This window comes from Snuella sedimenti (assembly GCF_016428595.1).
Taxonomy (GTDB): Bacteria; Bacteroidota; Bacteroidia; order Flavobacteriales; family Flavobacteriaceae; genus Snuella; species Snuella sedimenti.
Genome location: NZ_JAELVQ010000005.1, coordinates 1 through 115,343, shown reverse-complemented (window position 1 = coordinate 115,343; position 115,343 = coordinate 1). Strand labels below are relative to the sequence as shown.

The 115,343-nt window shown below is 35.1% G+C and carries 105 protein-coding genes, 1 tRNA gene and 1 pseudogene; 70 read left to right on the top strand and 37 right to left on the bottom strand.

The window, feature by feature from the left end:
* The first annotated feature begins 129 nt into the window (after positions 1 to 129).
* Positions 130 to 1,422, top strand: a complete 1,293-nt coding sequence (locus tag JF259_RS05825) for an aminopeptidase P family protein (RefSeq protein ID WP_199114369.1) — start codon at positions 130 to 132, stop codon at positions 1,420 to 1,422.
* 59 nt (positions 1,423 to 1,481) lie between these two features.
* On the opposite strand, the gene JF259_RS05820 is transcribed toward JF259_RS05825, so the two are convergent.
* A complete protein-coding gene (locus JF259_RS05820; protein ID WP_199114368.1) occupies positions 1,482 to 2,804 on the bottom strand; it encodes an aspartate kinase in 1,323 nt (440 codons plus the stop codon).
* Positions 2,805 to 2,981: 177 nt separating this feature from the next.
* Between JF259_RS05820 and JF259_RS05815 the strand changes: the two genes are divergently transcribed.
* The 3 genes from JF259_RS05815 (at position 2,982) to JF259_RS05805 (ending at position 5,228) form a co-directional block, all read left to right on the top strand.
* Positions 2,982 to 3,638 carry a hypothetical protein gene (locus JF259_RS05815; protein ID WP_199114367.1) on the top strand — a complete coding sequence of 219 codons (657 nt, stop codon included), beginning with the start codon at positions 2,982 to 2,984 and terminating at the stop codon, positions 3,636 to 3,638.
* 70 nt (positions 3,639 to 3,708) lie between these two features.
* The gene (locus JF259_RS05810; protein ID WP_199114366.1) at positions 3,709 to 4,488 is read left to right on the top strand and encodes an alpha/beta fold hydrolase; all 780 of its coding nucleotides are present in this window, start codon (positions 3,709 to 3,711) and stop codon (positions 4,486 to 4,488) included.
* 485 nt (positions 4,489 to 4,973) lie between these two features.
* Positions 4,974 to 5,228, top strand: a complete 255-nt coding sequence (locus tag JF259_RS05805) for a hypothetical protein (protein ID WP_199114365.1) — start codon at positions 4,974 to 4,976, stop codon at positions 5,226 to 5,228.
* Here the strand turns inward: JF259_RS05805 and thiL are convergent, their stop codons facing one another.
* Positions 5,229 to 6,275, bottom strand: a complete 1,047-nt coding sequence (thiL, locus tag JF259_RS05800; protein ID WP_199114364.1) for a thiamine-phosphate kinase — start codon at positions 6,273 to 6,275, stop codon at positions 5,229 to 5,231.
* A 410-nt stretch (positions 6,276 to 6,685) separates the two neighbouring features.
* Here thiL and JF259_RS05795 point away from each other — a divergent pair, with 410 nt between their 5' ends.
* From JF259_RS05795 to JF259_RS05705, 19 genes are all read left to right on the top strand, one after another.
* Positions 6,686 to 7,015 (top strand): HesB/IscA family protein, encoded by a 330-nt coding sequence (locus JF259_RS05795; RefSeq protein WP_199114363.1) that lies wholly within the window; start codon positions 6,686 to 6,688, stop codon positions 7,013 to 7,015.
* A gap of 37 nt (positions 7,016 to 7,052) precedes the next feature.
* Complete coding sequence (locus tag JF259_RS05790; RefSeq protein WP_199114362.1) at positions 7,053 to 7,424, top strand: four helix bundle protein; 372 nt, start codon at positions 7,053 to 7,055, stop codon at positions 7,422 to 7,424.
* A 29-nt stretch (positions 7,425 to 7,453) separates the two neighbouring features.
* Positions 7,454 to 8,902 (top strand): Fe-S cluster assembly protein SufB, encoded by a 1,449-nt coding sequence (sufB, locus tag JF259_RS05785; protein WP_199114361.1) that lies wholly within the window; start codon positions 7,454 to 7,456, stop codon positions 8,900 to 8,902.
* A 63-nt stretch (positions 8,903 to 8,965) separates the two neighbouring features.
* Entirely contained in the window at positions 8,966 to 9,370 is a 405-nt protein-coding gene (locus JF259_RS05780; RefSeq protein WP_199114360.1) for a hypothetical protein, read from the top strand.
* 7 nt (positions 9,371 to 9,377) lie between these two features.
* Positions 9,378 to 10,130, top strand: coding sequence for a Fe-S cluster assembly ATPase SufC (gene sufC / locus JF259_RS05775; protein ID WP_199114359.1), 753 nt, complete (start codon positions 9,378 to 9,380; stop codon positions 10,128 to 10,130).
* A gap of 75 nt (positions 10,131 to 10,205) precedes the next feature.
* Positions 10,206 to 11,519: a Fe-S cluster assembly protein SufD gene (gene sufD, locus JF259_RS05770; RefSeq protein ID WP_199114358.1), complete on the top strand. Its 1,314-nt coding sequence runs from the start codon at positions 10,206 to 10,208 to the stop codon at positions 11,517 to 11,519.
* Between the two features lie 34 nt (positions 11,520 to 11,553).
* Positions 11,554 to 12,768, top strand: coding sequence for an aminotransferase class V-fold PLP-dependent enzyme (locus JF259_RS05765; protein ID WP_199114357.1), 1,215 nt, complete (start codon positions 11,554 to 11,556; stop codon positions 12,766 to 12,768).
* 178 nt (positions 12,769 to 12,946) lie between these two features.
* Positions 12,947 to 14,332 (top strand): sulfatase-like hydrolase/transferase, encoded by a 1,386-nt coding sequence (locus tag JF259_RS05760; protein WP_199114356.1) that lies wholly within the window; start codon positions 12,947 to 12,949, stop codon positions 14,330 to 14,332.
* Positions 14,333 to 14,445: 113 nt separating this feature from the next.
* A complete protein-coding gene (locus JF259_RS05755; protein WP_199114355.1) occupies positions 14,446 to 15,525 on the top strand; it encodes a zinc metalloprotease in 1,080 nt (359 codons plus the stop codon).
* A 381-nt stretch (positions 15,526 to 15,906) separates the two neighbouring features.
* Positions 15,907 to 16,689: an META domain-containing protein gene (locus tag JF259_RS05750; RefSeq protein ID WP_199114354.1), complete on the top strand. Its 783-nt coding sequence runs from the start codon at positions 15,907 to 15,909 to the stop codon at positions 16,687 to 16,689.
* Positions 16,690 to 16,727: 38 nt separating this feature from the next.
* Complete coding sequence (locus JF259_RS05745) at positions 16,728 to 17,150, top strand: SufE family protein (protein WP_199114443.1); 423 nt, start codon at positions 16,728 to 16,730, stop codon at positions 17,148 to 17,150.
* A 76-nt stretch (positions 17,151 to 17,226) separates the two neighbouring features.
* Positions 17,227 to 17,553, top strand: a complete 327-nt coding sequence (locus JF259_RS05740) for an SUF system Fe-S cluster assembly protein (RefSeq protein WP_199114353.1) — start codon at positions 17,227 to 17,229, stop codon at positions 17,551 to 17,553.
* Positions 17,554 to 17,637: 84 nt separating this feature from the next.
* Complete coding sequence (locus JF259_RS05735) at positions 17,638 to 18,144, top strand: DUF2480 family protein (protein WP_199114352.1); 507 nt, start codon at positions 17,638 to 17,640, stop codon at positions 18,142 to 18,144.
* A gap of 129 nt (positions 18,145 to 18,273) precedes the next feature.
* Positions 18,274 to 19,200: a DUF3078 domain-containing protein gene (locus JF259_RS05730; protein WP_199114351.1), complete on the top strand. Its 927-nt coding sequence runs from the start codon at positions 18,274 to 18,276 to the stop codon at positions 19,198 to 19,200.
* 292 nt (positions 19,201 to 19,492) lie between these two features.
* The gene (locus JF259_RS05725; RefSeq protein ID WP_199114350.1) at positions 19,493 to 19,867 is read left to right on the top strand and encodes a response regulator transcription factor; all 375 of its coding nucleotides are present in this window, start codon (positions 19,493 to 19,495) and stop codon (positions 19,865 to 19,867) included.
* Between the two features lie 69 nt (positions 19,868 to 19,936).
* Positions 19,937 to 20,995 (top strand): HEAT repeat domain-containing protein, encoded by a 1,059-nt coding sequence (locus tag JF259_RS05720; RefSeq protein WP_199114349.1) that lies wholly within the window; start codon positions 19,937 to 19,939, stop codon positions 20,993 to 20,995.
* 2 nt (positions 20,996 to 20,997) lie between these two features.
* The gene (locus tag JF259_RS05715; protein ID WP_199114348.1) at positions 20,998 to 22,428 is read left to right on the top strand and encodes a glycosyltransferase family 2 protein; all 1,431 of its coding nucleotides are present in this window, start codon (positions 20,998 to 21,000) and stop codon (positions 22,426 to 22,428) included.
* 26 nt (positions 22,429 to 22,454) lie between these two features.
* Positions 22,455 to 24,872, top strand: a complete 2,418-nt coding sequence (locus JF259_RS05710; RefSeq protein WP_199114347.1) for a sulfatase-like hydrolase/transferase — start codon at positions 22,455 to 22,457, stop codon at positions 24,870 to 24,872.
* 15 nt (positions 24,873 to 24,887) lie between these two features.
* Positions 24,888 to 26,138, top strand: a complete 1,251-nt coding sequence (locus JF259_RS05705; protein WP_199114346.1) for a YaiO family outer membrane beta-barrel protein — start codon at positions 24,888 to 24,890, stop codon at positions 26,136 to 26,138.
* A 109-nt stretch (positions 26,139 to 26,247) separates the two neighbouring features.
* On the opposite strand, the gene JF259_RS05700 is transcribed toward JF259_RS05705, so the two are convergent.
* Positions 26,248 to 28,497 (bottom strand): penicillin-binding protein 1A, encoded by a 2,250-nt coding sequence (locus JF259_RS05700; protein ID WP_199114345.1) that lies wholly within the window; start codon positions 28,495 to 28,497, stop codon positions 26,248 to 26,250.
* 291 nt (positions 28,498 to 28,788) lie between these two features.
* The gene (hflX, locus tag JF259_RS05695) at positions 28,789 to 30,000 is read right to left on the bottom strand and encodes a GTPase HflX (protein ID WP_199114344.1); all 1,212 of its coding nucleotides are present in this window, start codon (positions 29,998 to 30,000) and stop codon (positions 28,789 to 28,791) included.
* A 76-nt stretch (positions 30,001 to 30,076) separates the two neighbouring features.
* On the opposite strand from hflX, the pseudogene JF259_RS05690 reads away from it, so the two are divergent.
* Positions 30,077 to 31,045 (top strand): annotated as a pseudogene (locus JF259_RS05690) (endonuclease/exonuclease/phosphatase family protein).
* Here JF259_RS05690 and JF259_RS05685 read toward each other — a convergent pair.
* The 3 genes from JF259_RS05685 to JF259_RS05675 all read right to left on the bottom strand — a co-directional run bounded on the left by JF259_RS05685 (position 31,046) and on the right by JF259_RS05675 (position 35,785).
* A complete protein-coding gene (locus JF259_RS05685) occupies positions 31,046 to 31,423 on the bottom strand; it encodes a hypothetical protein (protein ID WP_199114343.1) in 378 nt (125 codons plus the stop codon).
* A gap of 7 nt (positions 31,424 to 31,430) precedes the next feature.
* A complete protein-coding gene (locus JF259_RS05680; RefSeq protein WP_199114342.1) occupies positions 31,431 to 32,849 on the bottom strand; it encodes a DUF5689 domain-containing protein in 1,419 nt (472 codons plus the stop codon).
* Positions 32,850 to 33,007: 158 nt separating this feature from the next.
* Positions 33,008 to 35,785 carry a carboxypeptidase-like regulatory domain-containing protein gene (locus tag JF259_RS05675; RefSeq protein ID WP_233164128.1) on the bottom strand — a complete coding sequence of 926 codons (2,778 nt, stop codon included), beginning with the start codon at positions 35,783 to 35,785 and terminating at the stop codon, positions 33,008 to 33,010.
* A 227-nt stretch (positions 35,786 to 36,012) separates the two neighbouring features.
* Between JF259_RS05675 and JF259_RS05670 the strand changes: the two genes are divergently transcribed.
* The gene (locus JF259_RS05670; protein ID WP_199114442.1) at positions 36,013 to 37,023 is read left to right on the top strand and encodes an endonuclease/exonuclease/phosphatase family protein; all 1,011 of its coding nucleotides are present in this window, start codon (positions 36,013 to 36,015) and stop codon (positions 37,021 to 37,023) included.
* 24 nt (positions 37,024 to 37,047) lie between these two features.
* Here the strand turns inward: JF259_RS05670 and JF259_RS05665 are convergent, their stop codons facing one another.
* The 9 genes from JF259_RS05665 to uvrC form a co-directional block, all read right to left on the bottom strand.
* Entirely contained in the window at positions 37,048 to 37,488 is a 441-nt protein-coding gene (locus JF259_RS05665) for a hypothetical protein (RefSeq protein WP_199114340.1), read from the bottom strand.
* Positions 37,489 to 37,563: 75 nt separating this feature from the next.
* Complete coding sequence (pgi, locus tag JF259_RS05660) at positions 37,564 to 39,183, bottom strand: glucose-6-phosphate isomerase (RefSeq protein ID WP_199114339.1); 1,620 nt, start codon at positions 39,181 to 39,183, stop codon at positions 37,564 to 37,566.
* 4 nt (positions 39,184 to 39,187) lie between these two features.
* Entirely contained in the window at positions 39,188 to 40,513 is a 1,326-nt protein-coding gene (locus JF259_RS05655) for a M23 family metallopeptidase (protein ID WP_199114338.1), read from the bottom strand.
* On the bottom strand, positions 40,471 to 41,388 hold the full coding sequence (locus JF259_RS05650; RefSeq protein WP_199114337.1) for a tryptophan 2,3-dioxygenase family protein: 918 nt from the start codon (positions 41,386 to 41,388) through the stop codon (positions 40,471 to 40,473). The genes JF259_RS05655 and JF259_RS05650 overlap by 43 nt, the downstream gene beginning before the upstream one ends.
* Before the next feature lie 7 nt (positions 41,389 to 41,395).
* Positions 41,396 to 42,181, bottom strand: a complete 786-nt coding sequence (locus JF259_RS05645) for a DUF3108 domain-containing protein (protein WP_199114336.1) — start codon at positions 42,179 to 42,181, stop codon at positions 41,396 to 41,398.
* A 171-nt stretch (positions 42,182 to 42,352) separates the two neighbouring features.
* Positions 42,353 to 43,513, bottom strand: a complete 1,161-nt coding sequence (gene hppD / locus JF259_RS05640) for a 4-hydroxyphenylpyruvate dioxygenase (RefSeq protein WP_199114335.1) — start codon at positions 43,511 to 43,513, stop codon at positions 42,353 to 42,355.
* A gap of 141 nt (positions 43,514 to 43,654) precedes the next feature.
* A complete protein-coding gene (locus JF259_RS05635) occupies positions 43,655 to 44,812 on the bottom strand; it encodes a homogentisate 1,2-dioxygenase (protein WP_199114334.1) in 1,158 nt (385 codons plus the stop codon).
* A 203-nt stretch (positions 44,813 to 45,015) separates the two neighbouring features.
* The gene (locus tag JF259_RS05630) at positions 45,016 to 47,250 is read right to left on the bottom strand and encodes a patatin-like phospholipase family protein (RefSeq protein ID WP_199114333.1); all 2,235 of its coding nucleotides are present in this window, start codon (positions 47,248 to 47,250) and stop codon (positions 45,016 to 45,018) included.
* The gene (gene uvrC, locus JF259_RS05625; RefSeq protein ID WP_199114332.1) at positions 47,247 to 49,040 is read right to left on the bottom strand and encodes an excinuclease ABC subunit UvrC; all 1,794 of its coding nucleotides are present in this window, start codon (positions 49,038 to 49,040) and stop codon (positions 47,247 to 47,249) included. Before uvrC ends, JF259_RS05630 begins: the two co-directional genes overlap by 4 nt.
* Positions 49,041 to 49,229: 189 nt before the next feature.
* On the opposite strand from uvrC, the gene JF259_RS05620 reads away from it, so the two are divergent.
* Genes JF259_RS05620 through JF259_RS05605 form a run of 4 tightly spaced genes read left to right on the top strand, consistent with a single transcriptional unit; the run spans position 49,230 to position 52,082 of the window.
* Positions 49,230 to 49,655, top strand: coding sequence for an ATP-dependent zinc protease family protein (locus JF259_RS05620; RefSeq protein WP_199114331.1), 426 nt, complete (start codon positions 49,230 to 49,232; stop codon positions 49,653 to 49,655).
* Positions 49,652 to 50,527: a 30S ribosomal protein S6--L-glutamate ligase gene (gene rimK / locus JF259_RS05615; RefSeq protein ID WP_199114330.1), complete on the top strand. Its 876-nt coding sequence runs from the start codon at positions 49,652 to 49,654 to the stop codon at positions 50,525 to 50,527. Before JF259_RS05620 ends, rimK begins: the two co-directional genes overlap by 4 nt.
* Before the next feature lie 8 nt (positions 50,528 to 50,535).
* Positions 50,536 to 51,510 (top strand): succinylglutamate desuccinylase/aspartoacylase family protein, encoded by a 975-nt coding sequence (locus tag JF259_RS05610; RefSeq protein WP_199114329.1) that lies wholly within the window; start codon positions 50,536 to 50,538, stop codon positions 51,508 to 51,510.
* 8 nt (positions 51,511 to 51,518) lie between these two features.
* Complete coding sequence (locus tag JF259_RS05605) at positions 51,519 to 52,082, top strand: 5-formyltetrahydrofolate cyclo-ligase (protein ID WP_199114328.1); 564 nt, start codon at positions 51,519 to 51,521, stop codon at positions 52,080 to 52,082.
* On the opposite strand, the gene JF259_RS05600 is transcribed toward JF259_RS05605, so the two are convergent.
* From JF259_RS05600 to panC, 11 genes are all read right to left on the bottom strand, one after another.
* Positions 52,079 to 53,944 (bottom strand): hypothetical protein, encoded by a 1,866-nt coding sequence (locus JF259_RS05600; protein ID WP_233164126.1) that lies wholly within the window; start codon positions 53,942 to 53,944, stop codon positions 52,079 to 52,081. The genes JF259_RS05605 and JF259_RS05600 overlap by 4 nt on opposite strands.
* 467 nt (positions 53,945 to 54,411) lie before the next feature.
* Entirely contained in the window at positions 54,412 to 55,032 is a 621-nt protein-coding gene (locus JF259_RS05595; RefSeq protein ID WP_199114326.1) for a lipoprotein signal peptidase, read from the bottom strand.
* 232 nt (positions 55,033 to 55,264) lie between these two features.
* Positions 55,265 to 55,645: a TraR/DksA family transcriptional regulator gene (locus tag JF259_RS05590; protein ID WP_199114325.1), complete on the bottom strand. Its 381-nt coding sequence runs from the start codon at positions 55,643 to 55,645 to the stop codon at positions 55,265 to 55,267.
* Positions 55,646 to 55,649: 4 nt separating this feature from the next.
* Positions 55,650 to 59,054, bottom strand: coding sequence for an isoleucine--tRNA ligase (gene ileS, locus JF259_RS05585; RefSeq protein ID WP_199114324.1), 3,405 nt, complete (start codon positions 59,052 to 59,054; stop codon positions 55,650 to 55,652).
* Between the two features lie 217 nt (positions 59,055 to 59,271).
* Positions 59,272 to 60,630, bottom strand: coding sequence for a DNA repair protein RadA (gene radA / locus JF259_RS05580; protein WP_199114323.1), 1,359 nt, complete (start codon positions 60,628 to 60,630; stop codon positions 59,272 to 59,274).
* A 99-nt stretch (positions 60,631 to 60,729) separates the two neighbouring features.
* Positions 60,730 to 61,269 carry a GNAT family N-acetyltransferase gene (locus tag JF259_RS05575; protein ID WP_199114322.1) on the bottom strand — a complete coding sequence of 180 codons (540 nt, stop codon included), beginning with the start codon at positions 61,267 to 61,269 and terminating at the stop codon, positions 60,730 to 60,732.
* The gene (locus JF259_RS05570; protein WP_199114321.1) at positions 61,259 to 61,795 is read right to left on the bottom strand and encodes a DinB family protein; all 537 of its coding nucleotides are present in this window, start codon (positions 61,793 to 61,795) and stop codon (positions 61,259 to 61,261) included. Before JF259_RS05570 ends, JF259_RS05575 begins: the two co-directional genes overlap by 11 nt.
* Before the next feature lie 19 nt (positions 61,796 to 61,814).
* Positions 61,815 to 62,963: an alpha/beta hydrolase gene (locus JF259_RS05565; protein ID WP_199114320.1), complete on the bottom strand. Its 1,149-nt coding sequence runs from the start codon at positions 62,961 to 62,963 to the stop codon at positions 61,815 to 61,817.
* 81 nt (positions 62,964 to 63,044) lie between these two features.
* Positions 63,045 to 64,013: a lysylphosphatidylglycerol synthase transmembrane domain-containing protein gene (locus tag JF259_RS05560; protein WP_199114319.1), complete on the bottom strand. Its 969-nt coding sequence runs from the start codon at positions 64,011 to 64,013 to the stop codon at positions 63,045 to 63,047.
* Positions 64,014 to 64,017: 4 nt separating this feature from the next.
* Complete coding sequence (panD, locus tag JF259_RS05555) at positions 64,018 to 64,368, bottom strand: aspartate 1-decarboxylase (RefSeq protein ID WP_072400238.1); 351 nt, start codon at positions 64,366 to 64,368, stop codon at positions 64,018 to 64,020.
* A 13-nt stretch (positions 64,369 to 64,381) separates the two neighbouring features.
* Positions 64,382 to 65,233: a pantoate--beta-alanine ligase gene (panC, locus tag JF259_RS05550; RefSeq protein ID WP_199114318.1), complete on the bottom strand. Its 852-nt coding sequence runs from the start codon at positions 65,231 to 65,233 to the stop codon at positions 64,382 to 64,384.
* Between the two features lie 197 nt (positions 65,234 to 65,430).
* Here panC and JF259_RS05545 point away from each other — a divergent pair, with 197 nt between their 5' ends.
* The 6 genes from JF259_RS05545 (at position 65,431) to JF259_RS05520 (ending at position 75,034) form a co-directional block, all read left to right on the top strand.
* The gene (locus JF259_RS05545; protein WP_199114317.1) at positions 65,431 to 66,240 is read left to right on the top strand and encodes a glycogen/starch synthase; all 810 of its coding nucleotides are present in this window, start codon (positions 65,431 to 65,433) and stop codon (positions 66,238 to 66,240) included.
* A 174-nt stretch (positions 66,241 to 66,414) separates the two neighbouring features.
* Positions 66,415 to 68,112 carry a DUF4270 domain-containing protein gene (locus tag JF259_RS05540; protein WP_199114316.1) on the top strand — a complete coding sequence of 566 codons (1,698 nt, stop codon included), beginning with the start codon at positions 66,415 to 66,417 and terminating at the stop codon, positions 68,110 to 68,112.
* Between the two features lie 15 nt (positions 68,113 to 68,127).
* Positions 68,128 to 69,975 carry a glutamine--fructose-6-phosphate transaminase (isomerizing) gene (glmS, locus tag JF259_RS05535; RefSeq protein ID WP_199114315.1) on the top strand — a complete coding sequence of 616 codons (1,848 nt, stop codon included), beginning with the start codon at positions 68,128 to 68,130 and terminating at the stop codon, positions 69,973 to 69,975.
* Positions 69,976 to 70,172: 197 nt separating this feature from the next.
* Positions 70,173 to 72,980 (top strand): TonB-dependent receptor, encoded by a 2,808-nt coding sequence (locus tag JF259_RS05530; RefSeq protein ID WP_199114314.1) that lies wholly within the window; start codon positions 70,173 to 70,175, stop codon positions 72,978 to 72,980.
* Between the two features lie 174 nt (positions 72,981 to 73,154).
* Positions 73,155 to 74,663: a F0F1 ATP synthase subunit beta gene (gene atpD, locus JF259_RS05525; RefSeq protein WP_199114311.1), complete on the top strand. Its 1,509-nt coding sequence runs from the start codon at positions 73,155 to 73,157 to the stop codon at positions 74,661 to 74,663.
* Between the two features lie 77 nt (positions 74,664 to 74,740).
* Positions 74,741 to 75,034 (top strand): F0F1 ATP synthase subunit epsilon, encoded by a 294-nt coding sequence (locus tag JF259_RS05520; protein WP_199114308.1) that lies wholly within the window; start codon positions 74,741 to 74,743, stop codon positions 75,032 to 75,034.
* Between the two features lie 80 nt (positions 75,035 to 75,114).
* Here JF259_RS05520 and JF259_RS05515 read toward each other — a convergent pair whose 3' ends face one another.
* Positions 75,115 to 75,795 (bottom strand): LytR/AlgR family response regulator transcription factor, encoded by a 681-nt coding sequence (locus tag JF259_RS05515; RefSeq protein ID WP_199114306.1) that lies wholly within the window; start codon positions 75,793 to 75,795, stop codon positions 75,115 to 75,117.
* Between the two features lie 121 nt (positions 75,796 to 75,916).
* A complete protein-coding gene (locus tag JF259_RS05510) occupies positions 75,917 to 77,368 on the bottom strand; it encodes a sensor histidine kinase (protein ID WP_199114304.1) in 1,452 nt (483 codons plus the stop codon).
* A 168-nt stretch (positions 77,369 to 77,536) separates the two neighbouring features.
* Between JF259_RS05510 and bioB the strand changes: the two genes are divergently transcribed.
* The 3 genes from bioB (at position 77,537) to JF259_RS05495 (ending at position 80,228) form a co-directional block, all read left to right on the top strand.
* Complete coding sequence (gene bioB, locus JF259_RS05505; protein WP_199114302.1) at positions 77,537 to 78,631, top strand: biotin synthase BioB; 1,095 nt, start codon at positions 77,537 to 77,539, stop codon at positions 78,629 to 78,631.
* Between the two features lie 214 nt (positions 78,632 to 78,845).
* A complete protein-coding gene (locus JF259_RS05500; RefSeq protein ID WP_199114300.1) occupies positions 78,846 to 79,709 on the top strand; it encodes a cupin-like domain-containing protein in 864 nt (287 codons plus the stop codon).
* Positions 79,710 to 79,736: 27 nt separating this feature from the next.
* Positions 79,737 to 80,228: a DUF6646 family protein gene (locus JF259_RS05495; RefSeq protein WP_199114298.1), complete on the top strand. Its 492-nt coding sequence runs from the start codon at positions 79,737 to 79,739 to the stop codon at positions 80,226 to 80,228.
* Positions 80,229 to 80,307: 79 nt separating this feature from the next.
* On the opposite strand, the gene JF259_RS05490 is transcribed toward JF259_RS05495, so the two are convergent.
* Complete coding sequence (locus JF259_RS05490) at positions 80,308 to 80,781, bottom strand: regulatory protein RecX (RefSeq protein ID WP_199114296.1); 474 nt, start codon at positions 80,779 to 80,781, stop codon at positions 80,308 to 80,310.
* A 117-nt stretch (positions 80,782 to 80,898) separates the two neighbouring features.
* Here JF259_RS05490 and JF259_RS05485 point away from each other — a divergent pair, with 117 nt between their 5' ends.
* Complete coding sequence (locus tag JF259_RS05485) at positions 80,899 to 83,244, top strand: hypothetical protein (RefSeq protein ID WP_199114294.1); 2,346 nt, start codon at positions 80,899 to 80,901, stop codon at positions 83,242 to 83,244.
* 100 nt (positions 83,245 to 83,344) lie between these two features.
* Here JF259_RS05485 and JF259_RS05480 read toward each other — a convergent pair whose 3' ends face one another.
* The 6 genes from JF259_RS05480 to JF259_RS05455 form a co-directional block, all read right to left on the bottom strand.
* On the bottom strand, positions 83,345 to 84,127 hold the full coding sequence (locus tag JF259_RS05480) for an enoyl-CoA hydratase/isomerase family protein (RefSeq protein WP_199114292.1): 783 nt from the start codon (positions 84,125 to 84,127) through the stop codon (positions 83,345 to 83,347).
* Between the two features lie 31 nt (positions 84,128 to 84,158).
* Entirely contained in the window at positions 84,159 to 85,616 is a 1,458-nt protein-coding gene (locus JF259_RS05475; protein ID WP_199114290.1) for a sensor histidine kinase, read from the bottom strand.
* 123 nt (positions 85,617 to 85,739) lie between these two features.
* Positions 85,740 to 86,288, bottom strand: a complete 549-nt coding sequence (locus tag JF259_RS05470) for a CopD family protein (protein WP_199114288.1) — start codon at positions 86,286 to 86,288, stop codon at positions 85,740 to 85,742.
* A gap of 14 nt (positions 86,289 to 86,302) precedes the next feature.
* Positions 86,303 to 87,664, bottom strand: a complete 1,362-nt coding sequence (locus JF259_RS05465) for an MATE family efflux transporter (RefSeq protein WP_199114286.1) — start codon at positions 87,662 to 87,664, stop codon at positions 86,303 to 86,305.
* On the bottom strand, positions 87,664 to 88,695 hold the full coding sequence (gene hemH, locus JF259_RS05460) for a ferrochelatase (RefSeq protein ID WP_199114284.1): 1,032 nt from the start codon (positions 88,693 to 88,695) through the stop codon (positions 87,664 to 87,666). The genes JF259_RS05465 and hemH overlap by 1 nt, the downstream gene beginning before the upstream one ends.
* 69 nt (positions 88,696 to 88,764) lie before the next feature.
* On the bottom strand, positions 88,765 to 89,664 hold the full coding sequence (locus JF259_RS05455; protein WP_199114282.1) for a helix-turn-helix transcriptional regulator: 900 nt from the start codon (positions 89,662 to 89,664) through the stop codon (positions 88,765 to 88,767).
* Positions 89,665 to 89,852: 188 nt separating this feature from the next.
* On the opposite strand from JF259_RS05455, the gene hemA reads away from it, so the two are divergent.
* From hemA to JF259_RS05305, 30 genes are all read left to right on the top strand, one after another.
* Complete coding sequence (hemA, locus tag JF259_RS05450) at positions 89,853 to 91,118, top strand: glutamyl-tRNA reductase (RefSeq protein WP_199114280.1); 1,266 nt, start codon at positions 89,853 to 89,855, stop codon at positions 91,116 to 91,118.
* The gene (gene hemC, locus JF259_RS05445) at positions 91,111 to 92,688 is read left to right on the top strand and encodes a hydroxymethylbilane synthase (protein WP_199114278.1); all 1,578 of its coding nucleotides are present in this window, start codon (positions 91,111 to 91,113) and stop codon (positions 92,686 to 92,688) included. The genes hemA and hemC overlap by 8 nt, the downstream gene beginning before the upstream one ends.
* A 74-nt stretch (positions 92,689 to 92,762) precedes the next feature.
* Positions 92,763 to 93,788: a uroporphyrinogen decarboxylase gene (gene hemE, locus JF259_RS05440; protein WP_199114268.1), complete on the top strand. Its 1,026-nt coding sequence runs from the start codon at positions 92,763 to 92,765 to the stop codon at positions 93,786 to 93,788.
* Positions 93,781 to 94,533 (top strand): EI24 domain-containing protein, encoded by a 753-nt coding sequence (locus JF259_RS05435; RefSeq protein WP_199114266.1) that lies wholly within the window; start codon positions 93,781 to 93,783, stop codon positions 94,531 to 94,533. Before hemE ends, JF259_RS05435 begins: the two co-directional genes overlap by 8 nt.
* Positions 94,534 to 94,536: 3 nt before the next feature.
* Entirely contained in the window at positions 94,537 to 95,838 is a 1,302-nt protein-coding gene (nhaA, locus tag JF259_RS05430) for a Na+/H+ antiporter NhaA (RefSeq protein WP_199114265.1), read from the top strand.
* A 77-nt stretch (positions 95,839 to 95,915) separates the two neighbouring features.
* Complete coding sequence (locus JF259_RS05425; RefSeq protein WP_199114264.1) at positions 95,916 to 96,482, top strand: transposase; 567 nt, start codon at positions 95,916 to 95,918, stop codon at positions 96,480 to 96,482.
* 5 nt (positions 96,483 to 96,487) lie between these two features.
* Positions 96,488 to 97,393 (top strand): oxygen-dependent coproporphyrinogen oxidase, encoded by a 906-nt coding sequence (gene hemF, locus JF259_RS05420; RefSeq protein ID WP_199114261.1) that lies wholly within the window; start codon positions 96,488 to 96,490, stop codon positions 97,391 to 97,393.
* A 32-nt stretch (positions 97,394 to 97,425) separates the two neighbouring features.
* A complete protein-coding gene (locus tag JF259_RS05415; protein WP_233164123.1) occupies positions 97,426 to 97,758 on the top strand; it encodes a four helix bundle protein in 333 nt (110 codons plus the stop codon).
* Positions 97,759 to 97,844: 86 nt separating this feature from the next.
* Entirely contained in the window at positions 97,845 to 98,837 is a 993-nt protein-coding gene (gene hemB, locus JF259_RS05410) for a porphobilinogen synthase (protein ID WP_199114259.1), read from the top strand.
* Positions 98,838 to 99,260: 423 nt separating this feature from the next.
* The gene (locus JF259_RS05405; RefSeq protein WP_199114257.1) at positions 99,261 to 100,055 is read left to right on the top strand and encodes a hypothetical protein; all 795 of its coding nucleotides are present in this window, start codon (positions 99,261 to 99,263) and stop codon (positions 100,053 to 100,055) included.
* A gap of 41 nt (positions 100,056 to 100,096) precedes the next feature.
* On the top strand, positions 100,097 to 100,618 hold the full coding sequence (locus JF259_RS05400) for a hypothetical protein (RefSeq protein ID WP_199114255.1): 522 nt from the start codon (positions 100,097 to 100,099) through the stop codon (positions 100,616 to 100,618).
* Between the two features lie 90 nt (positions 100,619 to 100,708).
* Complete coding sequence (locus JF259_RS05395) at positions 100,709 to 102,319, top strand: hypothetical protein (protein WP_199114253.1); 1,611 nt, start codon at positions 100,709 to 100,711, stop codon at positions 102,317 to 102,319.
* Between the two features lie 67 nt (positions 102,320 to 102,386).
* Positions 102,387 to 102,968 (top strand): RDD family protein, encoded by a 582-nt coding sequence (locus JF259_RS05390; protein WP_199114251.1) that lies wholly within the window; start codon positions 102,387 to 102,389, stop codon positions 102,966 to 102,968.
* Between the two features lie 76 nt (positions 102,969 to 103,044).
* Positions 103,045 to 103,389: a hypothetical protein gene (locus JF259_RS05385; RefSeq protein WP_199114249.1), complete on the top strand. Its 345-nt coding sequence runs from the start codon at positions 103,045 to 103,047 to the stop codon at positions 103,387 to 103,389.
* An 88-nt stretch (positions 103,390 to 103,477) separates the two neighbouring features.
* Complete coding sequence (locus tag JF259_RS05380; protein ID WP_199114247.1) at positions 103,478 to 104,050, top strand: hypothetical protein; 573 nt, start codon at positions 103,478 to 103,480, stop codon at positions 104,048 to 104,050.
* A gap of 55 nt (positions 104,051 to 104,105) precedes the next feature.
* On the top strand, positions 104,106 to 104,300 hold the full coding sequence (locus tag JF259_RS05375) for a hypothetical protein (protein WP_199114245.1): 195 nt from the start codon (positions 104,106 to 104,108) through the stop codon (positions 104,298 to 104,300).
* 300 nt (positions 104,301 to 104,600) lie between these two features.
* Complete coding sequence (locus tag JF259_RS05370; protein WP_199114243.1) at positions 104,601 to 105,026, top strand: hypothetical protein; 426 nt, start codon at positions 104,601 to 104,603, stop codon at positions 105,024 to 105,026.
* Positions 105,027 to 105,110: 84 nt separating this feature from the next.
* The gene (locus JF259_RS05365) at positions 105,111 to 105,410 is read left to right on the top strand and encodes a hypothetical protein (RefSeq protein ID WP_233164121.1); all 300 of its coding nucleotides are present in this window, start codon (positions 105,111 to 105,113) and stop codon (positions 105,408 to 105,410) included.
* Complete coding sequence (locus tag JF259_RS05360) at positions 105,407 to 105,748, top strand: cyclic-phosphate processing receiver domain-containing protein (protein WP_199114440.1); 342 nt, start codon at positions 105,407 to 105,409, stop codon at positions 105,746 to 105,748. Before JF259_RS05365 ends, JF259_RS05360 begins: the two co-directional genes overlap by 4 nt.
* Positions 105,749 to 106,854: 1,106 nt before the next feature.
* Positions 106,855 to 107,205, top strand: a complete 351-nt coding sequence (locus tag JF259_RS05355; protein WP_199114241.1) for a hypothetical protein — start codon at positions 106,855 to 106,857, stop codon at positions 107,203 to 107,205.
* A 326-nt stretch (positions 107,206 to 107,531) separates the two neighbouring features.
* Complete coding sequence (locus JF259_RS05350) at positions 107,532 to 108,056, top strand: hypothetical protein (RefSeq protein WP_199114239.1); 525 nt, start codon at positions 107,532 to 107,534, stop codon at positions 108,054 to 108,056.
* A 40-nt stretch (positions 108,057 to 108,096) separates the two neighbouring features.
* Complete coding sequence (locus tag JF259_RS05345; protein WP_199114237.1) at positions 108,097 to 108,387, top strand: hypothetical protein; 291 nt, start codon at positions 108,097 to 108,099, stop codon at positions 108,385 to 108,387.
* 7 nt (positions 108,388 to 108,394) lie between these two features.
* Entirely contained in the window at positions 108,395 to 109,009 is a 615-nt protein-coding gene (locus JF259_RS05340) for a hypothetical protein (RefSeq protein ID WP_199114235.1), read from the top strand.
* A 59-nt stretch (positions 109,010 to 109,068) separates the two neighbouring features.
* Complete coding sequence (locus tag JF259_RS05335) at positions 109,069 to 109,476, top strand: hypothetical protein (protein WP_199114233.1); 408 nt, start codon at positions 109,069 to 109,071, stop codon at positions 109,474 to 109,476.
* A 37-nt stretch (positions 109,477 to 109,513) separates the two neighbouring features.
* On the top strand, positions 109,514 to 110,482 hold the full coding sequence (locus tag JF259_RS05330; protein WP_199114231.1) for a hypothetical protein: 969 nt from the start codon (positions 109,514 to 109,516) through the stop codon (positions 110,480 to 110,482).
* Positions 110,483 to 110,585: 103 nt separating this feature from the next.
* Positions 110,586 to 111,551, top strand: coding sequence for a hypothetical protein (locus JF259_RS05325; protein WP_199114229.1), 966 nt, complete (start codon positions 110,586 to 110,588; stop codon positions 111,549 to 111,551).
* 1 nt (position 111,552) lies between these two features.
* Positions 111,553 to 111,999 carry a hypothetical protein gene (locus JF259_RS05320; RefSeq protein WP_199114227.1) on the top strand — a complete coding sequence of 149 codons (447 nt, stop codon included), beginning with the start codon at positions 111,553 to 111,555 and terminating at the stop codon, positions 111,997 to 111,999.
* Positions 112,000 to 112,085: 86 nt separating this feature from the next.
* Positions 112,086 to 112,709, top strand: a complete 624-nt coding sequence (locus JF259_RS05315; protein ID WP_199114225.1) for a hypothetical protein — start codon at positions 112,086 to 112,088, stop codon at positions 112,707 to 112,709.
* Positions 112,710 to 112,764: 55 nt separating this feature from the next.
* Entirely contained in the window at positions 112,765 to 113,340 is a 576-nt protein-coding gene (locus JF259_RS05310) for an FEKKY domain-containing protein (RefSeq protein ID WP_199114223.1), read from the top strand.
* A gap of 30 nt (positions 113,341 to 113,370) precedes the next feature.
* Positions 113,371 to 114,246 (top strand): hypothetical protein, encoded by an 876-nt coding sequence (locus JF259_RS05305; protein ID WP_199114222.1) that lies wholly within the window; start codon positions 113,371 to 113,373, stop codon positions 114,244 to 114,246.
* A 72-nt stretch (positions 114,247 to 114,318) separates the two neighbouring features.
* On the opposite strand, the gene JF259_RS05300 is transcribed toward JF259_RS05305, so the two are convergent.
* Positions 114,319 to 114,392, bottom strand: a tRNA-Ala gene (locus tag JF259_RS05300).
* A gap of 224 nt (positions 114,393 to 114,616) precedes the next feature.
* Between JF259_RS05300 and JF259_RS05295 the strand changes: the two genes are divergently transcribed.
* Positions 114,617 to 115,252, top strand: a complete 636-nt coding sequence (locus JF259_RS05295) for a linear amide C-N hydrolase (protein ID WP_199114221.1) — start codon at positions 114,617 to 114,619, stop codon at positions 115,250 to 115,252.
* Positions 115,253 to 115,343 lie beyond the last annotated feature (91 nt).

The window sequence follows — 115,343 nt, the reverse complement described above, 5'->3', positions numbered from 1 at the left end:
TGCCTGATACATATTATGTAATTTTGAAAAATTTTGAATCAGGAATACTTCCTGTTCAACAACTCTTCTTTCAAGAAAACTAAAGATGAAAGTGACATTACTCATATTAAAATTTAAAAAAATAGAACAATGAAGTACCACAAAATAGACAATAGCCTATTTATAAAAAACAGGAAAGGCTTTACAAGCAATATGAAACCCAACAGCCTAGCTGTTTTTAACTCTAATGACATTTACCCTATTAGTGCAGATAGCACGATGCCTTTTCAGCAACATCGCGATATCTTCTATTTAAGCGGTATAGATCAAGAAGAAAGCATTTTGGTTCTATTCCCCGATTGTCCAAAGGAAAAGCACCGCGAAATATTATTCCTAAAAGAAACAAACGAACATATAGCCATATGGGAAGGTGAAAAACTAACTAAGGAAAGAGCATTCGAAATCAGCGGCGTCAAAACAGTATATTGGTTACAGGACATGGAAAAAATCATGTTTGAAATCATGACACAGTGCGACACAGTATACATCAACACTAACGAACATTATCGCGCCAACGTTGAAACTGAAACTCGAGAAGACCGCTTTACTAAGTGGCTAAAGGACAAATATCCTGCACATGCAGTAGCAAAAAGCAACCCTATTTTGCAACGTTTACGCTCTGTCAAAGATCCAATAGAGATAGCCTTAATTCAAGAAGCCTGTGATATTACCGAAAAAGGATTTCGCCGTATTCTTAACTTTTTAAAACCTGGTGTTTGGGAATATGAAATTGAGGCCGAATTTATGCACGAGTTTTTAAGAAACCGATCCAAAGGTTTTGCCTATACACCTATTATTGCTTCTGGAAACAACGCCAATGTTTTGCACTACGTAGACAACAATCAACAATGTAAGGCAGGCGACTTACTATTATTAGATACTGCTGCAGAATACGCAAACTATTCTAGCGACATGACTCGTACCATCCCGGTTTCTGGTCGTTTTACCAATAGACAAAAAGATGTTTACAATGCTGTAAACAGAATCAAGAATGAAGTTACCAAGCTACTTATACCCGGAACAGATTGGGGAGAATACCACGCAGAGGTTGGCAAAATGATGACTTCGGAATTACTTGGGCTTGGACTCTTGGACAAAGCCGATGTACAAAATGAAAATCCAGACTGGCCAGCTTATAAAAAATATTTTATGCATGGTACATCGCATCACATGGGACTAGACACGCACGATTATGGCATTTTAACCGACCCTATGCAAGCAAACATGGTATTTACGGTAGAGCCAGCCATCTATATACCCGACGAAGGTTTCGGAATCCGTTTAGAAGACGATGTTGTTATTCAAGAAAATGGCGAACCTTTTAATTTAATGCGAAACATCCCTATTGAAATTGAAGAGATAGAGGACATCATGAATTCTTAACATTAAAAAATCGGGATCGCTTTAACGATCCCGATTGCTACAATACTAAATCTTTCAATTTATAGAGTGACTAATTCAAATAAATAATCGTTTAGCTTGCTTAATGTGTTAATTTTATCTTGAGAGTTAATTAACAACGATATATTATTGTTACTCCCTCCGTAAGAGATCATCCTAATTTTCACATCCTGAAGTATTTGAAACAACCTATAAGTATCTGAATGCTTAACTATTGAATGCCCTACCAGACATACTATTGTTTGATTTTTATCTACTTCAATAGAAGCAAATGTTTCTAATGCCGCTACAATCTTATCTAAGTTCCTATCATCATCAATAGTTAACGAAACAGCGACTTCCGAGGTCGTGATCATATCGATTGATGTTTCATAAACCTCAAAAATCTCAAACACCTTTTTCAAGAAACCATGAGCCTGTAACATTCTTCCAGACTTAATCTTAATGGCAGTGATACCATCTTTTGCTGCAATAGCTTTTACGCCTGTTTCTACATAATCGCTTGTAATCGACGTCCCATAAGCTTCGGGATTCATTGTGTTTTTTAAACGTACAGGAATACTATCAGCCCTAACAGGAGTTACCGTTTGCGGGTGCAATATTTTAGCCCCGAAATAAGCCAACTCGGCTGCTTCATCAAACGATAAATTTGAGATAGGTCTCGTATTTTCAACATATCGGGGATCGTTATTGTGCATCCCGTCTATATCTGTCCAAATTTGCACTTCTTCAGCTTTTATAGCTGCACCTATAATAGTTGCAGTATAATCACTACCACCTCGTTGCAAATTAGATATAGCGTTATTATCGTCCAAACAAATAAACCCTTGTGTGATATAAATATCATAGGATCCAACAGTCTCTAACACAGCTTTAAGGTGCGTTTTTATATATTCCTGATCAGGTTCTTTAGCAGCATCAATGCGCATAAAATCCAAAGCCGGCAACAATGCCGAACGAACACCTTCTTGCTTTAAATAAGCATTGAACATATAAGTAGACATTAACTCACCTTGAGCTACAATTTTATTCTCCAGTACTTCCGAAAAAGGTTCTTTAGTAGCGTTCACCAATACATCAAAAACACTTGTAACGTAAGCTTTAACCTCAGTATTCAAAACCTTATCCGTTATAAGTCCATCAATAGTAACCATATATTTTGCAAGTAACGCCTCAATCTTACTTAAAGCTTCATCAACCTCTCCATTGGCAATATCTTCTCCAATAGCTACCAACTGGTTTGTTGTTCCAGACATAGCAGACAACACCACTATCTTTTGTTCACCATCATTGATAATACGCTTAACATTAGCCATGTTCTCAATAGACCCAACCGATGTTCCACCAAATTTTAATACTTTCATCTATATATTCTTAATCTATAATAAATTCTCACTTCGCATAACCGGCACCCTTAAAAACCACCAAAACCTATGCCATTCATTTTCACTAATTTGCAAACAAAATTATAATTCTAAAGCGTAAAAACGATATTTATTTAAAAAAAAGTTTATTTTTACACAAACTGTTAAATAGTTAACATGAAGACCGTATCTAACTGTGTAGAAGACATTTTAATAACACAACCTTACTTAGAGGAAGCACTTTCAAGAAACATTATTAATTTTAGCGCTTTGGCTCTTGAATTAACAGAACCAATTAGCAAAATGCTAAAAAAAGATGTGAAACCCGGCGCTATTATGATGGCCTTAAGACGCTATAGCCCTCCTACAACTTTAACGAATTCCATTAAAATGCGCAAAGTGATTCAAAACTTAGGTGACATAACGGTACGCTCTAATTTAACGGACTTCACAGTAAGGAATTCGGACACATTGATAAACAACCATGCAAAAATCTTAGAACGTATCAATCAGGAATCTAAATTATTCTACACATTTACAAGAGGTATTCACGAAAGCAACATTATTGTTTCAAGCAGCTTAAAAGAATTTATCAGTGAACAATTACGTAATGAAACCTTCCTTGCTACACAAAGCGGGTTATCTGCCATAAGCATAAACTTGCCACAAGACAACTCTAAAATTGCCGGTCTTTATTACCATTTCTTTAAACGACTTGCTTGGGAAGGCATTGTTTTATACGAAGTGTTATCTACTACCAACGAATTTACCATATTAGTTGAAGATGAATATGTAGATAAAGCGTTTACCGCCATTAAAAAGGTAAAATCATAACGCTTGCACCAATAACAAGAATTGAGATTGTTAGTAATTCAAATTATCTTTGCCCTTATTTTACCTTAAAATGATTCTTGAACATAAAGGAATTAATATATTCTACACGGACACAGGAAAAGGTAAAGCCATTGTGCTCTTACATGGCTTTTTAGAAAACCTATCAATGTGGGATGCTTTTATCCCTGAATTATCAAAAAAAAACCGAGTTATATGCATCGATCTACTAGGCCACGGTAAGACAGGTTGCTTGGGTTACGTGCACACTATGGAGCAAATGGCCGAAGCCGTAAAAGCCGTTCTTAAACACTTAAAGATTAGACGTTCTATTTTTATAGGACACTCTATGGGCGGCTACGTTGCATTAGCATATGCCGAAGCGAACCCAGACGCCCTTAAAGGCTTATGCCTAATGAATTCGACTGCTAAAGCCGACACTCCTGAACGCAAGGCAAATCGAGATCGTGCTATTATTGCAGTAAAACAAAACTACAAGACATTTATACGAATGGCCATCTCTAACTTGTTCAGGCCTAAAAACAGGAAAATTTTCTCCAAAGAAATAAAGCACACAAAACAAGAAGCCCTAAAAACACCCGTTCAAGGCATCATAGCTGCTTTAGAAGGCATGAAAATAAGAGACGACAGGGAGGTTCTTTTACATTTTACACCCTATAAAAAAATGATGATAATAAGCAAAAAGGATCCTGTTTTAAACTATAATGAGCTTATCGAACAAACAGAAAACACCAATGTAAATGTTATTGAATTTCCTGATGGACACATGAGTCATATTGAAAATGAAGGCTTATTCCTTCAGCATGCTATGCATTTCATCGAAAATATATAGATTTCAACGATATTTTTATTGATTTCATCTATATTGTTACCTCCAAATCTTAACATCATGGAAAAAACTAATAGCAAACCTGCTTTTATCCCAAAAATGTATTGCTCACTTTTTGGACATGATTTTCAGGTAACAAGAAAAGTTACATGGCATGTTAAAGAATACACATGTAGCCACTGCAAAAAGCAATTAACGACCAACAGTAACGGCAACTTAACAGAACTCACTCCCAAGTTTAAAGAGATTAACGCCATATTAGAACGAATACACAACAAAAGAATGATCCGTTCACAGAGAAAAGCAATCACTTCATCGATTTGTTAATACAAAACTAAATCCAACGAATGATTTTCGATAATTTAATCAACTCATTACAAACTGATTAAATAGCAAAAATGAAACATCCATGACTAAAAATGTTACCGCAAAGGGAAAGGCAATATGGATGTTACATCTGGCAATTAAAAAGCAATAAAAATAAACAGATGAAAAACATTCAATGTAAGGTATTTGGACACGAGTTCCAAATAACCAGACATGTTACCTACCACGTAAAAGAATACTCTTGTAAAAATTGCAAAAAAGAGCTCACCATTAATGGAAATGGTCGTTTAATTATACTCACTCCTAAGCATAAGGAAATTAATGACGTCTTAGCTCGCGTACATCACAAACGAAAAGCAAAAAACCATTCGGTTTCTTACAAGACACAACAACTAAGCGAAATACAACTTGCCTAATTATGCATTAAAGTTCTTCCAACCCTGAGCTTTAATAGGTATTCTCGCATCCGCTCTTGTGACCAAATGCAACCCTGCTGATGCTTCTTTAATATGCCCAATAACCGAAAAGTTGGGATTAGCCTTAATTTTTGGATAATCATCTTGCGAAATTGTAAACAGCAATTCATAATCCTCTCCTCCGTTTAAAGCAACTGTAGTACTGTCAACATTAAACTCCTCACAAGTTGAAATAACTTGTGGATCTAAAGGTATTTTTTCCTCATATAAGTCGCAACCTACTTTACTTTGAGTGCATATATGCATGATCTCAGAAGACAAACCATCACTTATATCAATCATCGCTGTTGGCTTCACTTCCAAGTCGGCTAACAACTTAACAATATCTTTACGCGCTTCGGGTTTAAGCTGGCGCTCAATAATGTAAGAGTAAAGGTCTAAATCGGGCTGATTATTAGGATTAACCTTAAAAACCTCCTTTTCACGTTCTAGTACCTGAAGCCCCATATAAGCCCCTCCCAAATCACCTGTAACAACTAACAGGTCATTAGGTTTAGCACCATTTCTATAAACAACATCACCACTATCAACTTCACCAACTGCTGTAACAGAGATCAACAAACCTTTATTTGACGATGTGGTATCACCACCAACTACATCAATGTTGTAAATCCTTGCTGCCGTTTCTATCCCTGCATACAAATCTTCCAAGGCCTCTAAAGGAAACCTGTTAGAAACCGCAATAGAAACAGTTATTTGCGTAGCCTTAGCATTCATAGCGTACACATCAGACAAATTAACAACCACAGCTTTATAACCCAAATGCTTCAAAGGCATATAGCTCAAATCAAAATGCACCCCTTCGACCAAAAGATCGGTAGAGACCACAATTTGCTTATTCTTAAATTCCAGAACTGCAGCATCATCGCCAATACCCTTTATAGTTGAACTTTGAGTTATTTTAAAATTACCTGTTAAATGATCAATAAGACCAAATTCCCCTAAATCACTTAACTGCGTACGCTGTTGATTTTTATCTTCTATCATGCTGCAAAAATAAGAAGCTTATTCCATAAACCGATAATTTTTATCATTTTAACCTTAAACAAATTATCACACTAAAAACTAAAAATCATCAAGAAACACACCGTTTTATTAGCAATAAGGAAAACCTATCAAACTATATAGCAATATAATGTTAGGTAATATGGTAATCCATGACTTATATTGTATATTTGCACTCTATTTAGAAACCTTCTTAATAAACAATTTTACATAAAGGTGCTTTGAGTTGGTTTTAAAAATAGGAGCTTATATGTGACATATAAACTACCTTGGTGCAAGTGCACGAGGCATTTATAGGAAATTATTTTTGATTTCGAGGCAAGCCTCGGAGCATTTAAATCTCGATTATCGAGTAAAAACTGGTAATATCACATAACTAAATCTAATAAATTATGATTAAGGTTTCTGAAACAGCTAAGAAGAAAGTTATACAACTTATGACAGAAGACGGTTATAGCCCGTCTAACGATTACGTTCGTGTAGGGGTAAAAAGTGGCGGTTGCTCTGGCTTGTCTTACGATTTAAAATTTGACAAGGAAAATCAAGAAGACGACAAAGTATTTGAAGACAACGGCGTAAAAATTATTGTTGACAAAAAAAGCTTTCTTTATTTAATAGGAACTACATTAGAATATTCTGGAGGACTCAACGGAACAGGTTTCGTATTTAATAACCCTAATGCCAATAGAACATGTGGTTGCGGAGAAAGTTTTTCTCTGTAGTTTCTAAAGTAGAAAGTTGTTTAAAGTTAAAAAGTAAATGACAAAATTTAGCTCCTTTGAAGACATAATAGCTTGGCAAAAAGCCAGGGAATTAAACAAAAACATTTACGATGTAACCGAAAGAAATAAATATTTTAATAATGATTTTAGTCTAAGGGATCAAATAAGACGTTCAAGCATTTCAATTTCCTCGAATATAGCCGAGGGATTTGAAAGAGAAACAACAAAAGAATTTATCCGCTATTTATATATTGCCAAGGCTTCACCAGGAGAGTTCCGTTCGCAATTATATTTAGCCTATGATTTAGAATATTTAAGTTCGAAAGAATTTAAAACATTAAATTTAAAAGTAAAAGAAATTTCAAAGTTAACCAGTGGCTTGATTAAATATCTGAGTCCAACATTGTAACTTTTTACTTTACAACATTTAAACAGATAATGAGTAAATATACAGAAGACGATTTAAGAGAAGAACTTAAAACCAAGGAATACGAATACGGATTTTATACCGATATAGAATCCGATACATTTCCTGTTGGTTTAAACGAAGATATTGTACGTGCCATTTCGCAAAAAAAGGAAGAACCGCAATGGATGACCGACTGGAGGCTGGAAGCGTTTCGTATATGGAAAGAAATGACAGAACCCGAATGGGCCAATGTTAAATATGAAAAACCCGATTTTCAAGCAATTTCATACTATTCTGCTCCTAACAGCAAACCAAAGTACAACAGCATTGACGAAGTTGACCCAGAATTATTAGCAACTTTCGAAAAGTTAGGTATTTCTCTTGACGAACAAAAAAAGCTTGCCGGCGTTGCAATGGACGTCGTTGTGGATTCTGTATCTGTGGCAACTACCTTTAAGAAAACCCTTGGAGAAAAAGGCATCATTTTTTGTTCTATAAGCGAGGCCATTAAGGAGCATCCCGAATTAGTAAAAAAATATATTGGAACTGTTGTTCCACAAAAAGACAACTTTTATGCAGCATTAAACAGTGCTGTATTTAGTGATGGAAGTTTCTGTTACATTCCAAAAGGCGTAAAATGCCCTATGGAGTTATCTACTTACTTTAGAATTAATCAAGCTGGCACCGGTCAGTTCGAACGTACTTTGGTTATTGCAGACAAAGGGAGTTACGTAAGTTACCTTGAAGGCTGTACTGCTCCTAGTAGAGATGAAAACCAATTGCATGCTGCCGTAGTTGAACTAATAGCTTTGGATGATGCCGAAATTAAATATTCAACCGTTCAGAACTGGTATCCTGGAAATGCTGAAGGCAAAGGCGGCGTCTTTAATTTTGTTACCAAGCGCGGTTTCTGCGAAACCAATGCAAAAATATCCTGGACGCAGGTAGAAACAGGAAGTGCTATTACTTGGAAATACCCTTCCTGTATATTAAAAGGCGATAATTCAATTGGTGAATTCTATTCCATAGCAGTGACTAACAATTACCAACAAGCCGATACAGGTACAAAAATGATCCATTTGGGCAAAAACACCAAATCGACCATTATCTCTAAAGGTATCTCGGCAGGTAAATCGCAAAACAGTTATCGTGGATTGGTACAAATAAGTTCACGAGCAGAAAATGCCCGTAACTTTTCACAGTGTGACAGCTTGTTAATGGGTAATGCATGTGGTGCCCATACCTTCCCTTATATTGAAGTTAAAAATAAATCGGCTAAAATAGAACACGAGGCCACAACCAGTAAAATTGGAGAAGACCAAATTTTTTATTGTAACCAACGTGGAATCGACACTGAAAAAGCCATCGCATTAATAGTAAATGGTTTTAGCAAGGACGTATTGAATAAATTACCTATGGAATTTGCAGTTGAAGCGCAAAAACTATTAGAAATAAGTTTAGAAGGAAGTGTTGGGTAAAATTCAAAAACATAAACTCATAAAACGAACATTAATAATAGTTGATTACTAAAATTTAAACCTGTGAGAAGAGCATTAATTCTATTAGTTTGTTTAATCGCTTTTGCCAGTTGCAAAAAAGACAACAAAAAAAGTGCATCAGGAGAACACCTAGAAGCTATTGCAAAAAATGATGATTTAACACTTATAAAAGGTGAATTTATTTATTATGCTGATGCCGCCGTACTGCAAACCAATACAGACATATACGGTGTTGTGATAGACACAAAAATGCACGAACTCAATGAACAAGTAAAAAAATATAAAGTTGCAGATACCGATATGGTCCCTGTTGAGATCCGCGGTAAGATAATCCCAAAACCAGAAAAAGAAGAAGGTTGGCCATTTCGAATTGAAATAAAGGAAATTTTAAATGTTTCGAGACCCAACCCAAAAGATAACAACGTTATAAAATTAGGAAACGAATAATAATAGTATGTTAAAAATTGAAAACTTACACGCAAGTGTTGAAGATAAAACGATTCTAAAAGGTATAAACCTTGAAGTAAAAGCTGGAGAAGTACACGCCATTATGGGACCCAACGGTTCTGGTAAAAGTACACTAGCATCTGTTATTGCAGGTAAAGAAGATTATGAGGTAACCAAGGGAAAGATAAGCTTTAACGATGAAGATATTGAAGAGTTAGCTGCCGAAGAACGTGCCCATAAAGGCATTTTCCTTTCTTTTCAATATCCTGTTGAGATCCCAGGAGTTTCCGTTACCAACTTCATGAAAACAGCCATCAACGAAACACGAAAGGCCAAAGGCTTAGAAGAAATGCCTGCTAAAGACATGCTTAAGCTTATTCGAGAAAAATCGGAGCTACTGGAAATTGACAGGAAATTTTTATCTCGCTCGCTTAATGAAGGCTTCTCCGGAGGAGAGAAAAAGCGTAATGAAATTTTTCAAATGGCTATATTGGAACCGCAATTGGCTATTTTGGATGAAACCGATTCTGGATTAGATATTGATGCTTTACGTATAGTAGCAAACGGTGTAAACAAATTAAAAAGCAAAGATAATGCTGTAGTTGTAATCACGCACTATCAAAGACTTTTAGACCATATAGTACCTGATTATGTTCACGTTTTGTACAATGGTAAAATTGTAAAATCAGGAACAAAAGAATTGGCTCACGAACTTGAGGAGAAAGGTTACGATTGGATTAAACAAGAAGTAAACGCTTAAACTAGTAAGCAGTCACAATCTCAGTGAGCAGTTATTTTACTGTAAACTGTAAACTGCGACTGAAAACTGAAACAAATGGATTTAAAAGAAAAATTAATAGCATCCTTTCTGGTATTTGAGAACCAAACCGACGTAGATACTTATGTACACGACATAAGAACTGATGCTATCAAAACATTTGAAGAAAAAGGTTTTCCTTCTAAAAAGGAAGAAGCTTGGAAATACACCTCTCTAAACAGTATTTTAAAACAAGATTACAGTGTGTTCCCTAAGCAAGAAAACGCTTTGGAATATAAAGACATAAAAAAATATTTTATCCACGATATAGATACCTATAAAATTGTTTTTATTGATGGAAAATATTCGTCGCATTTATCGCAAACCACACACGATGGCATGGATGTTTGCCTTATGTCGGCTGCACTTTCTAAACCAAAATACCGTTTAGTTATTGAAAACTATTTTAATGTAGCTGCCACAAAGGATAGCTTAACATCATTAAACACAGCATTTTCAAGTGAAGGGGCTTATATTCATATTCCAAAAAATAAATTAGTAGACAAACCTATTCAAATAATAAACTTCTCTACAGGTAACGAGTCGGCAACCATGGTGCAACCTCGTAATTTAATTGTAGTAGAAGAAAATTCGCATGTTCAAATTATTGAGCGTCACCAAAGTTTAACTGACAACCCAGTATTAACCAATAGCGTTACTGAAGTTTTTACCAAAAAACGTGCTATTGTAGATTATTACAAAATTCAGAATGACAATACCAATGCATCCTTAATAGATAATACCTTTATTAAGCAATTGCGAGAAAGCATTTGTTCCGTACACACCTTCTCTTTTGGTGGTAAATTAACCCGTAACAATCTTAATTTTTACCAACATGGCGAACGTATTGATTCTACTTTAAAAGGCATCACAATTATTGGCGACAAACAACATGTAGATCACAATACCTTAGTACACCATATAGAACCAAATTGTGAAAGCCATCAAGACTACAAAGGTATTTTTGGTGATAGTGCTACGGGTGTATTCAACGGGAAAGTCGTTGTTGAAAAAGAAGCACAAAAGACGAACGCGTTCCAGGCAAACAATAACATTCTGGTTAGCGATAAGGCAGCAATTAACACGAAACCGCAACTTGAAATTTTTGCCGATGATGTTAAGTGTTCGCATGGCTGCACTATTGGTCAGCTAGACGAAAGCGCCATGTTTTATTTACGCTCGCGAGGCATACCCGAAAAAGAAGCCAAAGCCCTATTAATGTATGCTTTTAGTAACAACGTTTTGGATTCGGTTAAAATACCAGAAATAAAACAACGCATCAACAAGATCATAGCCAATAAGCTAGGTGTAAACATTGGTTTTGACCTGTAATCCTTAAAGTTGTCGAACCCCATTTGCTATAAATATGTTTAGAGCTGAAGATATTAGAAAAGACTTCCCCATACTTAACCGTGAGGTAAATGGGAATCCCTTGATTTACTTAGATAATGCTGCGACGTCTCAAACCCCTCAACAGGTTATAGATACAATTGTTGATTATTATTCAAATTATAATGCTAATATCCACCGTGGTGTTCACACCTTAAGTCAAGAAGCTACCGATAAATATGAACAAGCGCGCTTAAAAATACAAGCGCACTTTCATGCTAAGCATGCTCACGAGATTATATTAACTTCTGGAACAACCCATAGCATCAATATTGTAGCTAGCGGATTTACCTCACTTTTAAATGAAGGAGACGAAATTATTGTATCTGCATTAGAACACCATAGCAATATTGTTCCTTGGCAAATGCTCTGCGAACGTACCGGAGCCATTTTAAAAGTCATTCCCATGAACCAAGATGGCGAATTACTTATGGAAGCATATCACGGGCTACTAAGTGAAAAAACAAAACTGGTTTTTGTTAACCATATTTCAAATGCTTTAGGCACGATCAATCCCATTGAACACATAATCGAAAAAGCACACCAGATAGGTGCTGCTGTTTTAATTGATGGCGCACAGGCTTGTCCACATATAAAAATAGACGTTCAAAAACTCGATGTAGACTTTTATGTGGCATCCGCTCACAAAATGTGTGGTCCAACTGGAGTGGGTATGTTGTATGGAAAAGAAGCTTTGCTTAAAGAATTACCTCCATACCAAGGCGGGGGTGAAATGATTGCTGAAGTTACGTTCGAAAAAACGACCTATGCAGATTTACCCCATAAATTTGAGGCCGGTACACCTAATATTTGTGGAGGCATTGCCTTTGGGGCAGCCATAGACTATATGAATGCCATTGGCATAGACACTATTGCTGCTTATGAAAATGAATTGCTGGAATATGCCACCAAAAAACTCCTGGAGATTGAAGGACTAAAAATATACGGCACTTCAAAACGTAAAACATCGGTTATTTCGTTTAATTTAGAAGGCGTACACCCCTATGACGTTGGTACTATTTTAGATAAATTGGGTATTGCCGTCCGAACCGGACACCATTGTGCCCAACCTATTATGAATTTCTACAATATCCCAGGTACGGTTAGAGCTTCCTTTTCTTTTTACAACACTAAAAATGAAATCGACGCACTCATCGATGGTGTCAAGAAAGCACAGCGCATGCTTTCTTAATATGAACCTTGTTTAAGAAAAGCATATCTCTTCGTGGGGAATTCTGCAAGAATTTTACACCCAAGGCTCACGTTTTCTTAATGATGTAACCTAGTTCAAATAACAAGAAGTCAAACAAGCTTTTTGCAAATTATAACCTTCTTTTTTATCTTTCAGACATCAAAACTGTAAAGACTACATGAACAAAAAAAGAACAGGATTACTCATTCTATTAATTTTAAATTGTCTCATCACATTAGGACAAAAACAAAAACCAAATTTTATTTTAATTGTAGCCGACGACCTAGGGTATGGCGATTTAAGTTTAACTGGAAGTTCCCAAATTAAAACACCAAACATAGACAAACTTGCAAAGGAAGGCATGTTTTTTTCACAAGGTTATGTATCTTCTGCTGTTTGTAGTCCGTCAAGAGCTGGATTTATTACAGGTATTAACCAAGTGGAATTTGGACATGATAATAATTTAGAAGACAACCAACCAGGTTTTGATCCCGAATATCTAGGACTACCCATATCTGTAAAAACGATAGCCGATCATTTAAAACCTTTAGGATATATTAGTGGTTTGATAGGAAAATGGCATCTTGGACATGCCAAACAATTTCACCCCTTGCAACGTGGTTTCGATGAATTTTGGGGTTATACTGGAGGTGGTCACGACTACTTTGTTTCAGAACCTAATGGAAAAGGTTATCGGGCTCCCCTAGAATGTAATTACAAAACACCCCAACAAATAACCTATATTACAGACGATAAAGGTGATGAGTGTGTGGATTTCATTAAACGACATAAAGACAAAGCATTCTTCCTATTCGCTTCCTTTAACGCTCCACATACGCCTATGCAAGCCACCAAAGAGGACCTTGAGCTTTATGCCCACATAAAAGACTCCAAAAGACGTACCTATGCCGCCATGGTACATCGTTTAGATGTTAATGTTGGTAAAATCATAAACACTTTAAAAAATCAAGGCTTAGACAAAAACACTTTAGTTGTATTTATTAGTGATAATGGAGGTCCAACTAAAACAAATGGCTCTATTAATGCACCATATAACGGAAAGAAAGGCACCTTATTAGAAGGTGGTATTCATGTCCCTTATATTATGTATTGGCCAGGAACTATCCCTTCAGGCAGTACATACAGCAACCCTGTTTCCTCATTAGACTTTGCTCCCACCTTTATGGCATTAGCTGGAGGAAATGAAAAAGCTATTTCGTTTAGTGGTGTTAATTTACTTCCTATAATCACATCAACAACCCCATTAGCAAAACCCCACGAGCTGCTTAAATGGCGGTTTACCATCAGCGCTGCTATTAGAAAAGGTGAATGGAAATTAATAAGGCTCCCAGACAGATTACCCCTACTGTACCATTTACCATCCGACCCTTCAGAGCAAAATAACCTTGCCCTTAAACATTTAGAAACAACAAAAGATTTGCTAAAGGCACTAGGCGAATGGGACGTAACACTACCACACCCTGTGTTTTTAGAAGGTGCCCAATGGAAAAAAACTCAACTTAAACAATATGATGCACCATACAAAATAACGCAGCCCGACTAGAATTAGCAACAAGTTAGGTAGTTTATCGAAAAGGCAGTGCTTTTAAAGATTTTATGTTTCTATTTTTCTAATAAATTATATCTTTTATTAGACCTTAACCAAAACCATCCAAAATGAAACAGATTTTTTTAAGAATTGGAGTTGTCTTGTTGTTGTTTTCTGCATGTAACGACAATGATGTCGATATTACTCAAGATCAAATTGAAATTGACATGAGTGATTTTTTTGTCTATACCGATTTTGATACCAGCGTAACTTCCAAGAAAGTACAAGGAAAAGGAAACATAGAGCCTTGTTATACAATGCAAAACCTAAACCGGTTATTGAATGAAAACCCAGCGTTGGAAAAAAGGATGTACGATATAGAATATCATACAAGAAAATTCGTTGCGGCTAAAAAGCCTACCGGGACTCCTGGTGGCGGTCCTCCAGGGAACAATGAAGATCCGGATCCACCAACTGACCCAATCCCTTATGATGGGCCAATAACCATCCCTGTGGTTGTTAATATTATTGAAAATTATGAAGGGCAGGTTTCAGATACTCAAATTAATTCCCAAATAGCTATCTTAAATGAAGATTTTAATAACAGTAACCCCAATACATCTCAAGTGCCCAATGAATTTGCAAACTTAGTCGCCAATTACAATATTACGTTTACACTAAGCGAAATAAACAGGAAAATTTCTAATAAGAAAAGCTGGGGCACCAGAGATGCTATGAAATCTTCCAAAAAAGGAGGCATTGATGCCACCGACACCTCCCACTATCTAAACATATGGGTTTGTGAAATTGGTGGTGGCATACTTGGCTATGCTCAATTTCCGGGAGGCCGAGCCTCTACAGACGGGGTCGTAATAAGCACCAATTACTTTGGTGAAACCGGTGGTGTTTATGGAGATGGCAGAACAGCAACCCATGAAGTGGGGCATTGGCTAAACCTACGGCACATATGGGGCGATGGTGGTTGTTCGGTAGATGATTATGTTGATGACACTCCAATATCGGACGGACCTAACTATGGCTGTCCAGAACACCCAACTACAGCATGTGGTTCAACCGATATGACCATGAACTATATGGATTATGTTTACGACGATTGTATGTATATGTTTACTGTTGATCAGCATACCAGATCCAGAGCTTTATTTGCAAGCGATGGGTTCAGAAGCAGTTTTGTAAACTCAAACTAAAATTTTCCATAATAAATTTATAAAGGCGCTCATTTTGGCGTCTTTTTTGTATTATGATGTTAACTATGAAATGAGCTATAACATATCTTGACACCCTCTGGGATGATTGTCGGCAAAATCGAAGATTTACGAACACCTTTGAAAAACGATTATAAACGATGTGAATAAATTGTATCTGACCAAATAAAGAATTTCTTGAAACGAACTATCCCCGAGGCAGAGCCATAGGGGTATTTCACTCGTTTCATTTTGACCTCACAAGGCCAAAAACCGAAATTCTGTATTTAGATTCCCGTTTTAACGGGAATGACAATTTCAACGGAAACCCCGACGCTGAGCGTCGAGGAATTCTTTTTGATTAAAAACAAATAAAACAAGCGTATGAAACTTACTTTAACCCTACTGGTTATTATTGCTATGAATACTTGCGGTAATACAACCAAAACGATGGCTGGCCAATCCAACAACAATAACATAACAAAACTTAATGGTTCATACCATATTACCACATTATATGATTTGGATGTAATCATGAATAACCTCTCTATCGATTTTAACGATCAAGAGCAAAAACTTTCAGGATTTTCAGGTTGCAATCGTTTCTTCGGCAAGTATACATTAGAAGCCAACACCATAGAAGTTGGTCCCTTGGCCTCAACTAAAATGCTTTGTCGAGAAACAGCCAATACCATTGAATCTAAAATACACGATGCTTTATCAAAAATTAACAGGGTAATAATTGATGGTGAACTATTAAAGCTTGCAAAGGACAATACCATAATAATAACAGCCACAAAGTCCCAAGGGAATGAAACTGTTTTTAATTACTCAGCACTATCCCGTGGTAAATTTGAAGACATTACAATTAGTAAATCTACTATTTCAGTAAAAAAAGACAGAAATTCTAAGCCAATCAAAAAGACCTGCAGCAAAGCCGATTGGCAAAAACTCATTTCTCTCTTAAAAGACATACCACTCGATAGCTTACCCAAGCTAAAAGCACCAACAGAAGCTCGCTTTTATGACGGAGCAGCTATAGGAAAGTTAAAGATTAATTACAACAATGTTAGCTATGAGTCCTCCAACTTCGATCATGGCAAACCTCCCAAAGCCATTGAAGTACTTGTTAAAGAAATCTTATCAATTGGTCAAAACATTGAATAACAATATTTCTTGTTGTATTTTTGCTTAAAATTATGACTGTGACCATTCAAGAGATACAAAACGAAATAATTGATGAGTTTTCCATGTTCGACGACTGGGAAGAACGCTATCAATATATGATCGATTTAGGTAAAGAATTACCTTTAATAGACGACCAATACAAAACCGACAGTAACCTAATTAAAGGTTGCCAAAGTAAAGTATGGGTACATGCCGAAATGCATGACGATAAAATTTGTTTTACTGCAGACAGCGATGCTATTATTACAAAAGGCATCATTGCTATTTTAATTCGTGTGTTTTCAGAGCAACATCCTAAGGATATTATTGATTCCGACACCGATTTTATAGATAGAATAGGCTTAAAGGAACATTTATCGCCTACACGAGCCAATGGCTTAGTAAGCATGGTAAAACAGCTTAAAATGTATGCGATTGCATACCAAACACAACTTAATTAGTTGAGTTTTTTGTAGTGAAGTTGTTTAGAAAGACACGACTAAACAACAAACAACTTAACATATAACAATTTATAAGATGAGTGAAACAACAATAGATACAAATGCTTTAGGAGAAAAAATAGTAAACGTATTAAAAACCATTTACGATCCAGAAATACCTGTAGATATTTACGAACTAGGTTTAATCTACGATGTTTTTGTTAATGAAGACTACGATGTGAAAATCTTAATGACCTTAACAACACCTAATTGTCCGGTAGCAGAAACACTCCCTCTAGAAGTTGAAGAAAAAGTTAAATCGCTTGACGATGTAAAGAGTGCCGAAGTAGAAATTACTTTCGATCCACCTTGGAGTCAAGATTTAATGAGCGAAGAAGCTAAATTAGAATTGGGGATGTTATAAAATTAGTTGGCAGTGTGCAGTAGCAGTTGGCAGTATCAAAATACATGTTTAATTGCGGCAAAAAAAAATTAGCAGTATACACTTGTGAAAGATGAAATTGTAAATCGCGTTGCAAATAGTAAACTTGTTACTATTGACCTTGAAGACTACTATCCTCAAGGAGCACGATTATTATTTGACATTAAAGACTGGCTTTTCGAAGGCTTTGTATTAAAAGAAAAAGACTTTAGAGAACAAGCTGCCAATTACAATTGGGAGCAATACCAAGACAATTACGTAGCGTTAACATGTAGTAGCGATGCCATTATTCCAGGTTGGGCTTATATGCTTTTGGGTATCTATTTAGAAACTTTTGCTAAAAAAGTTATTATTGGCGACTTGGAGCATTTAGAAACGGCCATCTATCAAGACATTATAAATGGTCTAGATATTTCTGAATTCGAGAACAAACCAGTTATCATAAAAGGGTGTTCCAATAAACCTGTTCCCCAAAATGCGTATATCATGCTAGCAAACAAACTTAAACCCATAGCAAAATCCATCATGTACGGAGAGGCTTGCTCTTCTGTTCCATTATTCAAAAACAAATAATTATTATATTTACTGTGACCTATTACTAAAAAAGGGTCTTAATAACCATAGCACCACTTTATAATTATAAAGTGGTGCTATGGTTAAACAAATACAACAATTTATTTTCCCTAAATATCATTATTAAACATGAAAAAAAAATTACTACTACTTAGTTTTTTTATCGGTATTTTTTCGATAAAAGCACAAACCTTAGATGAATTAAAATCAAAACTAGCCGTTGAAAAGGACTCTCTTAAAGCAGTACAAGGACGTGTAAAAGCGATTCAATCTCAAATAGATGGTTTACCAGGGTGGAAAAAAGGTGCTTTTGGTACCATAGGCGGTAGCATTTCTAACTTTAAAAACTGGTACGCCCAAGGCACTCCCAATAACAGCTCAGGAAATATTGGTTTTACAATTAACGCTTTTGCAAATTTAAACCAAGAAAAATTCTTTTGGAGAAATGCCGCTCAAATCAATCTCTCATGGGTTAAACTAGACGACAAGGACAACCCTAATGACAGCGAGGATTTTAGAGAAGCTACCGATGTTTTTAACCTCACTTCTTTATATGGTAGAAAGCTAAGTAAAACAATTGCAGTTTCTGGACTAGTAGAATACCGGACGACGATATTGAGTAATTTTAACGATCCTGGTTATTTGGATTTAGGGGTTGGTGGCACTTGGACACCCATTAAAGACCTAGTAGTAGTTGTACACCCGTTAAACTACAACTTTGTATTTAGCAACGAAACAACCATTTTCGATTCGTCAATGGGAGCCAAAATCCTTGCAGACTACACCAAAAAAATTGGCGCTGTAAATTTTAAATCCAACCTCTCTATGTTTCAAAGCTACAAGGATTCCAATCTATCCAACTGGACATGGACCAATTCATTTGGTTACACCTTATGGAAAATGATTGGTGTTGGATTTGATTTTGGCTTAAGGGACAATAAGCAAGAAGCTTTAAATTATGCAATCAACACACTAGGAAATACAAATGAAACATTCGATAGTGTAGATAACGACTTGCAAAGCTATTGGATGTTGGGACTTAATTACAAGTTCTAAAAACAACATCGTCTTACATTATAAAATGCGTTTCTTGAACAGAAACGCATTTTTTTTGCAATAACAATCTCACAAAACAACTAACAACATGAGACTTTACAACATTTAAAATTTCTCAATCCCTTTATTTATGCACTTTTACTCACGTATTCGCATTTTATCTGTTTTTTTTGCATTTCATCGATTTTTTTGTATCTTACACCCGATTTAAACGGAGAACCATAATCAAAACTAAAAATTAACAACCAATTAATTTTTAGAAACCAAATCGTTTGAACTAACACCTACTAATATGAAGAAAATTGTTTTAGCAGAAGATAACACAACGCTTTCCTTGCTACTAAAGTTTAGATTGGAAAAAGAAGGCTATACGTTATTCATGGCAAAAGACGGCAAAGAAGCTACAGAACTTATAGAAGCTCATGAGCCAGACCTCATCATAACCGATATTATGATGCCCTTTATAAGTGGTCTCGAAGTTATTAGTCACGTTCGGATTAAGCTAGATATGGACACCCCAATAATCGTTTTCTCGGCTGCCGGTCAGGAAGAAATGGTCCTTAAAGCTTTTAATTTAGGGGCTAATGATTTTATGGGAAAACCCTTTAGCCCTAATGAACTGGTCATTAGAGTAAAACGATTACTTACAGTAGTAGCAATAAGCTAAATTATACTTCACCTCTCTCACCAAATGATTAACTACCAACCCCTTATATCCCATTTTAAAGAATCTCCTTTGCTAATTCAAATAGCTTGGGTTGCTAGTTGTGTTTTGATAACAGCCATTATTTTACTTTCTATCTACCTAAAAATAATGCGCTATCATCTTAGAAAAAAAGAAAAGGAGAACACTCAGTTTAAAAATGAATATGAAGCTTCCCTTATAGAATATCTTTATTCCGGAGATGCATTGGGCGAAATGAACGCCACACAGGAATCTATCATTCAAAAAATAAAAGTGTCGGTTCCAATAAAGGCTAAACGAAAAATAATTATATCTGTATTATACAACTTAATGAATGAGGTGTCTGGCGAAATGTCGGACTCCATTAAACTATTGTATTACAAAACCGGACTCATACGTTATGCATTAGAACGTTTAGAAAGCAAACGTTGGCATATCATTGCCAAAGGTATTGGCGAACTTACACGGTTTAAAATTGATGAAGTACACCATAAAGTTTCAAAATTCGTAAATCATCCTAGAAGTGAAGTCCGTAAAGAAACACAGTTGTATTTAGTGAGTTTATTTAGATTTGAAGGGCTCTCCTTTTTAAACAATTTAACAACACCGCTTTCTGAATGGGCACAAATACAATTACTGGAAACCTTACAAAAATTTGACGACCAACAAATATGTGATATTAGACCTTGGTTAAAATCAACGAATGACTCTGTAGTTCTATTTGCCTTAAAATTAGCCCAAATCTATAATCAATTTGAAGTTCAAGACACCTTAATGGAATTACTGTCACACCCTAAAAAACAAATTAGAATAACTGCCATTCAAGTACTAACTCATTTATACGGTGTTGAAGCAAAAGAACTATTAAAAGCAAACTTTAACGACCTTAGTTTAGAAGAGCAGATCTGTTTCTTTGGCATGTTAGAAAAATTAGTAATGCCTACTGATGAACCTTTTGTTGAAAAATACCTGTTCCATAAAAACTTTGAAATTCAGCTTTTAGCACTTAAAATATTGAAATCCATCAATATTGACAAATACATGGGATTAAGCCAAACAGCAACAAACGAGAAAGACTCGTCCATGATAAAATTAGTAAACTCCTTATAACTATGGATACTAGTACAGTTAAAATCATTTTACAAATACTCCATTTTTTGTTTTTTGGATATGCTTTCCTTGCCATTGTATCTTATATTATATTATCGATTATTTCAGGCAAGGAAACACTCGAATACCTTAAAAAAAACAGTTTTGTTCATTATAAGGACATTTTATCTTCAGCCATGTCGCCTTCCATAACCATTATTGCTCCCGCTTATAACGAAAGTCTTAACGTGGTAGAAAATGTTAGGTCACTTTTATCCAATCACTATGTAAATTATAATGTAATTATTGTAAACGATGGTAGCAAAGATGATAGTTTAGAAAGACTTATTGAAGCATACGATTTAGAAAAAATAGACTATATCGTTAATGATAAAATAAAGACCAAACCACTGCGTGCCGGGGTATTTAAATCTAAAAATCCTGCGTTCGAAAAGCTTATGGTCGTAGATAAGGAAAATGGTGGTAAAGCAGATGCCTTGAATATGGGATTAAACATTAGCAAAAGTAAATATGTTGCTTGTATCGATGTGGATTGCCTATTGCTTGAAGATGCCCTACAAAAAATGATAAAACCATTTCTTGACGAAACAGACACTAGGGTTATTGCTGCTGGAGGGGTTATAAGAATTGCCAATTCATGTATTATTCGAGGAGGTAAACTTATAGATGTTAATTTACCGAAGAATTTACTGGTTCAGTCGCAAATATTAGAATATTTAAGAGCCTTTTTACTAGGTCGTATGGCATGGAGCAGGCTAAACGGCTTATTAGTTATCTCTGGAGCATTCGGAATATTTGACAAGGAAATAGCCATTGCCGTTGGTGGTTACGATACCAATACTGTTGGCGAGGACATGGAAATTATAGTACGTATGCGGCGGTATATGGAAGAAAAAAATGAAAAATACAGAGTTTCATATATTCCAGACCCCTTGTGTTGGACAGAAGCACCAGACAGTTATAAAATATTTATTTCCCAACGTAACAGATGGACTCGAGGTACCATTGAAACCTTAAAAAAGCATCGTAAAATTGGCTTTAACCCTAAATACGGTTCCTTTGGTATGTTAAGCTATCCTTACTGGCTTATTTTTGAGCGTATGGCACCAATTATAGAAGTTATTGGTCTAATTTACTTTGCTATTTTAGTTATACTACAAGAGGTAAAATGGGAATATGCGTTATCATTTTTAGTTTTATCGTATATGTTCTCTGTGTTGTTTTCCATTATTGCAATTTATTCGGAAGAGTTAACCTTTCACCAATACAAAAAGAAAGGTACCGGTTTTAAATTAGTACTATTGAGTGCTTTAGAACCTTTCCTATTACACCCATTTGTATTATATGCCGCTATTCGTGGAAATTTTGACTATTTCTTTAACAAGAAAAAGAAATGGGGAAATATGGTTAGAAAAGGCTTAGCAACAACTTAATCAAACAGTTTCAAAAAAAAAATTTCATGACATTTCGTTTTCAAATCAAGGAAAGTTATAAATACCTTCAATTATGTGTCGCCCTTATAGCAGCAATGTGGCTTACAAGTTTATTTGAAGTTATTGTTTCGAATACAACCAACTCCCATATTCTATTAGCTGCAGCAATAAAATTAGTCAATGATTTTTGGTGCGGTATTATAATAGGAGCTTTGTTGGCTCCTGTTTACATACTCATCAATGGTTTTTCCAAAAAATGGTCATACACCATCATAAAAATACTATTCACATGTATTGTAATAATACAGTTTTCATTGGTAAAATACAGCCTTACCACATTGCTAAATTTAGGGGCCGATTTATTAGGTTATTCGCTTGACGATATTTTTAATACCGTTTCAGCTTCAGAATCTTTCTCTATCGCTTACTTTATTCCTTTTATAATATTCCCTGCTCTATTCTTATTCTTATTCAGAATAATCAATAAGTACATCCCCAACAATGTATTATTTGGAGCTGGAGTGCTTTTGGTTTTAATCTCTGGAAGTTTAAAACTAGCACTTACCAATGTTTCTGAAGCAAAATTCCAAAACAAAATAGCTTTTTTAACACATGACATTATAAAATTCCAAAAGGAGAAAAGACAGTTAAGTGCCTATAATCTCTCTAATAGAAATGATTACCCTTTACTAAAGCCATTCAGTACATCAAAAGATGTATTGTCTCCTTTTTTTAATGTTAAAGAAAAAAAGCCAAACATAGTGGTCGTAATAGTAGAAGGTCTTGGCAGTGAATTTATTGGAGACAAAACGTATAGTGGCTTCACACCATATTTAGACGGTTTAATTTCAAAATCACTGTATTGGGAAAATTTTCTAAGCACAACAGGACGCACATTTGGCGTTATTCCATCCCTATTAGGGTCGCTACCATTTGGAGAAACGGGTTTTTTAGAACTTCCAAAAACACCATCCCATATATCCCTTATTAGTGTTCTAAAAACTAATGGTTACACAACCTCTTATTATTCGGGAGACCAATCCAGTTTCGATAAAAAAATTAACTTTTTTGAATATAATGACATTGACAATGTTATCGACGAAAACAAATACGGCCCAGAATATATAAAAACAGAAGCCAATTCCGGAGGCTTTTCCTGGGGCTATCCAGATGCTGAAATATTCAAAAAAACACTGGCCTCACTGGACGGAAATCAACAACCAAGGTTAGATATTATCATGACACTCTCTAACCACGAACCTTTTAATTTCCCCAATAAAACTTACTACGAAAAAAAGGTAGACAGTATCTTAAATTCAACCGACAACTTTAACACCCCTAAAGACGATATTGTTGAGCATAAAGACATCTATACTAGTTTATTTTATACCGACAACAGCATTAAAAATTTTATGAATGCTTATGCTAAAAGGGATGATTACAACAATACTATTTTTATAATCACAGGAGATCACAGACTCATTCCCATAGCCCAAAAAGACAAGTTATGTCGGTTTCATGTCCCTTTATACATCTATAGTCCCATGTTGAAACAACCAGAAAAATTCAAGTCGGTGTCTTCACATTGGGATGTAGCACCTAGCTTGCTTTCATTTTTAAAAGCAAATTATAAATTTAATGACATAGGAGAAACCGCCTGGATGGGTGAGGGTCTGGATACAACAAAAGCTTTTAGAAACACCCACAAAATACCTTTAATGCGCTATAAGGGTAGCATTAATGATTTTATGTACAAAGATTACCTATATTCTGATGGGGAACTCTATAAGGTAAATGAAAACTTTGGAACTTATAAAGTTACAGAAGAAGCCATTATTAAAACCATGGCCGATTCTTTAATGGCATTTAAAAAGATGAATGCTTATGTAACCCAGCGCAATAAGATTTTTCCAGATTCACTCAATATTTATGTAAAACCAAGCATTGATTTTTCGCAAGAACAACTTGCTATGATCAATACACTAACCAATGGCCTAAATTTTGATCAAACATTTGAAATTGCCCGAGATAAAGCCTTTAAAAAAGAACGGGATACTGCCCGATTACTTTGTGATTACATTTTGAACGAGCTGCCCAATCACTCCGATGCAAGAACCTTAAAAGGTCGTACACTTGCTTGGGATGGCGATTATGCAACTGCCGAATTGGAATTATTAAATGTGATTAAAAGATCTCCATATTACTACGATAGCTATCTGGCTTTATTAGACCTGTACTGGTGGTCCGAACAAGAAGAAAAATCGGAAGCAATTTATAGGCAAGCCTTAAAAAACAACATTGCAAACCCTAATTTGGGCTATAAAATGGCCCATACTTACAAACGCTTAGAAAATACCGAACGCGCTAATACCATTATAGATAGCCTTATTAAAATACACCCAAATAATTCCGAATACTTAACATTTAAAAAGACCTTACAATAAAGGTTACTAGCTAACATGAATAAATCCCTGTTTATATTACTTTTTGTAACTACTTTTTGTTTTTACGGCCAAGAAAAGACTTTTAATGGCGATCCTGATGCTGCTTTCGAAGTGGCTAGAGAATTAGCTTTTAACAAACAACGAAAGCAAGCACAAGATACCCTAAGACTTATATTAACAAAATACCCTAACTATCATGACATTCGTTCATTTTTAGCAAGCACCTATTCATGGGATAGTGATTATAAAAATGCTAGAAAAGAGTTTGAATATGTATTAAAAAATGATCCAGATCGTGAAGACACTTGGGAAGCAGCTATTAAAAATGAGTTATATGATGATGCTCCTTTTGACGCATTAAAAATGGCAAATAAGGCCTTAAAATATTTTCCTGAAAATCCAGACTTATTATACTTAAAAGCGAGTGCAGAAGACGATCTCGGCAAGCCAGAAACAGCAATAGAAACCATAACATATTTACTATCGAAACACCCAACTCATGAAAAGGCCGAAAATTACAAAAACAGCTTAACCAATAAATTAAGCCACAATACGATAGGACTTAGAGCTACTGTAGAAATATATTCCGAAGTATTTGACCCCATGCAATATTACTTATTACAGTATGGTAGGCAAACAAAATACGGGAGCTTAAATGCCAAAGTAAATTTTAGCAGACGTTTTTCTGAAAATGGCGTTCAATTTGAAGTAGACCTGTACCCTAAAATAACAAAAGGCTTGTATGCTTATGCGAATTTTGGTGTATCCAATTCATTTTTATACCCAGACATTCGATACGGTGCCGAAATGTATAAATCACTACCCAAAAGTTTTGAAGCCTCTTTAGGTTTCAGGGCATTACAATACAGTGAAACCACCACTATTTTTACTGGGTCTGTAGGCTGGTATACTGGTAACAGCTATTGGTCGTTGCGCTCGTACCTAACGCCTAGTGATTCTGGATCGAGTATATCCGGAACCTTAAACTATAGAAAATACAGAAAAGATGCCAATAATTATTTTAGTATTGACGGTGGCATAGGGTTTTCTCCCGAAGTTTACAGATTTGCATTTGAAGACAACGAAAATGCCATCATCAACCTAAAATCCCAAAAACTAAATTTAGGCTATTTTTTCACTTCCAAAAACGATAAAAACGCTTGGGGCATCCGAACTGGTGTAGTACATCAGGAAATAAGTTTCGATCCTGGCAACTATTTCTGGATTTTTGATGTTGGTTTATCTTGGAATATCAAGTTTAGGTAAATTTACGCTATTATCGAGCCTGTCTGCGGCAGGGTTTAAATGCTCCAAAACTTGCCTCTAAATCAAAATATTTTTCTAATGAATGCCTCGTAGACTTACTTCCTGTAATTTACTTCCGATTAAACTTTTTCTCTTTGTTACTACCACCAAAAAGCCTTTTAAAAAACCCATCGCGCTTTTCCGGTTCGCAGTCCAAATCGTCCAAAACCTCTTGCGATGGTTTTTCAAAATGGCTTTTGGTAATGTTATTAAACTGCTTATCGGCATTTAACTTCTGATAGAATTTGGCAAAAATCGGCAACGCCGAATTGGCACCTTGTCCAATACTAGTTGATTTAAAACCAATACGATGGTTATCGTTACCCACCCAGGTTACGGTAACTAATTTTGGCGTAACACCAACAAACCAACCATCTTTGTTGTTTTGTGTTGTTCCCGTTTTTCCTGCAATAGCATTTTTTAAATTGTAGGATGAGCGAAGTCGCGCGGCCGTTCCGCTATTCACGGTAGACTGCATCATTTGCAACATTACTTCTCGCGTATAATCACTATAAGCTGCTTCCTCAGCTATTTCAGGTTTAAAAGAAGCTATAACGTGACCGTGCTTATCTTCTATTTTTGTAATTGCATAGGGCTTCACCGGTTTACCATTGTTTACATAACTTACATAAGCACCTGTTAAGTCTTTTAAATTTATTTCGGCTACACCTAAAGCCAACGACGGTTCTTTAGGCAATTCTTTATCTATGCCCATTTTTTCAACTTGTTGAACAACCTTTTCTATTCCAACTTTATTTAAGACTTTTACAGCAATGGTATTTACCGATTGGCTCAGGGCCGTTTCTAAATTGTAATTAAGATATGGATCTTCCTCTTTTGCATCTGAATTTGTTGGTGTCCAGTTATCATAATCGGTATATGTTACTGCCGATAATGAAAAGTATGTACATGGTTTCATGCCGTCCTCAATTGCTGCGGTATATACAAATGGCTTAAATGTTGATCCAACCTGTCTTTCGCTTTGCGAAACATGATCGTACTTAAAAAAACGGTAATCAATACCTCCAACATAAGCGCGAATCGCTCCTGTTTGCGGCTCTACGGAAAGCATTCCTGTACTTAAAAATTTTTGATAATGCTTTAAACTATCAATAACCGATATGTTTTGAATGGTGTCACCTTCCCAACCGAACAATTCGGTTTTTCTTTTTGTCGATAAAGAATCTAAAATCTGGGATTCGGTAAGCCCTGCTTGTTTATACTTTTGGTAAACAGGCAAATTCTTTAATGCTGCATTTACCACTTTTTCATTTTGCCACGGTGCGTAGTTCCCAAAGGATTTTTCATGCATTATTTGCAAACTTGTAAGATGCTCCTTCGTTGCTTTTTCGGCATAAGCTTGCATCGTAGAATCTAATGTAGTATACACAACCAACCCGTCACGATATAAATCATATGCTTCACCATTCGACTTTTTTAGTGTATCTAAAATAGCTGCTAATTCCTTTTTAACCGCTTCTCTAAAATAAGGCGCTAAACCTACATCATGATTAAACGACTTGTAATTTATAAGCAATTCTTGGGTTCTTAATGAGTCTACCTCATCTTGTGACAGGTAACCATATTTCTGCATTTGCTGAAATACAACGTTTCTTCTTGATTCACTCCTATCGGCATGCAATCTTGGATTGTAATAACTCGTAGCCTTTAAAGTTCCTATAAGTGTGGCTGCTTCCGAGTAATTCAAATCTATTGCCGGCTTATTAAAAAACTTGCGCGATGCACTTTCAATGCCATAGGTATTATCCGGAAAGGGAACCGTATTAAAATACATGGTAAGAATATCATTTTTAGAGTATATGTCTTCAATACGTTTAGCAATAATCGCTTCCTTAAACTTATTAATAAGCATACTAAACATAGCATAGTCCTTCCTTCCAAATAAGTTTTTAGCGAGTTGCAGGGTAATAGTACTACCGCCTCCTGCCGATCGATCACGCAAAATAATACTCTTAACAAAAACACGCAGTAAACTCACATTGTCTACCCCATCGTGTTCATAAAAACGTACATCTTCGGTAGCTACCAGTGCATCTATCAAATGTTTAGGAAAATCGGCAAATGCTAAAGGTTGCCTGTCATAAATATAGTATTTACCAATTAAACGTCCTTCCGTATCCAGAAGTTGGGTTGCTTCCGATTGCTTTATAGAACTCAGATCTTGCTTTGTAGGTAACTTACCAAAAGCCCCTAAAAACACACTTATATAGATAACTGTAAAAAAGCCTAAGGTGAGCAAACCAACTACAAATACCCATTTAACCCATTTCCGTTTAATTAACGACACAATTAATTTCACATATTAACATTTATGTTATACAATGTCCATAATTAAACTACGTAAAAAAGGTTATAATAGACTTACATTTAATAAATTCCTATATATTTTATCTCATACCAATTCGGTAATAAAGAATTATTTACGATTAAGAGACTGTTTAAATTCCACCTTTTGGTTTTGTTATGCCCCTTTTTTCACCACTTTTCGTTATGAAAATCCTCATTTAGCGCTGCTAAACTCCGGTTTTAACGCCTTAATTGACAAAAAAATGACCTATAACAAATTTCAAAAACGAATTTTAAACAGTCTCTAAATAGTTTCATCATAATCTGGATATAGAAAATGATTGTAAGGGAAACGTGTTACATGAATTTCTCTAACCTCATCATAGACGCGCTTTTTAAAATCTTCTAGGTTTTGCTTATTTAAAGCCGAAATAAACAAGGCGTTGTTCCCTACCTTGCCCATCCAAGTACGCTTCCACTCTTTTAAAGTATAGTGTTTTTTTGTACGCTCTGTTTCCAAATCATCAGCATCAATAGACTCTGGTTTATAAGCATCAATTTTATTAAACACCATAATAGTAGGTTTATCGGCACTTTGTATTTCTCCCAAAATTTTATTCACCGACTCAATATGTTCCTCAAAATTAGGATGTGAAATATCTACAACGTGCAACAAAAGATCTGCCTCTCGTACTTCATCCAGAGTACTCTTAAAACTTTCCACCAATTGCGTTGGTAGCTTTCGTATAAATCCAACGGTATCGCTTAACAAAAACGGTAAATTTTGAATAACTACCTTTCTAACTGTAGTATCTAAAGTAGCAAACAGTTTATTTTCTGCAAACACTTCACTTTTACTAACCACATTCATTAAAGTAGACTTACCCACGTTAGTATAGCCAACTAAAGCAACGCGTACCATTTTCCCCCGATTACCACGTTGCACGGCCATTTGTTTATCAATAGTCTTTATACGTTCCTTAAGCAACGCTATTTTATCGCGTACTATACGTCTATCTGTTTCTATTTCGGTTTCTCCTGGACCACGCATTCCAATCCCCCCTTTTTGGCGTTCAAGATGCGTCCACATACCTCTTAATCGCGGTAGTAAATATTCGCATTGTGCCAATTCTACCTGTGTTCTGGCATAACTTGTTTGAGCGCGTTGCGCAAAAATATCAAGGATCAGGTTGGTTCTATCTAATACCTTACAATTAAGTATTTTGCTAATATTACGTTCTTGTGCGGCAGACAATTCATCATCAAAAATAGCAGTGCCTATATCATTGTCCTCAATATACTGGCGAACATCTTCCATCTTTCCCGTTCCTATAAAAGTTTTAGGATTGGGCATGTCCATTTTTTGTGTAAAACGCTTAACAACATCACCACCTGCAGTATACGTTAAAAACGCCAACTCGTCTAAATATTCCTTAGACTTAATTTCGTCCTGATCTTTAGTAATAATGCCTATTAAAACGGCTTTCTCTAAAGTAACATCTTTCTTTTCTAACATAAATAAAATTAAACTACAAAGTTACACAATTGCGATCATTTTAATTTTTATATTTTAGTCTCAGATTTTAAAATTTATGATCGATTCTACCGAAGATAGTACAGTACGTCACGATATGCAAACCATTGCGTTTTACAACCTTGAAAACTTATTTGACCTAACTGACGACAAACATACAAACGACAATGACTTTTTACCAAGATCGGCAAAGCAATGGACTCCTAAACGCTATGCAAATAAGCTTAGAAAATTGGGATTTGCCATAGCTAACATAGGAAAAAAAGAAACTAGTAAACATCCTGCTTTGGTTGGCCTTGCCGAAGTTGAAAACGCTACTGTTATCGAAGATTTGATCGCATCGGAACATTTAAGCGATTGCAACTATAATTATATACATTATGATTCTCTAGACGAGCGTGGTATTGATGTTGCTCTTCTGTATGACTCTAACGCCTTTAAAGTTGTTTCATCTGAAACGTTTACAGTATATATGGTAGATGAAGACGGCACTCCAGATTATACACGAGACATTTTACTAGTCTCTGGTTTACTTGATGGTGAATCCATTCATCTTATTGTAAACCATTAGTCATCCAGACGTGAAGGCGCTAGTGAAACAGAACATAAACGCATGGCCTCATCTAACAAAGTTGGTGAAATCATTACCCTATTACGGCAAAATGAGCCAAATCCTAAAATTGTTATTATGGGTGATTTTAATGACGACCCTTCTTGTAGAAGTATTAAACAACTAGTTGAAAACTACAATCTATTTAACCCAATGGAAACCTTACGGTCTTATAACCGAGGCAGTACAAACCATAACCGCCAATGGAATTTATTTGACCAAGTTTTCTTTACAACCAATTTCTTTAAAAGCACTACCAATACTTTAGAGTATAGCTCTGCCGATATTTTTGACGAAGACTTTTTAAAACTTTTTAGTGGAAAATTTAAAGGCACACCCTTTAGAACCTATATTGGCAAAAAGTACAAAGGGGGATATAGCGACCATTTTCCCGTATACGCTATTTTTAAGAAGTAACTACACTGCTTGATATAGAACAAAAGCCAATGCTAAAACGGCTATGGGCAAAAACCAAAGCAACCAAATATTATAGGTAAGTTTCTTATTTTTAAGATTTTTAGCGTTTAACACCTTGCGTTTTCGCCCGCTGTATTGTATCCAGTTCTTGAAATAAATAAAGATACTCATTATCACAAAAAGTGTCCATGCTTTGTCTGAGGACATGGTGTTCATATGCATTTGTCTGGAAAACCCAGCAAAAAAGACTCCCAACAATAACAACAAGGCTATTTGCAATACCGAAATATAAAAGATAGCAATGCTATTTGCTTTCTTATTCCTTTTGATTTTATAATGTTGAAAAAAATGAAAAAATAGCGTATCGAAAGTCGTCATGTAATGGTTATGGCTTAAAATCTATCCGCACATCGTCCAATTCGTATGTACCATCGAAAGCTGATTTACCACTTCCAGTGTACTTGAACGCGATGTACATCGTTCCTGTTGCGCAAGATAAGTCAACTTTACCAGAACTGAACCACTCACCAAAAAAATCTGAATCCTTAACAATATACCCTGCCGATAAAATCCCCCAGGTAGCTGAAGTAATATGCTCTTCAAGACCATCCCAATCTAAAGAATACATAACCTCCATCTGACTGCCATCAGCAAAGCTGCTGGATGTTTTAAATTGCAGTGTCACCTCATTATATCCATCTAAATTAATAGCAGGCGTTATTAACCATGCAATATTACTCGCATCGCCCGAACTAGCAGACCGCATCCTTGCCGATCTTCCAAGCGATGCATTAGTCCCTGTTGCAGTAAAAGCTTCCCAACCTTCAGAGCCTACTTCTATATAGTTTGTCCAGCCATTGCCAGTAATTAATCTATTGTTGGTTTGCGATTGGAAATCTTCAAAAAACAGATTTTCTGTTCCACCCTCCAAGGCTATACCACAATCTAATTCCGTAGGATCACATCTAGCTTCCTCATTAAAATTGATATCGGCAATACTGTTAACAATTAACACATTTTGTTCATCACTAAAATCGCGCGCAAAAATGCCTTTTACCGTTCCTTTAAGTTGTGGCACCTGTAAAGACTTAAAATCTGAAAATGTACTAGTTTGCAAGGCAATGGTTCCTATATCGCTACAACTTTCCAAAGTTCTCAACCCATCAAATTCATCAATACCCTCTCCTGCATAGGTAAAGCCCCGTTGGTGCCTATGGATCTGCATATTTTCTAGTTGAACCAATGTATTCTCATCGGCTTCTGTTAAATCTAATAAAGTAGAAACTTTGGGTATCAGCTCTACTATCTCGGTACTTCTAATAATAATATCCTTGTACTCATATTCCTGAATTTGCTCAACCTGAATACCTTCTCCTTTCCCTATTACCATTACTCCATTAGACTCCCCAACGGTTAAACCGTTCATTTTAACATAAACTTTCCTTCCTACCTCATAGGTATCACTCAAGTTACTTACATTAACAGAAAGCCTAAACCCTAACCTGGGGTCTGTATCTGGATTACTATCATCCATTTTATTCTGAATTATTAGCTCTTCAAAAAAATTACCTGCTTTATCACTAGAAATCACGTAACCTTCAATATACAATTCTTCATCAGACTTGATAATCGCTATAGGAAGTTCATTCGCCTTCGCTTGCTCAAATCGGGATTTAATAGCTTGAAAACTTGTTATTTTATCTGAAGGAATGTTAGGTTCCTGAATGGAAACATCTGGAATCTTATAATCATTGTCCTTAACACATGCAACCAAAAACAGCATGGTATATAGTGACACAACCATTCTTATATTTTTAATTATACAAAACATAATATTATTTTTTGGAATATCCTTCCATTTAAGTTTCATCCTTGCGACTTTGCAACTGTCAAAACAAAAAACGCATAACAAACCTCTATTAATTCTTTAATTAGTTTTGTTATGAATGGAATCAGTTTCTATTAAAATCTGACGTATAGATTCATAAAATATGTTGTTCCACGACCGTACCAATATTTAGAATCAAAAACAGGGGTTTCTAAAGCATTATCATCTCTCAATTGTCTATAATTGGCATTCCTGCCTTGCTCGAAACCACCTGTTTTATACACTTTATCTAAAATATTATTGACACTCGCGAAAAAACCGATGTACTTATTACCTACCTTCCACGATTTACCTCCTACAAGATTGATTACCATATAATCATCAAATTGCTCCTGTTTTAATAATTCGGCAGCCAAATCTTCATCGTAATCGTTAAAAGGGTTTCCATCAAAATCGGTTGTAAAATTTAATGACCTGGTTAACGGGCTAACATCTATATAAGTATTGGTAAACATATTTGCAGTTGCCCCAAACCACCAGTATTCAGGGTCGCGATACTCAAAACCAATGGAATAAGCCCTATGAGGTCCAGCTGCGAGTTTATAGTTTTTCAGATACGACTTACCAAAATCCTTAAAACCATCTATAAAACCTGCTTGCTTCGAGGCATCATTCGCTTCGGTTGTTAAAAATAAATTGGGGTTGTTTGCATAGGTAAATTGACCTACCGATGCTACTCCTTTTAATTTAATCGTTTGGGTTACTTGGGCTTCTATTCCCAATTCACCTCCCAAATGATTTGTTTCAATTCCTTGTAATATTTCTTGAACAAATACGGCATTATCGCCTCCAATACCATCGGCAAAAAAGAATGAAATAGTGTTGGCATTAGCAATTTTAGTATAGTACCCTGTAAGCTTTGCTTTTACAAAGGGCAAACGCAAAATATAACTGGCATCCACAGTTGCTGTTTTTTCCTCAGAAATATTTGGTACAATACTATTATTTTCCCTAGCATTGGAGTATGTATTTTGTAATGTAGGAGGTCGGGTAGTATAACTTGCATTAACATCTATTATGTGTTTGCTAATTGGTTTATAGGTCAAGCCTCCCTTAACACCAAATCCTGTAAAGGTTAACGTTTTTCCTTTTCCGAAAGAGTAATCGGGGAAACCACCATTTTTATAAATCCCATCTCTTCGGTATTGCGTATTATTAACTCCAACTGCTATATAAAAGTCAACTTTAGCATATCTAAACTGAGTTTGAATGTAGGTATTAATCTCACGAGCTAAAAAGTTAAAATTGTATTTAAACCGATCGCCTTCATTAACCATTCTATTGGGATTTAATAAATCATTTTGAGCGTCATCGCTATTGGTTGCAAACCCATCAATATCTAAATAGCTACTCGCTCCAAACAAATCAATCACTTGTGCAAAATTTTCAGATTTCAAATTCCTGTAGTTAATTGAAGCGTTCCAAATTATATGGTCATTTAATTCCCAGTTTAATATTGTATTTAGTGTAAGTTGTCTATCATCGACACGATCCTCATACAATGCATAAATGGCATTTCCTCCTTTTAAAGCATTTAAACTATTTGCTTCGTATAGATGATCCCAATTAATTTGACCATCTTTTAAAAACTGTTTCTGCGCACCATAAGCAAATTCCAAATCATCTGGAAAATTTCTTTCAAAATAGCTGGGAAGTTTTTGATAATAAGCTGGACTCGGATTAGCTCCTCCTCCTTCTGGAATACCATTAATCAAATCGGTACCATTATAATCCAGCCTACTGTTCCCTATACTCCCAAATTGATACGCTATATTGGTATTTAAAGCGGCTTGATTATTTAGATTCCAATAGTGGTTAAACATAAGTACAGGTTCTACCACTTCTTTAATACGTGCATTTCGTTTCTCCCCTTGCTGCCAGCCCCAATATTCGTTATACTTTATCCCCTTCAAATCATAAACCTCCTGGGTATTGGGTGACGACTTACCTCTTCTACTTGGTGTATAAATTCCTGTTATTCCCAAACTGTGCTTTTCATTTATTACGTTTTCAACAGAACCAAAAAACGAATTAGCATTGTATGATGTCCCATCTTGATACCCTTCATTACCCCAACGCCTGGCTATAGATAACATATAAGCCCATCCCGATTTTTGCAAACCTGAGCTATAGGTTGTCATTAGGCGATTGGTATAACTCCTGTTGGATGACGAATAGGTTAACCGCCCTCCTGATTTTACTTGTGATGGGCGCATGGTTATATTAACACTTCCTAGTATACCTCCAAAATTATAAGACGAGGGCGATAAGCCAGCACTTAGCTCCCGATTCCGCATCACATCGTTTAAACCTCCCCAATTACTCCATTGCGGTCTGCCATTATAAAACTTGTTCATTTTTATACCATTGATTAAAACAGTACTATTATTGGAATCCAAACCCCTCATTTTAAAAAACGACGGACTAAATTCAAAGGCAGCGGTTCTTTGAAATACATCCAGCGAAGACACTAACAAGCCTGAAATATTATCAAATTCACTAGTATCACTATCCAATTCATCATCAGATAACGAAATAGTGAACAACTCTTGTATATCAGAAACTGCCCTTTCCAAAGTCATATCAAAAATGCTTACGGTTTCATTTTCATTCACAATTATCGGATACCTTTTTGTAGTATAACCAACTTTTGAAATTCTCAATATTTGTTCTCCCAATGGAACTTTGGCTGAAAACATAAATACTCCCGAAGCATCTGTATATACTGCCTGCTTCGTTGACTCAATGGTTATGGATACATCCTGTATGGGTTGTAAAGAAACTGCATCAATAACACCCCCTTTTATAAAAGTGCCCTGCGAAAACGACGTAAAAATCATTAATAAAACCATAACCAATATGTTTTTCTTCTTTTTAAAACATATACAAAAAACATTAATTATCATGCACAAACTAAAAATACAATACACTATTTCTTACAATATATAATGTTTTTTCTTATTTTTAAAATATAATGCTAAAATTTTTAAATGAAACCATGTTTATAAAGAAGTCTAAATCACCTAGATCTGTTAAAAACAAACACGTTTTTATTCTACTTCCTCTAGTTTTAGGGTCTATGTTTTGGGGACATACTCAAGAAGTAAAACAGTATAGAGTGCATACCATAGCATTCTACAATCTGGAAAACTTGTTCGATACTATCAATGACCCTAAAAAGCTTGATGAATTAAGTCCGATTATGGAACTTAAATCCAACCAGTCGGCCATTTACAAAAAAAAAGTACAAAACATGGCTCGTGTTATAGCCGATATAGGTTATGAAAGCACAAACAATACGCCAGCGATTATAGGTTTATGCGAAATTGAAAATAGAAGCATTGCAGAAGCTATTGTAAACGATTCGCTGTTAGCCCGTAAAGATTACGGCATTATTCATTATGAATCTCCTGACGCACGTGGTATTGATGTTGCGCTTATATATCAAAAAGAATTATTTTCTCGCATGTCAACAAGCAATCATAAACTAAATATTTATGATAATATTTCCAAGAAACAGGTCTATACAAGGGATCAGCTATTAGTAAGCGGCAAATTAGAAGGCGAATTAATTCATCTTATCGTAAACCATTGGCCTTCACGACGTAGTGGAGAATTACGAAGTTCTTATAAACGGATAGCAGCTGCCAGACTAACAAAACACATTGTGGATTCCCTACAAATAATAGATCCATATGCCAAAATATTAATAATGGGCGATTTTAATGATGACCCCATTAGTCCAAGTATAAAATCAATTTTAAATCCAAAAAAGAATCCCAAAAGACTAGGTCTCAAGGGACTTTATAATCCTTTTGAAAAACTGTATAAAGATGGACTGGGCACAACAGCATATCGCGACAACTGGAGCTTATTCGACCAAATAATAATAACAAGTCCTTTGTTAAATAAGGACTACTCATCATTTCAGTTTTTTAAAGCGGGTATTTATAACAAACCTTATTTAGTTACCAGTCAGGGCTCCTATAAAGGGTATCCTTTTAGAAGTTTCTCAAATGAAGGATTCACAAATGGATATAGCGACCACTTCCCTGTATACGTTTATATAATAAAAGAAATGAGCAATTAAACATTTTGTTCAAACTACTTCCTTCTAGCTTAACCAAGCACTCCAAGGTATACGCGATAAAAACAATAACAGTGCTAGCGTATAAAAAATAGCAATGGGCTTTAGTTTTGCAGATGAAGTAAGCTTCTTTTTATGCTTTGAATAACCTATGGTTATTAAAGCAACAGCAATAATATTAACAAAAGGATGCTCTACTAAATACAATCTGTTTACAGCATCTTTCATCACGCCGCCCATTCCAAGCTCGCCAAAAAGCGCTAAACGGGGAGATACCAAATATAATACCAAACCAATTAATAATTGAATATGGGACACTATTAATGTAAACAACGATATTCTAAAGTCCTTTGCTGAATATTCCTTGTTTCCCAAAAACTTAACAACTGCATTGACAGCAGCTATAATTAAAACTAATAAAACAATATAAGCCCAATAAGAATGTAATGTTTGTATGGTATTGTACATGATTTTACAGTTATGTGTTAATGAAACAAATGTAATAATTAATACATAAAAAAATACTAAATATTGATTATCTCTTTACTTAGATGTTTTATAATAATTCAACAGATTTAAAGTAGACGAATCGTGTTCGTTTACTGTACTTCCATTAAATTCATTCAGAATTTTACTTGCCAATTGTTTTCCTAACTCAACTCCAAATTGATCGTAACTAAAAATGTTCCAAATAATGCCTTGTACAAAAATTTTATGCTCATACATGGCAATCAATTTCCCTAAACTTTCTGGAGTTAATTTATTGACAAAAATAGTGTTGGTTGGCTTATTACCATTAAACACTTTAAAGGGCGTTAAGTCCTTTGCCGTACCTTCGGCAACTACTTCGGCTTCCGTTTTACCATTAAGTAAGGCTTCTGTTTGCGCCAAAAAGTTTGAAATCAATTTATCTTGATGGTCTTGATTACCATGCAACGATTTTACAAATCCAATAAAATCGGCTGGAATCAATTTGGTTCCTTGATGAATTAGTTGGAAAAAGGCATGCTGTGAATTCGTGCCCGGCTCACCCCAAATTAACGTTCCTGTTTGATAATCGATTGCATTCCCATTGCGGTCTACGCTTTTTCCGTTACTCTCCATAATACCTTGTTGCAAATAGGTTGCAAACTGATTGAGATATTGAGAATAAGGTATTACCGCTTCACTTTCGGCATTAAAAAAGTTATTGTACCAAATACTTATAAGGGCTAATACTACCGGAATGTTAGTTTTAAAATCTTCATTTTTAAAATGTTCATCCATTTTGTTGGCTCCTTGTAGTAGGCTATCAAAATTGTTATAACCAATAGCCAAACTAATAGTTAAACCAACGGCACTCCATAATGAAAAGCGACCTCCTACCCAATCCCACATAGGGAATACATTCGCTTCATCTATACCAAATGCTTTCACGCTTTCTATATTGGTAGATACCGCCACAAAATGTTTGGCTATGGCTGCTTGATCGGCCGACTTTAAGAACCACTCCTTAATCGTATTCGCATTAGACAGGGTTTCTTGCGTAGTAAATGTTTTAGAAACTACTACAAAAAGCGTCGTCTCTGGGTCTAATTTTTTAATAATTTCATTAACATGGTCGCCATCAACATTACTAACAAAATGTGTGGTTAAGTGATTGGCATAATATTGTAATGAATCGACCACCATCGCAGGGCCAAGATCGGAACCTCCAATACCAATATTTACAACATGGGTAAATGGTTTTCCGGTAAACCCTTTTCTGTTTCCATTAACCACTTCGTTAGTGAAATGTTCTATTTTCTTTTTAACATTATACACTTCGGGTATAACATTCACACCGTTTACCTTAAATTCTGAAGTTATTGGCGCTCGTAAAGCCGTATGCAAAACGGCACGCCCTTCTGTTTGATTGATTTTCTCTCCTGAAAACTGACTTTCAATAGCTTCTTTCAATTTAACCTCATCGGCTAACTGTAACAAGTAAGTTAATGTTTCTTCTGTTATTCTGTTTTTTGAGAAATCCACATAAAAATCTTCCCAGTTTATAGTGAATTTACTTGCACGGTCTTTATCCTGTGCAAATAAATCCTTCATGTGAAGATTGTGAACATCATTATAATGTGCTTGCAGCTGTTCCCAAGATTTTGTTGTTGTTGGATTTATGTTTGGTAATGCCATAAAGTTAGTTGTTGCTTGTAATAAGGTTGTTGTTATTGTTTATAGTGTCTTCAAATATTTCTTCTTCATAAGGAATACTGTCCAATTGTACTTTTATGGGTGCTATAAAATCCAGGTATTTCGCTTTTAAACTATCTGAAATAGGCTCGGCCTCCGGCAATTTTTGTCTAAATGGATCCACTTGTTTACCATTCTTCCAGAATCGATAACACACATGGGGGCCTCCGGTATTTCCGGTCATACCAACCCAGCCTATAACATCACCCTGCTTTACATGCTGTCCTACTTTTACCTTACGCTTTTTCATGTGAAGGTATTGGGTTTCGTAGGTGCTATTATGCCTGATCTTAACATAATTACCATTACCACCTGCATAGGTGGATTTCGTTACTGTCCCATTAGCCGTAGCCATAATTGGGGTTCCTACAGCCGCGGCAAAGTCGGTACCTTTGTGTGGACGTACTTTATATCCGTAATAGGCTATTCTACGTCGCAAATTATAGCGAGATGAAATTCGATATCTAAATTTAATCGGGGACTTTAAAAAAGCCCTACGCAAATTTTTAGCATTTTCGTCAAAATAGTCCATAATTCCTTTTACACTGTCGGTTACAAACTCAAAAGCATAAAAGGGTTCATTATTATGTTCAAAATAAGCTGCCTTTACATTGTCTAAACCTGCATAAATTGAGTCTTCTATATACTTATCTGTATATATTATTTTAAACTTGTCGCCTTTTTGCAACTTATAAAAATCTAATGTCCATGCATAAATATCTGCAACAGTATTTGTTAGTATTGGCGACAAATGCAGGCTATCCATAGTCACCGATAAATTGGAATATATGGTTCCTGAAATCTCTTTCTCGACAAACTTAATAGGTTTTTGCCGCTTATAGGCATGAATAGAATCTTGGAAATTAATAACAACATAATCTACCTTATTAGGCTGATAAATAAAACATGTAGGCCTTTGCAAAGAGTCTTTTGTACAGAGTAAGGTGTAGGGTTTGCCTACTTGAAGCCTTCTAATATCAAAAGTGTCTTTTGCTTTTTCGGCGATATGGAATATCTTAGGATAGCCTATTTTATTACGTTCTAGAATTTCCCCAAAACTATCTCCTTTTTTTATTGTATCTCTTTTTACAACAAAATCATTCAAGTTAAACCCAAATTCATAGACTTCGTCAGGTGCTTCTACAACCGCCAGTTCTTCTTCTACTAAAGGTTGTTGTTGCTTGTCTTCTTTACAGCCTAAAAACAGGCTTAGACTTAGCAAGCACGCTATTAAATATTTGATCCCCAATTTTGCAATTCTTCTTCTGTCCATAAGTCTGGAAAAAATATTCTTTTTTGATGTTTTGGATGCATATACTTTACCCATTCACTACCTCCGGTAGCTTCGGCGGTTTTGCCCCCAAGGTTTAAATAATGGTTTGCTGTATTGTAATGTGCCATGACCCACTTTATATTTACTGTGTAATCGTAATGGCGCATGGCTTTTATTAATTCTTTATTCTCTCTATGTTCCTGAGGTAAGGCCTTAAATTTTGTCCACAAATTGTGGGTATTATAAAACTCGGTAAACTTAATAAATTCGCCCTTATATTTTTCTTCAAAAACGCTTAAAGTATAACTCTTTTTACCTGTTTTATAATCTTTACCTGCTGCTTGCCAATACAAATGCTCAAAAGCATGTTCATAAGACGTATTCCTATCTATAGTTTCCCTATAGCGCTTGTCTATTAAATTGATAAGTTCGGTTGATGCGAATTCAATTTTTCGATACTGGGCACTTTGAAAACCACTGGCGGGTGTTAGTGTCGTTCTAAATTTGTTATATTGATCGACATCCATACCGTCCTTCATAATGGTAAACGAAGCGGTAAGCATATCGAAATAACGACTTATGCGCATGAGCTTCGAAGTAAAGACGGTAACGTCTGCAGTATCATTTTTAGCAACTTGTTCAATTTCAACAAGGATCATTTTAAAGAACAACTCGGTTATTTGATGGTACATAATAAATACCATCTCATCTGGTAACGTCGTTCGCTGTACCTGAAGATTTAATAAAGCATCGGTTTGAATGTAATCCCAATAAGTCATGGGTTTACCGTGAAGCAAACCTTCCAACTGAACATTTAGGTCCTGCCCTATTGCTTCATACTTTTTTTTAAGTTGGTCGGTTATTTTTGAGTCCAAAATTTATTTAATTATCAACAACAATTTTGAAAGGATGCTTAAGTCCCTTAAACGCTTCAAGGTCTGCTCTTAACGACCCTACAGCTAGATCTGCTTTAATTCGCAAAGGTACTTTATTTTTGTCTTTCGACACCCAAAGTGTCAAACTTTCTTCTTCTTTAAATACCCTACCCGCCATAACATAAGGCCTAAATTTTAAGGCTTCAACATCTCCAAAATCCGTACTTACTATTTCTTCTCCCAAAAACTGTAGTTTAAAGCCGTAGTTCTCCTTGTCAAAAAACATATCTACCCTTACTTCATCTCCTATTTTTAACGTCCCAACATCTAAATTATTACGCAAATAATAAAATGTAGAAACCATATCTTGAATATTAGGTCTGGTCTCAATTACCGTTTTCTTATTATGTTTTTTATCATTTATATAGGCTAGGTTTTTAGTTTGGTCGAAATCTATTTCAAGATCCTTTGTATAGCCTCCTTCATCAATATTCCTAATGAACTTATAGGGCATAATAGTCTCTTTATCAAAGTAGCTTTCATACCTATCTTTAACCTTAAAAAACCATTTTATCATACCTGTTGTCCATCCTTTACCCACAACATGGTATACATCCTTGTCATTAATCTTAGAATCCCTAACGGTGAGTGTCGCATTACCGGCCTTTAAAAACCCACTGTAGCTCATTTTAAATTTAAACCATTCGCCTACATCAAAAGCCGATTTTTCCTGAGAAAAAACAGGATTTAATGCCAGTAGTGCTATAAGTACTATAAATAGTTGTCTTTTCATTTGCAAAGGGATATCTGTGAATGTAATACCTATTCAACTTTAAATATTTGATTTTAGTATTACGATACAGGAATTACAATTACTGTTCCAAAAGTATTAAAACAATAAAACTCCATCAAAAATAAATGACAGAGTTTTATTGATATTTATAAGATTATGAAGCAAATATCCTTATAGTGTGCCTCTATTTGCTTGTTCTCTTTCAATAGATTCGAAAAGCGCCTTAAAGTTTCCAGCACCAAAACCGCGTGCTCCCATACGCTGAATGATCTCAAAGAACAGGGTTGGCCTATCTTCAACGGGTTTTGTAAAAATTTGAAGCAAATACCCTTCTTCATCTGCATCAACCAAAATCGATAATTTTTGAAGCTCCTTTATGTCTTCTTTCATCATATCCTTATGCTCTCCTAACCTACGTGGAATATCGTCGTAGTAAGCTTGCGGCGGTGGAGGCAAAAACTCAACACCTCTAGCTTTTAATTGGGACACTGTATTAATAATATCATCGGTTGCTACTGCGATATGTTGTACACCTGCGCCTTCATAAAAATCCAAATACTCTTCAATTTGCGAACGTTTCTTTCCTTTTGCCGGCTCATTAATTGGAAATTTTATACGCCCATTACCATTACTCATCACCTTACTCATTAATGCTGAATATTCGGTATGTATCTGTTTATCGTCGAACGACAAAAAGTTTTCAAAGCCCATAACATCCTCATACCATTTTACCCAGGTATTCATTTGTCCCCAGCCTACATTTCCTACCATATGGTCTATGTACTTAAGCCCAACTGGTTTGGGGTTATAATCCGACTCCCAGGCAACAAACCCTGGTAAAAAGGGACCTTTATAATCCTTTCGTTCAACGAACATATGAACTGTTTCTCCATAGGTATAAATACCAGCTCTAACGGCTTGGCCATGCTCATCTTTTTCCACTACCGGTTCCATATAAGACCTAGCACCTCTTTTTATAGTTTCCTCATATGCTTTTCTAGCATCTTCAACCCACAACGCTATAATTTTTACACCGTCTCCATGTTTTACTATATGATCATTAACTGGTGATTCACTGTTTAAAGGTGTCGTTAACACCAACTTGATCTTATCTTGCTTCAGCACATAGCTCACAGTATCTTTTGATCCTGTTTCCAAGCCTTTGTATGCATAGGATTGAAAACCGAATGCTGTCTTGTAAAAGTGCGCTGATTGTTTGGCATTCCCAACGTAAAATTCTACATAATCCGTCCCTAGAAGTGGCAAAAAATCTTGCGCTCCTTCGAATATCTTTTCTAAACCGTAGTCTACTGATTTAACTTCTTTACTCATAACAATAGTGTTTATTTTTTATTCGTTGAATCGTTTAATTAACAACAAATGTTTATGCTTTACTCCTGATTGAAGTGGCTTTCTTTTTGATTTTTATAAAAAAGACATATCAAGAGCAGGAAACAGCTTCAGATTAATAATTTACTCTAACCAAGATTTATAGTAATCTTCATCCGCAATTTTCATTGCTTCTTCTGTTAGCTTTAGTGGTTTAAAAGTATCTACCATTACAGCTAATTCATCAGTTTTTGTTTTCCCTATACTTCGCTCGGCCGCTCCTGGATGTGGACCGTGTGGAATACCTGCCGGGTGCAAGGAAATGTGTCCGACTTCTACATCGTTTCTACTCATAAAATCACCATCAACATAGTACAGCACTTCATCACTATCTATATTACTATGATTATATGGCGCTGGAATGGATTGAGGGTGGTAATCGTATAATCGTGGCACAAAGCTACACACCACAAAGGCATCGGTTTCAAACGTTTGATGCACTGGTGGCGGTTGGTGGATTCGACCGGTAATAGGTTCAAAATCGTGAATAGAAAACGCATACGGATAATTATATCCATCGTACCCTACCACATCAAAAGGATGCGATGCATAGACCATTTCAATAATATCACCTTGCTTCTTTACTTTTATTAAAAACACCCCTTTTTCATTATGAGTTTCCAATGTCTCTGGTTTGCGTATATCGCGCTCACAAAAAGGGGCATGTTCCAATAATTGCCCAAACCAGTTTCTATATCGCTTTGGCGTATATATTGGCCGATGTGACTCTATAATAAAAAGTCTATTCTCTTCGGTATCGAAATCTATTTTATAAATGACTCCCCTTGGGATTAACAGATAATCGCCATACTTAAAATCAAGATTCCCAAGCATGGTACGCAACGTCCCTGAGCCCTTATGAACAAACAGCAACTCATCGGCATCTGTATTCTTGTAAAAGTAGTTTTGTGTAGATTCTTGTGGTGCTGCCAATACAATGGCGCAATCACTATTAACAAGCACCGTTTTTCTACTCTCTAAATAATCCTGTTCTGGTTTTACCTGAAATCCTTTTAACCGATATGATTTAATATTGTTTTCAATAGCAATTTTTGGCTTAACACTGTATTGGTTTTTTATTTCTTTTACCTGCGTTGGGCGCTGTTCATGGTAACTATTTGTATACATCCCATCGAAACCGATGGTTCCAAATAATTGTTCGTAATATAAACTCCCGTCTGGTTTTCTGAATTGAATATGACGTTTGCGAGGAATCGTTCCTAATTTATGATAAAATGGCATTTTTGTAAAATATTAAAATTAAATACTAAAAAAGTAACTTGTATTTATAAACAAGGTTACATTTAACTGTAAGTCAGTATATATAAAGATACAAAAATGCTTGCTTATTCAGGATTTCTCTTGATAAGGTAATGAAGAAATTGCAATAAGTCTTTCCAAAACAACTGCATAACGTTACAAATATCGTAAAAATTTACAGGATACTAAAACCAAAAACCAAGACTAAAAAACCAAATACTTTTTTTAATTTCGGGTGACCATGTATACTTCGCTTCTATAGGCCCAAGAAGTGTTTCGAGGGCATATCCAATAGCATAACCTGTGTAATCTGGTTCAGAAAACCATTCGCCGGTTTCAAAAATGTTGTCTTCTACATTTGCAATATTCGCAGCAATATTTATATGGTTATTCTTAAAAAACTCATAATCCAAAGTTAGTGTCGACTTAACAAAACTATTGCCCGTAAGGGACAGAAAATCATACCCAAAAAACGGAGTATAGTTATTAATTAATTGCGCTCCATAACCTCCTAGAGAAAAATTAAGGTATGGACTTAAATCCTCTCCTATTCTAAAACCTCCTTGTGCCGTTAGGTTTGCTGTAAACTTTGTAGAAAAATCTTGTGAGTAACCTATAGTCGCCTTGGCAATTGATGTCCCTGAGAAATCTTTATTAAGTCCTGATGCGTAAAGGTAACTATGTAAATCTCCCTCAAACAAAAACCCCTTTTTAGGCAAGTATTTATCATCATAGGTGTCAAACTTCAATTTACCAAATAAACTTAAATAATCACTTTTTTCAAAAAACGTTTCTTCATTTGAATTATTGGCGACAATCGTTTCGGAGGCGATCGTTAAATGTTTATGCTCTGCCCCGAGGGTTAAAGCAAAATCCTTTCTAAAAAGCGTCTGTAAATACAACTGATTGGTAAAATCCCCTATTTCAAGCGACAGTTTATTTACATTTATCAAAGCTAATTCTTCTGATGTTAAAATAGTATTTGCCGCTACATTCTGGTTAAATCCATCGAATCGCGACTTAAAACCAACACTCCAGTAAAATCCCCTGTCGACATAATACTCTAAATTGTACCTTACATTATCGCCAAGAATCAAATCGAAAGACAATACATCATTTTTAGTAAAGGTTCTTTTTTTGGTAAAATTGATCAGCGCAGAGCTTTTGTATAAATCATCAAAATGCACCCCTAATTTAAAAAACATAGTTTTTGAGCTTTCTTCTAAAGAAGCATACATGTCGTAGCCTTCTTCACTTTTTGAGGACTCCAAATGGTACAAAAAATTATCAAAATTATTGGTTGCTACCAAATTATTCACCCCTTTATAAAAATGATCGTAACTAACTTTTTCTCTCGCTTTAAATTTTAACTTACCCAACACATAGGATCGTGTATAATTTTTATTTCCTTTAAGCGTTACCGAATTAATTTTTATGCTATCTACCCGTTTTATTTCTGGTCGCTTAATAGTATTGGTTTGATCCTGATTTGAATGTATTTCTTTAAACACCTCAGCATATTTTAAAGCTGCAATGTGCCCTTGCTTCATAAGCTGTTCACTTGAATCAAAAGAAACCACAGTAAAATCCTTAACTTCCGGTTTTATATAAACATCTGTTTTTTTTGACTTCAAGCGCATATCGTTAATCGTTCGGTAATTATTAATTTGAAGTAAAATCTCAGGAGCTGATGTGAGTTCTTTTCTAGTTGCTAAACTGTCCTGTACATCGGCTCCAACAATAATATCAACCCCTTTTTGCTTAACCTCATCTATAGGGTAATTATTTACTACGCCACCGTCAACCAAAAGCTGGTCATTGACAATAACCGGTTGAAATAATGAGGGAAAGGCACCACTCGCCATTATGGATTGTGCCAAATTCCCTTTATCCAAAATTACTGCCTTACCGGTTTCTATATTAGTAGCAACGCAAAAAAATGGAATTGGTAAATCATTAAAGTCTTCGATATCGTTTACATGTAACAATAATCTTGAAAGCATTCCATAGGCATTTTGACCTCTTGAAAGCGCCGAAGGCAACTTAATCTTGAAATTATCAAAAGGCAAGACAATGGCATATTTCTCTGAATTCTCACGTTCATAGAATGTTTTAGAAGCTCTTGGCAAATTATCGTTCAATATATCATCGAAGTTAGCATTCTTAAAAATAGCTTCAATTTGTTTCCCTGAATAGCCTGAAGCATACAAAGCTCCTATAATAGCCCCCATACTGGTTCCGCCTATGTAATCTATACGTACCCCTAAGCTATCTATAACTTTAAGCACACCTACATGAGCCAAACCTTTTGCGCCTCCACCACTAAGCACCAAACCTACTTTTATATCCTTTTTATCTGTCTCCTGAGCAAAGCCAGAAACACAAATAAAATATAAGATTATAGCTAGTGCGTATTTCATTTTTTATGGTAATGGTTATAAATTTTTTCTGCTCTTGAAACGCCTACCACAGCTTCTAGTTCATCCAACTTGGCATTTACAATTCGTTTTACGGATTTAAAGTGCTTTAGTAAAACCACTATTGTTTTTTCTCCTACTCCGGGAATCGTTTCTAGCTCTGTATTTAACGCACTTTTACTTCGTTTATTTCTATGATGTTCTATCCCAAACCTATGTGCTTCATTACGCAGTTGTTGAATTACTTTTAAGGTTTCACTTTTCTTATCTAAATATAAAGGAATTGGATCATTTGGGTAAAATAATTCTTCCAAACGTTTCGCAATTCCGACAATTGCAATCTTCCCTCTTAAGTTAAGCGCATCCAAGCTCTTTAAAGCAGAGGACAATTGCCCTTTTCCGCCATCAATAATAATAAGCTGAGGTAATGGCTGCTCCTCTTCAAGCAATCGTTTGTAGCGCCTGTATACTACCTCTTCCATAGATGCAAAATCATCGGGACCAACTACTGTTTTAATATTAAAATGACGATAGTCCTTCTTACTTGGTCTTCCATCTTTAAAAACCACACATGCTGCTACGGGATTAGTACCTTGAATATTGGAATTATCAAAACATTCAATATGCCTAGGCTCTTCCGAAAGCCTTAAATCTGCTTTCATTTGTGCCATAATCCTATTAACATGCCTGTCTGGATCGGTTATTTTTATTTGTTTAAACCGCTCCATTCTATAATACTTGGCATTGCGAAGTGACAAATCCAAAATATGCTTCTTATCTCCCAATTTAGGAATGGTTACCTTAACATCGTTTCCCAAATCAATTTTAAAAGGCACGTAAATTTCTTTGGATTTAGAATTGAAACGCTGCCTTATTTCTGTTACGGCCAATTCTAACAACTCTCGATCGCTTTCATCTAATTTCTTTTTTACCTCTAAGGTATGTGATCGGATAATGGATCCGTAAGACAATTGTAAAAAATTAATATAACCATAACTTTCGTCACTGGTTATTGAAAACACATCCACATTACTAATTTTAGGATTTACAATAGTAGAACGCGCTTGATAGTTCTCTAATACCTCAATCTTTTCTTTTATTTTTTGCGCTTCTTCAAACTGCATATCTGCTGCCAATTGTTTCATCTGTAATTTGAATTGCGACAGCGAGTCTTTAAAATTCCCTTTTAATATTTCTTTAATTGCTTTGACGTTTTCATTGTATTCCTGTTCGGTTTCCAAACCTTCACAGGCACCTCTACAGTTTCCCAAATGATACTCTAAGCAGACTTTATACTTTCCTGCTTCAATTTTAGATTCAGACAAATGGTAATTACATGTTCTTAAACTGTACAAGCCTTTAATCAGGCCTAACAAAGTCGATACGGTTTTCATACTAGTATAAGGCCCAAAATATTCGCTTCCATCCTTAATAACACGTCGTGTGGAAAACACTCTTGGGAAACGTTCATTTTTAATACAAATCCACGGATACGATTTGTCATCTTTCAGCATGACGTTATAACGCGGTTGGTATTTTTTTATCAGGTTATTTTCCAACAGCAAAGCATCTGTTTCGGTATCGACAACAATATGCTTGATACTCGCTATTTTTTTTACTAGTACTCTGGTCTTACCACTATCGTGTATCTTTGTAAAATAGGAACTAACACGCTTTTTTAAATTCTTAGCTTTTCCAACATAGAGAATAGTACCTTCTGCGTCGTAATATTGATATACACCAGGGGCATTTGGCAAGGTTTTTAATTGTATGTCCAAAGTTGGTTTATCCATTCAACCAAAGGTAATTATTTTAATTTTTTATCGCTTAAATACAATCTTATAATTCTATTAAAAGAATTTCTTGAAACGAACTATCCCCGAGACGGAGCCTTGGGGAATTCTTTTCGATTAAACTTTTAATGTTAAATACGTTTTTGAATTAACTAATTTGCTACATTGCGCCACTTTTAAAAACACTAAATGAGCAAACAAATAATAGGAAGAGTCGATAAGATTGACTTTCCTAAGCTTAATTTATTCAATATAGATGTCAAAATAGATACCGGTGCCTATACATCGGCAATTCATTGCTCGAAAATTATTGAAGAAAACAACACTTTGCGGTGTACTTTTTACAGCAAAGGACACCCTAATTTTAGTGGTAAGGAGGTTGTTTTTAATACCTTTTCACGTACAAACGTAAAAAGCAGTAATGGTTTAAAGGAAAATAGGTATAAAATAAAATCTGAAGCCATATTTTTTGGAAAAACATATAAGATTAACTTAACTTTAAGCACACGCGACGATATGAAATTTCCTGTACTTATAGGCAGGCAATTTTTAAAACGAAAATTTATTGTAGATGTGGATTTAGAAAATATATCCTACAATCTTAAGACCTTATGAATATAGTAATCCTTTCTAGAAACCAGCATTTATACTCAACCAACCGTCTAAGGTTTGAAGGCGAAAAACGAGGGCATAAAATTGAAATTATTGATCCCTTAAAATGCGACATCATTATTGAAAAGGAAAAGCCAACTATTTTTTATAAAGACCGTTATTTAGACTATGTAGATGCCGTTATACCTAGAATTGGTGCTTCTGTCACGTTTTATGGTTGTGCCGTTGTAAGGCAATTTGAAATGATGAACGTGTTTACCATAGCAAGATCTGAAGCTATCCAGCGCTCTAGGGACAAACTTAGAAGCTTACAAAGCCTTAGTAAAGCTGGTATAGGCATGCCTAAAACGGTATTCACAAATTATTCTCGCGATGTAGAAGAAGTTATTGAACATGTTGGAGGTGTACCGGTAATCATTAAGCTTTTAGAGGGCACACAAGGCCTAGGTGTTGTTTTGGCCGAAACCAAAAATGCTGCCGAATCTGTACTGGAAGCTTTTAATGGCCTTGAAGCAAGAGTAATTGTTCAGGAGTTCATAAAGGAGGCTGGTGGTGCCGATTTGAGAGCTTTAATCGTGGATGGTCAAGTTGTTGGTGCTATGAAACGACAAGGAAAGGATGGGGAATTCCGATCTAACTTGCACCGAGGGGGCTCTGCCAATATTATAAAGCTAAACGAATCCGAATTACGATTAGCGATTAATGCAGCACGTGCCCTAAAATTGCCTGTATGTGGTGTTGACATGCTGCAATCTTCCAGAGGGCCATTACTTTTGGAAGTAAACTCAACCCCAGGACTAGAAGGTATTGAAGCTGCTACTGGTAAAAACATAGCCAAAAGCATTATAACTTATATTGAAAGAAACAGAAGATAACATTCTAGATGGCTAAAACCAATAACAACATTTTAACAATCCTAGGTATAGATATTGAACCTGGGGCAAGTAAGGAAGCAAGTTTTGATGTTGCCAAACTGCACACGTCTTCTTCGGTAAATGTTCCTGTTATTATAGAGCGCTCTAAAAAACCTGGCCCAACTGTATTATTCACCGCTGGAATCCACGGCGATGAAGTTAACGGTGTAGAGATTGTAAGGCAACTTATAGCCAAGGGGATTAACAAACCTAAATGCGGCACCATTATTTGTATTCCGGTAATCAATATCTTTGGTTTTATTAATTTAAAACGTGAGTTCCCGGACGGCAGGGATTTAAACCGTTCATTTCCTGGTTCGGCCGAAGGCTCTTTAGCCAGCAGGGTGGCCCACAAGTTAATTCACGAAATAGTTCCGTACGTTGACTATATAATTGATTTCCATACTGGAGGTTCTGGGCGGTTTAACGCACCTCAATTACGCATTGTAAAAGACGATAAACCCCTAAACGACCTAGCTAAAGTATTTGGTGCGCCTTTTGTTTTATACTCAAAAAATTTAAACAAATCGTTTCGAAACACTTGCTATAAATTAGGCAAACCCTTATTGCTTTTTGAAGGCGGCAAATCATTTCACATCGATCCAATTGTAACAAATTATGGGGTGAATGGTTCTAAACGGATATTGCACCACTTAGGGATGTTAAACTCAAAATTCAAGGTGTCAGCTCCCAAAAAAGATTGTGTTTATGTCGATGAAAGTCGTTGGCAACGTGCTCACTTATCAGGCATGTTCAAGGCATCTATTAAAATTGGAGCTAATGTAAAAAAAGGCGATGTTATTGGAAACATTACCGACCCTTATGGCAAACTTAATTATTTTGTAAAAGCCGAATCCTCGGGCTATATTATTAATGTTAACGAATCACCCATCGTTTACCAAGGTGATGCATTGTTCCATATAACTACTAAATTAAAATTCTAAATTGGTTTATGAATAAATCGCAATTGCGAAAAACATATAAAGCGCTTCGTAATAAATTGTCTACCAACCAGATTCATGATTTAAGTGTATCAGTAGCCAATCAGGTCTTAAAATTACCTATCTGGACTTATGATTTTTACCATATATTCCTTTCTATTGAAGAACATAAAGAAGTAAACACAGAATACATAATGAGTATACTGTCTGGCAAGGACAAACATATTGTAGTTCCAAAAAGTGACTTTAAAACAGGCTCCATGAGTCATTATTTACTAACAGACAACACCCCAATAAAGAAAAATAATTATAACATTCCCGAACCTGTTAATGGCATTGAAATTGAACCCAATAAAATTGACGTTGTTTTTGTTCCACTTTTAGCCTTCGACGAAACAGGGAATCGAGTAGGTTATGGCAAAGGATTTTACGATCGGTTTTTAGCTGACTGTAAACCAGAAACTATTAAAATAGGGCTTTCTTTTTTTGAAGCTGAAACTAAAATTACAGATGTTTTTGAAAGCGATGTTACATTAGATTTCTGTGTGACCCCTGAAAAGATTTATAAATTTTAATCCTCACAACTCTCACAATAGGCTTTTCTCAAATATTCATCTTCCAATAGCTGGAACGTCACGCCTCCATTTTCTACAGAATTAAACAATTTGCAAAATCGCTGTTGATTCATATTGATAGCATTTAACATAATTGTTCTATAATTTGGGTCTCGCGTAAGTTGTTTGTTTATTAACGTTAAGTTTAAATAGTAAAACAATAAATCTTCATCAACATCAATACTTCTTACCTTTCTATCTAACAGTTCTACCGCCATATCATGACTGGCATAATAACTAAAAAACTGAGCTAAACTTAAATAATCGTAATCAGATAAAGGAAACTTTTTATAATTATTGTGTATGAATGTAATGGATTGGTCTTTATTAGTATAATCTTTTTTCTCCATTAAATTTTCTGCTTTAATGATATGATAATTTACCATCATTCTTGCGATAAGGGAACTCGGTAAGACATAATTTTTTAAAGCTAAGATTTGTTTTTGTAACGCTTCTTCATCCACATCTATCGCTTTAAAACGCCATAAAACTATTTTAAGAGCGGCCAAATTATATTTTATTTCTCTATCTCTAGGCACTAACTTTTCAAGTGCTAATAGTTCGTTATAAACAATTAAAGCCTGTCTAAAATCCAACATATACTTATAGGCAGCATTCTTATTCAATATTTTAGCAAATTTGACCTCCTTTGGAATAGTCATCTTTTGCAAAATATCTGCAGAGGCTTCCTTTATTTTTATTTTTTCAAAAATTGAATTTTGAATTTCTTTGGCTTCACCTACCTTTCCTAAAGCCACAGCTTTATTAAATATTGCGAGCAATGCGTTAGCAGACTCGGCACTGTACTTGTCCTTTTTTTCTAACTCTAGTTCTAATACAGCTTTTCTATGGTTTTTAAAAATAGGCTCCATTTCCCTAGATAATGCCCCCGCTATTTTTTCTCTAACACCTTCTTTAGTTAACGACGACAAAAACTCATATTTAGTCCCCTTAATATCGTTGAAAAACTCAACCCAGTTTTCAGACGAAGACACCTGTGTTTTAATGGTCGATTTCTGAAATGACTGTAACGCAGAAACAATACTATTCGCCCTTAGTTGCTGCAATTCTATATTACGATGCGCAACTCCTTCTATTGAAGCGTATGCTTTAATATTTATAGTTTTAATATTAAAATCTGTTAATCGTAAGGAGTCATAAATTGGTTTTATATCTGCTTGTGAATAACTGGATTTGTTCTTTTTAAAAGGAATCTTAAATTTTAGTGTTTTGTTACGAATCACATAATCTTTATCCGCCGATGCTTTTATTTCTTTTGGGCTGTAGGTCAAAGAATCCAAATACATGCCCATATCTAACAAATCCCACGCATAAAATTCCAGATCATAAATAACATAATATCGACACAAGTTTTTATTACTTAAAAACAAAATGTTAAACTCTAATTTGTCATTAAGTAACCCATCTGGTATTTTTCCAACCAATACTCTAAATCTATTGTCGTCATAGGTCTTTAACCCACTTTTCAGTTCTTTAGAATAAACTGGTTTAAGTAAATCCCCTTTAATTTGAGTATTGTTTATCGGCTCCGATTCACAGGCATAGCGATCTTTCATAACAATATCTACTGCCACACCATCACCTGCATTATTAAACAATAAATTGAACCAATTTCTATCGTTTACTTCAAAAAAAAGCTTGTCGTTTTCTCTCTTGATAGAAAACTTAACCTCTGAAGGTTTCTGGTTAAAGATCTGGAAACATAATTTACACTTTTGATCCCTATCTGTGCCTGGAAAAACAATATCATAGGTATTTTGAGACAACACATAACTTGCTGAAAGCAATAGGAATAATGACAAGATGAGAGGTTTACCTTTCATTAACTGAGGGAAATTAAATTGGGTATTTAATAATAGCAATTAAAGATAACAAATTAACTTGACGTGAAAAAAAACTTACTTGTTAAGTTATTACTAAAAGATTAAGAGGGTGTTTAAAATTGATTTTTGGAATTTATGATCGACAGCCCTCCGAAGATTGACTTAAGACCCCTACGCCTTTAGATTAAAGAAAGTAGACTGGTCTATTTTAAGAGTTGCTTTTATTCTCAAAAAATAAACTCTTTAAAGGTTTTCTGTCATGCAAAACAGGAAAATGTAAAGTACTTATATTCAATTTACCATTATTCTTTATATAGCAGTGAAACGATCTTGCTTCAAACGTTTAGGATGCTAATGGTTTATTATAAGAATAGATAGTGCAATAAACTTGAAAGATATAATTTACAGCAGGTACAAATTCTATTTCAAGCTTAAAATGGTAAAGCTTATTTTTTTGGAAATGCTTTCTTATTAAATACAATAAGCATAATAAACCCTGTGCTTATTGCCATGTCTGCTATATTAAAAACGGGCTCGAAAAAATTAAAACGTTTACCACCATAAAATGGAACCCAACTAGGCAAATCGATCTCAAATAAAGGAAAATACAGCATATCTACAACGCGTCCATGTAATAGCGCATCGTAACCTCCGGATTCTGGTAAAAAAGTAGCTACCTGACTTGAGCTTCCATCAAATAGAACACCATAAAATACGGAATCTATAATATTACCTAAAGCACCTGCAAAAATTAAGGCAATAGCCAAAATTAATACCTTAGGGCTTTGTTTCCTCGTCGCATCATATAACCAATAACCTATACCAAATATCGCTACTATTCTAAAAAGTGTTAAGGCCACTTTAGCCGTTCTATCGGAGATAAATGACACAAAATCACTAATTTTTGTTCCCCAAGCCATGCCATCATTTTCTATAAAATAGATTTGAAACCATTCAAACACTTTAACACTCTCCTGAAGCGTAAAATGTGTTTTAATGTATACCTTGCTTATTTGGTCAATAAGCAAAACAACAACAATTATAAATACAGACTTTTTTAACGACATAACACTAACTAAATAACTGGTAGTACTTTTTATTTAAGAGCATAAATTTACAATTAGCAAAAAAATTGCCGTTGTTGCTCCGTTCCAAAAAGTTTAAAACGTTTCATAAAAAACGCCTCAAAATATGAGACGTTTATATATTGTTTATTTTTTATAATTTTAAATATACAACACCCAAACTCGTCTTTTTAAAACTTAAAATTATGGATGCCATATATGGTATTAACAATGTCTATTGCATATTCTTAGCTTCAATACTTAGAGTTGCATGAGGTACTAGTTCTAATCTTTTTTTATTAATTAATTTTCCTGTAACGCGGCATACACCATAGGTCTTGTTCTCTATTCTGATAAGCGCATTCTTTAAATCTCGAATAAACTTTTCTTGCCTAATGGCTAATTGCGAATTCGATTCTTTGCTCATCACCTCACTGCCTTCATCAAATGCTTTAAAAGTAGGCGATGTATCTTCGGTGCCGTTATTATGATCATTCATATAGGCACTTTTAATAAGCTCTAAATCGTGTTGCGCCTTCTTAATCTTTTCTTGAATCAACACTTTGAATTCAGCTAATTCCTTATCTGAATATCTTACATTGGTATCTAAGGCCATAACTTTAATGTTTTAGTATAAACAATTTGGTATTTACATCATCGAAAGCAATTTCTATACCGTTATCTAATTTATCAATAATTTCAAGTTCGTCTGTTAATGTTTCTGTTTTTATGTACGCTATATTAGCATCAACAGCATTAACAATATGTTCATCTTTTTGAAGCTTAACATCTATTCTATCTGTCACTTCAAAGCCTGAATCCTTACGCAAATTCTGAATACGATTCACCAATTCCCTAGCAATTCCTTCCCTTCTTAATGCATCAGTAATCGTAACATCCAGAGCTACTGTTAAGGCGCCTTCATTAGCAACAAGCCACCCTTCAATATCTTGCGAGGTAATCTCTACATCCTCAATGTCTAAAGTAATATTTTTTCCATTAATATCAAGCTCTAAAGAGCCATTTTGTTCAATTTTTTTGATATCTTGGGCACCTAACTGACTTATAGCACTAGAAATCAACCTCATATCTTTACCAAAGCGCGGCCCTAACACTTTAAAATTAGGTTTAATTTGCTTAACCAAAATATCTGAAGCATCCTCCAAAAGCTCAACCTCCTTAACATTTACTTCATGCTTTATCAAATCTGAAACTGCCAGAATCTCTTCTTTTTGTTGCTGACTGTCAATTGGTATCATGATTTTTTGAAGCGGTTGACGTACTTTTATCTTTTCTTTAGCCCTTAACGACAAAACTAAAGACGATATTGTTTGGGCACTTTCCATTTTTCGTTCCAAACTTTTATCTACAAAAGCTTCATTATAAACAGGAAAATTAGCCAAATGCACACTTTCGAACGCTTCTTTCTTTGTTACCGAATTTAAATCCAAATACAGCCTATCCATAAAGAATGGTGCTATTGGCGCACCTAACTTAGCAATAGTAACCATACAGGTATACAGTGTTTGATAAGCTGAAATTTTATCTTCTTGGTAATCTCCTTTCCAAAAACGCCTTCTACTTAAACGCACAAACCAATTACTTAAATAGTCTTGTGTAAAATCGGAAATAACCCTTGCTGCCTTTGTTGGCTCATAATCGGCATAATAGGCATCTACCTTTTTAATTAAGGTATGTAATTCTGATAAAATCCAACGATCGATTTCTGGGCGTTCCTCTAAAGGAATATCAGCTTCGCTATATGTAAACTTGTCAAGATTAGTATATAGTTGAAAGAATGAATAGGTATTATATAAAGTTCCAAAAAACTTACGCTTCACTTCCTCTACACCCTCAGCATCAAACTTTAAGTTATCCCAAGGGTTGGCATTGGAAATCATATACCAACGCGTTGCATCGGCACCATAAGTCCCAAGCGTTTCAAAAGGATCGACGGCGTTCCCTAAACGCTTTGACATTTTTTGTCCGCTCTTATCTAAAACCAAACCGTTTGACACCACATTTTTATAGGCAACAGAATCGAAAACCATGGTTCCAATAGCATGCAAGGTATAAAACCAACCACGTGTTTGGTCTACGCCCTCAGCAATAAAATCGGCTGGATACGTTGTGCCTTTATCAATTAAATCGGCGTTCTCGAACGGATAATGCCATTGTGCATATGGCATAGATCCCGAATCGAACCAAACATCAATTAAGTCACTCTCTCGACGCATCGGCTGCCCCAAAGGAGACACCAATACAATCTCATCTACTATATTTTTATGAAGATCTATTTTGGCGTAGTTATCTTCTGAGTTGTTGCCAACTTCAAAATCTTCAAAGATATCTTTATCTAAAACACCTGCTGACACCGCTTTGGCCATTTCTACTTTCAACTCTTCAACCGAGCCAATGCAAATCTCTTCTTTACCATCTTCGGTACGCCAAATTGGTAACGGAATACCCCAATAACGCGAACGCGATAAATTCCAATCGTTGGCATTAGCCAACCAGTTACCAAATCGTCCAGTACCCGTTGCTTTTGGTTTCCAGTTAATGGTTTCGTTCAGTTCGAACATACGTTCTTTAACGTCCGTCACTTTTACAAACCACGAATCTAACGGATAGTATAAAATAGGCTTATCGGTTCTCCAACAATTAGGATAACTGTGCTTGTATTTTTCAACCTTAAAGGCTTTATTTTCTTCTTTTAATTTGATGGCCAACTCAACATCAACCGAACGCTCTGGCGCTTCGCCTTCATTGTAATATTCATTCTTTACATACTTACCTGCCAGCTCCCCCATTTCGGGTCTAAAACGCCCTTGCAAATCTACTAACGGCACTAAATTCCCGTTTTCGTCTTTTACCAACATTGGTGGCACTTCTGGAGTTGCTTGTTTAGCAACCAAAGCATCATCTGCTCCAAAGGTTGGTGCCGTATGTACAATTCCGGTACCATCTTCAGTCGTTACAAAATCACCAGAAATGATTCTAAAAGCATTTTCGGGATTATCATTTGGCAAGGCATATGGCAATAACTGTTCGTAAGTTGCTCCTACTAGTTCACTTCCTTTGAATTCCTTAACAACATAAAAAGGAATCTTCTTGTCGCCTGCTTTATAGTCTTGTAATGCCGATTGTTCTTCAACTGGTTTAAACTTACCATCAAATTGTTTAGAAAGTAATGGTTTTGCCAAAACAACCTTTATAGGCTCGAATGTATACTGATTATACGTCTCGACCAATACGTAATCAATTTTTGCCCCTACGGTTAGTGCCGTATTACTTGGAAGCGTCCAAGGCGTAGTCGTCCATGCCAGAAAATGAATATCACCTTCGTTCTGCAAAAAGTCTGGTAACGAAGCCTTGTTTGCCTTAAATTGCGCCACAACAGTAGTATCGGTAACATCTTGATAGGTCCCTGGTTGATTTAACTCGTGTGAGCTTAATCCGGTACCTGCTTTTGGCGAATAGGGCTGTATCGTGTAGCCTTTGTAAAGCAAGTCTTTATTATAAATTTGCTTTAATAGCCACCAAACACTCTCCATATATTTAGGCTCGTAAGTAATATATGGATCGTCCATATCTACCCAATAGCCCATTTTTTCGGTTAAATCATTCCAAATACCTGTATAACGCATCACTGCTTTTCTACATGCAGCATTGTACGCCTCAACCGAAATGGTTTTCCCAATATCTTCCTTTGTTATGCCTAACTCCTTTTCTACACCTAATTCAATTGGCAAACCATGCGTATCCCAACCTGCTTTACGCTTTACTTGATACCCTTTTTGTGTTTTATAACGACAGAAAATATCTTTTATGGCTCGTGCCATAACATGGTGTATTCCCGGAAGGCCATTTGCAGATGGAGGCCCTTCAAAAAACACAAAAGATTGGTTGCCCTCTCGTGACGTTACACTTTTTTCAAATATATTATTCTCTTGCCAATACTTTAGAATTTCTTCAGATGTTTTTGACAAGTCAAGTCCTTTATACTCAGGAAATTTAGCACTCATGGTATCAATATTCTAATCGAGCTGCGAAATTAATGAATTTTGACAAAATAGCGCGTATCGATCACTATAATTTAACATCATTGCAAAGGGCTTAACTCCCGAGTAATTTTTGGGATTTGTTCTTTTATTGATAAGCACTGCCATAACACCTCATGGCAGCAATAAAACAGGGAGATTACTTTGCAGAACACAACGACAAACATGACACTACTACACCCTAAACTATAAACCCTACCAGATCCTCTATTTTAGAGACCAATTGAATTTTAATTGCAGTATTTTTAAGAGATATTTTATTGTATTTAGATACAAAAATAGTGGAGAATCCAAGTTTTTCTGCTTCCAAAATGCGCTGTTCTACGCGTTGCACAGGACGAATTTCTCCCGAGAGACCAACTTCGGCTGCAAAGCAAACATCTTTTTGAAGCGCAACATCTTCATTCGAGGATAAAATGGAAGCGACCACAGCCAAATCGATTGCCGGATCATCAACGGTAATACCCCCGGTGATATTCAAGAATACATCTTTAGCACCTAACCTAAAACCAGCTCGTTTTTCTAAAACAGCCAGTAACATATTTAATCGTTTTACATTAAAACCGGTAGCACTGCGTTGCGGCATACCATAAACGGCCGTACTTACTAAAGCCTGCACCTCTATCATTAAAGGACGCATGCCTTCAAGTGTTGCCGCAATAGCATTCCCAGACAATTCTTCATCCTTTTTGGACACAAGAAGTTCTGATGGGTTTGTTACTTCCCGCAATCCTGAACCCCGCATCTCATAAATACCTAGCTCGTTAGTAGATCCAAATCGGTTTTTATGTGCCCTTAAAATGCGAAACACATGGTTACGATCACCTTCAAATTGCAAGACCGTATCGACCATATGCTCCAATATTTTAGGTCCTGCAATATGCCCATCTTTAGTAATATGTCCGATTAACAAAACCGGTGTTGCGGTTTCTTTGGCAAACTTAATAAGCTCGGCTGTACACTCTTTTATTTGGGAAATACTTCCAGACGATGACTCGATATAATCACTGTGCAAGGTCTGTATAGAGTCCACAATAACAATATCCGGTTCTAAAGCTTCAATTTGCTTAAATATATTTTGTGTTTTTGTTTCTGTTAAAATGTAACAATTATTGTTATCGGGATTAATGCGTTCGGCTCGCATTTTTATTTGCTTCTGACTTTCTTCACCTGAAACATACAAGGTTTTATACGGCAACTTTAATGAAATTTGAAGCAACAGCGTACTTTTCCCAATTCCAGGCTCCCCTCCTAACAATGTTAAAGATCCTGGCACAATTCCCCCTCCTAAAACACGATTGAACTCACCATCCAGTGTATCCATTCTTGGTTCCTGGGACAAGTCGATGTCTTTAATTCGCAAAGGAACAGCCGCTTGTTTTACTGTTGATGTTGGTGATTTCCAATCATTCTTTTCTGCTTTTTGGATCACTTCTTCAACAATGGTGTTCCACGCCTTACAGGCATTGCATTGCCCTTGCCACTTTGCATATTGCGTACCACAACTTTGACAAAAAAAAGTCGTTTTTACTTTTGCCATTTACTTCGCTTTATATTTTATATATAGGCTATAGCTCTCATCTTCTTAAAATTAATTCAACACTATATACCCAAACAACCTATTTACTTACCAACATATTTAAAAGTTAAAAGTATAACTTTTAGTCTTCCAATAATCTTTTTTCATAATCATATTTAAAGACTTCCACTTTTCTTCTTTAACCATCATAAATGAATCCTTATTTGGGTTTCTTATAAACCCTAGTTGCTCATAACACTTTATGGCTCCAACATTCCAATCAAATACATTAAGTTCGGCTTTTTCTTTTTTAAGTTCGTAAAACGCTATATTTAAAAGTTGATATATTATTCTTTTACCATAGCCCTTTCCCCTGTTTTCTTTGTCTCCAATTAAAACCCTACAAATCTTAACAGTATCAACATCTTCTGACGGAGAAATTTCTGCGTGCCCAATTACTAAATTAGTATGCTCCTCAATAACTTTAAAAGCTAATATTTCCTTATTATCAACATAGGTGTTTAATTCCTTTTCTGTTAATGGAAACTTAAATATTGATCCTGCAAATTGAACCAACATATATTCATCAGCAACCCAATTTATAAGCCTTTCAAAATCTCTTTTTTCAAATGATTGAAGTTTAACAATCTTAGGCATCATGTTTCAACTGCAAGTATTTTTCTTTGATAATTTTGCAATGATGTGAAGAATGCCCAGAAATTTTCCACCCAATAATTCTTGGAGTTAATTCTTGCTTATTACCTTTTCCAAGGTAATCAAAAGATTCTGGATTCAAAGACATAAAAAGTTGGATTGTTGAATTTCTAACGGCTATGAATTCATCTTTTATTTGCTCAAGACTTAAATTATCCGTGTTGTCCAACTTTGCATATTCATTTTCATCATAACCTGGCAGGTCGGTTTTGTCATTTTTACTAAACCTCAAAGCTCTGTAAGAATGCACTCTTTCTGAATCACAAATATGCTTCAACACTTGTTTTATAGTCCACTTTCCTTCTTCGTATCTGTGGTCGGACATTGAATTATCCAATGCATCTACCAAGTCAATAACTTCATTTTTTGAAATTATTAAAGATTCAATTAAATCTACCCCTTTCGCTATAGAAAGGAATGGACTAAAATATAATTCAGGATCTACACTATTAGGTTTTTCTATGCTTTTCATAACAAACAACTAGGTGCATTTAGTACCCGAAATCTTCTTTAATTAAGTCTGCTTTTTCTAACATTAAGTCCTTTGTAATACCTCCTACTTCATTAAGCGCATAAGCCGACTGATAGGTTCTCATGGCCTTTTTAGGCTCGCCCGTTTCCTCATAAAAACGCGCCAGGTAGTAATTCCCCAAAAGAGTCTCTGGATAAGCCTTTCTTGCCATCTTGCCAAGCTCTTCAAAATATTCAAACTCCTCAAGCTTCTCAATAGCAGCTGCAATGGCTTTAAAATCATTGACAAGAATTTGCTTATCAATCCCAAATAACTCTTCTATCGTTTGATATTTTTCCTGAAGATAGGCCACAGGCGAAGTATCTAAATTAAGAATCGTCTCTTTATATTCCTTTTTACTGATTGGCTGAAACACATAAAAAATACTCTCTATAGCTTTAGGTATAGCATGTGCAGGCACAGAATAATGCGAAGCCCCTTCAAAACTGTCAAAGTTGTACAATACACTTTTATTACCTAAATCGACCAAACTTTTGTTTAAACTCTCTACATCCTCTTTTATAAACTTTACATCATTAGAACAGGTTGCCAAATAGTAAAATACCTTCGACTGCATTGCACTTAAACGCTCAACAAGATAGTCTTGCATTTTAGGCGCCAATTCGGGGCTAACCGCCACATAACCTTGAAATATAGGCTGCGATTTAAGCAAAAAGTAGTTGATAAAATTTGCCGTCACCCCATGTCCAACGGCAACTCTGAAACTCTCAGTTCTATAAGTACGTTCAATGTATGGTATGAGCTCCATACCAACGAACTCAAAGAAACGTGCCCCTTTTTCTATAGGCAATGAATTTTGGTCGGAATAGATACAATCGTCATCACGATCACCTAATTGGTTAACACCAACAACTATAGCTTCGGGCATATCTTCCCAATACGAGTAATAATCTACATTACCGGCAACGGCTTCAAACATATAATCGCCATCAAATACAACAAATAGCGGATACTTTTTATCTTTATCGTCATGATAGCCTCTTGGCAATTGGATTTTAAGCTCGCGGGATTTCCCTAACCTAACAGATTCGATAGACTCGTATACAACCTGAGCCTCAGTTAAATTAAAAAAACAGAACAACAACAAAAAGCAGGCAATTGATTTCATGTCTAATAAATTTGAGATTTGTAATGCAAGGTATAAAATTAAGCCAACCTTTAAAAATAAAGCTTTGAAACCTTAGACGAACTAATCGGATTTTAAGCGCTTCATTCGGTTATAAACAGGCAAGTAAACTAAAGACAAACCTCCAAAAACAATAATCATTAACGTTTGCGATGCCCACATAATCCATCCAAATGCAATACTGGGGTCTTCTGCAATGCCAAAAATAGAAAACGCCAAAAAGACGGCTACTGGATACGAACCAATACCTCCATTTGTGGCTGCAATACTAAAACTTGCAGATATGAACCCTACCAACACAACACCTAACGTAATGCCCTTTAACTCGACAATCGCAAATGACGTTACATAAAACATAAGCAGATACATAGCCCAAATAAACAGGGTATGAAATATAAAAGGCCACTTCTTTTTCATCTTAAAAACACTTAAAACACCTTCTACCAAACCATTTACAAAGCCCCGTATTTTAACTGCTATTTTTGAATCACCTGTCTTTATATACCGCAAAAATAAAACTATTGAAACAGTAAGCAAAATAGCCACTACACCTATTTTTATTGGGTTAAATCTTTCATTAAAAAAATTATAAATAAAATCGAACTGAAGAAATAGAGCCACCACAATAATAATGAACATAACCATTAAATCGGCAATGCGTTCGGCAACAATGGTTCCAAATCCTTTTTCGAAAGGCACCTCCTCGTAATTCGTTAATATAGACGCTCTTGCTACTTCTCCAGCCCGTGGAATTGTATAGTTTATTAAATAGGCTGCAAAAACTGCCATCACACTGTTTCCTAATCTAATCTTATACCCCATTGGCTCCAACATAAATAACCAACGGTACGCTCTCGACAAATGACTAAGAAACCCAAAAAACACACCTAAAACGATCCATTTATAATCGGCTTTTTTTAGATATACGTACAATTCTTCCAACGAAACCTTAGATAGGGAATACCACACTAAAAAAACGCCCAAAAGTAATGGGAGTATAATTTTTAATGTTCTTTTTATCTTCGGATTCAAAAAATTATTTTAACAAATTTGTCGCTTCATCTGGGAAGACCAGAGACGGCTTAAACACCTTAGCCTTTTCAATATCCATAAATGCATAGGTTATTAAAATTAAGGTATCTCCAACCGAAACTTTTCTTGCTGCTGCCCCATTAAGTGTTATTTCCCCACTATTTCGAGGTCCAGGTATACAGTACGTTTCCAAGCGCTCTCCATTGTCGTTATTGACAATTTGAACCTTTTCTCCTTGAATAATATTGGCTGCATCCATCAAATCCTCATCAATAGTAATACTACCAATGTAATTCAACTCCGCTCCAGTACATTTTACTCTGTGAATCTTAGATTTTACTACTTGAATTTGCATATGGCAAAGATAATTAATTTAAAGCGATATTATCTATTAGTCTAATATCATCAGCATATACCGCTATAAAGGCTCTGTATGATTTTTTACTTGTTTTTTCATCTACTGGTTTTAAAGTATTTGTATCGGCCACAACAAAATACTCCAACCTCAACAACTCATGGCTAGAAAACTGATTTTCAACCCATTCTACCACCTCACTAACACTTTTTATGCCAAATTTATCCTTGGCAGCCATTAAAGTCTCATATATAAAAGGCGCTGCTTCCCTGTACTCCGGCTTTAGCCTCGTATTACGAGAGCTCATGGCCAAGCCATTAGCCTCACGATATATTTCACAACCAATTACGGTAACGGGAATATTGTATTTTTCAACCAGCTTATTTATTATTTGCAACTGCTGGAAGTCTTTCTCTCCAAAATAGGCTTTATGAGGCTTTATAATTTCAAAAAAACGTTTTACAATGGTTCCAACACCGTCAAAATGTCCTGATCTAAATTTACCTTCCATTTCATACTCCAGTCCATCGAAATCAAATTTTTGGGACATGGTATTACCTTCATAAATATCCTCTACACTAGGGGCATAGACTAAAATGCGTTCACTATCAACTTCCTCCAACAATGCAACGTCGTGCTTTAAAGTCCTAGGATATTTTTCTAAATCGTCTATATTGTCAAACTGTGTAGGGTTTACAAAAACACTCACAACAACCATATCGTTATCACCCAAAGCCTTTCTCACTAAAGCCAAATGGCCTTCATGCAAAGCTCCCATGGTAGGCACCAACCCAATTGTTTGCCTCTTAGCCTTTAACGAACTAACAACATTGCTAATATGCTGTTTCTCTGAGTAAACTTCCACTTTTTAATAAAAAATTAACGGGTGCAAACTTAATATATTAAGGTGACTCTGCATAAAATTTTGTACTTTTGCGTGTTTTTTATTGAGAATTTTACTGAATCGACGCATTTATGTAACATGTAAAATAGTATGAATTCGAAAAAAATAAATAGAAAAACATGTTACATACGACAATAAAAGTCAACAAAATCTAACATATGAAAGATAAGAGGATATTATACGTATCATCTGAAGTAGTTCCTTATTTACCTGAAACCGAAATTTCATCTATGTCGTTTGAAGCGCCTAGATTGGTAAATCAACAAGGGGGCCAAATAAGGATATTTATGCCTCGATACGGAAATATTAATGAACGTAGACACCAACTGCATGAAGTCATAAGACTATCAGGCATCAACTTAGTGATCAACGATTTAGACATGCCCTTAATCATTAAAGTAGCTTCAATTCCCAAGGAACGCATTCAGGTTTATTTTATTGACAATGACGAGTACTTCAAAAGAAAAGCAACTTTAACCGATGAAGATGGCTCTTTGTTTTCCGATAATGACGAACGTGCTATTTTCTTTGCCAAAGGTGTAATAGAGACCGTAAAGAAACTAAACTGGGCACCAGACGTTATCCATATCCATGGTTGGTTGGCTTCCTTACTACCACTTTATCTCAAGGAATACTATAATGGCGAGCCTTTGTTTAATGAAAGCAAAATTGTCACCTCTATATACAATCAAAGTTTTGAAGACACGTTAAACAAGGACATGTTTAACAAAATTAAATTTGATAATATTGACGAAACAGCTTTTAAAGATTTAACAGAACCATCGTATAACAACTTAATGAAAGTTGCTATTGACTATTCTGATGCCTTAACAATTGGCTCGGAAGTTATTCCAGACACTCTAAAAACCTATTTAGAAACATCTAAAAAACCTGTTTTGGAATACAAAAGCCAAGATGAATTTGGCGACGCTTATACAGATTTTTTAAACACTCAAGTTTTGAGCTAAGCCCATTTTTGCGATACTTTTAAAATATGAAACGAATATTAATAAAATTTAAGCATTTTTTCACAAAAGGAAATGTTTAAAATTTTTAATGAGAGAACGAGTGTAAGGAGTGGTTGCACACGTTCTTAATTTTATAATTACAATAAAATCAATTAATTACTAAAATTTAAACGTGTGAAAAAGACATTTAAAGCCCTTAAATTTACCTGCTTGTCACTCTTTACAGCATTGTGTTTTATAGCTTGTGATAAAGAATTTGTTAATATAAAAAGCAATGTTATTGGAGAAGAAAATGCAAATTTCGATGCAGACAACGATACTATCCCCATACTTGCTTATAACAAAAAACTCAGTGCGTTACAGATAAATAATTTATCTGCTAACCTGTTGGGATTTTATAACGATCTTGCCTACGGGCAGACTACTGCGAGTATTATTACCCAAGTAGTTCCCAATTCCTTTAACCCTGATTTTGGAGAGAACCCAGAAATTGAATCGGTTATTTTAAGGATTCCTTACTTTAGTAAACCCGATGGCACGGACGAAGAAGGCAATACTACATACAGCATTAAAGACTCTTTGTTTGGCGATGCAAACGCTCCCATCAAACTATTAGTTTACCAAAACAACTATTTCTTAAGAGACTTTAATCCAGATTCGGAAGGGGCACAAAACTATTTTTCAAATGGAAATAACGGTAATGGAGCAGATGATTTTGCACTTACGGAAAACGCAACTATTAATTTTGACGAGCACAAAGGAGAGCTTCTATATGAAAATGAAAACTTCACCCCAAGCAGTGAGGTAATTGTAGTAACAACTGGAGAAGGAGATGACGAAACTTCCGAAAGACTAACTCCTTCAATACGCGTTCCTTTAAAGAATGAGTTTTGGAAAACACTAATACTTGACAAAGAAGGCCAACCAGAATTAAGCAATCCCAATAACTTTAAAAATCATTTCAGGGGTCTTTACATAAAAGCAGAAGCCATAGATAACAATGGTAACATGGTGCTTTTAGACTTAGGGTCAACCGACAGCAGCATTACCATTAATTACACTAAAGACTCTACAGTAGAAGGCGAAAGAGTTGATGCCACTTATGTCTTAAAGTTTTCAGAAAATCGCTTGAACACGATTATTAATAAATACGATCAGGTTACACTAACCAATGGCAATACAGAAACAGGGGATGATACGCTTTATTTAAAAGGTGCAGAAGGCAGCATGGCTGTGGTTGATTTATTTAGCGGCGACGTGGAATATGAAGACGAAGATGGAAACACTTCTATTATTCCGGCTTTAGAAGCCTTTAAAAAGACCTATAGAGAATTAGATGAAAACGGCGATTATATTAAAGAGAATGACGACTACTTATTAAAAAGATTGATCAACGACGTACAACTGGTTATTTATGAAGATGAAACCATGCCGACACCTCCACCTGTTGACGGTAAAGATTACCATCATGCCGATAGAATTTATGCTTACGACGTAAAAAACAATATGCCCATTATAGATTATCTTATAGATCCTACCGAAAATAAAGCCGATCCGTTTAACTCCAGAGTTATTAGCTTAGGACAACGTCGTAAAGACAACAATGGAAACGCAAAATATAAAATCCACGTAACCGAACATATAAAAAACATCTTATTAAGAGACTCTACCAATACAAAAATAGGTTTAGTACTCTCTACAAATGTAAATGTAAGCCAAAATGCAAAAATTCTAAACAGTGAGGATGATGTAACAAACATCCCTGCAGCAGCCATTTTAACACCTAGAGGCACTATTTTACACGGAACCAAAGAAAGTGTCCCTCAAGATAAAAGAATGCGATTAGAAATCTTTTTTACAAAACCCAAATAAAAATACAACTTACTTATGTGTGGAATTGTTGGATACATAGGTCACAGAGAGGCCTACCCTATCATTATTGAAGGCTTGAAACGTTTAGAATACCGCGGTTACGACAGTGCCGGCATCGCTTTGTTTGATGGCTCGGATCTTAAGATATCAAAAACCAAAGGTAAAGTAGCCGACTTAGAAAACCGTTCGAACGAAACAATAAGCACGAATGGCCACATAGGTATAGGACATACCCGATGGGCAACCCATGGTATTCCTAACGATGTTAATTCCCATCCACACAGTTCCAACACAGGAGAACTGGCTATTATCCATAATGGCATTATAGAAAATTACGAATCCCTAAAAAAAGAGCTAATCTCCAGAGGTTACACTTTTCAATCGGACACAGATACAGAAGTACTTGTTAACCTCATTGAAGATGTTAAACAAAAGGAAAACGTCAAGCTTGGTAAAGCCGTTCAAATAGCCCTAAACCAAGTAATAGGCGCCTATGCCATTGCTGTATTCGATAAAAGCAGACCAGAAGAAGTTGTCGTAGCCCGTTTAGGTAGTCCGTTAGCGATAGGCATTGGTGATAATGAATTTTTTATTGCCAGTGACGCCTCACCTTTTATAGAATATACTAAAAATGCCATTTATTTAGAAGATGAAGAAATGGCCATTGTTAGAATAGGCAAAGACATAAAAGTTCGAAAAATAAAAGACGACTCCTTAGTGGATCCTTATATACAAGAACTACAGATTAACCTTGAGCAAATAGAAAAGGGAGGCTATGACCACTTTATGCTTAAGGAAATACACGAGCAGCCTAAAGCTATAACCGACACCTATAGAGGACGCCTTTTAAGGAATGAAGCCCTTATAAAAATGGCAGGCATTGAAGATAACCTGAACAAATTGCTAAATGCCAACCGCATCATTATTGTTGCTTGTGGTACGTCTTGGCATGCAGGATTGGTAGCTGAATATATTTTTGAAGATTTGGCAAGAATCCCTGTTGAAGTCGAATATGCATCAGAGTTTAGATACCGAAACCCTGTTATTACAGAAAACGACGTTCTTATCGCCATTTCCCAGTCGGGCGAAACAGCCGATACGCTTGCTGCCATAAAATTAGCTAAGTCTAAAGGTGCCTTTGTGTTTGGTGTTTGTAATGTTGTTGGCTCTTCTATTGCTAGAGAAACCCATGCAGGAGCTTACACCCATGCTGGCCCCGAAATTGGAGTTGCTTCAACTAAGGCATTTACAACCCAAGTTACAGTTTTAACCTTAATGGCATTACGCCTCGCCAAAGCTAAAGGCTCTATTTCCAACTCCGATTTTCATCGTCATTTGTTAGAGTTAGAACTCATTCCACAGCATGTAGAAAACGTGTTAAAATCGGACAGTCATATCAAATCAATTGCCAACACCTACAAACATTCCAACAACTGCCTCTATTTAGGAAGAGGCTATAATTTCCCTGTTGCCTTAGAAGGCGCTTTAAAACTTAAAGAAATCTCTTATATACATGCTGAAGGATACCCTGCTGCCGAAATGAAGCACGGTCCGATTGCTCTTATTGATGAAAACATGCCTATTGTTGTAATAGCAACAAAAAAAGGACACTACGAAAAAGTTGTGAGCAACATACAGGAGATCAAATCCCGTAAAGGGAAAATCATTGCTATTGTTACCCAGGGAGACACAACGGTTAAAGCGCTTGCGGACCATGTAATTGAAGTCCCTGAAACCTTGGAAGCACTATCCCCTTTGTTAAATACGATTCCGCTTCAGCTATTATCTTACCACATAGCAGTGCTATTGGGCAAGAATGTAGATCAGCCTCGTAATTTGGCAAAGTCTGTTACCGTAGAGTAGTTTAGTTCCAAGCATACACAAATTATTTTTAAGTTAAGTTATCTATAAACGTAAACAATATCTTACTTTTTGTATTTTTGTTAACGCAAACTAATTGATTTATATCAATTTTACTATGCGCGCATAATTTTTTTTATATTTTTATATGCACTATTAAGTGTACATCATTTTTTTGAAATTGACTAATTCTATAATAAATGAAAACAATTCTCCCAATTTTAGCATTTTTTTTTAGCGGATTTTGCTTGTCGCAAACTACCGTAAAAGGTTCTGTTGTCGACGACAACAACCAACCAATTCCCGGTGTTAATATCGTAATAATTGGAACCTCAACAGGTACTGTTTCGGATTTTGACGGAAACTTTATACTTACAACAAATGAAACCCCTCCCTTTTCAGTTCAAGCAAGTAGTGTTGGATTCGAAACTGCAATTCAAGAAGTAACCGCAAATAACCAGACTGTGGATTTCATATTAAATGAAGGAAACAAACTTGATGAAATAGTTATTTCGGCATCAAGAACACCAGAAAGTGTTAGAGAATCTCCTGTAACTATTGAACGGTTCGACATTAAAGATATTAAATTTGCTTCCTCACCCAACTTCTATACAAGTTTAGAAAACTTAAAAGGTGTAGATGTTCATCAAGGCAGTTTAACTTTTAACTCAGTAAATACACGAGGATTTGCAACCTATGCCAATACCCGTTTTGTTCAGTTAGTAGACGGCATGGATAATGCATTGCCCGGATTAAACTTTGCATTAGGCAACATTCTTGGTCTTAGTGAGCTTGATATTAATAGTGTTGAAATATTACCAGGAGCTTCTTCTGCTCTTTATGGTGCCAATGCCTTTAATGGTATTCTATTTATGACTAGCAAGAACCCTTTTGATTATCATGGCGTAAGTGCCTACTATAAAACAGGATTGACCGTACAGGACGAAGCAGGTGACAATCAATTTCACGATTTTGGCGTTCGAGCAGCACATGTTTTTAGTGATAAATTTGCCGCAAAAGCTTCATTCTCTTATATGAGAGGTACCGATTGGTATGCTTCAGACAACAACCAATATACATTGGGACCTGTTGGGACTGCAGATGCCATACAACCTTTTAGGTCGGGACCAGCGCATGACGGACTAAACATATATGGAGACGAAGTCTCTTTAGCAGCCAATGGCCTTAACTTAAACCAAGTGGCTCAACAATTGGAAGCTGGAGGCATACTCCCTCCTGGTGCCAGTATGTTAGTTCCAGAAGTTAATGTTGCCCGCACCGGATACAGAGAATCCGATTTAACAGACTATAAGGCAGAAAGTATAAAAGCATATTTCACTCTAAACTACAGACCCTTTGGCGACAACACAGAAATTGTTTTAAGCTCAAAAATAGGTAAAGGCTCTTCTATTTACCAAGGTGCAAATAGATATGCTATTAAGGACTTTGATTTACAGCAGCACAAATTAGAGTTTAAAGGTGATAACTTTTTTCTAAGAGGTTACACAACAATTGAAAACGCGGGTAACTCATACGATATGCGTTTTACTGGTATTAACATGAATAAGGTTGGGGCTACTCAGTGGTTTGGAGCTTACGCCGCTGCTTATGCACAAGGGGCTGGACAAATACTTGCCGGAGGCGGGAACCCAAATGACCCCGCTACACAATCCCAAATCCATGCTGGCGCAAGGGTTTTTGCAGACACAAACTTTACGCCACAACCGGGAAGTCCCGAATTTAAAGCACTTTTCAACAAGGTAACTTCTGATCCCGATGTAACCACTGGTTCGAAATTAGTAGACAACACCAAAATGCATATTGGAGAAGGCAACTACAACTTTAAAGACCTGTTAAACAATGTTATGGATTTACAAATTGGAGGTTCTTATAGAGAATATTCGTTAAACTCAAGCGGTAGTGTCTTCACAGATTATGATGGATCTATAGATTACCATGAATATGGTGCTTATATTCAAGGTATAAAAAAATTAATGGACGATCGGTTAAAAATTACAGCCTCACTTCGTCTTGACAAAAATGAATTTTTTGACCCAAGGCATTCACCAAGGCTTTCTTTAGGATATTCAGCAGGTGAGAACAAAGAACATAACTTTAGAGCATCCTTCCAAACAGGTTTTAGAAACCCACACACACAAGCGCTATTTATTGGCTTTGATGTAAGCAGGGCTATTTTGGTAGGTGCTGCTCCAGACAATCTAGACAGAGACTTGCCTAATACAGATTTAACGGGAAGAGATGCCTACTTTAATTCTTACACCCTGTCTTCTGTACTTGCTTTTCAGGCGAGTGGTGGCACAACACAATTAATGCCTGTACGTGGTACTGGTATAACACCATTGGTAGAACAAGAAAAAGTTACCGCTTTTGATGTTGGATATCGTGGTAAACTGGGAATTTTTACCGTAGATTTTAATGCTTACTACAGTACCTATAACAATTTTATAGCAGAAAAACTTGTTGTTACTCCAAAAACGGGATCTGTGAATGATGCGACTGGTGTACTGGATGTTGCAGGAGGAAATGTTCAAATTTTCAACGTATTTACAAACTCATCAGCAGATGTTAATTCTTACGGAGGTGTTGTAGGTCTTTCAACAAAAATAGCCAAAGACTACGATTTTGGAGTTAACTATACTTATGCCAAACTAGATTTCGACCAAGCTTCAGATCCTGATTTTAGTGCTGGATTCAATACACCAGAACACAAAATAAAAGTGTCTCTAGGAAACTCCCAATTATTCAAAAATTTTGGTTTTAACATTAACGCTCGCTGGAGCGATGAATACTTATGGCAAGCAAGTATCGCCAATGCGGTCATTCCATCGAGAACAGTTGTTGATGCTCAAATAAACTATACAATACCATCTATGAAGTCGGTATTTAAAGTTGGAGGAACTAATTTAGGAGGAAAAGAATTTCAAAGCGCAATAGGTTCGCCGTTTATTGGCTCTCAATATTTTATTTCCTGGACGATCAACAATTAACTTAATTTTCTCTAATTAATTAACAATCATAAAACGCCTTGAATTTCAAGGTGTTTTTTTATATCAAAAAAGCTTTAAAACAACTTTCTTTTTAAATTAAAAAATATATCTTTGCACGCGAAAACCAAAACTGTTTTCGTACAATTAAATTGCATAATATTAAACACATAAGTAATGTCTAAAGTTACAGGTAAAGTTGCACAAATAGTAGGTCCGGTTATCGATGTTGAATTCGGCTCTGGTTCTGAACTTCCAAAAATTTACGATTCATTAGAAATTAAAAGACCCGACGGTTCTGTTCTAGTACTAGAAGTACAATCTCATATTGGTGAGGATACTGTTCGTACTATCGCTATGGACTCATCTGATGGTTTGAGTAGAGGCACCGAAGTTACAGCAACTGGTGCGCCTATACAAATGCCTATTGGTGATGATATTTACGGTCGTTTGTTTAATGTTATTGGAGATGCTATTGATGGTCTTGGAAATTTACCAAAAGCTGGAGAAGCTGGTTTACCAATTCACCGTCAAGCTCCTAAATTTGAAGACTTATCAACTTCAACAGAAGTTTTATTTACAGGTATTAAAGTAATCGACCTTATTGAGCCTTATGCTAAAGGAGGTAAAATTGGATTATTTGGTGGTGCTGGAGTAGGTAAAACAGTATTAATTCAAGAGTTGATCAACAATATTGCAAAAGGTCACGGTGGTTTATCTGTATTTGCAGGTGTTGGAGAAAGAACGCGTGAAGGAAATGACCTTTTAAGAGAAATGCTTGAGTCGGGTATTATTAGATATGGTGATGACTTTATGCACTCTATGGAAGAAGGCGGATGGGATTTATCTAAAGTTGATAAATCTAAGATGAAAGATTCGAAAGCTACTTTCGTATTCGGACAAATGAACGAACCTCCTGGAGCACGTGCACGTGTAGCCCTATCTGGTTTAACAATTGCGGAATATTTCCGTGATGGTGCTGGAGACGGACAAGGAAAAGATGTTCTTTTCTTCGTAGATAACATTTTCCGTTTTACACAAGCAGGATCTGAGGTATCGGCATTATTAGGACGTATGCCTTCTGCGGTAGGATACCAACCTACGTTGGCAACAGAGATGGGTGCTATGCAGGAACGTATTACTTCTACCAAAAAAGGTTCGATTACATCTGTACAAGCGGTTTATGTACCTGCTGATGATTTAACCGACCCTGCACCGGCAACAACATTTGCTCACTTAGATGCTACAACAGTATTATCCCGTAAAATTGCCGAGCTCGGTATTTATCCTGCGGTAGATCCGTTAGATTCTACCTCTCGTATTTTAACTGCCGATATCTTAGGAAATGAGCATTACGATTGCGCACAACGCGTAAAAGAGTTATTGCAACGTTATAAAGAACTACAAGACATTATCGCTATCCTTGGTATGGAAGAGCTTTCTGAAGAGGATAAAATGGCTGTAGGTCGTGCGAGACGTGTGCAACGTTTCTTATCGCAACCTTTCCACGTTGCAGAGCAATTTACAGGTATCCCAGGAGTATTAGTAGATATTAAAGAAACGATAAAAGGATTTAACATGATTATGGACGGTGAATTAGATCACTTACCTGAAGCAGCGTTTAACCTTAAAGGAACTATCGAAGAAGCTATTGAGGCTGGAGAAAAAATGTTAGCTGAAGCTTAAAATAGTATACAGTTTGCAGTAGCAGTTTGCAGTAATGCAACTGTGTACTGATACTGAATACTTAATACTGATAAAATATGTATTTAGAAATTGTATCACCAGAAGCAACTTTATTTAGTTCGGAAGTAGATTCTCTGGTTGTCCCTGGAGTTAATGGCGAGTTTGAAATGTTAAATAATCACGCTCCCATTGTATCGCTTCTAAAATCAGGAACAATTAAAATAAAAACGCACAATCAAAGTCATTTGGAGTTTGACGATTTACATGCAAGATTAGTTCCTCTTAAAGAGGACAAAAAAATATTGACGGTTAAGATCGATTCTGGAACCATTGAGATGAAAGATAATAAAGTTATTGTTTTAGCCGACTAAAATTTTAAACATAGAATATAAAAAATCGTCTAGAAATAACTTTCTAGACGATTTTCTTTTTTTGGCCACCCAGACTTATTTCACATCAAGTTTAACCGTTTAAAAAGCACCTCTTTATAACGGTTACCAATGGCTATTTTTTGACCATCAATGTAAACATGGTTGTTTTCAATTTTATTAATTTCAGAAATATTAACCATAAAGGATTGATGCACTCTTACAAACTGTGATGCCGGTAATTTAGCAACTAACTCCATAAAGGTCATACGCGGTGAAAACACCTTGTCTTTAGTAGTAATATCTAAATAATTACCAGCTCCTTTAACAAATAAAATAGTTTCAAATTCAACTTTTATGTTTTTAAAGCCATCTCTTATAAAAAAGAATTGATTTTGTTGCTTTAAACTCGCTAAACGCGCTTCCACTTTATGGATTGCTATCTGAAAACGATCAAATTCAAACGGTTTTAATAGATAATCAACCGCATTGTAAGCATAGCTGTCCACAGCAAACTCACTATAGGCTGTGGTAAAAACAATCTGGGGCTTAGATTGTAAACCATCCAGTAATTCCAGACCGGACATGTGCGGCATATTGATATCCAAGAACATCAAGTCGACAGGGTTTTGCCTTAAGAATTGTAGAGCATCCCGCGCATTGTAAAAATGGGCAATAAGCTCTAAACTATCAATTTTTGACACATGGTGTTGAATGACCTGTACGGCCTTGGGTTCGTCGTCTATGGCAATGGCTGTTATCATTAGTTGTTCATTTGTCATTGCGAGGAGGAACGACGCGGCAATCTCTGGCATAAGCTTCATATCTAACAGATTACTTCAGTCGTCCCTCCTTCGTAATGACGTTTATATTTTTGGTTAAACATTATTTTGTTTTAATACTAATTTTCACAGAAAATACATTACTCTCTTTAACCAATTCAAAAGTATGCTTTTTGGGATAAACCAACCCCAGGCGTTGTCGGGCATTTTTAATGCCAATACCAAAACCTTGTTCTTTATAATAGGTTTTAAAAGCATCATTATAACTGTTTACACATTCGAAATTAATGGTATTTTCATTACAAATAACCGATACTTTTAAAGATGATGGCGCAGATGGATCTATTCCATATTTAAACGCATTTTCCACAAAGGGAATCAACAACCCCGGACTTATTTCATGATTTTCTATATTGGTAAATTGGGTGTCTATTTGCGGTTCTACGGCACAACGCAGCTTTTGAATAGCAATATAATCTTTTAAATAGCCTATTTCATGTTCCAACGGAATAAAAGCTTTATTAATATCTTCTTGCATATACCTTATTAGACTTGCCAACTTTGCAGTGCTTTCAGCAGTTCTATCTGCCTTTTCCTCCAGAGCAGTCGCATACAAAGTGTTTAAGGTATTAAACAAAAAATGCGGATTGACCTGTGATTTTAAGAGTTGGAGTTCGGAGTCTTTGGCTCCGAGTTTTATATCCTGGTTTTTGATTTTAATTCTGATGTACCCGTAAATAAATGATATTAAAAAAATTGGAGCTAAAAGAATAACAATCATTCTAAAGGCATGAGAAGGTGATAAAAAAGTTCTATCTACAAACTCTTTCCCTAATGAATTTGAAGCAAGATAAAGAATTAAAAAAAACATACTGTACAACATCAAAAACCATAAAAGTGAAGCGGCTAAAAACTTTTGTTTCTTTTTATCCTTAATCAAAATAGGTGTGATAAAAAAAGTATTGATATAGAAAAAAATTATAAAAGCTGTAATATATAGTACTTCTTCACTACTGTCTCCTTGGGGCATAATGGAAGTATATGTTATAATCAAAATAACAACGGTGATATTAACTGTCCTTTCAATATTCTCTTTAAAAAAAGAAGCTTTTAATTTTTCCCAATCCATAACAAACATGAAATATAACCACGATAAAACTCCCATCGGTATGATGGTCATAAATGAACGAAACGTGTAGTCAAAGTCTAGGTATTTCAGTGGTATACTTGAAAAAATGTCTTTGAAGTAAGTTACTCCACTTAAAGATAAAGCTCTTAACCAGCCTAGGGTAAAGGAATAAACGATCAAAAAAACAACAGCTAAAATAACATATTTCTTCCAATTTTTAACTAATAAAGGGAATAGTATAAATGCCAAAAAATAAATTGCCATATTAAACACTAATGTTGCAATTAAGTTTATACATAAAGGACTTGCTTCCTCTGTTCTTTCACAACCTTCAAGTGTTACAACAATACTCATAATTGTAGCAGCAATAGCTATTAGATGAATTGCAATCTTATACTTGGGTCTAAAAAATGTTGAGATATCCATAAGTTTATAATTTTAAAGCAAACCTATAGTCCCTTTAAGACTTAAAAAAAACTATGTTACAATTTAGCCTATTGGCGTTATAAAACGAACTTTTAAAGTTAAATTTATAAGACAACGCTACACGTTTATTAGGCATAATACTTACTTTTGCTAAAAATTTATCTGAGTATGAGCGCAACAAGACATAACTGGACCAAAGAAGAAATTCTGGAAATATACAACAAACCTTTTATGGAATTGCTTTACGAAGCAGCAACCGTACACAGGCTACACCACGACCCTAATGTGGTCCAAGTAAGTACTTTATTGTCCATTAAAACCGGTGGCTGTTCGGAAGACTGTGGGTATTGTCCGCAAGCAGCGCGTTACCATACCAATATTGAAGGTAACGACCTCATGTCTCTACAACAAGTAAAAGCCCAGGCCCTACGTGCCAAAGAAAGTGGAAGTTCCCGTGTATGTATGGGAGCGGCTTGGCGTAATGTAAAAGATGGTGAAGAGTTCGATCAGGTACTCGAAATGGTACGCTCCATTAACAAATTGGATATGGAAGTATGCTGTACATTGGGCATGCTTACAGAGAACCAGGCCAAACGTTTGGCCGAGGCCGGACTGTATGCTTATAACCACAACTTAGATTCATCGGAAGAATATTATAAAGAAGTTATCTCCACGCGAGGGTATCAAGATCGTTTGGATACTATCGACAACGTACGCAAAACAAATGTAACGGTTTGCAGTGGTGGTATTATTGGTATGGGAGAAAAAACAGAAGACCGCGCTGGCATGCTAGTTGCTTTGTCAACCTTAAACCCACAACCAGAATCGGTACCCATTAATGCTTTGGTTGCAGTAGAAGGAACACCTTTAGAAGACCAGGAACCGGTATCTATTTGGGACATGGTACGCATGGTAGCTACCACGCGTATTGTTATGCCAGAAACACAGGTAAGATTGAGCGCCGGACGTACCCAAATGACCCGTGAGGGACAGGCTATGTGCTTTTTTGCTGGTGCTAACTCCATCTTTGCAGGCGATAAACTGTTAACAACACCTAATCCTGATGTTAACGAAGACATGAAAATGTTTGAGTTATTAGGTTTGAATCCGCAAAAACCTTTTACAAAGAAAGTGCAACCACAAACAATAGAGGCCAACGATTCTCAATACCAAGCTCTGGGTGAAAAACCTAAATGGACACGCCCAGATCATACCATTGAGCGTAATGAACTTGCAAAAGAGAAAGCAAAAGCAATTAAGTAAATGTGTGTTCAATAAGGCAAGAATCTTATTGATTTAAACAGAATTACTTTTTTGCGTTAGGGATTGCAGTGACATCCTTTTAATTGGTAGCTGAAGTTCTCGAAGCTGCCAATTAAAAGATATAACGGAAAGCCCGACCTAAAAGGGAACGCCAAAATACTATTTTAAATTACATAACGTTTTCTTAACTTTGGTTAACTAAATAACATCCATATTGCCTCTAAACTTACAAGATATTCCTCGTGTTAAAACCATTACAAAAGAGGATTTTACAAAACACTACTTTAAACCACAAAAACCTGTGGTGATTGAGCGTTTTATTGAAGACTGGCCTGCATATTCCAAATGGAATTTGGATTACATAAAGGCTATTGCAGGGAAAAAAATTGTTCCGCTGTACGACGACAGACCTGTAGATTATAAAGATGGCTTTAACGAACCCCATTTTAAAATGAAAATGGCCGAGTATATTGATCTGTTAAAAAGTGAACCTACCAAATACCGCATTTTCCTTTGGAACATTCTTAAGGAAGTACCACAACTTCAAAACGATTTTTCCTTTCCCGATTTTGGTTTAAAACTCATGAAAGGTTTGCCCATGTTATTCTTTGGAGGTCGCGATTCGCATACTTTTATGCACTACGATATTGACCTGGCCAATATTTTCCATTTTCATTTTGAAGGCACAAAGCAATGTATCCTTTTCGATCAGAATCAAAATGATTATTTATACAAAATACCCCACTCATTAATTACGCGTGAAGATATTGACTTTAACAATCCTGATTTTGAAAAATGGCCCTTATTAAAAAATGCCAGAGGTTACAAAACAGAACTCAAGCACGGAGAAGTACTGTACATGCCCGAAGGTTATTGGCATTATATGCGCTATATAACACCAGGTTTTTCCATGAGCTTACGTGCCATTGCAAGAAACCCAAAACGTTTTGCTATGGCTATTTATAACATTGTTATTATGAGAAACTATGATAATGCCATGCGCCGTTTAAAAGGTCAGAAATGGATAGATTGGAAAAACGAACAGGCTATTATTAGAGCGCATAAGACCTTCAAATAAAAACTTAACTTTTAAAAATTAAAACACGTGAAAAAGCTAATCTTAATAATTTCTTTACTTATTGTATCAATCGGTAATGCCCAAGTTTTTATTGGAAGTGGCGACAACAAATTTCAAGTTGGAGCCAATTTTCAAAATACAGCTACGGGAGTAAATGTAAGTTATGATTTTGGTATGGGAGAAAATATTTCCTTTGGATTTTCTTCTACGTATGCCTTAAATATAGATGAGGGTTTGGAAGCTAATTTTATTGATCGTTTTGACATTAAGGCACGCTTTAATGCTAATCTGGGTAATGTTATCACTATTGATGAAAACTTTGATATTTATCCTGGATTAAATATTAGTCTTAAAAACTTTGGAGGCCATTTAGGGATGCGTTACTTTTTTACTGATGGTTTTGGCATTTACACCGAATTAAATACACCCTTTGCTAAATATAAAACCGAGACCCTAACGCCTGCCGAAAAATTACACAATCAGTTTACGATTAATCTTGGAGCTTGTTTTAACTTATAAGCATTGCACTGAAGTATTTTAATACCTTTTCCTTTGCTTGAAAAATATTGAAAACCCTCATACTCTTTATCCCTATAATTCACCCAATAAGTTCATTCGCTTTTTCGTATACCAAATACGACTCCCAACCTCTATATAATAAATAATCTACCAGTTTCTTTTTTTTCTTTAAAACGTTCGTTTCTTTTATGGTCGAAACATACTTTTTAGCTAAATCATTAAATCTTTCATGATATACGCTATCATCTATTTCGCTAATCGCTAATTCTATATTTCGGTTTGTTATATCCCTTTTCTTTAACTCTAAAATTAAGCGTCGTTTTCCCCAATTTTTTATTCGAAATTTTCCCTGTACATAAGCCTTGGCATAACGTTCTTCGTTTAAGAAATTATGATTAATTAAATGGACCATAATATGGTCGATAACTTCTGGAATCATACGCATATCTTTTAACTTTTGCCTAACCTCTTTATGACAGCGCTCCTGATAAGCACAATAATGTTCCAACTTCTTGATAGCCTCCTCTAACGTGTATGTTCTTTTTTGTTGCATTAGCCAAAAATATAAACAAATTACAGATTACCAATCAATTTCATAAATAGCTGACTTTCAATCAAAATCACACAATATGTAGGATTTAAATTATATTATTAATATATTTATCCTACAATGAAGAGATTGCAGATCTATATATCAACCTTATTTATATTTTTCTTTTCAATTCTTAAAGGACAAAGTATTTATACAAACCCAATTACAGATACAGATCCAAGCAACAATAATCCATACACAACAGGAGAAACCATAGATACCAATATTACGGGATCTGGTATTGGTCGAGGATCAGGTTTAAATCCACCTGGGGTTACAACCAATGACAGATACAATGCAAGAAGCTGGGAACTCCTTTATAACGCAAACGATTATTTTTATATTACTATTTCTCCCAATGCTTGTTATGAAATAGATTTTACAAGCTTTGTATTTAATAGTCAAACCTCGCTCTTAGGCCCCTTGTCTATTGAGGTTAGAAGCAGTATTGATGGCTATACTTCCAGTATCGGATCTCCTACAACAGGATTAACAGAAACCTTATCTACAATAGATTTAACAGGATCTGAGTTCCAAAACATCAACGCTACTATAACTTTTAGAATATATGCATGGGGGGCAACTAACGGTAATGGCACATACAGTATTAATGATTTCACTTTTAACGGCAGCGTTTCACCGTCGACCACAACCACTTGGGGCGGATCGTCATGGGACAATGGAGCTCCGGATATTTCTACAACGACTATAATGGATGGCGACTATAACACTTCAGTTAACGGTAATTTTAGTGCCTGTAACCTTACTGTTAATTCAGGTTCAACACTTACGGTCAACAACTCCACTTATATAGAAGTCGAAAACGATATTACTGTAGATGGTAACATTATAGTAAAATCGCAGGGCGCTGTTATACAAAACAACAGTGATGGCAATGTTACGGTAACCGGCTCTGTTAAAGTAGAAAAAGAAACGGCACCTATAAATGCATGGTACGAATACACTTATTGGAGCGCCCCCGTATCTGGAGAAACCATAGGTGCGGCATTGGGTGGTTCCCAGCCAGACAGACGCTTTTATTTCAATGCCCAAAACTATCTGGATGCCACCAAGGAAACAAACAATGATAATTCAGCAACAAGTGGTCAAGATGATATTGATGATAACGGGGATGATTGGCAACTGGCAACCGATTCAACCAATATGACCCCTGGGGTTGGCTATATTAGCACACATTCCAAAACACTTTTTGACTCAGAAATGTCGTCCCCACCGCACCAGTTTGAATATGAATTCTCCGGGCCTTTTAATAATGGCAATATAACCGTTCCCATTTACAGAAACGATTCTGAATTAAGCGACACGAATTGGAATTTGGTCGGAAACCCCTATCCTTCGGCCATTGATGCCGATTCCTTTTTAGCAGCAAACAGCAGTATTGACGGTGCTGTTTATCTTTGGTCGCAAAATACCGCGCCCTCTTCAACCAACAATGGCAATCAAGCGTTTAACTTTTCTAATTCAGATTATGCCATCATAAACGGCAGTGGGGAAACGGCTGGTGGCGATGGCGTGGCTCCCAACCGCACTATACCGTCTTGTCAAGGTTTCTTTGTTAGCTATTCAAACTCAGGAACAGTAATCAATACGAACGGTAATATTAAAGAAGGAGAAATTAACTTTAACAATACCATGCGAATTGCTAATGGGAGCAGTAACGGCCAATTCTTTAAAACATCGAACAAGAAAAACAAGGACAGACCAAACAAATTATGGATTGACCTAACCTCTGATAGTGGTATTTTCAGCCAAGTGCTTGTAAGTTACTTAAATGGCGCATCCGACTATGATGACGGCTCCTATTATGATGCTCCTAAATTCTCTTCTAAACGAGCTCCCGCCACATTATATACCACCATTAAAAACTGCAATAAAAGATTTACCATTCAAGGTAAAGCGCTTAAAAGTTTAAACAGAAACGAAATAATTGCTTTAGGTTTTAGCACAAACATTAATACAACTACACTTTACAAACTATCCATTACCAAATTGAAAGGTGCCTTTTTACAGAACCATAACATTTACTTGAAAGATAAGCTGCTTAACAAACTACATAACCTATCGGAGTCCAATTACCTATTTACATCCGAAAAGGGCGTATTTAATAAGCGCTTTGAAATTGTATTTAAGTCCAGGCCAAAAAGGAACAGTTCACCCCATAACGGCAAAGCCGCAATTAAGGTGCTATCATCAGGCAACGGTCGGTTTTCCTTTAACACACCTGAATCCATTACTATAAGATCGATGCAAATTTTCGATCTTCATGGACGCCAATTATACCACTTAAAAGATCCCATGGCCCTTAGGTCACGTAATGTCCAATTAAACAAAAAGACTATTTATGTTGTTAAACTTGAACTTTCCAACGGCGATATCGTTACTAAAAAAATAGTGAAAAACTAAACTACACCTATGCGATTTTAAATTTGAACTCAGGTATTTATTAATCAGATTAAATTCCTGAACAACCAGAAATTGCGTTAACACTATTTCTAACTTAAAATTATTCCCCGGAAAAATCTGCTTTCCGTTTTTCCAAAAAAGCAGTAGTCCCCTCCTTAAAGTCGGCCGTTCCAAAACTTTTTCCAAAAGCTTCAATCTCAATTTTAAAGCCATCTATGCCATCTTTATAATTTGCATTAATTGCTTTAATTGCGGCACCTATAGCCACCGAAGAATTACGCATTATTTTAGCTGCAATTTTTTCACAAAGCGGCAAAAGTGCTTCCTGTGTTGTTACATAATTAACCAAACCATAGTTTAGTGCCTGATTAGCATCTATCATTCCTGCAGTCATAATGAGTTCCATAGCACGCCCTTTACCTATTAGCTGTGGTAAACGCTGCGTACCACCATAACCAGGAATAACCCCCAAAGACACCTCTGGAAGTCCCATTTTAGCATTATCGCTCGCCACTCTAAAATGACACGCCATAGCTAATTCCAGGCCACCACCAAGCGCAAAACCATTAATGGCCGCTATAACCGGTGTTGTCAAATTCTCAATATAATCGAACAGCATTGCTTGCCCCTTAGCGGCAAGCTCTGCCCCTTGAGCCGTGCTAAAATTTGCAAACTCGCTAATATCGGCACCGGCAACAAAGGCTTTTTCACCACTTCCCGTGATAATAACAACTTTAACATTTTTATCAAGATTAGCATACTCTATCGCGCTTCTGAGTTCTTCTATTGTGAGCTTGTTTAAAGCATTTAACTTATTTGATCTATTAATCGTTATAATAACGACTCCTTCTTCTTCTTGATATATAATATTATTGTAGTCCATAATTTCAATTTAAACATTCAATGAAGCTAAATTACTCCTTGGGAAACCTTACTTTAAAAGTAGCTCCTTTATCCTTTTGAGATACAAACGAAATAGTACCGTTATAAGTTTCAACAATATTCTTAACCATAGCAAGCCCCAATCCCATTCCGCTAGTCTTCGTTGTAAATTTAGGCTCAAATATCTTATGCTTATTCTCTTCAGATACCCCAGTCCCGTTATCTGCCACGGTAATCATCACATCTTTCTGATTAGCTTCTACAGTAATAACAATTCGAGGAATTATATTATCAGGCATGGATTGAATACTGTTTTTAACAAGATTGGTAACAACTCGTATAAGCTGTGTTCTATCAAATTTTGCTATGATATCATCTGATGCCGCATTAAATACAATATAGTCTTCATTAAAAATATCCAACGCCAGTTTTACAATTTCAACCACGTTTAAAGTTTCATTCTTTTGCGCAGGCATTTTTGCAAATGTTGAAAAAGCCGATGCTATAGAACTCATGGTATCGATTTGCTGAATTAAGGTTTTGCTATATTCTTCTAGCTTTTGGTGAATACTTTCATCGTTTGGATCAAACTTTCGCTGAAAATTTTGCACAGTTAAACGCATGGGAGTCAACGGGTTCTTGATCTCATGGGCTACCTGTTTTGCCATTTCCCTCCAAGCTTGTTCCCTTTCACTTGTCGCTAATTTTACAGCACTTTCTTCAAGTTCATCAATCATACTGTTATAGGAATTAACCAAGGCGGTAATCTCTTCACTTGTATCGTTAATATCTATTTTCTCATTACTCTTTTCCAATCGCGTGGCATTAATTTTATCACTAATGGTCTTTAATGATTTGGTAATGTATTTAGACAGCAAAAAGGCAATAACAATCGCCATGATTAAAACCAGTAGAAAAGCATAACCTATACGCTTTAAAAACTCCTCTAATTCTTTAACAAGAAAATCATCCTTTTCTAAGTAGGGCAAATTTAATATGGCTAAGTTCTTCGACTTTTGATCGGTGATATACGTATACGACGACTGGAATGTTTCTCCATTTTTTTCATGCTTATCTACAAAGCGATGTTCGGCAGTATTGGAAATATCGTTTAACACCTCGGCATCCAGACATTGATTTTCAATGTCCTTATTCAAATCTGCTTGTGTTGAAATTAACAAGCCCCCTTCCAAATCATATAAATTAATTTGAAGCTTATGAATATCTGCTATGGTATAAATGGCTTCCTTAAAAATTATTGGAATATTCTCCGTTTTAACCTCCCAGGTGTTTTGCCTAGAGTTAAGAACACTTTTTATGTGAGTTTGAATATTTTCCTCTTTACGCTTTAATCGATCCTTATGATAATCTTCGCGTTCTTCCTTATATTGGTAAATAGCTACGGCAGAGATAAGGATGGAGGCCAGCAATACCAGCAATATCATCGCTAAAAAAATACGATTACGTAAAGATAGCTTTCTAATTTTCATTGCGTTCCAAACATTTAAGGACAGGCTAAATATAGCAATAATCAAACCAAACAGCCTAAGGCAGATTTAAAAAAGCAAACCCAGAAATTAGAGTAAACTCTATTGGATTTTAGAATTGGACTTTTATACTTCCGGATTTTTTGCTCGAATATTTTTATATATTTTAAAGCCAAGCACGATAAGCACTCCCAAAACCAAAATCCCCACAATACCATATATCCAGTTAATAGCACTCTTTAAAATAACCAAAAATACAACCGCAAATAAAATAAATGTGGCTCCTTCGTTCCAGATGCGCATAAAACTGGATGATTTTTTAACCACTCCCGCTTGCAACTGTTTAAAATATTGGTGTGTTTTTAAATGATAAATTAACAACAACAACACAAAACCCAATTTTACTTGCATCCAAGCCTGTTCTAAAAAATAAGGTTGCAAAATAAGTAACCAAACAGCAAACAGGGTTGCCAGTATGGCCGAAGGCCATGTGATAATATACCACAACCGCTTAGCCATTAACTTTAACTGTTTTCCTAAAATTTCCTTATCTGGCGATGGCTTATGAAAAGCTTCAATTTGATACACAAATAACCTAGGAATATAAAACAATCCTGCAAACCATGTAATAACAAAAATTAGGTGAAAGGCTTTAATGTAGTAATAATAGGCCATAATTTAAAAAGTTTTTAATCCAACAAATCTATTTTTGGTTTTAGGTTTTTTACTATTTCCCTATTCAAAAAATAGGCAGTTACCACTGTTGCAAGAATATCGGATATTGGAAACGACATCCACACGCCCAGCTCACCGCAAAACATGGGCAAAATTAAAATAAGCGGAATAAAGAAAACACCTTGTCTTAGTAAAGTTAACAAAAGTGCAGGCTTAGCCTTACCAATCGCCTGAAAATATGCGGCACCTATAAGTTGAACCGCTATAATAGGCGTGGCAGCAAACACCCAACGCATATCACTCGGCGTTTGTTCAATAACAGCAGGATCGGTAGTAAATAAACGCGTTATAGCTTCTGGAAAAACCATCAACACAACAAAAACAAAAGTTGCTAAAACCGCTGCATACTTTATGGCCGTATTGATAATTTCCCGAACCCTTTTAAAATTTCCTGCGCCATAATTATAGCCCGCAATAGGCAAAAAGCCTTGGGTAATTCCTAGAACTGGAAACATAGCAAACATGAGCATCCTACCAACAATTGCATAAGCCGTTACCGATGTTTCTCCTCCTAGGTTAAATAAAATATTGTTCATAAACAAGTAGGTAATACTAACAACTGCCTGCCTTGCTAGTGTAACAAAACCTAAAGAACTTATTTCTTTTACAATGGACACATTAAGCCCAAAATGATTGAAATTTAGCTTTAACTCTGAATGTTTCGAAGAAAAAAACCAAACTATAAAAATAAAACAAATAAGATAGGACACCGTTGTTGCCCAAGCGGCCCCTTCCATTCCAAAATCCAAAACCTTTATTAGAATATAGTCTAGCAACAAATTACTAACCGATGGAATCATCATAGCGTACATAGCAAATTTAGGCTTGCCCTCTGCCCTAATAACCGTATTACCCATCATGCACAAGGCTAAAAAAGGTACACCATACAATACAATAACATAGTATATCTTAGCTGGTTTAAAAATAGCGCCTTTCCCTCCAAATAGCGGGATGAGCGAATCAACAAACCACAAACCTAAAACAACCATCGCCACCGTTAACAGCAACGTTAGAGTAAGCTGATTTCCAAACGTTTTAAGCGCTTTCTTTTTATTATCTGCTCCCAGTGCCCTCGAAATAATTGAAGACCCTCCAACACCAATAGCCATTCCCAAAGCAGCGATAAAGAAAGATACCGGTAACACGACATTAATCGCCGCAATAGCTACCGAACCTATCCACCTACCTACAAAAATAGTATCGATTAAGATATTTAGGGACATGACCAAAATACCAATGGAAGCAGGCACTGCTTGCTTTACAAGCAGCTTTCCTATAGGCTGTGTTCCAAGATCTTGCGACGAAACTTTAGCCATTACACAGTAATTGTTTCTTTTACTGCCCAGTCATTTATCCATTTAGACAATAAAGCAACCCACTCACTATCATCGTTTAAGCAAGGAATGGTAATAAAGTTTTCACCTCCCATTTCATGAAAAATTTCCTGCCCTTCCATAGCGATCTCTTCCAAAGTTTCTAAGCAATCACTAACAAATGCTGGCGTTACGATTGCCATGTTTTTTACACCTTGCTTACCTAAGCGCTCTATCGTTCTATCTGTATAGGGTTGCAACCAAGGATCGAACCCTAAACGCGACTGAAAGGATGTAGAAAACGAGCCTTCTTTAAACTGGAGCTTTTCTGCCACTAATTTGGTTACTTCCAAACACTGATGCCTATAACAAAACTCATGCGCTTTTGATGGTGTTATACAGCAACTGTTGTCGATCTTACAATGTGACTTGGTAATATCGCTTTTACGAATGTGCCGCTCTGGCACACCATGGTATGAAAACAGCAAATGCTCGTAGTCTTTACCTTCTAAATACTTCTTTATGGAGTTGGAAAGCACTTCAATATAATCTGCTTTATTGTAAAATGCTGGCACCGATGTTATTTTCAAACCAGGAAAACAATCTTGTCTAAGCTCTTCTGCCAACACCGTAATGGTTTCGGTTGTAGCCATAGCAAATTGAGGATACAAAGGAAACAACAATACCTCATCTACACCTTTATCAACCAACTGCTGAAGCCCTTTTTTAATGGTCATACTGCCATAACGCATGGCCAAAGCCACGGGCACATCTACTTGTTTTTGAATTTTATCCCTGAGCCTTTCAGAAAGTACAATAAGCGGAGAGCCTTCTTCCCACCATATCTTTTTATAGGCAGCTGCCGATGCTTTGGGTCGCGTTTTTAAAATAATCCCCTTAACAAGTGCCGTTCTGGCCACCAACGGTATATCAATAACACGCTCATCCATTAAAAACTCTCCCAGATATCGCTTAACATCTTTTGGCTCTGGACTATCTGGAGACCCGAGGTTTACAAGTAAAATTCCTTTCATTTAATTATTTTAAATAATATAACACAAACCGATTGAACTGTAACTCAAAAGGTTCCTATATAAATCCGCTTATGATAACGACATTATATATTTTTTAGGTGTCGTCCCGTATTTCTTTTTAAATGCTGCTATAAAATGGCTTGCCGTACTATATCCCACTTTATGCCCAACTTCGTTTACATTATTTTCTCCCGATTCCAATAATTTTCGAGCAACTTCCATTTTGTAATCAAACAAAAAACTGAATACCGAATCGCCATAAATTTGCTTGAAACCCTCTTTTAACTTCTTGATATTCAAGCCAATTTCATCGGCAAGCTCTTGTAGGCTTGGAGGCTCTGCCATACGGGCTACTACAATATCTTTTGCTTTCCTAATTTTAATCACATTGGTCTCATCTACTAAAAATGGGCACTGCTCAATATCGGCATCCTCACTTCTGTTAAAATAAAGGCTCAACAACTCGTACGCTTTTCCCTTAAAATAAATAGGCTTTATAGATTGATTTAAATTGTAGTTGATTAACTGATTCAAAACAATAGCCATCGAAGGCGAAATTGTGCCTTCTTTATAATATTTTTTGTCCCTATTGTCTTCATTTAGGAACGAAATATAATCTGCTTCTTGCGAAAATAATCCATGGAACTTTTTTATGGATATTAAAATAGATACAACCCAAGAATTAGGGCTCACTTCCAGATTAATAGGCAAATCACGTTGCGGATTGTATAGTAGTAGTGAATTTTCTTCTTGTATCTTCAAAGTATAACGTCCTTCATTAAAAACAAAAGCACTCAACCCTTTTACACAAAAATGAAATTGAATATAATCGCTATTTATATCTCTAACAATGCCTTGCGGCTTGTCTCTTTCATTTTTAAAGGTAAAGACCAAAAACCCATCGTCAACCTGAGTTTCCTCAAAAGAACTTTGAGCGACATTTTTTGAAGTACCACCTGCAGCTTTCATACACTAATTATTTAGATTTATTCTAAATTGATTGGTTTAAAACACTTGGATTTAGTGCAAAAATATGACTTTTATCATATATTATTTAAAAAAACCCTTAAAAAACCACAAACGACACTAAAAGTTCTTCTAGCGTTATTTTTTTCACGACTATCCCTATATTTTTGTTTTTGCAATTCCAATTTACAATGCAAAAGTACAACATATCAAGAAGTAACTACTTTTACGCCATAGGTTTAAGCTATAAAAAGGCCGATGCTGAAATTAGAGGTCATTTTAGTTTAGATGAAGACGCCAAACGCGCTTTACTTAACCAAGCTAAAGAAAACGACATTGAAAGTTTAGTAGTCACTTCTACCTGTAACCGAACAGAGATTTACGGTTTTGCACAACACCCGTTTCAATTAATCCAATTACTGTGTGACAATACAAGGGGGACCATTGAAGAATTTCAAAAAGTTGCCTACATATACAAAAACAAAGATGCTATTGCTCACATGTTTCGTGTTGGTTCTGGATTGGACAGTCAGATTCTTGGTGATTTCGAAATTATAAGTCAGCTAAAATCGAGTGCCAAGGCATCTAAAAAGAATGGCTTATTAAACCCATTCACAGAGCGTTTGGTAAATGCTGTTATTCAAGCCAGTAAACGCATTAAAACAGAAACCAATATTTCTTCGGGAGCAACCTCGGTATCCTTTGCTTCGGTACAATATATTTTTAACACCATCGATAATATATCGGATAAAAACATTTTACTTTTTGGTACGGGAAAAATAGGAAGAAACACTTGTGAAAACTTGGTAAAACACACCAAGAACGAACACATTACACTAATTAACAGAACTAAAGACAAGGCCGAAAAAATTGCTGGAAAATTTAACCTAGTGGTTAAAGACTATGCCAATTTACAAGAAGAAATAAGCAAGTCCGACATCCTAATTGTCGCCACTGGAGCACAACACCCTACTATAGACAAACATATTATTCAAACCAAAAAGCCACTTCTAATTTTAGATCTTTCAATTCCTAAAAATGTGGATTCCAATGTTGAAGAACTTAACAATATATCGTTAGTTCATTTAGATCATTTATCAAAAATAACCGATAAAACTTTAGAAGATCGCAAAAAGCATATTCCCTTAGCTGAAGCTATAATTGAAGACGTAAAAAGTGAATTCGGCGATTGGTTGGAAACCCGTAAATTTGCACCAACGATAAAGGCTTTAAAGCACAAGCTTACTGATTTTGCCTTAGCCGAACTGGATATACAACGTAAAAAAAATACAGACTTTAATGAAGCACAAGCAACGTTAATAAGCAATAATATCATTCAAAAGATTACCAATCATTTTGCGCATCATTTAAAAGATGACAATATCTCTACCGACGAGAGTCTCGAACTTATAAAAAAAGTGTTTCAGTTAGAAGAAGAAACCCCAACAAATGTCTAAAACCATAAGAATTGGCACGCGCGATAGCGAATTAGCGCTATGGCAAGCCAAAATAGTACAACAACAACTCGAAAAATTAGGTCATAAAACACAATTAATCCCAGTAAAATCTACAGGCGATTTAGTTTTAGACAAACCCTTATACGAACTGGGGATAACCGGCATATTTACAAGAACCTTGGATATTGCCATGCTAAACCACGATATTGACATCGCTGTACACTCTCTAAAAGATGTTCCCACTATTCTACCTAAGGGCATTGTGCAAGCAGCCGTTTTAAAACGCGGCAATGTAAACGACACCTTGGTTTTTAAAAATAATGAAGAGTTTTTAAGCGCTCCACATGCCGTTGTTGCGACTGGTAGTTTACGCCGACGTGCACAATGGCTAAACAGATACCCAACACATACTATTGAGGATTTGAGAGGGAACGTAAACTCCCGATTGCAAAAACTTAATGATAACGAACACTGGAACGGGGCTATTTTTGCTGCGGCTGGCATAGGGCGTATTGGTATTCGTCCAGATGAAGCCATTAATTTGGACTGGATGATTCCTGCCCCAGCGCAAGGCGCCATCATGATTACCGCTCTCGAGGAAGACGAAGAAACAAGAACTGCTTGTCACGAACTCAATCATGAAGAAACAGAAATATGTACGACCATTGAACGTGAATTCTTAAACAAACTTGAAGGCGGTTGTACAGCTCCTATTGGGGCCCTTGCTAAAATTAAAGATGACGAAATCACCTTTAAAGGAGTACTGTTAAGTACTGATGGTTCTAAGCGAATTGATGTAACCCGCGCTGAAAAACTAGGCAAGCATCACGATATTGCTACATTTTGCGCTAACTATATTATTGACCGTGGCGGCAAACGTCTTATGGACGACATAAAGCACTCCAATCGTAAAACAAATATTTACTCAACAAAGTCCTTTACCGAAGACCAACGCCTTTTATTCCATGAAAAAATAACCGCCGAAAGTTCTGATTTTGTAAAAATAAGTTTGAATAGAATTCCGCCTTACTTTTTGAAATCCGAAATACAAAATGTTGTTATAACAAGCAAAAATGCTGTTGAATCGTTAGTTACAAATTACTCGGCCACAGAACTACAATTTAAAAACATCTATTGTGTTGGTCGCCGAACAAAACGATTGATAGAAAACAAAATAGGTAAAGTTAAACACGCTGAGAAGAACGCTCTAAAATTAGCCAACTATCTCGTTGAATACATTGAAGGCAACGAAGTTACCTATTTTTGCAGTGATTTAAGGCTTGATGATTTACCCTCAATTTTAACCGAAAACAATATAAAAGTTAACGAAGTTGAAGCTTATCAAACCAAGTATGATGGTATAAAAGTAGAAGACTCAGTAGAAGGCGTCATGTTTTACAGCCCATCAACAGTTGAAAGTTTTGCTCAAAAGAACAACAAAGAGGTAATCGCCTTTTGTATTGGTGAAACCACAGCAAAAGAAGCCAGAAAGCATTTTAAAGACGTTAGAATAGCCAAAGTACCAACCGTAGAAAGTGTAATTGAATTAGTAAATGAACATTATATATAGCAGTTAATGGTTTTTGGGTTGTTGGTTATTAGTTTTCCAACAACTTAAAACTAATAACCAGCAACTAAATAATTATGATAAAAAACGATTTATTTTTAAAGGCCTTAAAAGGGGAAACAGTAAACCGTCCACCAGTTTGGATGATGCGCCAAGCAGGACGATACCTACCGGAATTTATGGCCATTCGTGAAAAATACGATTTCTTTACGCGCTGTCGCACCCCAGAATTAGCAAGTGAAATTACGGTGCAGCCCATTCGCAGATACGGTATGGATGCCGCAATCTTATTTAGCGACATTTTAGTAATTCCACAGGCTATGAATATAGAGGTGCAAATGAAACCCAACTTTGGACCTTATCTTCCAAACCCTATACGAAACCAAAAAGATGTCGATAATGTTATTGTGCCAGACGTTACCGTGGAACTAGACTATGTCTATCAAGCGATTAAAGCCACTAAAGAATTACTAAACAACGAGGTCCCACTTATTGGTTTCGCAGGTTCTCCCTGGACCATTTTATGCTATTGCGTGCAAGGTCAAGGCAGCAAGACCTTCGATAAAGCCAAGGAGTTTTGCTTTACAAACCCAGTAGCAGCCCACCAACTACTTCAAAAAATAACCGACACGACCATTGCCTATTTAAAAGAAAAAGTAAAAGCGGGCGTAAATGCTGTCCAGGTCTTTGATTCTTGGGGCGGTATGTTATCGCCAACCGATTACCAAGAATTCTCATGGCAGTACATTAACCAAATTATCGAAGCCCTAAAAGATGATGCTCCCGTTATTGCCTTTGGAAAAGGGTGCTGGTTTGCGCTTGGAGAAATGGCAAAATCGAATGCTTCTGCATTAGGTATTGATTGGACTTGTTCGGCTCAAAACGCTCGTTATTTAACTGGAGGGAACATCACCTTACAAGGTAATTTCGATCCAACTCGATTATTATCACCTCCAACTGAAATCAAAAAGATGGTGCGCCAAATGATTAATGATTTCGGAAAAGACAAATATATTGTTAACCTAGGCCATGGTATTTTACCCAACATTCCGTTAGACCATGCCAAAGCCTTTATTGATGCTGTAAAAGAATACAATGCTTAAAAACATTGCAAAAGGAATGAGTGCATATTTTGAGGCATTTACTTTAATGTCTAAGCTCAAATTATGGAAATTTTTCACCATTCCTATTGCTATAAGCATTATAACCGCCTTATTAATTGGTATTTCGGCATACGGACTATCCGATAATATCGGTTTTTACATTTCAAAAATATGGATTTGGGAATGGGGCAAAGAAACCTTTACTGCCATTGGCAATGTTATTGGTGGCTTCTTTATTATAATCCTAGGACTTATTGTTTATAAGCACATCATTATGGCGCTGTCGGCACCATTTATGAGTCCTGTATCTGAAAGGATTGAAAACCATTTTTCAGGAGTAGATTCCAAATTAAAACACCAGCACAGAAACACAACTTTTAGCCAACAACTATGGCGTGGTATTCGAATCAATATAAGAAACTTAGCTATGGAACTCTTATTAACCATTCCTATTTTGGTAATAAGTTTTGTTCCCGTAGTTGGTATATTTTCAACACTCCTGCTTTTTTTGGTGCAAGCCTACTATGCTGGTTTTGGCAATATGGACTATACGTTAGAGCGCCATTTAAAATACAATGAAAGCTTAGCTTTTGTACGCAACCATCGAGGGCTGGCCATTGGAAACGGCATCATATTCATGTTGTTTTTATTAATTCCGATAATTGGTGTTATATTAGTACTACCCTTATCGGTTACAGCTGCGTCCAAAAACACTATTGAAGCCCTTCAATTAAAAAACAACTAAATCATGATTGAAAACCCGATCCTTTCTCCTTTTCAAAAGTTTGTTAAAATAGAAGGTTTTAGTGGCATTCTTTTGTTGTTAGCAACTACCATAGCCTTAATTTGGGCTAACTCTTCTTTTTCGGAGAGCTATAATGCTCTTTGGCAATACAAAATAGGTGTTAGTACAGAGAGTTTTGAACTATATAAACCATTAATTCTCTGGATTAATGATGGTTTAATGGCCGTATTCTTTTTCTTGATAGGATTAGAAATTAAAAGAGAGTTCCTCATTGGCGAATTGAACACAACTAAAAAACTGGCATTCCCCCTTTTTGGCGCACTAGGAGGTATGATTATTCCAGTAATATTGTTTGTTTTTATTAACCAAAACCCCGACACTCTTAAAGGCTGGGGCATTCCCATGGCTACAGACATCGCTTTCTCTTTAGCTATTTTAAATGCTTTAGGAAAAAGAGTTCCTTTAAGCCTTAAAATATTTTTAACAGCATTTGCTATTGTAGACGACCTAGGAGCGGTACTCGTTATTGCCCTATTTTATAGTGGCACTATTAAAGTAAGCTTGTTAGGCATAGCTATCGCTTTGCTAATTGTATTGTATTTTTTATCCTTTAAAGGCTTTTATTCCAAATTCTTAACAATTACTCTTGGGGTTGTTATTTGGACACTATTCCTTAAAGCGGGTATCCACCCTACATTGGCCGGGATTTTACTAGCTTTTTCCATTCCTATTAGGCAAAAAATAAAAACGCCTGAGTTTATAGACAATCTCGTAAAAATAACGAACAACATTAAGCAAGCGGCTATTTCCAAAAAACCAATCCTGTCTAAAGAACAAATACACGAGATTGATGATTTGGAAGACTGGACAAACAAATACCAGTCGCCACTTCAACACTTAGAACATAACTTGCACGATTGGGTAGCTTACTTTATCATTCCATTTTTTGCCTTGGCCAATGCGGGCGTGATCCTTAATAGTGATGTGCCTTTGGAAATGCCATTGGTTATAAACATCGTCATCTGCTTGGTTTTAGGTAAAAGTGTCGGTATTTCGGCAGTGGTTTTACTAGCAAAAAAGTTAAAGCTTATAGACATCCCTTCAGACATTAACAATCTTCAAATACTGGGCGTTTCATTTTTAGCAGGCATCGGTTTTACCATGGCTATTTTTATTGCTGGGCTTGCATTTAGCTCCAGTCCGATATACATCGATTCAGCCAAAATAGGCATCCTGATAGGTTCATTGATTTCAGCCGTTATCGGTTACCTTATTTTAAGATTTCAAAAACAAAAGATAACATAACTAAACATTCAGACCTGTCAGGTTTTCAAAACCTGACAGGTCTATTAACATGATTAAAGCAAACGCTTAGTAGAAAGATGTTAGATAAAATAGAAAAAGATCATTACTACCATATCTTCAATCGCGGCATAAACAGTACAATTATTTTTGCGACAGAAGATAATATGACCTATTTCTTAAAACTTGTAAAAAAGCATCTAACCGACAAGGTAGACATTATCGCTTATTGCCTCATGAATAATCACTTTCATTTCATTGTTAAAATTATTGAAGACAACAATAAAGCAACACAAGCATTCTCCAATCTTTTTAATGCATATGCCAAAGCGTTTAACAAACAACAAAATAGAACAGGCACCCTTTTTGAACGACCATATAAACGCATTAGAATTGATAACGAAAGCTATTTAAAAAACCTTATACTCTATGTTCATAGAAATCCTGAAAACCATAATCTGATTAAAAACTTTCAGGACTATCGATTTTCATCATTCAATGCCTATTTAAAGAATAAAGAGAGTATCATTTCAAAAACAAAGGATTACATACTAAGCATGTTTGAGGATATTGATAATTTTAAACATGCACACCATACATATCAGTCAGGTTTTGAAAACCTGGCAGATCTAAACTCAAGACATTAAACACTATGAAAGACAAATTCTATCAATACATACAAACCCTTCAAGACCAGATCACGTCTAAACTAGAAGCCATTGATGGCAAGGTCAAATTCCGGGAAGACCTTTGGAAACGTCCCGAAGGTGGAGGCGGCAGGACGCGCGTTATTGAAAACGGTGACATTTTTGAAAAAGGAGGCGTTAATATTTCGGCAGTACACGGAAAACTCCCCCAATCCATGCAATCCTATTTTAAAGTTGGAGAAGTCGACTTTTTTGCCTGCGGACTAAGCCTCGTGCTTCATCCCAAAAACCCTATGGCACCAACAGTTCATGCCAATTGGCGTTATTTTGAAATGTATGATCAGGAAGGTGCCATCATTGACAGTTGGTTTGGAGGCGGACAAGATTTAACCCCTTACTATTTGTTTGACGAAGATGCCAAACATTTTCACCAAACCTGCAAAACGGTGTGCGACAGACATCACCCTGATTTTTATGAACATTACAAAAAGAAATGTGATGACTATTTCTATAACACACACCGTAGTGAAGCACGCGGTATAGGGGGATTGTTTTTTGATTACTGTAAAGCGTCAAAAGACATGACCATGCAACAATGGTATGACTTCGTAACCGATGTTGGCGATAGTTTTTTAGAAGCCTACGTTCCTATCGTTGAAAAACGAAAAGGACTCCCATATACCAAAACGCAACGCACTTGGCAGGAAATAAGGCGCGGTCGTTATGTGGAATTTAATTTGGTTCACGATAAAGGCACCCTATTCGGACTAAAAACGAATGGCCGGATAGAAAGCATTTTAATGAGTTTACCGCCCCATGTACAATGGGTTTACGATCATCACCCAGAAAAAGGCAGTGACGAAGAAAAACTATTAAACGTATTAAGACAGCCTAAAGATTGGGCTATTTAAGCTAAAAACGCCAAGTTAAAAGTTATAAGCGTATGGTAGATTATAAAAACTATAACGTTTGGCAAAAGGCCCACCAACTTGTTTTATCAATTTACAAGATAACTGCTCAGTTTCCTAAATCGGAGCAATTCAATCTTGTTTCCCAAATCAATCGTGCCTGCCTGTCAATTCCAACAAACATTGTTGAAGTCTGTGGCAGAGAAACACAAAAAGAACTCGTAAGGTTTCTTTATATTTCTTCAGGTTCAACTCATGAATTAGAATATTTAATATTAGTATCAAAAGAGTTAAAATTTATACCGGAAGAAGACTCAGAAAAGCTTCTTAAAAAAATAGGTGAAATCAAAAAATGCTGTTTTCATTAATCAAAACAATAAAAAAAACACTTTAAGCTTTAAGCCAATCTACTTTTAGCTTTGTACTTTTAACTTTACACTTTTAACTTAACAACATGTTCCCATTAAGACGCAATAGAAGACTAAGAAGCAACGAAGCCATCCGCTCGCTGGTTCGTGAGACCATTATTAGCCCAAACGATTTTTTAGTACCCCTGTTTGTAGTAGAAGGAAAGGGTATTAAAGAGGAAATTACATCCATGCCAAATTACTATCGTTACAGCCTGGATCTATTACAAAACGAGGTAAAAGAGCTCTGGAAATTAGGCTTAAAGTCGGTATTGTTATTTGTTAAAGTACCCGATAATTTAAAGGACAACAAAGGCACGGAAGCTTTAAACCCTAACGGATTGATGCAACGTGCTATTAAAACGGTTAAAAATACCTGTCCGGATATGTTGGTCATGACCGATGTGGCCTTGGATCCTTATTCGGCATATGGGCATGATGGCATTATTGAAAACGGACAAGTACTAAACGATGAAACCGCCAAAGTATTGTCGGACATGAGCTTGTCGCATGCACAGGCAGGTGCTAATTTTGTAGCGCCTAGTGACATGATGGACGGCCGTATTCTATCCATTCGTGAAGCGTTGGAACAAAGCGGTTTTAAAAACACAGGTATTATGAGTTATTCGGCAAAATACGCTTCGGCCTTTTATGGCCCCTTCCGCGATGCTTTAGACTCTGCACCTGTTGATATGGTTGACGTACCAAAAGACAAAAAAACCTACCAGATGGATTATGGTAATCGTATTGAAGCCATAAGGGAAACCTTGATGGACATTGATGAAGGAGCCGATATTGTAATGGTAAAACCCGGTTTGTGCTATTTGGATATTGTCCGAGATATTAAAAACGAGGTAGACGTTCCTGTAGCTGTTTATCAGGTGTCCGGTGAATATGCCATGATCAAGGCGGCGGCTGAAAAAGGCTGGTTGGACCACAATGCCGTGATGCTGGAACAAACAACCGCTATTAAACGCGCCGGAGCCGATATTATAGCCAGCTATTTCGCTAAAGATGTGGTTACATTGCTTAATGGGTAATTTTATTATCTCTAAAATGATTTATAAAAACAAGAAAGGCTCTCAATCTCTTGAAAGCCTTTCATCCTTTACTGTGGAGAAGATCGGATTCGAACCGACGACCTCTTGACTGCCAGACGGGGTTTAGAAACTCATGCCTAACCCCTGTAATCTCCCATATTTTCTATGTTTACAAAGCTTTTCAAGTGTTTCATGGTTTAATATTCTATCCTGCATTTACCTGCAAAATGATGCATTTAGGTGCATTTGAGTGCAAAAACCCACCACTAAAACCCACCACCATTTTTGATTTTTATTCTCTAGGGCAACAGAATTTATTATGATAATTGCAACGTAGGAGTTATCTTTAAAAAGTATAAAACAAACATAATCTAATAACCATATTTCAGGACAAGACAATTTATGAAGAATATAATGATAATAATGTTTTTACTAAGCTGTCTACACATAAATGCTCAAGAACAGGAACCAAATTTTTATTCTGAAATTTATGATAAATATTCACCACGAAATCACTATGTGGTGAAAAAGGGAAAACCAAGTTCTATTAAAGTTAATGACACAATCTATCTTGGAAATTCTGAAAAATGGATTGAATATAACGTTTACACTTTTGAAAAACCTAACAAAATTCTAGTAAAAAAATTTAGAAATGATTCTTTAGCTAAAGATGAAAAATATAATCTCGACTCTAAAGGCAGAATCATAAAATATGAAGGAAACATAAAATATAGTAAAGGAGAATGGTACGTGACAAGACTCAATTTCTCTTATGAACCCAACAAAAAAATAATTGAAAAGATTAATCGATTTGGTAAGATTTATATGCGTTATGAAGTGGGCTATGATAGTATTAAAAACCCAATATATATCAAAAGCACTATCGTTGGTGGACCAAACAGCTCAAGATTAGAAAGCATAAACTATGATTACTTAAATGGAATTTTTGTTCGTTCCGAATTCAATTTTGATGGAAACATGCGCAATGAGGAAGAAGGATTTATAAATACGGACTATGTTATAGATAGAAATGAGTATGATGATATTACCAAAATGTTTTGGGTAACTTCAAATAAAAAAGATAAAGTTATTTATGATATAGAATATGAGTATGATGATTTTGGAAATTGGATAAAAATCATTAAATCGTATAGTGAAAGAGAGGAACCAAAAAAAGTGTATTCAAAAACATATAGACATATTAAATATAACTTGTAGCCATATTTCAAGACATAATATTTTAAAAAAAGAGCTTCCAAATGAAATTTGAAATACCTTTTGATGAAAACATTTACAGAGAACAGATGATTCTGAATTTCAATATTGCGTGGAATGAAAATCTGAAAAAAAATAAGAGAAATCTCTATTGGAGTATTCCAATAATTATTATTGGCGGATTAATTGTTTATGGTCAAGATTATATTGGATTTATATTCATTGCCATTGGAACTCACTTTGCAATTAATGGTTTTAAATATTATTCATTTTATAAAAAAACCAAAAAAAAATATTTTGATTTAATAGAATCGGAAATACAAGGACAAAAGATTGCCAATGAAAATAGCCTTTGGGAATTTAACAAAGACTATTTCAGGTACAAATATTATAAGTATGATGCAAAAATAAAATGGGAAGCTTTTAAAAGTTATCGAGTTATAGATAAAAATCTTTTTCTTGACCTTGAAGTTGGAAATAATTCATCATACATAATTGGGGAAAAAGAAATCGGAAATACTGAATTGAAAAAAGTAATTGACTTTGCCAACGAAAAAATCAGATAAAGAACTAGTGTCTAATAAAGAATCTTGTTAAAAAAATATACCCTATAGCTATCTTTCAGGAATAGACATGCAAAGAAACATAATACATAAATGATAGAATGGATTAAAAACTTACTTGAAAACAAAAAGGAATTCAAGGTTACTAAATGGCAAACTGACGATTCCATCTTACGGTTTTTAAGCGAAAACATTGAAGGTGATGGAACTCTAAAAACGTCTGCGAATGATTTACCTGATGAAAAAAAAACTGATGAAAGCGGAATTAGATTTGCCCCAGGCTTAATGGACTCAATGTTTGGAGTCGATGATTCTTCGGAATCAAAAATTAAAATCAAAGAACTTTCAAGCCTTATAAAATCTATAGCAAAAAATGGTGATGCTGGAAGTAAATCAGAGTTTTATAAGAAAATAACTGAAAGTGATGGAGTAATTGGAATAATAGATGAGTTTCTTCAGAAAGTAGTAAATCTGTCCTTACCTATTGAACCTTATCTTTTCAGCTTTGCTAAAAATTTAGCTACGAAAACAAGTCATAGGAATAGCGTAAAAATGGGAATCGCAATTTTAGGTCTTTGCCAAAACAAAACAGTTATGAATGAAATTAAGGTACTCGGCTTGCATGATGAATTTACTGTTTTCTCTACTGTTGCTATTTCTAATTTATCAGACAATCCAGTTCAGGACCTATGGAAGTTGGCTAGTAAAGTTGATGGCTGGGGAAAAATTCAACTTGTGGATAGAATAGCTAATATGGAATTATCAGAAGAATTAAAAGATTGGTTAATTCTCGATGGCTACAAAAATAGCATAATGAATGAATATTTGGCTTGTACGTGTGCCGTGAATGGTGAATTACATAAAAAAATTCAAAATGAGAACATAGATAATAAACTATTCAAATCTACAGGAGAAATTATTGAAGCTCTTATTTCTGGCGGACCAGCAGAAGATATATCTGATTATGAATTTGCGCATGAAACAGTCGAGAATTTTATTCGACATGGAAAAATTCACGTAAAAGATATTACAGATTTTAATACATTAAATTCCATTAAAGATTTTCTTATTGAAATTCAAGATGACATAGGAGAACATAAAGAAAATGGCTGGACTCAAGATATAGTTTCGAATTGTCTCATAGATATAAACGAAATATTAAAAAGTAAAGACTGGAAAGAACAAGCTGAAATAGCATTAAAAAGTGATGATAATATTCTATATTGGAATGGAAAACAAGCTGCTCAAAAACTTGGTCTTGAATTTTGGGATGTTCTCTGGAGTAAACTTCTAAAGAACCCATTAGATAGTTCTGCTTGGCATGACGTTACAGCTTATGCCAAAGAACAAAATGTAAATGACATAATTGATTTCGCAAAAAACAACCTTCCATTAGAAGAATTAGGAACAGGACCTAAAGATTGGATGGGGTTAGGTGAGGATTATCAAAAACATTCTTCCCTCGATAGTGTAATAACTTTTTTGGAAAACTATCCAACAAAAGGAGAAGAGCTTATCCTTGTTGGTTTAGATAGTCCTGTTACACGAAACAGAAATATGACTATAAGAGCATTGAGTAAATGGAAACCTGAAAATTGGTCTGACGAAATTACCAAAAAGGTAAACCACCTTAAAGACATTGAACCAAATGATGACACCAAAAAGAATATTGGGCGACTTTTAAAAGGGTTAGAACTTGAATAAAGCACTAAAGCATAACAAAATCAACTTAAGAAAAACCGAATTAAAAATACAATAATAAACCAATCAAATGGAAAATGAGTTTAAACGGGTAATGTCAGAACGGACTGATGAAGAATTAATCAAAATTGTAACAGTTGAAAGGGAAAGATACAACCCCATAGCTATAGAAGCTGCTGAATCTGAAATAGAAAAACGTAAATTAAACATTAGCGAGTTTGGAGAAATTATAGAAGAAGCGACAATAGAAAAAGAGCAAAAACAGAAAGTTGACTCAAATGTTGTTAGTTCTGGAATTAGATTTTTGAATTTTTTAATTGATTTCATTATTTGGTTAATTATTGCCACAATTCTAACTATGCCTTTAGGTGCGAATAATGGAAGCCAAATGTTATTGGGTTATGTGATTATGTTTCTAGTTTTTATTGGGTATTATGGAATAATGGAAGTCAAATTTCAAAAAACAGTTGGAAAGTTTATTACTAAAACTAAAGTTGTGAAACTCAATGGAGAAAAACCTGAAAAAGGAGATATTATTACTAGAACTTTTTGCCGACTAATTCCATTTGACCGACTTTCTTTTCTATTCGTAAAAAATGGATTTCACGATTCGTTATCTAAAACTAAAGTAATCAAAGACCAAACTAAGTGAATTACCAACACTAACAATGAACTCAGTTGAAACAAAATATGTCCTACAATCTAATTTCAGGGCTAGACATTTAAAAATGACATTAGAAGAATTAAGATTAAATATAAAATGGTGGGAATCCAAAAGATGGATATATAACGTTTTGGTTGGATTATTTGGTATAGTTACAATTTTCAATGTACTCGCTGAAAGCCCATATCAATGGACGTTTGAAGATACGTTAGGAATAATTATATGGGGAATTGGTGCAAATATATTTTATTCTTTAGGAACTTTATTCGAACTGTTTGATTGGTATTATTTAAATAGCAAAATCGGAATTAAAAAATTTAGATTGTTCTTTTTTATTTGTGGGACATTTTTAAGCTGCATCTATACGTGCTGGTGCGTTTTGGTATATTTCATTGGTTTTGTCTGGTAAAAACTATTACAACAAAGAACAGAGTTAAAATAAAAAAAAAGCTATAGCCATATTTAACGACAAAACATTCAAAAAAAATCACGCTGAATTGAAAAAGTACAAATCTAATTTTAGTATTGACCGAATTGGACGCTTCCGATTTTATATCGGAATTGTGGTCGGAATTGGATACTCAATTATTTTGAGTTTTTTATTTCAAATGTTATCTAAAACGAATAATGTCGTAACAGCTATGAATGATGGGAATTGGGATAATCTTATCAACTCAAAACTTGGTTTTTATTACACATCATTTTTCGGATTATTATCTGTTAGTCTTGGATTTTGTTTCACCACATATTTATGGATGAGCAAACTGAATTTTGGAAAACGAAGCGAAGCTCGGAAATTGAGATTTGCGCAAACGAATTCTTTCTTTATGTTCGGAGTAATAATGCTTGTTTTAACAAGATTTTTTACAATTTATATGGGGTTTAATTACGATGGCTTTTATCTTGATTTAAAAGAATATTTTGGGTTTATAGCATTTTTTCTTCCGATATCTATATTTTTATATTGTTGGTCATTAATTTCAAAACTTTACCAATCAAAAAAAGTTTTGCTGATTTCATTACTGATTTTTGGGGTTTTAGGATTAACATTAAGTGGAATAAGAACATGAGACAACAAAGAATTAAAAAATTAACCTGTAACCATATTTGGGAGAAAACAATTGAATGAATAAGCTAATTGAAAAACCTCATATCATTTTTTTTCTTGGAATTCCAGTATTAATTCTTGTTGGAATTTTATGTGGTGATGCAGCTTTAGATGTAAATATTCATGATACTTATTATATAATAGCTTATATTCATTTAACATCATTTATCTCGATTCTTTTTGGAATAGTGGGTTTGGGTACTGGGTTATGAACAAAACGAATAAAACGCTATCAAAATGGCTTAGTTGGACTCACGTCACGCTAACTTTTGGTGGAACTCTAGCCGTAATGGTTTTAGCTCAGTTTTTTAGAGAAGAGTTTATGGAATATGAATTTAATAACAATTTGACCTTAATCATTACCATAATACTCCTAATTATGGTTTTAGGACAAATAGTTTTTCCAATTAACATAGTTTACGGGCTATTAAAAAAGAATAATAAACATGATAGTTTATAACTACATAATCTGTAATCATATACATTTGAAGGACACTAAACAACCATATGAAATGCCTATAACTGTTTGCTCAAAACATAGTAAAAAATCACTTGTTGAAGTTTATCAAGAACTTGGGGGATATGACAATAATCCTGTTTGGGAAATAAGGTCAAAAGCGATGACTGACTTTATAAAATTGATAAATGAAATTTTCAAGAAAACTCAAATTTGGGGATTAACTTCTCACGATAGATTGGTACTACTAACTGAAGATAACTGGGAGTCAAATTGGTATGTCATAATAAATAATATTGGAAATAATGAATACTATTTTGAATATCTGATTCCTGAAAAGAAAAGTCCGTGGCGGAATGGAATGGTACAAGGTGTAGCTCAATCACTTGAAGAAGCGAAAAAATATCTATTAATTGCTATGAATGAATCAGAAGGATGGAAAGGAAATATGGAATTGGAAAATTTATTAAAAGATTATTGAGCAAAAATGTTTTGCAAAAAAACTGAGTTAAATACAAATATACCCTGTAATAATATTTCAGGACAAGACACTTGAATCAAACTTATGAGAATACGATATTGTTGGAGATGTAAAATGGAAGTTCCAATGTTGGAAGGTGAAGAAAGTATCATCGCTTCTAAACTATATTCAGAGGGGTTCAAAACTCTTGAAAAGGACAGGCAAAAACGTTTTAAAAAACTTCTTGATTTTTATAACGACTTAACTGGGTTTGGAGAAACTGAACCGAATGCAATAATTCACCATTTTGCAGACATGTATGGTCCAGACTGTGAGAGTTGTGGAAAACCATACAGAACTCATAAAGCATCATTCTGTGCTGCTTGTGGAAATAAAAGAAAATAAAAAGACTCTTTTTAGATGATGTTCGAACTATAGAAATGGTCTATGACAAATCACTGGAATCTGAATTTGATATTGTCCGAACCTATTCGGAATTTGTTGAATATATAAAAACTAACGGTTTACCAAATTATATAAGTTTTGATAATGACCTTGGGCTTGGAGAAGATGGAAATATTGCACCTGATGGATTGTCTGCTGCTAAATGGCTTGTGTATGATTCTGGACTTGATTTACGGAATTTGGAATTTAAAGTACATTCGGCAAACCCTGTTGCTGCCGAACAAATAAAAGGACTCTTGAATAATTATATAAAACATTTAAAAACAGAGAAATCATAATCAAACCACTTGCATACACTTGAAATGACACTTTCCGAAGTATATTTTTATATGATAATTATATTTTACCAACTCTTTAGTTTGGTAATTATAACATTTACAGAAGATTTAAAAGAGAACAAATACTATATGAGATATTTGAAAATTACATTCCTAATAGGATTTCTTGGAATCATCATGGAATTACTGAATTGGAATTATTTCTGCCAATTTAATTGCACTCTCCTGACCTTCTCCCCTTTTCTGACTTTATTAATCTCAAAAGGAATTATTGAATTTTATAAAAAAGTATTCAAAAAAGAAGCTTTTCAAATGCAATGGGGGAAGTTATCTGACGGAATTTGGACAAGGAATATGGGTGATTTAAAATATAAAGGTTACTATAGCTGGTATACTGTAAATATTGGGAGCTTTCCTATTTTTATAATTACAGCTATCTTTTTATTGATAGAAAAAAACATATGCTAACAAAGAAGGGGAATTAATTAGAAGGAGTTCACAAAAAGATAAGTCGAAAAAACAAATATAATTATAGAGATTATTATACCTAAAGTTTTATCAAATCTAGAGTAAGGAATACCTTTTTGCCAATGTTTTTTGGAGTGCTCCCATTCATAAAAATATGATAGAAATATATAAACTGAGAATATAAAGATTACTATAGACAATATTAACATGTTCTAAATATAGAAATTTAAAAATAACTAAGGTCTTCTAGAACAGAGTTAAAATGCATTTAAATGCAAAAACCCACCACCAAAACCCACCACCATTTTTGATTTTATTCTCTATAGCAACAGAATTTATTATGATAATTGCAACGTAGGAGTTATCTTTAAAAAGTATTCGATAACCCCATAGGAGTGTTTATTCGTTTTCTATATAACATTTGAATGAAAAGATTCTTAACTGTCATAGTCTTAATTCTAATTGGTCATTTTTCAAATGCTCAACATACGCCTCGGTTTCTCGAAATTGTAAAAGATTTAGAAAAAATCAGCTGTAAAAAGGATACTACATATTACAAAAATGGGAAGATATGGTGGAGCACCTGTTGGACTACGTATGAATATAACTCAGAAAACTATTCCACCAGAACTGGCAGAATGATTCAATACTACAAAAACGGACAGATAGCAAACCAATATTCTTTGGACAATTATGGCAATATTAAATCGGTTAAGAGGTTTGACCGAAAAGGAAACAAAACCTTAGAATATGTAACTACTGAAATAGATACTAATGCAAAATCATTAAATGAGTTTCTTGAATCTCAAGACCATATGAGTTTTAAAACATACAATACGATTTACAAATGTTCCAATAAACTCGGAGCTTATTATTTATACAAAGAAGGTCAAAGAATCAATGATAAGAAAAATGGTGTTTGGACAACTTATTATGAAAACGGAGCCTTCTATTTCTGTTTTAGGAATTCGGCAATCACATTTGACTGAAATTCCAATTCTAGATTATAATGTTCAGGTTGTCTCAAAAAATTTGACTACAAGTATTATTTCCATTTTTGGAATCACAATAATTACATTACTTTGGATTTATCAGTATTTTAAAAATAAAAGAAGTAAGAATGAGACAAACTAAAAATTTGAGAAAAGTAGTGACTAAAGAAGCGAACTTAATAGTATGAGGTATTTAAAGATAACATTCGTTAGAATTGTATTAAGCTTTTTCGGAGCAAACATGATAAACGAATTAAAGACTTTGGATTAGAAAAATATAATTTCATATGAAAATGTTCCACGAGATTTTAAAATTTATAGACGTGAATTTAATTTCTTGTTTATTTCCAATGATTTTGACGTTAATTGTAATCAGATTCATTTTTAAAAATAGATTTAAAACCAATGGGGTTTTTAGTTTAATTAGATGGATTATTATTTCCTATACTATTATTGCATTATTACACTTTCTAACAAGTATTACAATAGGTCCTGATGAACATGCTTCTACTTATGATAGAGCAACTGGACCATACAAATGGGCTTATTGGTTAATGTTACTATGTTCAACATTGTTTCCGCTTTCGTTATTTTTTAAAAGGTTAGCATCGAAACCTTACTATTTACTAGTCGTTGCATTCTTTATGAAAATTGGTTGGTACTTTGAACTATTTGTAATAACGCTAACAAGTTATCATAGAGATTATGTGCCAGATGAATCAAACATTGATTGGACAATACCCATAGGAATTCAAATAATGTATTTACAAGGCTTTATCTTAGCGTTTATATTGTTAGGTGTCTTTGAATTACTAGGACGGAGAAAACAAGCTGTATCAAATCAATAAAGCCATCAGTTCTTAGAGTTTATTTACCATGAAAAGGAATTTGTCAAAAAATAGAAAGCTAAAAAAGGAAATTCTAAAAGAATATATTCTACTCAATTGGTTACTATCTCTAATTGGTGTCGTATTACTATTTGCAGGAATTTACAGGTTTTTCTTTCTTGAGCCTTCTATAGGTATTAATGCCAGATATTTACAACCAACTGTCAGCAATGGTGGTGTAATGATAATTGCGGGATTAGCAATGGTTTTATCTGTTATTTATAGAATAAGGAAGAAATCAAGAGTTCTCAAAGACACTTTAGACTTAGAAAAGGAAAAAGAATTAAAATAAAATCAATATGAAATTGAAATCTGTAATATTTAAAATTGCTACTATTTTCATAGTAGGTTTCTTAATTTCTTACATGTCTCCAAAAATAGAATCTGGTTCAACAACATTTAGCGGAGACACTCTTAATTATAATGACCCTGAAAACATAAAGAATACTCAATCCAAAGACAAAACCGAAATAATTTGCTCCAATAGTGGTTGTGAAGGATTTTATAAAGGACCTGAATTTATAAATGGGTCAGATATAGCTCATCAGTTTTCGAATAAAATGTCTGGTGCTGTTGGTGATAAATTGAAAGAACTTTATAAGAAAGGTGAATACTCTAAAGTTGATTTTTCAAAAATCATAATGGCTACCGAAGGCATGGGTTCAGGTAATGTCACTTACAGATTATCAATACCATTTATAGCTGTTAAAGAAAGATGTGATGCCTATACGTCGTTTGACCATGTTGGTGGATGGAATCATATACCTTCTTTATCCAAAAGGAAAGCTGAATTAAGTAAAGCTTTGATGAAAGGACAGTCTTTAGACATAAGTGATTTAAAAATCACACCTGAAGGATTGCAAGAATACTGGATTCAATGGAAAAATAAAATAGTCCAATCTGATTGTAAATAAATAAGCTAATAATTTTAAATTAGTTTGATATTCATAACCGCTAGCAAACATTTAATAAAATGGGATACGAATTAAATATTCAAAAAGAAGAAGAAAATAATAAAATTAGCAAACAAGAGTGGATAGATTATATGGAATCTGACCCTGAATTTGAGCGAATAGAAGAGATATCTGCTGACCTTGGAGACAATGAAGTGTTGACCATTGCTACCCCAGGTGGGCTCTGGAAATCAGACAAAGGAGAGATTCCTTTTACCTTCTCAGAAAAATATGGAGAGATAACCGTTAAGAGTCCTGAACATTGGATTATTGAAAAAATGATTTCAATTGCTCAAAACTTAAATGCTGAAGTCATAGGAGAAGAGGGAGAAAAATATGATGAAGAATATCTTAATGACCCGTTTGGAAACCCATTTGAAAACGAAAGTTCGAGTAATGAAAAAAAATGGTGGCAATTCTGGAAATAAAACAATGTGTTACATTTAAACAAAATCTTATAAATTAATGAAGCATCCTTTTAAACTGTCAAAGTCAAATATTGTTTTTTCTATAATAGTAAGTCTGATTATAATCTTCCTAAATATCAGAATTTATGGGTTTGATGCTTACACATTTGGTCTTAGCTTTGGTTCAATAATAGGTGCAATCATTTTCCCTGCTCTTATTGCTTTACTAGTGTGGTTTATCAAAGGAAAAAAAGAATATGGTGGCACAACTACATTTAATATTGTTTTAGCATTAATGCTTCTTGGTTCAATAAGTGAATTTGGACAAGTTATAAATGAACGCAAGAAACCAATGGAAGACATGCAGAAAGCCGTTTCAAAATACAAAGAAAGGACATTGGCTAATCCCGATTCAACTGATGCAAATTACTCCGAATTATCTAATGGTATAAAAAATTCTATTGATGGCTTGCTTAAAACTAGTGTTGGAGAAGAAAGAAAAGTATATTTAGCTTTAAAAGAATATTTTAAAAAATCCGATAGCGTAAATGTTCAATGGAATAGTGCATATAATGCATTTGCAGAACCTCGTATTTTAGACTTTTCTTTGCTGAATGAAATGGAAGAATTTAAATTTCAAAAAAATGTTATTCAGAAATATATTGATGAGTCTGAGTATTTTAAATCCTTTATAATAAATAGAGTCGAATTCCTAAAACACAAAACAAAAAATATTGACAAGGATAACAAAGCATATAAGGGTTTTTTAAAAGGTATGACAAATAAAGACTCAATCCAAAAACCTATTTTTATTAAGTATATAAATGGTCATATAGATTATGGGAAAGGAATGAAAAGTATCCTTGAACTTTTAGAAAAAGAAAATGGTAAGTGGCAATATGAAAATGAAGTGATTACATTTCAAGATTTAGAAACTCAAAATGCTTATGAAAAGATTTTCAACCATGCCATCCTCAACGAAGAAATTGTAAATGAATTATCAGATAAATTGGTAGAGTTATTGTAAAGATAACACCCAACTTCAAATAAATCCTAAACATGATAATATTTAATCAGTTGTAACAAAAACATATTATCCATATACAAACACATTGTATATCACATGAAGAATGACTTATAATAATCTAATAATAATTAAGGGTGGTTCCTATATTAATATAAAAAAGGCATTACAGCAATGGATTGATTTATATTCGGAAAATTTTTCAAACAATCTTCAATTTGAATTATACAAAAATGGTCGTGGGAATCACATCATAAAAGCAGACGATAGACTGGATAACAATAGATTTTTTTATTTGGTTAATTATATGGATTATCCGGAAAACATAAATTATAATGTTGATATAAAAGGATATACAAAAGCTAGGGAACTCGATAAACAATTAGACAATCAAGAATTGTTAATTTACATTCCAAAATCAGATACTGAATATGACAATGTCTATGCTGTTACAAAAGATAACAGGCATTTTAAAATTGATTTTGGTGGCAAAATAAAAGAGATGACTGGTGATATAACTTTTTCTTCACATAATATCGAAAAGCTTGAAAACCCAGAAACCTTAAAAGCGTCCCTACATAAAAGAAAAAAAAGAGAGGAAGATTCTGTTGATAGTATCAAAAAGCGATTTAATATCATCTTCATTATTTTTATAATCGTTTTGTTTCTAAATCTCATAGTTCCACACTTAAAAGTTGATGTTGAAGTTTTTCAAAAAACAACATTATTTACAGGTATGGGAGTTGGTCTTTGGTTTTTTATGGATTATGAAATGTTAAGGCATAATTCCTTCTACCTCAAAAGTTTTTTAATTGCATTAGGATTTTACTATTACGGTTTATTTCTAGAACACCATTATTCGTCATATTTCTCCAATATGACAGCTGGTAATTTTTTATATCCGCTAACGCTATTAATTGTTCAATACCCAACTAGAAGAATTTATAAATTAATTTTTAATAGAGAACCCGAAGTAGATAAGCATGGGAAAATTGCAGATTTAATCTATACAATGATTCTGTTTTTTTCATTCGCTATATTACCTTTTCTAATTGCGGATTATTTAAAATAAAATGGGATACACTTTAAAGGCATATTTAGGAAAAACCGAAAACTTAAACTCCATTTTAGAAAGGTTCAGTGAAGCTCAAATTGTAGATTTAAAACATGGCTTTTCTTTAATTCCTATGACTGAAGAATTGTTTGATGAAATCAATAATGATGAAGCTAGTGCGGGAATATCAACATTCGAGTTTCTTGACAAAAAAATGGAGCAAAAGACCATTGAATTAGTTGGAGATAAAGAAATTGCCTATGTTGAATCCGATTTTTTTGGTGGAAAAGGTGGGCATATTGGAATCATTTGGAAAAATAAACAATGTGTATTTCTTGGAAAGTTTAAAAAAGGAACAATGAACAAAGTTTTAAAAAAGTTGGGAGTAATTCGAACTTTGCTAAAAGACGAATTTGAAACTGTTGGATTAGATAAAAACAGACATACTGAAGATTGGATTGAATAATATTTTACTAACTAGAAACTATGTTTCACTCATTTTCGTTTTCGTTAACTAGAACTCTGCTATATTTTAGAACGAAACTATAAATTATGAAAAAAATAATCATAACTACAATTTGGCTTTTTATTTCCCAACTTATTATTAGTCAAGATTGTTTAGATGTTAAATTCAAATTACGTGGATATTTCTATGCTGGTACAAGCCAAACTGATTCAACAGCTGCCGGGGGGTTTTATGAAGACCAAAATTCTCCTAAAACTATTGATAACAAAATTAATAGGCTTTCGTCTGACGAGAAGTTTCAGATTATTGCAAAAAATGACTCTATTTCAGAGTTTTCTACAGATATAAAAGGATTTAAAGTTTTCGTAATAAACAAAACCGATTCTATAGTTAAGCTACCAGCACAAGACAGTAGGTTATACTTAAAAAGGCAAGTGTTTTATAATGATAAATGGAGAGATATAGAATACCTACCTAGCAGTTGGTGCGGAAATAGTTATCACTCTGTTTTTATAAAACCAAATGAATACTGGGATTTTAACGCTCCATGCCTAACTGGGAAAATAGAAGCGAAATTTAGATTTGAATTGTATGTCAATGAAAATTTAATTATTTATTCCAATGAATTTAGTGGTAACTTTAACAAAAAGCAACTAATAAAAGAACAGGGACATAAACCAGTTGGATTAATGGACCCTTACAATAATTAAGGTCGTATACAATAAATAAAGGCCTTACAAATAACCGTAATCATACTTCAAAACTGTGTACATTAGAGCATCATTGATTTTAATCTTCTTAACCTTATGTAATTTCACCTTTGGGCAAAACACTATAAGAGTTGCAGGAAAAGTACTTTCTGAAGAAGGAGTCGTCCCCGAGGCATTTGTCATGATTGGTTCTCAGGGTTCAATAACAAATGAAAAAGGTGTTTTTAAATTTCAATATACTTCTGAAACTTCTCCACTTGAATTAAAAATTGAAGTTTCTGCGCTTGGATATAAAGCTCAGGAGTTAATCTTTTCAGTTAAAGAGACGAACTTTGAAGAACTTTCAATTACTTTAAGTCTATTTCCTAATGTTAATGCTAAAACAGCTTTAGAAGACATCAAAAAAGGAAAAGTTCAATTTTTGTTATCTGGCGGTATTGCTCCTGTAATTTATAGTTCAGACAAGAACTTCACTCTAAAGTATGGTGTTTCATTTTACGAATTTGGCTGTGAAGCTATTTCAAATAAATCATTAAAAAAATACAATGCTGTCATTGCAGAATATTTAGACAAAAAATTCGGTAAAAAATGGAGAAAAGAAGTTCGAGATGATATCATTGGGATAAAATAAAAGGATTAGACATTATATAATTTTAAAATAATGAAATACCCGATTTACTTTCTGCTATTGTTTACAATTTGGAGCTGTAAACAAAATCAAATTGAAGGAATTGAGATTGGACATACACTTTATACAAACCAATCACTAAAACAAAACAAAGAACTAACTGATTTAATAGCTCGAATAATTAAAAAAGATTCGAAAGCTCTTGAAGAGCTAACCGAGTTTTGGTGTGGTGGTGGAGCTGGTTGTTATGATTTAGGAATCATCACTTCTGAAATTGTTTATAAAATTGGAGAGGATAATTTTATAAAAATGACATCCAAATTAAACACAAAACAAAAAAATAATTTAGAAGGACTTTTGAATGCTGGATTAGAATATGGATACGAACCAGACAGGAATTTAAATGTAGAGTTTCCTAATTTGTATAAATTCTTGAATACTCAAGAACTTGAAAATTTACAGCTCAACAAACCAAATACATTTGAATTTATAGACCTAAATAAAATTCCAGATTCACTGGAACTAATAATTAATAAAAGTTTGAAGGGTGATTTCAATGGGGACGATGTAGTAGATTTTTTCTCATTAGTAAATAACAAGAAGACAAACGAAAAAGGAGTATTAATAATACATAATTTAGCATTTCAGGAAACTTTTATTTATGGTGCTGGAAAAGAAGTTCATGGAATGACAAACTTGAATTGGATTGAGGTTCTTGAAATTATACCAAAAGGCGAAATTGTTGCGCCAGATTTAGTTGATAAGGAAACTGGAGATATACTTGGACCAGACCAAACTCAAAATTTTAAATTAATTGGAAACGGAATATCTATGAGTGTTGAAGAATCTCATGGTGGCGGAATTCTATTTTGGAACGGTAACGATTATCAATGGTATCATATAGAATAAAACCCACCACAACACCCCACCACCATAAAAAACAAAAAAGCCCTAGCATCTGCTAAGGCTTATTAATACTAGTGGAGAAGAGCGGACTCGAACCGCCGACCTCTTGACTGCCAGTCAAGCGCTCTAGCCAACTGAGCTACATCCCCTTTGCCTTTATTTATAGTGTTTGCAAGCCTTTACAAACGGTTATAGCTTTTATGCTATGTTACCATTAACCTGAAAAACTGCGCAAATATATGCATTTTAATGCAAAAACCCACCACCAAAATCCACCACGTTTTTAAAATATTTTTTAATAAAGGTAAGGCTTTGCTTTCTCAATTGCACTGTAGGAACTATCTTTAAATCTTGAATAGATAAAGATTAAAAAATGAGATATTTATCAATACTAATTGCCGCAATCCTACTTGTACCACATTCCACTTTAGCGTGTAGCATGTACAAAATAACAAGAAACGGAAAAACAATAGTTGGAAATAATGAAGATTGGTTTAGTGCTAATACTCAAATTTGGTTTGTCCCTAAAGGTAACAACCCATATGGTGTTATGAATGTTGGATTTGAAAATGGGTTCCCACAAGGAGCCATTAACGAAGCGGGATTGGTCTTTGACGGTTTCGCTATGCCATTTCTAGAAATTAAGAATACCAAGGATAAAATCAAAGTTCCCGTTACGGAACTTTTACCATCCATAATGCATAATTATTCGACTGTTAAAGAAGTTAAAGAATATCTGTCTAAAATCGACTTAAGTTATTTGTCCACCAGTATGTTGGTTTTTGTAGATAGAGGTGGCGAATATTTAATTGTTGAGGGTGATGAGCTGATTCTAGGAAATAATGCTGAACAGTCATTTTCTAATTTCTATCCTTCACAAATTTCCAACCCAGAGAAAGTTAATATCGATTTTTACCAAAACGGATTGAAACACTTAAAAGCATCAGAAGCTCAATCCAACTTTGATTATTGTAGTTCTGTTAGTAGTGATGCGTTTGTTAAAGTTTAATTCTCTAAAAATGCAGTAAATACAACATATACGATACGTTCTTTGATTTTTTGATTTGATTTACAGAATAACTTTGGTCAAAACCAAGGTT

What these genes read in the sequence shown, in the direction of transcription:
- JF259_RS05825 (WP_199114369.1), top strand. Translation starts at nt 130, where the DNA reads ATGAAGTACCACAAAATAGACAATAGCCTATTTATAAAAAACAGGAAA.
- JF259_RS05820 (WP_199114368.1), bottom strand. Translation starts at nt 2,804, where the DNA reads ATGAAAGTATTAAAATTTGGTGGAACATCGGTTGGGTCTATTGAGAAC.
- JF259_RS05815 (WP_199114367.1), top strand. Translation starts at nt 2,982, where the DNA reads ATGAAGACCGTATCTAACTGTGTAGAAGACATTTTAATAACACAACCT.
- JF259_RS05810 (WP_199114366.1), top strand. Translation starts at nt 3,709, where the DNA reads ATGATTCTTGAACATAAAGGAATTAATATATTCTACACGGACACAGGA.
- JF259_RS05805 (WP_199114365.1), top strand. Translation starts at nt 4,974, where the DNA reads ATGAAAAACATTCAATGTAAGGTATTTGGACACGAGTTCCAAATAACC.
- thiL (WP_199114364.1), bottom strand. Translation starts at nt 6,275, where the DNA reads ATGATAGAAGATAAAAATCAACAGCGTACGCAGTTAAGTGATTTAGGG.
- JF259_RS05795 (WP_199114363.1), top strand. Translation starts at nt 6,686, where the DNA reads ATGATTAAGGTTTCTGAAACAGCTAAGAAGAAAGTTATACAACTTATG.
- JF259_RS05790 (WP_199114362.1), top strand. Translation starts at nt 7,053, where the DNA reads ATGACAAAATTTAGCTCCTTTGAAGACATAATAGCTTGGCAAAAAGCC.
- sufB (WP_199114361.1), top strand. Translation starts at nt 7,454, where the DNA reads ATGAGTAAATATACAGAAGACGATTTAAGAGAAGAACTTAAAACCAAG.
- sufC (WP_199114359.1), top strand. Translation starts at nt 9,378, where the DNA reads ATGTTAAAAATTGAAAACTTACACGCAAGTGTTGAAGATAAAACGATT.
- sufD (WP_199114358.1), top strand. Translation starts at nt 10,206, where the DNA reads ATGGATTTAAAAGAAAAATTAATAGCATCCTTTCTGGTATTTGAGAAC.
- JF259_RS05765 (WP_199114357.1), top strand. Translation starts at nt 11,554, where the DNA reads ATGTTTAGAGCTGAAGATATTAGAAAAGACTTCCCCATACTTAACCGT.
- JF259_RS05760 (WP_199114356.1), top strand. Translation starts at nt 12,947, where the DNA reads ATGAACAAAAAAAGAACAGGATTACTCATTCTATTAATTTTAAATTGT.
- JF259_RS05755 (WP_199114355.1), top strand. Translation starts at nt 14,446, where the DNA reads ATGAAACAGATTTTTTTAAGAATTGGAGTTGTCTTGTTGTTGTTTTCT.
- JF259_RS05750 (WP_199114354.1), top strand. Translation starts at nt 15,907, where the DNA reads ATGAAACTTACTTTAACCCTACTGGTTATTATTGCTATGAATACTTGC.
- JF259_RS05740 (WP_199114353.1), top strand. Translation starts at nt 17,227, where the DNA reads ATGAGTGAAACAACAATAGATACAAATGCTTTAGGAGAAAAAATAGTA.
- JF259_RS05730 (WP_199114351.1), top strand. Translation starts at nt 18,274, where the DNA reads ATGAAAAAAAAATTACTACTACTTAGTTTTTTTATCGGTATTTTTTCG.
- JF259_RS05725 (WP_199114350.1), top strand. Translation starts at nt 19,493, where the DNA reads ATGAAGAAAATTGTTTTAGCAGAAGATAACACAACGCTTTCCTTGCTA.
- JF259_RS05715 (WP_199114348.1), top strand. Translation starts at nt 20,998, where the DNA reads ATGGATACTAGTACAGTTAAAATCATTTTACAAATACTCCATTTTTTG.
- JF259_RS05710 (WP_199114347.1), top strand. Translation starts at nt 22,455, where the DNA reads ATGACATTTCGTTTTCAAATCAAGGAAAGTTATAAATACCTTCAATTA.
- JF259_RS05705 (WP_199114346.1), top strand. Translation starts at nt 24,888, where the DNA reads ATGAATAAATCCCTGTTTATATTACTTTTTGTAACTACTTTTTGTTTT.
- hflX (WP_199114344.1), bottom strand. Translation starts at nt 30,000, where the DNA reads ATGTTAGAAAAGAAAGATGTTACTTTAGAGAAAGCCGTTTTAATAGGC.
- JF259_RS05685 (WP_199114343.1), bottom strand. Translation starts at nt 31,423, where the DNA reads ATGACGACTTTCGATACGCTATTTTTTCATTTTTTTCAACATTATAAA.
- JF259_RS05680 (WP_199114342.1), bottom strand. Translation starts at nt 32,849, where the DNA reads ATGGTTGTGTCACTATATACCATGCTGTTTTTGGTTGCATGTGTTAAG.
- JF259_RS05675 (WP_233164128.1), bottom strand. Translation starts at nt 35,785, where the DNA reads ATGGTTTTATTAATGATTTTTACGTCGTTTTCGCAGGGCACTTTTATA.
- JF259_RS05670 (WP_199114442.1), top strand. Translation starts at nt 36,013, where the DNA reads ATGTTTTGGGGACATACTCAAGAAGTAAAACAGTATAGAGTGCATACC.
- JF259_RS05665 (WP_199114340.1), bottom strand. Translation starts at nt 37,488, where the DNA reads ATGTACAATACCATACAAACATTACATTCTTATTGGGCTTATATTGTT.
- pgi (WP_199114339.1), bottom strand. Translation starts at nt 39,183, where the DNA reads ATGGCATTACCAAACATAAATCCAACAACAACAAAATCTTGGGAACAG.
- JF259_RS05655 (WP_199114338.1), bottom strand. Translation starts at nt 40,513, where the DNA reads ATGGACAGAAGAAGAATTGCAAAATTGGGGATCAAATATTTAATAGCG.
- JF259_RS05645 (WP_199114336.1), bottom strand. Translation starts at nt 42,181, where the DNA reads ATGAAAAGACAACTATTTATAGTACTTATAGCACTACTGGCATTAAAT.
- hppD (WP_199114335.1), bottom strand. Translation starts at nt 43,513, where the DNA reads ATGAGTAAAGAAGTTAAATCAGTAGACTACGGTTTAGAAAAGATATTC.
- JF259_RS05635 (WP_199114334.1), bottom strand. Translation starts at nt 44,812, where the DNA reads ATGCCATTTTATCATAAATTAGGAACGATTCCTCGCAAACGTCATATT.
- JF259_RS05630 (WP_199114333.1), bottom strand. Translation starts at nt 47,250, where the DNA reads ATGAAATACGCACTAGCTATAATCTTATATTTTATTTGTGTTTCTGGC.
- uvrC (WP_199114332.1), bottom strand. Translation starts at nt 49,040, where the DNA reads ATGGATAAACCAACTTTGGACATACAATTAAAAACCTTGCCAAATGCC.
- JF259_RS05620 (WP_199114331.1), top strand. Translation starts at nt 49,230, where the DNA reads ATGAGCAAACAAATAATAGGAAGAGTCGATAAGATTGACTTTCCTAAG.
- rimK (WP_199114330.1), top strand. Translation starts at nt 49,652, where the DNA reads ATGAATATAGTAATCCTTTCTAGAAACCAGCATTTATACTCAACCAAC.
- JF259_RS05610 (WP_199114329.1), top strand. Translation starts at nt 50,536, where the DNA reads ATGGCTAAAACCAATAACAACATTTTAACAATCCTAGGTATAGATATT.
- JF259_RS05605 (WP_199114328.1), top strand. Translation starts at nt 51,519, where the DNA reads ATGAATAAATCGCAATTGCGAAAAACATATAAAGCGCTTCGTAATAAA.
- JF259_RS05595 (WP_199114326.1), bottom strand. Translation starts at nt 55,032, where the DNA reads ATGTCGTTAAAAAAGTCTGTATTTATAATTGTTGTTGTTTTGCTTATT.
- JF259_RS05590 (WP_199114325.1), bottom strand. Translation starts at nt 55,645, where the DNA reads ATGGCCTTAGATACCAATGTAAGATATTCAGATAAGGAATTAGCTGAA.
- ileS (WP_199114324.1), bottom strand. Translation starts at nt 59,054, where the DNA reads ATGAGTGCTAAATTTCCTGAGTATAAAGGACTTGACTTGTCAAAAACA.
- radA (WP_199114323.1), bottom strand. Translation starts at nt 60,630, where the DNA reads ATGGCAAAAGTAAAAACGACTTTTTTTTGTCAAAGTTGTGGTACGCAA.
- JF259_RS05575 (WP_199114322.1), bottom strand. Translation starts at nt 61,269, where the DNA reads ATGATGCCTAAGATTGTTAAACTTCAATCATTTGAAAAAAGAGATTTT.
- JF259_RS05570 (WP_199114321.1), bottom strand. Translation starts at nt 61,795, where the DNA reads ATGAAAAGCATAGAAAAACCTAATAGTGTAGATCCTGAATTATATTTT.
- JF259_RS05565 (WP_199114320.1), bottom strand. Translation starts at nt 62,963, where the DNA reads ATGAAATCAATTGCCTGCTTTTTGTTGTTGTTCTGTTTTTTTAATTTA.
- panD (WP_072400238.1), bottom strand. Translation starts at nt 64,368, where the DNA reads ATGCAAATTCAAGTAGTAAAATCTAAGATTCACAGAGTAAAATGTACT.
- JF259_RS05545 (WP_199114317.1), top strand. Translation starts at nt 65,431, where the DNA reads ATGAAAGATAAGAGGATATTATACGTATCATCTGAAGTAGTTCCTTAT.
- glmS (WP_199114315.1), top strand. Translation starts at nt 68,128, where the DNA reads ATGTGTGGAATTGTTGGATACATAGGTCACAGAGAGGCCTACCCTATC.
- JF259_RS05530 (WP_199114314.1), top strand. Translation starts at nt 70,173, where the DNA reads ATGAAAACAATTCTCCCAATTTTAGCATTTTTTTTTAGCGGATTTTGC.
- atpD (WP_199114311.1), top strand. Translation starts at nt 73,155, where the DNA reads ATGTCTAAAGTTACAGGTAAAGTTGCACAAATAGTAGGTCCGGTTATC.
- JF259_RS05520 (WP_199114308.1), top strand. Translation starts at nt 74,741, where the DNA reads ATGTATTTAGAAATTGTATCACCAGAAGCAACTTTATTTAGTTCGGAA.
- JF259_RS05515 (WP_199114306.1), bottom strand. Translation starts at nt 75,795, where the DNA reads ATGATAACAGCCATTGCCATAGACGACGAACCCAAGGCCGTACAGGTC.
- JF259_RS05510 (WP_199114304.1), bottom strand. Translation starts at nt 77,368, where the DNA reads ATGGATATCTCAACATTTTTTAGACCCAAGTATAAGATTGCAATTCAT.
- bioB (WP_199114302.1), top strand. Translation starts at nt 77,537, where the DNA reads ATGAGCGCAACAAGACATAACTGGACCAAAGAAGAAATTCTGGAAATA.
- JF259_RS05490 (WP_199114296.1), bottom strand. Translation starts at nt 80,781, where the DNA reads ATGCAACAAAAAAGAACATACACGTTAGAGGAGGCTATCAAGAAGTTG.
- JF259_RS05485 (WP_199114294.1), top strand. Translation starts at nt 80,899, where the DNA reads ATGAAGAGATTGCAGATCTATATATCAACCTTATTTATATTTTTCTTT.
- JF259_RS05480 (WP_199114292.1), bottom strand. Translation starts at nt 84,127, where the DNA reads ATGGACTACAATAATATTATATATCAAGAAGAAGAAGGAGTCGTTATT.
- JF259_RS05475 (WP_199114290.1), bottom strand. Translation starts at nt 85,616, where the DNA reads ATGAAAATTAGAAAGCTATCTTTACGTAATCGTATTTTTTTAGCGATG.
- JF259_RS05470 (WP_199114288.1), bottom strand. Translation starts at nt 86,288, where the DNA reads ATGGCCTATTATTACTACATTAAAGCCTTTCACCTAATTTTTGTTATT.
- JF259_RS05465 (WP_199114286.1), bottom strand. Translation starts at nt 87,664, where the DNA reads ATGGCTAAAGTTTCGTCGCAAGATCTTGGAACACAGCCTATAGGAAAG.
- hemH (WP_199114284.1), bottom strand. Translation starts at nt 88,695, where the DNA reads ATGAAAGGAATTTTACTTGTAAACCTCGGGTCTCCAGATAGTCCAGAG.
- JF259_RS05455 (WP_199114282.1), bottom strand. Translation starts at nt 89,664, where the DNA reads ATGAAAGCTGCAGGTGGTACTTCAAAAAATGTCGCTCAAAGTTCTTTT.
- hemA (WP_199114280.1), top strand. Translation starts at nt 89,853, where the DNA reads ATGCAAAAGTACAACATATCAAGAAGTAACTACTTTTACGCCATAGGT.
- hemC (WP_199114278.1), top strand. Translation starts at nt 91,111, where the DNA reads ATGTCTAAAACCATAAGAATTGGCACGCGCGATAGCGAATTAGCGCTA.
- hemE (WP_199114268.1), top strand. Translation starts at nt 92,763, where the DNA reads ATGATAAAAAACGATTTATTTTTAAAGGCCTTAAAAGGGGAAACAGTA.
- JF259_RS05435 (WP_199114266.1), top strand. Translation starts at nt 93,781, where the DNA reads ATGCTTAAAAACATTGCAAAAGGAATGAGTGCATATTTTGAGGCATTT.
- nhaA (WP_199114265.1), top strand. Translation starts at nt 94,537, where the DNA reads ATGATTGAAAACCCGATCCTTTCTCCTTTTCAAAAGTTTGTTAAAATA.
- JF259_RS05425 (WP_199114264.1), top strand. Translation starts at nt 95,916, where the DNA reads ATGTTAGATAAAATAGAAAAAGATCATTACTACCATATCTTCAATCGC.
- hemF (WP_199114261.1), top strand. Translation starts at nt 96,488, where the DNA reads ATGAAAGACAAATTCTATCAATACATACAAACCCTTCAAGACCAGATC.
- JF259_RS05415 (WP_233164123.1), top strand. Translation starts at nt 97,426, where the DNA reads ATGGTAGATTATAAAAACTATAACGTTTGGCAAAAGGCCCACCAACTT.
- hemB (WP_199114259.1), top strand. Translation starts at nt 97,845, where the DNA reads ATGTTCCCATTAAGACGCAATAGAAGACTAAGAAGCAACGAAGCCATC.
- JF259_RS05405 (WP_199114257.1), top strand. Translation starts at nt 99,261, where the DNA reads ATGTTTTTACTAAGCTGTCTACACATAAATGCTCAAGAACAGGAACCA.
- JF259_RS05400 (WP_199114255.1), top strand. Translation starts at nt 100,097, where the DNA reads ATGAAATTTGAAATACCTTTTGATGAAAACATTTACAGAGAACAGATG.
- JF259_RS05395 (WP_199114253.1), top strand. Translation starts at nt 100,709, where the DNA reads ATGATAGAATGGATTAAAAACTTACTTGAAAACAAAAAGGAATTCAAG.
- JF259_RS05390 (WP_199114251.1), top strand. Translation starts at nt 102,387, where the DNA reads ATGGAAAATGAGTTTAAACGGGTAATGTCAGAACGGACTGATGAAGAA.
- JF259_RS05385 (WP_199114249.1), top strand. Translation starts at nt 103,045, where the DNA reads ATGACATTAGAAGAATTAAGATTAAATATAAAATGGTGGGAATCCAAA.
- JF259_RS05375 (WP_199114245.1), top strand. Translation starts at nt 104,106, where the DNA reads ATGAATAAGCTAATTGAAAAACCTCATATCATTTTTTTTCTTGGAATT.
- JF259_RS05370 (WP_199114243.1), top strand. Translation starts at nt 104,601, where the DNA reads ATGCCTATAACTGTTTGCTCAAAACATAGTAAAAAATCACTTGTTGAA.
- JF259_RS05365 (WP_233164121.1), top strand. Translation starts at nt 105,111, where the DNA reads ATGAGAATACGATATTGTTGGAGATGTAAAATGGAAGTTCCAATGTTG.
- JF259_RS05355 (WP_199114241.1), top strand. Translation starts at nt 106,855, where the DNA reads ATGATTCAATACTACAAAAACGGACAGATAGCAAACCAATATTCTTTG.
- JF259_RS05340 (WP_199114235.1), top strand. Translation starts at nt 108,395, where the DNA reads ATGAAATTGAAATCTGTAATATTTAAAATTGCTACTATTTTCATAGTA.
- JF259_RS05335 (WP_199114233.1), top strand. Translation starts at nt 109,069, where the DNA reads ATGGGATACGAATTAAATATTCAAAAAGAAGAAGAAAATAATAAAATT.
- JF259_RS05330 (WP_199114231.1), top strand. Translation starts at nt 109,514, where the DNA reads ATGAAGCATCCTTTTAAACTGTCAAAGTCAAATATTGTTTTTTCTATA.
- JF259_RS05325 (WP_199114229.1), top strand. Translation starts at nt 110,586, where the DNA reads ATGACTTATAATAATCTAATAATAATTAAGGGTGGTTCCTATATTAAT.
- JF259_RS05320 (WP_199114227.1), top strand. Translation starts at nt 111,553, where the DNA reads ATGGGATACACTTTAAAGGCATATTTAGGAAAAACCGAAAACTTAAAC.
- JF259_RS05315 (WP_199114225.1), top strand. Translation starts at nt 112,086, where the DNA reads ATGAAAAAAATAATCATAACTACAATTTGGCTTTTTATTTCCCAACTT.
- JF259_RS05305 (WP_199114222.1), top strand. Translation starts at nt 113,371, where the DNA reads ATGAAATACCCGATTTACTTTCTGCTATTGTTTACAATTTGGAGCTGT.
- JF259_RS05295 (WP_199114221.1), top strand. Translation starts at nt 114,617, where the DNA reads ATGAGATATTTATCAATACTAATTGCCGCAATCCTACTTGTACCACAT.